Origin of the sequence: Paenibacillus sp. FSL E2-0151, from assembly GCF_037993015.1 — a bacterium.
GTDB classification, from domain to species: Bacteria; Bacillota; Bacilli; order Paenibacillales; family Paenibacillaceae; genus Paenibacillus; species Paenibacillus amylolyticus.
Genome location: NZ_CP150308.1, coordinates 4,954,755 through 5,070,097 on the forward strand (window position 1 = coordinate 4,954,755; position 115,343 = coordinate 5,070,097).

General features: G+C 45.9%; 90 protein-coding genes and 1 other annotated feature (2 of these 91 cut by a window edge). Of the genes, 23 read left to right on the forward strand and 67 right to left on the reverse strand.

Features of this window, described 5'->3' with window-relative positions; translation table 11 throughout:
- A protein-coding gene (locus tag MHI55_RS22295) for a stage II sporulation protein P (RefSeq protein ID WP_100527020.1) crosses the window boundary here: on the reverse strand, positions 1–549 show its start. The gene continues 747 nt to the left of window position 1, outside the view; the window shows 549 of its 1,296 coding nt (coding positions 1–549); the start codon lies at positions 547–549; its stop codon lies beyond the left edge, outside the window.
- Between the two features lie 146 nt (positions 550–695).
- Positions 696–1,697 (reverse strand): GPR endopeptidase, encoded by a 1,002-nt coding sequence (gene gpr / locus MHI55_RS22300; protein ID WP_036615103.1) that lies wholly within the window; start codon positions 1,695–1,697, stop codon positions 696–698.
- Positions 1,698–1,872: 175 nt separating this feature from the next.
- Between gpr and rpsT the strand changes: the two genes are divergently transcribed.
- Complete coding sequence (gene rpsT, locus MHI55_RS22305) at positions 1,873–2,145, forward strand: 30S ribosomal protein S20 (protein WP_024628504.1); 273 nt, start codon at positions 1,873–1,875, stop codon at positions 2,143–2,145.
- Positions 2,146–2,333: 188 nt separating this feature from the next.
- Here rpsT and holA read toward each other — a convergent pair whose 3' ends face one another.
- The 3 genes from holA to MHI55_RS22320 all read right to left on the reverse strand — a co-directional run bounded on the left by holA (position 2,334) and on the right by MHI55_RS22320 (position 5,435).
- Positions 2,334–3,350: a DNA polymerase III subunit delta gene (gene holA, locus MHI55_RS22310; RefSeq protein ID WP_036668560.1), complete on the reverse strand. Its 1,017-nt coding sequence runs from the start codon at positions 3,348–3,350 to the stop codon at positions 2,334–2,336.
- A gap of 256 nt (positions 3,351–3,606) precedes the next feature.
- Positions 3,607–4,890, reverse strand: a complete 1,284-nt coding sequence (locus MHI55_RS22315) for a zf-HC2 domain-containing protein (RefSeq protein ID WP_340386925.1) — start codon at positions 4,888–4,890, stop codon at positions 3,607–3,609.
- The gene (locus MHI55_RS22320) at positions 4,887–5,435 is read right to left on the reverse strand and encodes a sigma-70 family RNA polymerase sigma factor (RefSeq protein WP_017687205.1); all 549 of its coding nucleotides are present in this window, start codon (positions 5,433–5,435) and stop codon (positions 4,887–4,889) included. Before MHI55_RS22320 ends, MHI55_RS22315 begins: the two co-directional genes overlap by 4 nt.
- 351 nt (positions 5,436–5,786) lie before the next feature.
- Here MHI55_RS22320 and MHI55_RS22325 point away from each other — a divergent pair, with 351 nt between their 5' ends.
- Complete coding sequence (locus MHI55_RS22325) at positions 5,787–6,089, forward strand: hypothetical protein (protein ID WP_017687204.1); 303 nt, start codon at positions 5,787–5,789, stop codon at positions 6,087–6,089.
- Between the two features lie 136 nt (positions 6,090–6,225).
- On the opposite strand, the gene MHI55_RS22330 is transcribed toward MHI55_RS22325, so the two are convergent.
- The 6 genes from MHI55_RS22330 to MHI55_RS22355 form a co-directional block, all read right to left on the reverse strand.
- Complete coding sequence (locus tag MHI55_RS22330) at positions 6,226–8,244, reverse strand: copper amine oxidase N-terminal domain-containing protein (RefSeq protein WP_340386927.1); 2,019 nt, start codon at positions 8,242–8,244, stop codon at positions 6,226–6,228.
- A gap of 808 nt (positions 8,245–9,052) precedes the next feature.
- Positions 9,053–10,492, reverse strand: a complete 1,440-nt coding sequence (locus MHI55_RS22335; protein ID WP_340386929.1) for a polysaccharide deacetylase family protein — start codon at positions 10,490–10,492, stop codon at positions 9,053–9,055.
- A 766-nt stretch (positions 10,493–11,258) separates the two neighbouring features.
- Positions 11,259–12,035, reverse strand: a complete 777-nt coding sequence (locus MHI55_RS22340; RefSeq protein WP_076250670.1) for a DUF3298 and DUF4163 domain-containing protein — start codon at positions 12,033–12,035, stop codon at positions 11,259–11,261.
- Between the two features lie 246 nt (positions 12,036–12,281).
- Entirely contained in the window at positions 12,282–13,460 is a 1,179-nt protein-coding gene (locus MHI55_RS22345; protein WP_340386931.1) for an IS110 family transposase, read from the reverse strand.
- Positions 13,461–13,743: 283 nt separating this feature from the next.
- Positions 13,744–14,634, reverse strand: a complete 891-nt coding sequence (locus MHI55_RS22350; RefSeq protein WP_076254424.1) for a DUF3298 and DUF4163 domain-containing protein — start codon at positions 14,632–14,634, stop codon at positions 13,744–13,746.
- The gene (locus tag MHI55_RS22355) at positions 14,631–15,143 is read right to left on the reverse strand and encodes a sigma-70 family RNA polymerase sigma factor (RefSeq protein WP_036615117.1); all 513 of its coding nucleotides are present in this window, start codon (positions 15,141–15,143) and stop codon (positions 14,631–14,633) included. The genes MHI55_RS22350 and MHI55_RS22355 overlap by 4 nt, the downstream gene beginning before the upstream one ends.
- Positions 15,144–15,763: 620 nt before the next feature.
- On the opposite strand from MHI55_RS22355, the gene MHI55_RS22360 reads away from it, so the two are divergent.
- Complete coding sequence (locus MHI55_RS22360) at positions 15,764–16,216, forward strand: hypothetical protein (protein WP_076254422.1); 453 nt, start codon at positions 15,764–15,766, stop codon at positions 16,214–16,216.
- A 15-nt stretch (positions 16,217–16,231) separates the two neighbouring features.
- Here the strand turns inward: MHI55_RS22360 and MHI55_RS22365 are convergent, their stop codons facing one another.
- The 3 genes from MHI55_RS22365 to MHI55_RS22375 all read right to left on the reverse strand — a co-directional run bounded on the left by MHI55_RS22365 (position 16,232) and on the right by MHI55_RS22375 (position 20,395).
- Entirely contained in the window at positions 16,232–19,099 is a 2,868-nt protein-coding gene (locus tag MHI55_RS22365) for a ComEC/Rec2 family competence protein (protein ID WP_340386933.1), read from the reverse strand.
- 102 nt (positions 19,100–19,201) lie between these two features.
- Complete coding sequence (locus MHI55_RS22370) at positions 19,202–19,720, reverse strand: cytidine/deoxycytidylate deaminase family protein (protein WP_017687196.1); 519 nt, start codon at positions 19,718–19,720, stop codon at positions 19,202–19,204.
- A gap of 39 nt (positions 19,721–19,759) precedes the next feature.
- On the reverse strand, positions 19,760–20,395 hold the full coding sequence (locus MHI55_RS22375; protein WP_076254417.1) for a helix-hairpin-helix domain-containing protein: 636 nt from the start codon (positions 20,393–20,395) through the stop codon (positions 19,760–19,762).
- A 185-nt stretch (positions 20,396–20,580) separates the two neighbouring features.
- Between MHI55_RS22375 and comER the strand changes: the two genes are divergently transcribed.
- Positions 20,581–21,426 carry a late competence protein ComER gene (comER, locus tag MHI55_RS22380; protein ID WP_036668550.1) on the forward strand — a complete coding sequence of 282 codons (846 nt, stop codon included), beginning with the start codon at positions 20,581–20,583 and terminating at the stop codon, positions 21,424–21,426.
- Here comER and leuS read toward each other — a convergent pair.
- The 17 genes from leuS to spoVAC form a co-directional block, all read right to left on the reverse strand.
- Complete coding sequence (gene leuS, locus MHI55_RS22385; RefSeq protein WP_036615125.1) at positions 21,407–23,851, reverse strand: leucine--tRNA ligase; 2,445 nt, start codon at positions 23,849–23,851, stop codon at positions 21,407–21,409. The genes comER and leuS overlap by 20 nt on opposite strands.
- 78 nt (positions 23,852–23,929) lie before the next feature.
- Positions 23,930–24,199, reverse strand: a binding site (T-box leader).
- Between the two features lie 112 nt (positions 24,200–24,311).
- Positions 24,312–25,268: an aminoglycoside phosphotransferase family protein gene (locus MHI55_RS22390; protein ID WP_076254415.1), complete on the reverse strand. Its 957-nt coding sequence runs from the start codon at positions 25,266–25,268 to the stop codon at positions 24,312–24,314.
- Positions 25,269–25,490: 222 nt separating this feature from the next.
- On the reverse strand, positions 25,491–26,261 hold the full coding sequence (locus MHI55_RS22395) for a class I SAM-dependent methyltransferase (protein ID WP_076254435.1): 771 nt from the start codon (positions 26,259–26,261) through the stop codon (positions 25,491–25,493).
- A 129-nt stretch (positions 26,262–26,390) separates the two neighbouring features.
- Entirely contained in the window at positions 26,391–27,296 is a 906-nt protein-coding gene (locus tag MHI55_RS22400) for a S1-like domain-containing RNA-binding protein (RefSeq protein ID WP_036668546.1), read from the reverse strand.
- Positions 27,293–27,640, reverse strand: coding sequence for a ribosome silencing factor (gene rsfS, locus MHI55_RS22405; protein WP_036615136.1), 348 nt, complete (start codon positions 27,638–27,640; stop codon positions 27,293–27,295). Before rsfS ends, MHI55_RS22400 begins: the two co-directional genes overlap by 4 nt.
- A 17-nt stretch (positions 27,641–27,657) precedes the next feature.
- Complete coding sequence (gene yqeK, locus MHI55_RS22410) at positions 27,658–28,224, reverse strand: bis(5'-nucleosyl)-tetraphosphatase (symmetrical) YqeK (RefSeq protein WP_076254414.1); 567 nt, start codon at positions 28,222–28,224, stop codon at positions 27,658–27,660.
- Positions 28,208–28,798 carry a nicotinate-nucleotide adenylyltransferase gene (locus MHI55_RS22415; protein ID WP_076254412.1) on the reverse strand — a complete coding sequence of 197 codons (591 nt, stop codon included), beginning with the start codon at positions 28,796–28,798 and terminating at the stop codon, positions 28,208–28,210. The genes yqeK and MHI55_RS22415 overlap by 17 nt, the downstream gene beginning before the upstream one ends.
- A gap of 15 nt (positions 28,799–28,813) precedes the next feature.
- The gene (gene yhbY / locus MHI55_RS22420) at positions 28,814–29,107 is read right to left on the reverse strand and encodes a ribosome assembly RNA-binding protein YhbY (protein WP_017687186.1); all 294 of its coding nucleotides are present in this window, start codon (positions 29,105–29,107) and stop codon (positions 28,814–28,816) included.
- 269 nt (positions 29,108–29,376) lie between these two features.
- Positions 29,377–30,246, reverse strand: a complete 870-nt coding sequence (gene aroE, locus MHI55_RS22425; RefSeq protein ID WP_340386935.1) for a shikimate dehydrogenase — start codon at positions 30,244–30,246, stop codon at positions 29,377–29,379.
- Between the two features lie 42 nt (positions 30,247–30,288).
- Complete coding sequence (gene yqeH, locus MHI55_RS22430; protein ID WP_036615146.1) at positions 30,289–31,416, reverse strand: ribosome biogenesis GTPase YqeH; 1,128 nt, start codon at positions 31,414–31,416, stop codon at positions 30,289–30,291.
- Positions 31,413–31,940, reverse strand: a complete 528-nt coding sequence (locus tag MHI55_RS22435; protein ID WP_036668542.1) for a YqeG family HAD IIIA-type phosphatase — start codon at positions 31,938–31,940, stop codon at positions 31,413–31,415. The genes yqeH and MHI55_RS22435 overlap by 4 nt, the downstream gene beginning before the upstream one ends.
- 110 nt (positions 31,941–32,050) lie before the next feature.
- Entirely contained in the window at positions 32,051–34,264 is a 2,214-nt protein-coding gene (locus tag MHI55_RS22440; RefSeq protein WP_340028811.1) for a transglutaminase domain-containing protein, read from the reverse strand.
- Complete coding sequence (locus MHI55_RS22445) at positions 34,261–35,445, reverse strand: DUF58 domain-containing protein (RefSeq protein ID WP_340390627.1); 1,185 nt, start codon at positions 35,443–35,445, stop codon at positions 34,261–34,263. The genes MHI55_RS22440 and MHI55_RS22445 overlap by 4 nt, the downstream gene beginning before the upstream one ends.
- Before the next feature lie 66 nt (positions 35,446–35,511).
- Positions 35,512–36,468: a MoxR family ATPase gene (locus tag MHI55_RS22450; RefSeq protein WP_036615157.1), complete on the reverse strand. Its 957-nt coding sequence runs from the start codon at positions 36,466–36,468 to the stop codon at positions 35,512–35,514.
- A gap of 208 nt (positions 36,469–36,676) precedes the next feature.
- Positions 36,677–37,027, reverse strand: coding sequence for a stage V sporulation protein AE (spoVAE, locus tag MHI55_RS22455; protein WP_036615159.1), 351 nt, complete (start codon positions 37,025–37,027; stop codon positions 36,677–36,679).
- 5 nt (positions 37,028–37,032) lie between these two features.
- Positions 37,033–38,049, reverse strand: coding sequence for a stage V sporulation protein AD (gene spoVAD / locus MHI55_RS22460; protein WP_036615162.1), 1,017 nt, complete (start codon positions 38,047–38,049; stop codon positions 37,033–37,035).
- A complete protein-coding gene (spoVAC, locus tag MHI55_RS22465) occupies positions 38,046–38,498 on the reverse strand; it encodes a stage V sporulation protein AC (RefSeq protein WP_047844446.1) in 453 nt (150 codons plus the stop codon). Before spoVAC ends, spoVAD begins: the two co-directional genes overlap by 4 nt.
- A gap of 697 nt (positions 38,499–39,195) precedes the next feature.
- On the opposite strand from spoVAC, the gene MHI55_RS22470 reads away from it, so the two are divergent.
- A complete protein-coding gene (locus tag MHI55_RS22470; protein WP_100527006.1) occupies positions 39,196–40,269 on the forward strand; it encodes a M42 family metallopeptidase in 1,074 nt (357 codons plus the stop codon).
- Between the two features lie 159 nt (positions 40,270–40,428).
- Positions 40,429–40,749 carry a hypothetical protein gene (locus MHI55_RS22475; RefSeq protein ID WP_036615167.1) on the forward strand — a complete coding sequence of 107 codons (321 nt, stop codon included), beginning with the start codon at positions 40,429–40,431 and terminating at the stop codon, positions 40,747–40,749.
- A 231-nt stretch (positions 40,750–40,980) separates the two neighbouring features.
- Here MHI55_RS22475 and MHI55_RS22480 read toward each other — a convergent pair whose 3' ends face one another.
- Entirely contained in the window at positions 40,981–41,688 is a 708-nt protein-coding gene (locus MHI55_RS22480; protein ID WP_340386938.1) for a metal-dependent hydrolase, read from the reverse strand.
- Positions 41,689–41,963: 275 nt separating this feature from the next.
- Between MHI55_RS22480 and nirB the strand changes: the two genes are divergently transcribed.
- The 4 genes from nirB to MHI55_RS22500 all read left to right on the forward strand — a co-directional run bounded on the left by nirB (position 41,964) and on the right by MHI55_RS22500 (position 46,524).
- The gene (gene nirB, locus MHI55_RS22485) at positions 41,964–44,393 is read left to right on the forward strand and encodes a nitrite reductase large subunit NirB (protein WP_340386941.1); all 2,430 of its coding nucleotides are present in this window, start codon (positions 41,964–41,966) and stop codon (positions 44,391–44,393) included.
- A 57-nt stretch (positions 44,394–44,450) separates the two neighbouring features.
- Positions 44,451–44,777: a nitrite reductase small subunit NirD gene (gene nirD / locus MHI55_RS22490; protein WP_091028331.1), complete on the forward strand. Its 327-nt coding sequence runs from the start codon at positions 44,451–44,453 to the stop codon at positions 44,775–44,777.
- Positions 44,778–44,826: 49 nt separating this feature from the next.
- Positions 44,827–45,609, forward strand: a complete 783-nt coding sequence (locus tag MHI55_RS22495) for a formate/nitrite transporter family protein (RefSeq protein WP_340386942.1) — start codon at positions 44,827–44,829, stop codon at positions 45,607–45,609.
- 285 nt (positions 45,610–45,894) lie between these two features.
- The gene (locus MHI55_RS22500) at positions 45,895–46,524 is read left to right on the forward strand and encodes a YfbR-like 5'-deoxynucleotidase (protein WP_074095934.1); all 630 of its coding nucleotides are present in this window, start codon (positions 45,895–45,897) and stop codon (positions 46,522–46,524) included.
- On the opposite strand, the gene MHI55_RS22505 is transcribed toward MHI55_RS22500, so the two are convergent.
- Positions 46,525–47,334: a response regulator gene (locus MHI55_RS22505; protein ID WP_340386945.1), complete on the reverse strand. Its 810-nt coding sequence runs from the start codon at positions 47,332–47,334 to the stop codon at positions 46,525–46,527.
- Positions 47,335–47,338: 4 nt separating this feature from the next.
- On the reverse strand, positions 47,339–49,252 hold the full coding sequence (locus MHI55_RS22510; RefSeq protein ID WP_340386947.1) for a histidine kinase: 1,914 nt from the start codon (positions 49,250–49,252) through the stop codon (positions 47,339–47,341).
- Between the two features lie 141 nt (positions 49,253–49,393).
- On the opposite strand from MHI55_RS22510, the gene MHI55_RS22515 reads away from it, so the two are divergent.
- The 3 genes from MHI55_RS22515 to MHI55_RS22525 all read left to right on the forward strand — a co-directional run bounded on the left by MHI55_RS22515 (position 49,394) and on the right by MHI55_RS22525 (position 52,497).
- Positions 49,394–50,695, forward strand: a complete 1,302-nt coding sequence (locus MHI55_RS22515) for an ABC transporter substrate-binding protein (protein ID WP_340386950.1) — start codon at positions 49,394–49,396, stop codon at positions 50,693–50,695.
- Positions 50,696–50,798: 103 nt separating this feature from the next.
- Positions 50,799–51,671, forward strand: a complete 873-nt coding sequence (locus tag MHI55_RS22520; RefSeq protein WP_340386952.1) for a sugar ABC transporter permease — start codon at positions 50,799–50,801, stop codon at positions 51,669–51,671.
- Between the two features lies 1 nt (position 51,672).
- Positions 51,673–52,497, forward strand: coding sequence for a carbohydrate ABC transporter permease (locus tag MHI55_RS22525; protein WP_340386954.1), 825 nt, complete (start codon positions 51,673–51,675; stop codon positions 52,495–52,497).
- 161 nt (positions 52,498–52,658) lie between these two features.
- Here MHI55_RS22525 and MHI55_RS22530 read toward each other — a convergent pair whose 3' ends face one another.
- From MHI55_RS22530 to MHI55_RS22605, 16 genes are all read right to left on the reverse strand, one after another.
- The gene (locus tag MHI55_RS22530; RefSeq protein WP_036615192.1) at positions 52,659–53,987 is read right to left on the reverse strand and encodes an MFS transporter; all 1,329 of its coding nucleotides are present in this window, start codon (positions 53,985–53,987) and stop codon (positions 52,659–52,661) included.
- Between the two features lie 20 nt (positions 53,988–54,007).
- Positions 54,008–54,643: a TetR/AcrR family transcriptional regulator gene (locus tag MHI55_RS22535; RefSeq protein ID WP_036615194.1), complete on the reverse strand. Its 636-nt coding sequence runs from the start codon at positions 54,641–54,643 to the stop codon at positions 54,008–54,010.
- Between the two features lie 60 nt (positions 54,644–54,703).
- Positions 54,704–55,471, reverse strand: a complete 768-nt coding sequence (locus MHI55_RS22540) for an ABC transporter ATP-binding protein (protein WP_340386956.1) — start codon at positions 55,469–55,471, stop codon at positions 54,704–54,706.
- A gap of 12 nt (positions 55,472–55,483) precedes the next feature.
- Positions 55,484–57,817 carry an FtsX-like permease family protein gene (locus tag MHI55_RS22545; RefSeq protein WP_340386958.1) on the reverse strand — a complete coding sequence of 778 codons (2,334 nt, stop codon included), beginning with the start codon at positions 57,815–57,817 and terminating at the stop codon, positions 55,484–55,486.
- Between the two features lie 35 nt (positions 57,818–57,852).
- Complete coding sequence (locus tag MHI55_RS22550; RefSeq protein WP_047843826.1) at positions 57,853–58,593, reverse strand: alpha/beta fold hydrolase; 741 nt, start codon at positions 58,591–58,593, stop codon at positions 57,853–57,855.
- A 25-nt stretch (positions 58,594–58,618) separates the two neighbouring features.
- On the reverse strand, positions 58,619–59,503 hold the full coding sequence (locus MHI55_RS22555) for a hypothetical protein (protein ID WP_017687157.1): 885 nt from the start codon (positions 59,501–59,503) through the stop codon (positions 58,619–58,621).
- The gene (locus tag MHI55_RS22560; protein ID WP_017687156.1) at positions 59,500–59,763 is read right to left on the reverse strand and encodes an acyl carrier protein; all 264 of its coding nucleotides are present in this window, start codon (positions 59,761–59,763) and stop codon (positions 59,500–59,502) included. Before MHI55_RS22560 ends, MHI55_RS22555 begins: the two co-directional genes overlap by 4 nt.
- A gap of 15 nt (positions 59,764–59,778) precedes the next feature.
- Entirely contained in the window at positions 59,779–60,828 is a 1,050-nt protein-coding gene (locus MHI55_RS22565; RefSeq protein WP_100527632.1) for an HAD-IIIC family phosphatase, read from the reverse strand.
- A gap of 19 nt (positions 60,829–60,847) precedes the next feature.
- On the reverse strand, positions 60,848–61,699 hold the full coding sequence (locus MHI55_RS22570; protein ID WP_211080858.1) for a 3-hydroxyacyl-CoA dehydrogenase family protein: 852 nt from the start codon (positions 61,697–61,699) through the stop codon (positions 60,848–60,850).
- Positions 61,700–61,727: 28 nt separating this feature from the next.
- Positions 61,728–63,047 carry an aminotransferase class III-fold pyridoxal phosphate-dependent enzyme gene (locus MHI55_RS22575; protein WP_340386960.1) on the reverse strand — a complete coding sequence of 440 codons (1,320 nt, stop codon included), beginning with the start codon at positions 63,045–63,047 and terminating at the stop codon, positions 61,728–61,730.
- Complete coding sequence (locus MHI55_RS22580; RefSeq protein ID WP_340386962.1) at positions 63,044–64,024, reverse strand: ACP S-malonyltransferase; 981 nt, start codon at positions 64,022–64,024, stop codon at positions 63,044–63,046. Before MHI55_RS22580 ends, MHI55_RS22575 begins: the two co-directional genes overlap by 4 nt.
- A complete protein-coding gene (locus MHI55_RS22585) occupies positions 64,021–65,172 on the reverse strand; it encodes an acyl-CoA dehydrogenase family protein (protein WP_100526996.1) in 1,152 nt (383 codons plus the stop codon). Before MHI55_RS22585 ends, MHI55_RS22580 begins: the two co-directional genes overlap by 4 nt.
- Entirely contained in the window at positions 65,169–65,426 is a 258-nt protein-coding gene (locus MHI55_RS22590; protein WP_036668520.1) for an acyl carrier protein, read from the reverse strand. Before MHI55_RS22590 ends, MHI55_RS22585 begins: the two co-directional genes overlap by 4 nt.
- On the reverse strand, positions 65,423–69,622 hold the full coding sequence (locus tag MHI55_RS22595) for a beta-ketoacyl synthase N-terminal-like domain-containing protein (protein WP_340386965.1): 4,200 nt from the start codon (positions 69,620–69,622) through the stop codon (positions 65,423–65,425). Before MHI55_RS22595 ends, MHI55_RS22590 begins: the two co-directional genes overlap by 4 nt.
- The gene (locus tag MHI55_RS22600; RefSeq protein WP_340390628.1) at positions 69,612–86,390 is read right to left on the reverse strand and encodes an amino acid adenylation domain-containing protein; all 16,779 of its coding nucleotides are present in this window, start codon (positions 86,388–86,390) and stop codon (positions 69,612–69,614) included. Before MHI55_RS22600 ends, MHI55_RS22595 begins: the two co-directional genes overlap by 11 nt.
- A gap of 63 nt (positions 86,391–86,453) precedes the next feature.
- The gene (locus MHI55_RS22605; protein ID WP_026080959.1) at positions 86,454–86,930 is read right to left on the reverse strand and encodes a DUF6790 family protein; all 477 of its coding nucleotides are present in this window, start codon (positions 86,928–86,930) and stop codon (positions 86,454–86,456) included.
- A 423-nt stretch (positions 86,931–87,353) separates the two neighbouring features.
- Between MHI55_RS22605 and MHI55_RS22610 the strand changes: the two genes are divergently transcribed.
- Both MHI55_RS22610 and MHI55_RS22615 read left to right on the forward strand, forming a co-directional pair.
- Positions 87,354–87,779 carry an Rrf2 family transcriptional regulator gene (locus MHI55_RS22610; protein ID WP_047843833.1) on the forward strand — a complete coding sequence of 142 codons (426 nt, stop codon included), beginning with the start codon at positions 87,354–87,356 and terminating at the stop codon, positions 87,777–87,779.
- A 110-nt stretch (positions 87,780–87,889) separates the two neighbouring features.
- Positions 87,890–88,747 carry an SDR family oxidoreductase gene (locus MHI55_RS22615; RefSeq protein WP_340386967.1) on the forward strand — a complete coding sequence of 286 codons (858 nt, stop codon included), beginning with the start codon at positions 87,890–87,892 and terminating at the stop codon, positions 88,745–88,747.
- 171 nt (positions 88,748–88,918) lie between these two features.
- On the opposite strand, the gene MHI55_RS22620 is transcribed toward MHI55_RS22615, so the two are convergent.
- Both MHI55_RS22620 and imm48 read right to left on the reverse strand, forming a co-directional pair.
- Positions 88,919–89,476, reverse strand: a complete 558-nt coding sequence (locus MHI55_RS22620) for an RNA 2'-phosphotransferase (protein ID WP_340390629.1) — start codon at positions 89,474–89,476, stop codon at positions 88,919–88,921.
- 31 nt (positions 89,477–89,507) lie between these two features.
- On the reverse strand, positions 89,508–89,963 hold the full coding sequence (gene imm48, locus MHI55_RS22625) for an Imm48 family immunity protein (protein WP_340386969.1): 456 nt from the start codon (positions 89,961–89,963) through the stop codon (positions 89,508–89,510).
- Between the two features lie 393 nt (positions 89,964–90,356).
- On the opposite strand from imm48, the gene MHI55_RS22630 reads away from it, so the two are divergent.
- Positions 90,357–91,241 carry a stalk domain-containing protein gene (locus MHI55_RS22630; protein ID WP_315371287.1) on the forward strand — a complete coding sequence of 295 codons (885 nt, stop codon included), beginning with the start codon at positions 90,357–90,359 and terminating at the stop codon, positions 91,239–91,241.
- 257 nt (positions 91,242–91,498) lie between these two features.
- On the opposite strand, the gene MHI55_RS22635 is transcribed toward MHI55_RS22630, so the two are convergent.
- From MHI55_RS22635 to MHI55_RS22645, 3 genes are all read right to left on the reverse strand, one after another.
- Positions 91,499–92,488, reverse strand: coding sequence for a serine/threonine-protein kinase (locus tag MHI55_RS22635; RefSeq protein ID WP_340386971.1), 990 nt, complete (start codon positions 92,486–92,488; stop codon positions 91,499–91,501).
- Between the two features lie 299 nt (positions 92,489–92,787).
- Positions 92,788–93,657: an alpha/beta hydrolase gene (locus MHI55_RS22640; protein ID WP_340386973.1), complete on the reverse strand. Its 870-nt coding sequence runs from the start codon at positions 93,655–93,657 to the stop codon at positions 92,788–92,790.
- Between the two features lie 332 nt (positions 93,658–93,989).
- Positions 93,990–94,643: a ribonuclease H family protein gene (locus MHI55_RS22645; RefSeq protein WP_036615228.1), complete on the reverse strand. Its 654-nt coding sequence runs from the start codon at positions 94,641–94,643 to the stop codon at positions 93,990–93,992.
- Positions 94,644–94,797: 154 nt separating this feature from the next.
- On the opposite strand from MHI55_RS22645, the gene MHI55_RS22650 reads away from it, so the two are divergent.
- A complete protein-coding gene (locus MHI55_RS22650; protein WP_282320634.1) occupies positions 94,798–95,430 on the forward strand; it encodes a DUF421 domain-containing protein in 633 nt (210 codons plus the stop codon).
- Between the two features lie 144 nt (positions 95,431–95,574).
- On the opposite strand, the gene MHI55_RS22655 is transcribed toward MHI55_RS22650, so the two are convergent.
- Positions 95,575–96,342, reverse strand: a complete 768-nt coding sequence (locus MHI55_RS22655; protein ID WP_047843839.1) for an ABC transporter ATP-binding protein — start codon at positions 96,340–96,342, stop codon at positions 95,575–95,577.
- A 2-nt stretch (positions 96,343–96,344) separates the two neighbouring features.
- Positions 96,345–97,421, reverse strand: coding sequence for an iron ABC transporter permease (locus MHI55_RS22660; RefSeq protein ID WP_340390630.1), 1,077 nt, complete (start codon positions 97,419–97,421; stop codon positions 96,345–96,347).
- 166 nt (positions 97,422–97,587) lie between these two features.
- On the opposite strand from MHI55_RS22660, the gene MHI55_RS22665 reads away from it, so the two are divergent.
- Positions 97,588–98,655, forward strand: a complete 1,068-nt coding sequence (locus tag MHI55_RS22665) for an ABC transporter substrate-binding protein (RefSeq protein ID WP_340386975.1) — start codon at positions 97,588–97,590, stop codon at positions 98,653–98,655.
- 222 nt (positions 98,656–98,877) lie between these two features.
- Complete coding sequence (locus tag MHI55_RS22670; protein ID WP_340386977.1) at positions 98,878–100,077, forward strand: MFS transporter; 1,200 nt, start codon at positions 98,878–98,880, stop codon at positions 100,075–100,077.
- A gap of 103 nt (positions 100,078–100,180) precedes the next feature.
- Here the strand turns inward: MHI55_RS22670 and MHI55_RS22675 are convergent, their stop codons facing one another.
- On the reverse strand, positions 100,181–100,633 hold the full coding sequence (locus MHI55_RS22675) for an Lrp/AsnC family transcriptional regulator (protein WP_017687134.1): 453 nt from the start codon (positions 100,631–100,633) through the stop codon (positions 100,181–100,183).
- A gap of 170 nt (positions 100,634–100,803) precedes the next feature.
- Between MHI55_RS22675 and MHI55_RS22680 the strand changes: the two genes are divergently transcribed.
- Positions 100,804–101,988 (forward strand): serine hydrolase domain-containing protein, encoded by a 1,185-nt coding sequence (locus MHI55_RS22680; RefSeq protein WP_340386979.1) that lies wholly within the window; start codon positions 100,804–100,806, stop codon positions 101,986–101,988.
- A gap of 55 nt (positions 101,989–102,043) precedes the next feature.
- On the opposite strand, the gene MHI55_RS22685 is transcribed toward MHI55_RS22680, so the two are convergent.
- From MHI55_RS22685 to MHI55_RS22705, 5 genes are all read right to left on the reverse strand, one after another.
- On the reverse strand, positions 102,044–103,405 hold the full coding sequence (locus MHI55_RS22685) for an amino acid permease (RefSeq protein WP_340386982.1): 1,362 nt from the start codon (positions 103,403–103,405) through the stop codon (positions 102,044–102,046).
- A 2-nt stretch (positions 103,406–103,407) separates the two neighbouring features.
- The gene (locus tag MHI55_RS22690; protein WP_076318823.1) at positions 103,408–103,602 is read right to left on the reverse strand and encodes a hypothetical protein; all 195 of its coding nucleotides are present in this window, start codon (positions 103,600–103,602) and stop codon (positions 103,408–103,410) included.
- A gap of 670 nt (positions 103,603–104,272) precedes the next feature.
- Complete coding sequence (gene sigK, locus MHI55_RS22695; RefSeq protein WP_017687130.1) at positions 104,273–104,971, reverse strand: RNA polymerase sporulation sigma factor SigK; 699 nt, start codon at positions 104,969–104,971, stop codon at positions 104,273–104,275.
- A gap of 130 nt (positions 104,972–105,101) precedes the next feature.
- The gene (locus MHI55_RS22700) at positions 105,102–105,281 is read right to left on the reverse strand and encodes a hypothetical protein (protein ID WP_340386983.1); all 180 of its coding nucleotides are present in this window, start codon (positions 105,279–105,281) and stop codon (positions 105,102–105,104) included.
- Between the two features lie 219 nt (positions 105,282–105,500).
- Complete coding sequence (locus MHI55_RS22705; RefSeq protein WP_036615244.1) at positions 105,501–106,433, reverse strand: alpha/beta hydrolase-fold protein; 933 nt, start codon at positions 106,431–106,433, stop codon at positions 105,501–105,503.
- Between the two features lie 530 nt (positions 106,434–106,963).
- On the opposite strand from MHI55_RS22705, the gene MHI55_RS22710 reads away from it, so the two are divergent.
- Entirely contained in the window at positions 106,964–109,375 is a 2,412-nt protein-coding gene (locus tag MHI55_RS22710) for a hypothetical protein (protein ID WP_340386986.1), read from the forward strand.
- 66 nt (positions 109,376–109,441) lie between these two features.
- On the opposite strand, the gene MHI55_RS22715 is transcribed toward MHI55_RS22710, so the two are convergent.
- Entirely contained in the window at positions 109,442–110,689 is a 1,248-nt protein-coding gene (locus tag MHI55_RS22715; RefSeq protein ID WP_340386988.1) for an MFS transporter, read from the reverse strand.
- 26 nt (positions 110,690–110,715) lie between these two features.
- Positions 110,716–111,642: an ADP-ribosylglycohydrolase family protein gene (locus MHI55_RS22720; RefSeq protein ID WP_076254361.1), complete on the reverse strand. Its 927-nt coding sequence runs from the start codon at positions 111,640–111,642 to the stop codon at positions 110,716–110,718.
- 499 nt (positions 111,643–112,141) lie between these two features.
- Here MHI55_RS22720 and MHI55_RS22725 point away from each other — a divergent pair, with 499 nt between their 5' ends.
- Both MHI55_RS22725 and MHI55_RS22730 read left to right on the forward strand, forming a co-directional pair.
- A complete protein-coding gene (locus MHI55_RS22725; protein WP_036615249.1) occupies positions 112,142–112,810 on the forward strand; it encodes an HAD family hydrolase in 669 nt (222 codons plus the stop codon).
- A 47-nt stretch (positions 112,811–112,857) separates the two neighbouring features.
- Positions 112,858–114,030, forward strand: coding sequence for a mannitol-1-phosphate 5-dehydrogenase (locus MHI55_RS22730; RefSeq protein WP_340386990.1), 1,173 nt, complete (start codon positions 112,858–112,860; stop codon positions 114,028–114,030).
- 255 nt (positions 114,031–114,285) lie between these two features.
- Here the strand turns inward: MHI55_RS22730 and MHI55_RS22735 are convergent, their stop codons facing one another.
- Both MHI55_RS22735 and MHI55_RS22740 read right to left on the reverse strand, forming a co-directional pair.
- On the reverse strand, positions 114,286–115,176 hold the full coding sequence (locus MHI55_RS22735; RefSeq protein WP_340386993.1) for a hypothetical protein: 891 nt from the start codon (positions 115,174–115,176) through the stop codon (positions 114,286–114,288).
- A 142-nt stretch (positions 115,177–115,318) separates the two neighbouring features.
- A protein-coding gene (locus MHI55_RS22740) for a YkyA family protein (RefSeq protein WP_340386995.1) crosses the window boundary here: on the reverse strand, positions 115,319–115,343 show its 3' portion. 629 nt of this gene lie beyond the right edge of the window; only the last 25 of its 654 coding nucleotides appear in the window; the start codon falls outside the window, past its right edge — the gene reads right to left on this strand; the stop codon is at positions 115,319–115,321.

Consider the following 115,343-nt stretch of genomic DNA (forward strand, 5'->3'; position numbering starts at 1 on the left):
AGGCTCACTAGACTCAGGTGGATCCGTATTGTCCTGACCTGGTGGAACATGCAGCTCACTACCGGGTTTTCCTCCACCTGCGGAAGCCGTATCCGTAAGACCGGGACCGGGCTGATAATCTTCGGGAGCCTCGGCTTTTTCGTTACCAGATCCAGGGCGGAGCAGAACAGGTTGGTTGGAACCCATGCCCGGCATTTCTCTCGCAATCAGGCTCTTCGGATCTTGAGGATTTACATTCGTTAGTAATTGGAAAACAAATGAGGTGAGGTTTTCACCGGATATAGCAGAAGTCTGTTCCTTCTGGGTGAGATGGGGCATCTCCATACCGAGCATATCGACGAAAAAGCGGCTTGATACTGCACTCGCAAATCCTTTCATGGAAGAAACGGGTGAATTGTTCAAACGTTTCTCTGCCATTCCCCCGAGACCAAGTACGACAAAAAACAAAGCAGATATGATCATAAGCAACAACAACGTACGGCCCATGGCCAGCACGTGCAGACATCTTTTTTTCCACTTCCCAATATTCCAGGCCAATATCTTGTTCATTCTGCTGTCTCCTTCCCTGCTGGACAACTCTTATACTTCAACTCTATGAGCCCGCCCAAATTGATAGAACAGGAAAATGAAAGATTCCAAAAACAAAAAAAAGAAAGTCCGATAGATTCGGACCTTCTTCTCAGCAGTTTTAAGTTTTAATGTGTATAGGCGGCTACGTTATCCGGATTCACGGCATCATGGAGTGCGGCGTTAAGTCCTGTAGCGATAACATTGGCAATTCCCTCAATAAACTCATCGATTTCCTTTGGGGTAACAATGAGGTCATGACCTAGTGGCTCCAGTACCTCTTTCACTAGACTCAAGCGATCTTGCTCACCAATGTCGTCCAGCATACCCATGATCTGTTTGGTCTGATCCGTTTCCTGGCGGAAGTGTGAGCGCATCATCTCAATCACATTGTTCACAATGGTGGACGCATAACATACGGTTGGTACTCCGATGGCGATGCAAGGCACACCTAATATCTCACGGGTGAGGCCACGCCGTTTATTTCCGATACCTGAACCCGGGTGAATACCAATGTCCGCTACCTGAATCGTTGTATTTACACGTTCCAAGGAACGGGAGGCCAGCGCATCAATCGCTATAATGGCATCCGGCTTGGTCCGGTCTACAATCCCCTGTACGATGTCACTGGATTCAATGCCCGTTGTACCTAACACGCCGGGAGCAATCGCGCTGACTTCCCGATACCCTGGCGCAACCTGATCTGGCACCAATTCAAAATACTGACGCGTCACCATCAGATTTTCCACAACAAGTGGACCGAGTGAATCCGGGGTGACATTTAAGTTCCCCAAGCCAACAATCAAAACCTTGGATGTTTTGTTAATTCCGGCCTTAACCATAAAATCTTCCATTTCACGGGTGAACTCGGCAGCAACTCGCTCCTGTAACTCGGTATCACCATTCCGTAGAGAAGGTACTTCCAAGGTGACATAGTGGCCTTTTACCCGACCAATGGCCGTGGCTGCTTCTTCAGTCAGGACATCAATACGTGTAATCGTAATGCCCTCTTTTTTCTCCACATCTTCCTGTAGTCCGGGAATCGTCTGTTTCTGTCCACCTTGCGCCATTTCCTTGGAGTCGATCGCCAAATCGGTACGAACTGTATAGTTTTGCAAATCCAGTGTCATTCTGTCCCTGCCTCCCTTACCGCATTTGAGCATATTGTGTGGGAAAAAGGGTTTCTTTATACAGCATGTCGAACATCGTAGGAATATCTGTTGCATTTTACATGCTAGCGTGATAGAATATTTTAAGTTGTGAAACGTTTGTATTCATGCAAATGCCTTACAGGAGGTGAATGTAATGCCAAACATCAAATCCGCTGTTAAACGCGTAAAAACGAGCGACAAGCGCCGCGCACTCAACGCTTCTCAGAAGTCTGCACTCCGTACAGCTGTTAAAGCTGCTGATGCTGCTCTGGTAAGTAACGAAGTTGATACTGCAAAAGCTGCGATTCAAGCTGCTTCCAAAAAGCTGGACAAGGCTGTAACTAAAGGTCTGGTTCATAAAAATGCTGCAGCACGCAAAAAGTCTCGCTTGGCGAAAAAACTGAACGCTCTTTCCGCACAAGCGTAAGAAGCGTTACTTATACGATCCAATGGAAAAATCCTGAACAGCATAGGCTTTCAGGATTTTTTAGTATCTGATTCGATAAGTATAAGACAAAGATAAAGCGACCTTTATTCCGATGATTTAACGATCATGGAGCAAAGGTCGCTTTGTTTGTTTCTCACACTAGTAATCTATTACGTTTACTTGTCCATTCATGCACCAAGTCTCAATAAGAACAGCTCCAGACCAAGTACTTTATCCACCGCTCCTGTTTTCATCTGGTAATCCAGTTCGCTGAGGTGACTCAAAATCATTCTCAGACGTTCCGGCTGAAATTTCCGAGCTTGTTCACCCGCAATCTTAACAGCATACGGATGCAAACCAAGCTGACTGGCAATCTGCTGCTGGGAGTAACTTTGTTGCCCCAACTCTTTCACCTGGATCATGATCCGAAACTGGCGTGCGATTAAAGCCGCAATTTTAATCGGTTCTTCCCGCTGCTTCAGCAACTCATAGAAAAGAGCCAACGCTTTCTCCAGTCGCAAATTAGCAAGTTCCTCCACCAGTGAAAATACGTTCTGCTCTGTACTACGGGCAACCAGTGACTCGATATCAGCACGTTTGATTGTCCCCCCATTACCCGCAAACAAACATAACTTGTCTACTTCAGCTGACAGGGTCTGAAGACCTGTTCCTGCATAGCTGATCAACGTTTCCGCCGCTCCCGTCTCCAAGGAAACATCCCGCTGCTTCGCAAGTTTCACTATCCAATTCAATAACTCTTCTCCACTGAGTGGAGCAAAAGCAAGAACTACTGCCTGTTTCTTGACAGCTTTCACCAGTTTCTTACGCTCATCCAGCTTATCCCCTTGGGCCAGGAAAACAATCGTACTGTAATCTGCCGGATTTTCCATATATGTAAGCAGACGATCAACCTGATGTTCAATCTTGGATTCTTTACCTGCGGTGAACAGGCTCGCATCCCTTACAATAATTAATTTGCGTGGAACCAGAAAAGGTACAGTCTCTGCTTCTTCAATAACAACCTCCACAGCCGTTTCAGACAAATCATATGGAATAATCGCAAAATCACGATGTTCTTCTTCAATAACCTGTTCTTTTAACATATCCGTAAATTGCTGTATCTGGTACTTCTCCGTTCCGTACAGCACATAGATCGGTGCCGTTTCTCCATTACGTATTGCCTTTGTTGCACTTTTTACATCCATTCACGGCGCCTCCTTATCCCTCTTATCCTACCAGAAAAAGCGCAAGACAACAAAGGGACCTTACATCCAGTTGCGGATGAAGGTCCCCTGTCCTACATCTATATAAACGCAGTCACCAGCAGTTCTAGAAAAAGCCGGTGCGCGGTCATACGACGTCAGTTGTTTGAACTGAGATAGGACGTTTTGTTACTTCCACTATATGCTTGTCATACTGAAAATGTTCTTTCGTTTAGAGGAGCGCACTCCCCATTTTTAATTATTTCGCAGGAGCTCCACCTGAAACAACAGGTACATTAAACGAGTTCTTCGCCGTTGTTCCGTCCTTGTCCGTTTCGTAATTAAAAAGGGTACCATCCTTTGACCAACTCGCTGACTTCAGTGTCCCCTCTATGCTGCGTTGTTCAACCAAATTTAGAACATCCGGTTCGCTCACAGGTTTGGAGTATATGCTGATTTGATCACCAATAAGCATAACTACATAGGAACCGTCAGGTGACTTCCATTCTTTTGGTGCTGCTGTTGTAGTCATTCCCTGATCCGGTCCTGCTGCGAATCCTTTGTTCCCTCCAGAAGCGTCTGCACCTGCACTGGAATCAGGTACAGTGTTACCTTCACCCGGAACATCTTCAGTCATATTAGGTGTTGTATCCTGAGAAGTGAAGGATTGGGCATCTCCATTTTCTGTTTCTGTTACTCCATTCTCTTCCCCATCTGCAGAAGATTTAGGAGAATCTCCTGATTCCTGAATTCTCTGCTCGGAATCTTGGTTTTGAGCCGGATTCTTCTGATTATCGGTCGAAGGAGTTCTGGACGAATTATCCTGCGGTCCTTTATTCGGAGCAGGCGTTGATTCAGTAGCCGGTTGTTGAGGTGTCGGATCTGACTGAACTTCAGGCTCCTGTACCTCATCTCCACCGTTCTCTTCAGGCATTGTTTCTACGTCTTGGTTATCTGGTTTAGTTGGTGAATCATTCGATTGACCCACAAACACATCGTTGCTGCTTGGTTGGGACGAAGTGGCAGGATCATAATTTTCAATATTCTTGCTTAATGAATTCTCATCCAAATTGCCGCCCTCTTGAGAAGCTCCAGAGCTCATCAGCATGGAATCGGCATTCTCAATCTGTTCAGGCGGATTCCCCCAGATGGCGAATCCCAATATAACTGCCGCAGCCGCTGCACCCATGGACATACGTCCTGCCATCGAGTTAAGCCATTTTTGCTTCGTTTTCCGCTCACTTGAACGTTGTAAATTCTCAAATGTAGCGGGGACAGGATTCATTTCCTGTATGGTGCTACTTTGTTCCTTCCGCGCTTCGTCAATGGCATCAAGCTGTGGCATAATCGCATCAACCAGACTAAATTTCGGGCTTACTTGCGGCAATTCTTCCAGTTCTCTGGAAAGAGCTCTGAGTAAACTAAAATTCTCGGCGCACTCCGGACACTTTGCCACATGCTGTAGCATCTGCGCGGTTTCCGCCTCGCCCAGATCATGATCCAGATAGCGGTGCATCCATTCCACCACCTCTTCGCATTTCATCCTGTCACACCACCTTTCTGATATTCCTGTAGTAGATTCTGTAATTGCTGCCTGGCTCTAAATAAATAAGATTTCACCGTATTCAACGGAAGATCGAGACAATCCGCAATTTCATTGTAGGATAAGTCCTGCAAATATCTTAGAACAATAACGGTACGATGATGCTCGGGAAGCTTGTTGATCGCATCCTGAATGTCCTGGGCCACATATGTAGACATGACCTCGTACTCCACATCCTGATTATCCTGAAAAACCATGTCATGTTCGTCAATGGAGACAGACGGCTTGGTTCTTCTGAATTTATCAATACAGATGTTCGTGACGATGCGTTGTACCCATGTTTTGAATTGGGCCTTTTCTTCGTATGAATTGATTTTGGTGTAAATTCGGATCAACGCTTCCTGCGCAGCATCCAAAGCGTCCTGTTCATTATTTAGAATGTAATATGCGGTCCGATAGACATGTTGTTCAATCTCCCGCAATAGGGTAATTAGAGCGTCGCGATCGCCCGATTGAGCGGCTCTGATGAGTTCCGGCTCTACCACAAAGGATCCCCCTCTCCCTGCAACCTTACAGACGTGATCATCAATAAAATTGTTGCAAAGTTAAGTATTTTTTTAATTTGCCATAACAAAATAACGGCGTATGTATTAGGGCCGCTGAAATCTTCTCTTAGAATAACAGAAATTGCATAACGAGTCACCAAACGTATCCAAAAGGGATTCCATTACTTACACGACTCAATTCAAATGCAATGGCATACATTATAGATAAGCACTTTTTTGGTTCCTAAAATAAAAAAAGTCGAAATTTGTCCAAATTTAAGCTGATTTTAATGCAATTTTCATGAAAATAGTGTATTGTAAATTTACATTCATAAACACGAGGTGATGAGCATGCCAGCTCTTGCGAAAATTCAAGCTTTAAAAGAACAAATGCCCAAAGAATACCAAAGTATTTCCCACTTTGTTGAACATGCATTGGAGTCCATTGATACTCTGGTCGAGGAACATCGGAAGTACGTAGCTGCACAGGCATTATACGGCGATAAAATCGTTGGATCGGAAGAACGCTTGTACAGAGAAACCGTACTGGATGTCAGAGCACAGCTATTGATGACTCTTGAGAAAACGGTAGAAGATCTGTTGCACAAGGGCGACAAACACTGGAGCAAACACTTTAAGGATGGCGTAGAGTAGTTCTTATATTTCTTCTACATTTTGAAAAAATGGCCCGTTTTCCGATATTCTCCCTCCTGGGGTGTAACGGAAAGCGGGCTTTTTTTGTACTGTGCTGTAACTTGCAATCAATTGAAGTGATTAATTGGTATATTTATCAGTAAATCGCCATCAGTTTGCCATTGAGAAACCCTAAAGCTCTTATGCCTGCGGAGCTGGCATACACCCAAACCTCGATTTTGCCTTTTGAACTCGTTTCATACGTAATGCTCGATGGATCTCCCCAAGCAAGGCGCACCTGAGTTATGTTCATTCCTAAAGCTACTTCTCCAGCAATGATTTTATTCCAAGTGGACTTGGACCAATTGTATTTCTTATACGGATCAGAAGAGAAGAATTGGTTGGAATCCGCAAGCATCTCCGTCACACTGGAAGGTGCACCTCCTGCGTAGGCAGAAACGGTTTTTCCTTTTGCATTACGGAAGATAATAGAGTAACTTCGATCACCGTATTTAATCTTTTCAATTTTGATATCTGATATGGTCACTTTACTGAAACGTTGCCCTAAACTCGTATCACTGTTGATCCAGTAGGACTTGCCAATGAAGCGAGCAAGATTCCCCAACTCTTTTTTCTTGATCAGTGCAAGTGTATCCTTCGATTCCACCAGAATAGAAGAATTTCCAACCAGCACCTTGGCCTGCTTTAGCTCAGCATCCCATCGAACCTGAATACCCGCAGCCTGTCTTAACAATTCCGCAGGAAATACAGTTTGTCCTCCAATGATTTGTACTTTCCCTTTTAACTTCAGCTCTTTGTTGTTTAATCGCGCAACAGCACTCCCTTTTTGCAAAGTAATACTGTCAACTCCAAATTGAATTTCAAAAGATGAACCCTTCACATCAATTTTGGCTCCCAAAGTTTTGAACATCGACTGTACTGGCAAGTATACATTTCCATCCAACAATGTGGCGCCTGTTAACTTTTGCTGTGAATCAACGTTCAGTTGAAGACTTGAGGCAAAATCACCTATCTTCAAAGTCACTTTGGTTGTTCCTATGCCCGTAACCTTCAGTTTGCCTCCTGCCTGAATTTGTGCAACTCGGGGCTGCTCCACTATAATTTCTTCAGGCAATGGCGCACGCTTGTTTTTGAAACCATTACTATAATTCTCCTGAACAGCAAGCGTGATCGTATCCCCAATATTAGCTTCCTTGGAAGATGCCGTAAGTGTCACTTGATTTAACGCGGGAGCTGATAGAGGAGTTAACTTTCCATTATCATATGTAGCCCATGATCCATCTTGTAACTGTGCATATAGCTCATCCAGATTAGGCGCATACACCATCCGCGATACGTTACTTAAACCAGGCAGTTGCTCGCCCTTATATTTGGCAGTTCGATCGTAGCTCCAGACGCTTCCATCCTGTTTCACCGTGAGCAGCTTATGCGTACTCCCCCACCAAATCAAAGATTGCACATTATTCGCAACCGTGATGTAGTCATCCTCATACAGCATACTTACGATCACTACCGAGTCATCATTTTTCAGCACTGCTGCGTAAACACCATTCGTTGCAATTGCTTTACCATCAGGTACATTTCCAGCTTTACGTATTTTGTTGTATTTGTCATAATATATATCTCCTGATGAAGATAATGCGCTATAAGAAGAATCGCTTCCAAAACTATAAGAATCCGCATCGATAATCGATTCCAAAACCTTAGCCTGATCATCAAAATTATAAAGGTTTCCATCCTGAAGCTGAACCCATCCATGGCCATAAACTTTCACAACGCCATTGAATTGTTTCGTTACTGGTTTATGCGCATTGTCCTTATTCCACCGAATCACTTGGCCATCGGCAGTCCACCCATAGATGGAATGGTCTTCTGATTTTGAAATACCAATCAGTTTTCGATTTTGTGTCCATACTCCACTTGTGGCCCCTTTAGACCAAAGTGTACCATCGTCCAGCAAATAGTCATTTCGGTCAAGAACTGAAGTGATGGAATTACCCGATCCAGATGATGCAAAAGCGGAGGACTGTCCTACGATCAAACCGATAACTAAAAGTCCAATGCATAGGGCTATCGCTTTTCTAATCCATTTCACTCTAAACTTCTGAGTTGCATTTCTGTTCTTTTTACTTTGCGACATTTCTACAAGTTCCATTTTCTTGATCCCCTCATTATTATGTATAGTGCTACGATCCCTAAGTATCTCTATCCCTCCTCTAAGGTGGGCCTAACTATTATTCGGTAAAAACAACCATAATCCTGCAACAAAAATCACATAACATTAATCAAATCCGTAACTAAAAACATATTTTTACATATATACAACAAACCAAATACAAATGATTGCATTTAATAATCTAAAATAGAAACATATTATAAACGAAATAGGGCGTGCAACCGTAACAAAACTATAAATGGATATGCGGGAGATTAAATGAATCTAATAATATTTTTCAAATACTTCCTGGGATTCTTTCTACTCAGTAGTGTGTTATTCATTGCATTTAATATGATAATTTGGCATAAAAGTTGGGATCAAATTGATCATATACTAAACTTATTCAGCGCAACTATAATTAGCTTGATAGTTGGCATATCAAAGGCAAGAGAGTAACTGATTTTTAGTCAACTATCCTAAGTGATAGTCTAGATGTCCTTACACTTCATGAAGTATTACTTACTTCTAGTACGAAAAGTTGAAAAAAAGATGACTGCATAACTAAAATATTATAACGCTGGAACCATCTGTCGCTAGCGAGTGAAGCAGCTTATGGACAAAATGTTCGTTAGAAAAACTCTTACATCCGTATCTGAATATAAGAAACTATGGAGAAATCGGAACAGCAAGGAATTATTTCAAATCCAAATAAAGGTCGGTTTATATAGGATGTGCAAATCCATTCTTATAGAGAAGGTACAAACCTTAGAAAAACGAAGGTTTGTACCTCTTTTGTGTGATGAACTTATTGATTATAATAAGGGCCATTTCCTGTGGATTTATTCAAGGACAACAACTGAGACACCGTTACGAATTGGTAGCCTTGCTTTTTTAGTGATTTAAGCATGTGGGGCAGCGCATCAGCTGTAGAAGCGTGAATATCATGCATAAGTACAATCGAACCTGATCTGATGTTTTTAGCAACCTCTTTATTTACGGCTTGAGCGTTCCGGCTTTTCCAATCCAGCGAATCCACTGACCATAAAATAATGGGTGTTTTATGTTCTTTGGTGACTTTTTTGACTGATTCATTCATAGCACCATAAGGCGGACGGAATAGGGTTGGTTTTTCCCCAGTCGCATCTTTGATTCGGTGCGATGATTCTATGATTTGTTTGCGCACCTCACTCAGGCTCATATTCGCAAGATTCGGATGACTCTTGGAGTGATTGCCGATCTCGTGGCCGGCCTTAGCAACCTTTTTAGCCATATCAGGATAATACTCTACTTGTACGCCCAGCATGAAGAAAGTAGCCTTCGCGTTATACTCCTTCAAAGTCTTTAGAACTCTAGGTGTCACCTTTGGGTGAGGCCCATCATCAAAGGTAAGAGCAACATATTTCCCTTTAGGATCAAGCGGAGGCTGAGTTGGCCTCTTCCCTTTTGGTTCATCGTTATTTTCATAAGTAATATTCCATTTTTTAGTAAGGTCCTTCTTCAAGTAGGAATGCAAGGATTTCAGTGGAATGTTCACTTGGACCGTTCCGGCTGCACCTGCAGCGATCTCGTATTTATTAAAGTATAAAGTAAAGACTCCGTTACCTATGGACCATTTCCATCCAGATGGATTTTTTATAGATTTTTGAAGTTCTGCTTCGAATACATAAGAGTGAACGTTTTTCTGTTTCTTCAATTCCCCCTTCACGATGGACATAATATGGTTAACAGCTGCTTTGTCATAAGTCATGATATCAGATAAATTCAATATTTTATTTTCAGCTGTGTCGATATTAAAAGATTTTATTATCGATTGTCCATTAGCACCGCCTGTGGTGATTTGATAGGAAGTGAACACTAAACTATATAAATGGTCATTAATTTTATTCGTATCTACTGTAATATTCAATTCAGCACGATGATCGCCTTGAAGCGTTTTTGCACCGGTTTTAACCTGGGTTAAGAATTTCTTTTCCTGATCATTGACCCACGTCTGAATAGGAGTATTAATCTCCTTGCTGTTTGAGAGAACGTTGCTAATCGACAGTATATAATGCTTCGTATTCTTCGTCCTTGTTTCGATATTTAAGCCTGGGTATGCACTGGGCGACACTTCAACGTTCTCTGTAACGCTGTGGTTCCCAGCTAGAACATTTTGCACCATTAGATTGATTCCTAGAATCCCGCCAGCTAATACAATAAATCCAACCAGCCAAACGGGCCACCGTGTTTTCTTCCTTTTGTTCATTTCAAATCATCCTTATCTTTATTCTAGTCATAAAACTGCAAGTCATTGTCTATCATTTCTTCCGGCGATGGTGGCCCAAAACTATCGAAATACGATACCTGATGAAAAATCAACCATCAGTTATTCACATCAAACATCGATGACAGAAAGGCACCACTGAGTGCCTGCACTCTCGACAGATCGATAATGAGGAGCCACGCAAATCCCCCTAAGCCCATCATGCATTTTACTTTCGTCCTTATCTTTTTGATTTGTCGCTCATAGGCAGGACGCCGAGGTTGTGAAAAAAGTTTTCTCCAATTAATGTAATCAATGAAGAGAACAAAACAATTTCATGGAACTTCTGCCTTTAGAACTAAAAAAAGCATCCCGTAAGAAGAGAGTCTTCGAGATGCCACATTCAGAATAATCGTCATGTTTCCAGCATAAGACTTGAATTAATGTTGTACTTGTACATTTAGAATGTCGGACACAAATTGGATTGCACGTAAAACTGATTTTTATGAATCGAAGTGGCTGCGCCGAGCGCTTTGGGAGCCATTTTCGAGAAGAAGCAGGACTCCTCCTCGTAGGACGCGCTTGTCCACTGCTCATTTTATGCACTTTTGCAGACTTTGCGGCTGAACCTCACTACACTTCATATACAAGAGATTCTGTGCAATTTCGAGCAAAACGATCATCACGCCATAGGCTCCCTTAGTAAGCTGCCACCTTTTTCAGATCCAACTTTACTGCGACTTCTGGCTTCATATCATTCGGCTTTGCCTCAGAGGCTGGCATTCTTCAAATTGAAACGGAACTCCGGTGAACCCACATATCCCGGCGCGATACTGTATTTCGGGAAGACGATAACCAGTTCGCCTTTTTCAATATAAAACGACTGTTCCGTGAACGTCCCTTTGAATTCTTCCAGGAAGTATTGATCGGGATCCTTTCTCATTTGCGCAAGAATATCTGCATCAAGCTTTTCTTTGTAGTTAGAACCGAGGAGATCCTCCAGTGTCACGCGCTGAGCCGCATAGGCATTTTTCAAGTTGTAGGTATCGATCCGGGGCATGCTTGTTCCGCCCCTGTAACCTTCCGTGATTACTTCAAGCGAAACTACTCCTGCCGGGTTTCCAGTTCCGTCCGACTTTAGCTTATAGCTGACGTAAAATTCATAGGGGTGGAACTTCTGGTGATTTACTTTTGCCTTTTTGGCCGTTTTTGCGGCATCCTTCTCCCACTGAGCAAGATCCTTTTGCGCACGGGATAAAAGGATGCCATTCAGTTCATTCTGGTATCTGGTGTCCAGCATGCCGTCCAGCTGCGGTACCTTGATGTTCACAATAAGGTTCTTGCTTGTTGTGCTCAGTACCTTCTCCACGATTTTCACTCCTGTAGCCAAAGGGACGGTTGAATGTACCTTAGAGCTGACAGTTACGTTCGCTGAAACAGGTGCCGAGGCCAGCGCATTTGCAGATAAGCTCGCTGCGCCGACGCCGAGCATGGCTACACAGCCCATGGCCCCCATCTTCATGTATTTTATCGTTTTCTTTTTCATAGCTTTCATCCTCCATCTCTTTGTATGAGTGTCTAATCAAGCACACTCATTGGCTAGACGCATGAGATGGTACAGAAAGTTTTGGAAAATCAAAAACAGAACAATGTCTCTTCGACCAAAGTACTAACAAAAACCAGCTAATGTTTGTCAAGCATTTCTGGTTGGATGAGTTCTCTTTTCGTGGTATACTTTTTCCGACCAACACGAATAACCTCCACGGCTATGGAGGTTTTGGTTAAATATGGATTACACTTGGTAGGGCTGGCCCTTCTGCAAGATGGCGAAAATGTGATGTAACAGCTTGTTTGCGCAGGCGATCACAGCCACCTTGTAGGGCTTGCCCTCGTTTCTTTTTTTCTCGTAGTACGAACGGATTCTTGCATTCGCATTCTTTCGCATTCCACATTGCACCGCTAAATATAGCGAACGTCTAAGCCTTTTAGAGCCTCGTTTCGTAATTCGTGTACTTGTCGCTGTGAACTTTCCTGAACTGAAAATCCCTGGGTCAAGGCCCGCAAACGCTACAAGTTGCTTCGCATCACTAAACTGTTTCACATCACCTAGTTCAGCTACAATGGCTGCGGCCAGTTTCGTTCCAATTCCCGGGATACTTCTCACTAGTCCGACTTCAGGCAGATTTTCTGCGAGTTCCTCCATTTGTTTTTCGAGTTCCTCCAGTTGCCGAATCATCGTCAACAATAAAGAGACCATTCCGAGCAGTGCCTTGCTTTGAGCGGGGCTACGCCGAATTTCTCTCCATTCATCCAGTACTTCCTCCAGTTTTTTCGATTTTTCATTGGTCCATCGCTTGGAATGGGATCGTCCCGAATTACCCTGAATGACTTCATTCCAATTCGTCACACTTCCCTCCAAACAATGAGACAGCACCGTCAATGATGTTGTTGAAAACACATTGTAAAATATCTGCTCATACGCCGGAAAAACTTGCTCCAGCAAGGCTCTGCTGTTCAGCTTCGCCTGCACAAAGATTCCCGTGACAAACTCATGCTGCCGAGTCAAATGCTGTAGCTCTGTAAACGTCTCATCCCAATTTCGATGCGGCTTCACGTCGCCGCGATAGTACATCTCTGCCAGATGCCAAGCATCTGCAGCATCTGTTTTAACTTTGCGTAACTGCGTTCCCTTCGCTCGCTTGGATTGCAAGGGATTCACAATGTAGTAGGTGTAGCCACTCCGATTCAGACAGGACACCAAGGCACGATGGTAATGCCCAGTCGCCTCCAAAACAACCACTGGAGCAACACCCGTTTCGGCTTGAAGGGCCCCTAACATCTCCGTGAATTGTTCGAATCCACTCGCAACATGCTCAATGACGATAGCTTTACCAACGGGCTCATTTCGTTTTTGAAACGCCTGTATCACACTTGAACCTTTAGCGACATCTACACCAACAACAGGTTCCATGTCCTCACTCCTTATCTTTCGTTTCGCCGGTCCTTTCCACGATGGTTCCAAACCCATAGCTTCGCTTGTTATACGGGGTCAACTGCCCCTACCAGCCCAAACATGGTCTTTTGGAGGTCGTGGGAGAACTGTTTTTGTTACGAGGTCCTAGCCCCTAAAACCGCCACGTTCTCCCGGCTTCCCCCATCGTAAAACGACCACAAAAAAAGGCCAACCAGTAATTACTGGCTAACCTGATAATACGAAAAACCGGCGCGGGGTACCCCATCACCGGTCTCTTCCATTACTTAATGTATTTGTTATTAATCAGAACGTCTTTCAACACATCCGTGGGAATGACGAATTCCACAGAACCCATATAGCCTGGCGCAACGTCATATTCGTTGAAAGCAATCACCAGCTTGCCGTCGTTGTTGATATAGAAGCCTTGATCCTTCGCGATGCTCTGGAACTCACTGGTGATCGGCACGTCGGTAGCTCCCGGAGCCCAGTAAATCTTATTAGGGTCCGCTTTCATTTGCACCTGCATCTGCTCTTTAACGTTGTCGCTGATGAGCCGTACATAACGATCGTCCTTGAACAGCATCGGCAGAGTTATGAGGATTTGGTTTTTCTTATCGATCGTATCAAACTGAAGCTCCTCCGAGGATGAAGCAGCGGTCTTGACCACGTATCTTTGTATAGATAAAATCTCGTCGTTGTCCGTCTTTACTTCATATCCGACATCAAGTCCCAGATGGCCTCCGCCTTGCTTCTTCAATTCGCTGATTTCCGCCTGGAACTTTTCGTAAAGCGCTTTGTTCTCCTTCATATATTTCTCGTTCAACCCGCTTTGCAACTGCTCATTCTCCATATCGGTAATGGAAGGCACTTTGATAATCGCATTGTAATTAGACTCGTCAACCACGTATTCCTTGAACGTGAGCACTTGGATAACCCGGTCCACACCCGGTATGGATGACAATGCTTTCGCTACAGGAGGGCTCACATTGATCGCAACAAGGAACATGACCGCAGCCGCACTGGAAACAGCTAACCATCTGTAATTTGAGCCGCGGCCCCTCCTTCCCTCCTTAGAGAATTTATGAATCGATTGGTTTACAATGCTATCCAATTCATCTGGAATGGGTATTTCTTGATATTCTTTTCGCAGCTGTTCCATGTTATTGTTCATCTTACTCGATCTCCTTTGGTTGTTTCATCATTCATTTTGATTCGCAATAGCTGATGCGCCTGATACAGCCTTGTTTTAATCGTATTCACATTCTCATCCAGCACAGCCGCAACTTCTTCGATCTTCATGTCTTCAAAATATCTCAGTATAATGACGCTCTTGTATTTATCCGGCAAGGATTCGAGCATTCGCTTCAAATCAATGTCCGTATACGTATCTTCTTCCCCGGGGCTGTAGGTTTCGATCATTTCATGATCCATCGCCTGAACCTTTTTGTTACTGCGCAGAAAATCCAGGGCGGTATTCACCACAATCCGGTAAAACCAGCTTTTGACCGCATCTGGGTTCTTCAAAAGTTCGAGATGCGTCATCGCTTTGTATATGGAGTCTTGTACGATATCCAGGGCATCATCCTTATTTTTGACATAGCTATACGCAAGTCGGTATACGTTCTCTTTATGCTCGGTAATACAGTGTGTCAGAATTTTTTCAGTTTTCCTATTGAACATGGCCGATTATTCCTTTTCTATATAAATCTTTTGTCGTAACAAGAAGTAAGACGTATACGGGTTCCCAAAAAGTTTTGGCATCCAAAATTTTTTTCACTTCTGCAAATCGTTCAAGGCCCTCACAAGCAGCTCAGCGTAAACCTCGGTGCCTCTATTAAATGCACCTCGTCCTTTTAAAAATAATCTTCCCATCCTTCACTTACCGAATACCAGTCTACTACCGATGACCGAATTCATTTGAAACTTTCGAAGGTTTCTTTCCGAAAAAACAATGTATCACTCGGAACCGAAAGTTGTTTGGTAGTCTGTAGCGCTTTTGTCGTTGTAGGCTTTCTATAGTAACGATATTTCATATTTTTAATCCGTCTCCTTCTGATCTGTGCCGGTGGAACCACGCTCCCCTCCCTCATTTCCTACCCTGCCACTACCAAAAAATATGTCACCACCATGCAATTAAGAAAAAAGTCGTTTCGCAGCGAAACGACTTCTTTCTTTTATAGGTCAACTAAGTACTTTCTTTCTCTAATTCCCACTTTTCCTCAACCTCTGTATGTTAAAATATAGTAACGCCTTAGCCTATCTCTTATTGAATATAGTTATTTAGGGAGGTCAATATTTAAATGACAAACACCCATAGAATCAATAGGCCGCGCGGAAAAATAGTTGCAGCTGTATTAACTGCAGTTCTCATTTCACTTGCAATGGGGATATATCACTATGTCCCTATAGATGAAAGATTAGAGAATACTTACTATTATTCATTCGGGTATAAATTTGCGGTTGGATTATTGATTAATCTCGCTATTTTACTTTTCTTACTTACGCCACTTTCTATATTGGTGGATGGATTACTTTTATACAGAAAAAAAGATAATACGTATAAAAGATTGCTCGTTGCAATCGTTGCATATGGTCTATTAGGCTTCATAGGTGGGATCATCTACTCGATATTTACACGTAACTTCAGTACTTTTTCTGCTCAAACTATCCACATTGTTGTATGTTCTCTTGTCTTTTTAACCTTCCAGTTGGTATTAAATCGGAGTTTTCTTCACTCATCTTCATACCGATAAATAGATTGCCTGCCTTCACTCAACTCCAAACAACTTGTACCGGATATCAATCTTCCCATCTTTCACCCTCATCTGAACCTCTCCCATCTGATCTGTCCGATAAATATCTGACCCGGTAGCCTCCAGACGTTCCATCACTCCCGGATTGGGATGCCCATATGTATTGTTAACTCCTGCAGATATCACAGCTGTTTTGGCGTTCCAGTATTGGAGCCAGGCTTCGGTGGACGACGTTTTACTGCCATGATGAGCGACCTTTAGAACGTCAATGGAGACAGATGCTGAAGCATCATTTAAATTACCTTGCAACGGGCGTGTAAGTACCCTTTGTACAACTCCCTCTGTAACTCCAATATCTGCACCTTTCTGTTCAAACTGGGCAGCCAACGAGCCATCCTGAATCATATAGAGCAGGTCCTGCTCGGCCGCAGCATCCATATCTCCGGTGAACAACATGGAAGCCCCCGCCATTTCCAGCAAAAAGACAACGGAATCGTGATTCTGATGTTCAGACACTGGTAAATTGCCTGATCCATTTACATCCATATGTTCCAGATCCGGAGCTATAAAATGTAAAATTGTCTCCTTATCAACCTTATAGGACATGCCTTGCTGAATGGCGTACAGAGGAATTTTACGTTCCATGGCTGTGTCCAGTAATTTATCAAAGTTTTCTTTACCACTGGTTGTGCCATTAAACATGAAACGTTTAACCGGAATCTGTTCCAGCACAGCCTGTAGTCCTCCGGCATGATCCTGATCGGCATGCGTTACAATTACAGCGTCCAGTTGATGGATACCTCTCTTTTTCAATAGAGGAACAACCACCTTGGCTCCCACCTCATACGGATCACGCCTTGTTTTCCACGATTGTTCGGTGTTCCCAAAACTAACCGTTCCCCCGCCATCCACCAGAATATGTTTGCCTTCCGGGGTTGTAATCAATGTGCTGTCTCCCTGACCAATATCCAAAAACTGCACGATGCCAGCTCCAGCAGGCTTGGGAGTCTGATATGCCCACCATAATCCAGCAATAAAGCTGATTGCGAGCAGCCTGCACAACCATTGCTGAGCTTTACTCATTCGTTCATTTGAATAATAACCTGCGCCTCGTGTAGTAAATGCACTTGTATATTCCGGCCAGGCAATACTGGCTCCTAATGTCGTTAATGAAGTTTCTTTTCCATCTACATGGTTCTTACCTTGATCCTGTACCACGGTAGACATCGAAGAGCGAATGCCCATATTCGCCATTGAAACTGAAGGTTGCCCCCTCACAAGAGGAGCCGTCTCTTCCTCAACAAACGCTGTTTCTTGCTGTTCACCATTGCCACGATGCAACAGGTAGAGTAAGGCATACAACACAGCATAATATGCGGCAATCCATAACAAGGACGGTGTTGCCCAGATCAATACAAAACCTGGCAGGCTGTTCATCCACTCCACGCTTACAAAAGTCAGTTGATTCAGTTGCATCGCTATCCATGCGAGGGGTTTCGCCAAGAGAACCCATATGAATGACAATAACATGGCAACTGTCCCCAGAGGTAATACAATGGCGCTAATCAAAGAAACCAGCAGAAAGTTAGCTACAAATGAGAGTAGTGAGAACTGATTGAAATACAGAATGGTTACTGGGAACGAAATCAGCTGAGCGGTCACGGTAACGGATGCTGTTGCAGCCAGAGATTTCGGCCAGCTTCTGAACAACAGGTTAATCAATGGCATATAGATCATCAAACCTGCGGTCACAAGAAAGGATAACTGGAAACTCACGCTTAGCAAAAAGTACGGGTCCCACCACATCATCAGCAATGCTGCTGCACTAATCATCTGAAGGCCGTCTCTGGCGAGACCGCGACGTGCCATATACAACCCAATCATGGACATCATTCCTGCCCGAATCACTGAAGGTGAACCACCGGATAATAGTACGTAAGCTGGCACCAGAATCAGAACAATCGTGAGTGCCGTCTCTCTGGTAAGCCTTAGCCAAGATAGAATGAGAAGCAACGAAGCAACATATACAGCGACATGGGTTCCGGAGATTGCCAGGATATGCGTTAGACCGAGTTGTGAAAACTGACCATAGGTACCTGGATCGATATCAGTAGCCATCCCGATAATAAGACCCTTCATATATCCTGCATGAGGCTCTGGAAATAACTGCTCAACCGCCGAGCCCAACTTATGCCTAGTCCAATCCGTCCACCGTAGTACGTTATATTGTCCAAGTCCCTCAGGAGCAACTGCTTTTACCGAACTGGCTCCCTTCACTTTGAACAACCAGTGGATATGCAGGGTGCGCAAGTAACTGCGATAATCAAACCCGCCAAAGTTCCTGGCTTCACCAGGAAGGACAAAAGAACCATTAAGCGTAATCAAATTTCCCCTCTTCCAGCCCGCTGCTACCTGTTGTTCTTCTTCCTCCAACAGTCTGACTTGTACCATCAATTGTTCATCTATGTTGAATGCAGATGATGCTACAAGATCTGTATCTGCTGACGAATCCGATATTGGTAATATTGAAGACATCTGTATCTTAAAGTCAGCCCGATCTCCATCAATACGTACATCTGACACAATTTCACCCTGAATTTCAGCTGACCATCTGTCCAACTCATGAACAGCGATATGCATGGTCTCCGGCAGACTACTATGATTGCGTGCGTCATTCCACTCCCAATGTGCAGCGCCTCCAATAAAGGCAGCGAGTAAAAATAAAACAGACCATCCACGCACATCCATAAAACGAAGTAAAAGTGGTAAACATGCCAGAGCTCCAATTAACCCCCAGATTAACGCCCAGCCTGTTAACGCACATGCTATCCCGCTCCCGCACAACCAACAAATCGTAAAACTTAATAACGGTCTGCCTTTCATTTCTCCCCCTCCTTCATTTCACCCGTTGAACGCAGAAAAACCCCCGGAAAGCCAATTCAGGCTTGCCGGAGGTTCTCCCTCACATATTCGACCATATTCACATTAATTGCTCACAGTCATCATCGTTTCCCGCGGGGGCTGGTAATTCTCCAGCCTGCGGAACGTTATGCCCTTCTGTTCCATCATATTGGTAACCTTGCCGGTATCTTTAGGATAAGAACGATGAAACACGATTTCTGTAATCCCGCTATTCGCCAGCATATTGGCACATGTCCAGCAAGGTTCGTCGGTCACATACACGGACGAGCCTTCGCGGTCGATTCGATCTGTGAATAAAAGCAAATTTTGCTCCGCATGAATTGTGCGAATGCATCTTTGCTTTTTCACCATTTCTTCTTGCCCATCGGTCACGACCAACTCATACTCTTCCGATATCATGCAACCTGCTTCAGAACAATCCGGGACGCCGGTGGGTGCACCATTATAGGCTGTTCCCAGCAGTTTCTTTCCCTGAACAAGAACGGCGCCCACATGACGACGCGAACAGCGGGAACGGGTGGAAACCATATACGCGATGTCCATAAAATACGTATCCCAGTCCTTGCGTACCTCTGTACTCATGCTGCTTTCCTCCCGCTTAATACAATTTATATTTTAATTTTACCGGATCTGCACATACGGCGCCATCTTCTCCAGCATCTTCATCCCGATTCCTTTGACCTTTGTCAGATCACTGACTTTCGCAAAAGGACCATGTGCATTCCGATAGTCCACAATAGCTTGAGCCTTCTTCTCCCCAATTCCGGGAAGCTCGATAAGCTTGGAGACAGGAGCGGTATTCACATCAATCTTGCCATTGTCGCCAGATTCCTCACGAACTACAGGTGGATTACTGCTTGATGCCGTCTCCGAGGTAACCGAAAGATCAGAATTCGTACCCTGCGCAACTGGTTCAATCGAATTTGAGGTGTCCGGTGGATTATCATTCGTCTGACTTGTAGTTCGAACAGCTGTATCACCTTCAACCCTAACGCTCGCAAGCCCTTTAGACTCTTCTGCCTTTGTCTCATTCCCAGTCTGCATCCCACTTGCATCAGCTCCCGAAGATGCTCCTGTATTGCCCTGAACCGAAGTAGCCGACTGTACAACAGGGAGTTCCTGCTCTATCGTCGGCTTCTCGGTGCCGAGCTGCAAGGGTTCCCAGCCACTAGGTGGTTGTTCACTTTTGCCCGACCATAATATAAGTATACTTCCAACCACCGCAGCAGCAATGGTCATCCCTTTGTTCCATCTCATTCTTCCACACCTCTCCCTGAATTCAAAATCATTCATTTCGAACACGGGCGGTGCTTCCGAACCGTTGAACTTTCCTGATGAAACAAGTTGTGCATTTTTCATGTCATGTGAAACAGGTCCTCACGCATAGAATAGAGGGAATGAACTGCGCCAGTACCGTAAAGCATGAAAGGAGGCCTGAAACAATGAAGGTTGGATTTATCGGAACCGGCAGCATGGGCAGCCTGCTAATCTATGCCCTGATCCAATCGGGTGCACTTGAGCCCCGGCAGATCGCGGCCAGCAATCGAACCCCGTCCAAAGTACGTCAGTTATCCCTCCGTTACCCCGGTCTGCATGAATCCCAGAGCAATCGGGAAACGGTGATCCGAAGCAACATCATCTTCCTGTGCGTGAAGCCGCTTGAATTCAAACATGTTATTGACGACATCCTGCCTGTCGTGAATCCCAATCATATAATTGTCTCGATCACCAGTCCCGTGCAGCTGCGACATCTGGAATCTTCACTTCCTTGCAAAGTCTCCAAGGTAATTCCCAGCGTCACACACCAAGTCGGCAGTGGAGCATCCCTCTGCATACATGGCGAACGAATGACCAGTGAAGACCGCGCTGTGTTGGAAAGTCTGCTCAGTCATATAGGCAGGCCGTACCAAGTGGATGAAGCCTGTACACGAATCACATCCGACTTCTCCAGCTGCGGACCTGCATTCATATCGTTCTTTTTGGAACAGTGGATCGAAAGTGCAGTGAAGCTGACAGGCATCAAAAGGGCAGATGCCTGCGCTCTGGCTGGCGAAATGCTCCTGGGAACAGGCAAGCTGCTCACCGAAGGAGGATACACCCCGCAAGAGCTTCAGGCTCGTGTCGCTGTACCTGGCGGTATTACCGCTCAGGCACTCGCACTGCTGAAGGTTAGTCTTGACGGCGTTTTCGACAACCTGATCCACACGACACATGACAAATATGATGAAGATTTGTTAAAGCTGGATGAACTATTCCGAGCCGGTGAGATTAACCGGCAACAATATTAACGAGTTTGCCTGGAACGGCAATGACCTTGCGAATGGTCTTGCCTTCCAGCGCCTGCTTAACAGGTGCCAGCTCCATCGTAAAGTCCTGCATACCCTGTGCATCCAGATCCTTCGCGATCGTAGCACGAGTTACAATTTTACCATTTACCTGAACAACGATTTCTACTTCCGCATCCACTGTCATGGACTCATCATATTCAGGCCAAGCCACGTAAGAGATCCCACCTTCGTGACCCAAACGGCTCCACAGTTCCTCTGCCATATGCGGTGCCAGTGGTGACAACAGCTGCACAAATTTCTCCATCGCTTCACGAGGCAGTGTGTCCGCTTTGTATGCATCGTTGATGAAAATCATCAGCTGGCTGATGGATGTGTTGAAGCGCAGATGTTCCAGATCATCCGTAACCTTTTTGATCGTTTTGTGAGCAGTTCGTTTGAACTCATCCGTTCCACCGTCCACCGTAATCTTGTCATTGATGGCTCCTGTGTCTTCGTTAATGAAGAGACGCCATACACGTGACAGGAAGCGGTGCATGCCTTCAACCCCGTTTGCATTCCACGGTTTTGTCGCTTCCAATGGTCCCATGAACATCTCGTACAGACGCAATGTATCTGCACCGAATTCATTCACGATTTCATCCGGGTTAATGACATTACCACGAGATTTACTCATTTTCTCATTATTGGTACCCAGGATCATACCTTGGTTGACCAGTTTGTGGAAAGGCTCTTTGGTCTCCACAACACCCAGATCATACAGCACTTTGTGCCAGAAACGAGCGTACAGCAAGTGAAGTACGGCGTGCTCTGCTCCGCCAATGTACAGATCAACTGGCAGCCACTGCTGCTGTTTCTCCTTGGAGATCAGTTCCTTGTCATTGCGCGGATCGATAAAGCGCAGGTAATACCAGCAGCTACCCGCCCATTGTGGCATGGTATTGGTCTCGCGACGTGCCTTCATTCCCGTTTCCGGATCTACCGTATTCACCCACTCCGTAACATTCGCCAGTGGTGATTCTCCTGTACCCGAAGGTTTGATCTGGTCGATATCAGGCAGCAGCAGTGGAAGTTGATCCTCAGGTACTGTCTTCATCGTTCCGTCTTCCAGATGCAGAATCGGGATTGGCTCACCCCAGTAACGCTGACGGCTGAACAGCCAATCGCGCAGACGATAGGTCACTTTCCCTTGTCCTTTACCGTTCTCTTCCAACCAAGCAATCATCTTGGCAACCGCTTCTTCATTATTCAGTCCGTTCAAGAAATCGGAATTCACATGTGCGCCATCACCCGAATATGCCTCTTGTGTAACGTCTCCACCTTGAATAACCTCGATGATATCCAGACCGAACTGCTTCGCAAATTCCCAATCACGCGCATCATGACCCGGAACTGCCATAACCGCACCTGTGCCGTAACCTGCAAGAACGTAATCAGCAATCCAGATCGGCAGTTTTGCACCATTAACAGGGTTGATTGCATAAGCGCCAGTGAATACACCTGTTTTGTCTTTGGCCAAATCTGTACGTTCCAGATCACTCTTACGAGAAGCCTGCTCCTGATAAGCCTGAATAGCTTCACGTTGGTCATCGGTTGTAATTGCTTCTACCAACTCATGTTCCGGAGCCAGTACTGCAAAGCTCGCACCGAACAATGTGTCCGCACGGGTAGTGAACACCTTGATAACTTCCTCGCGACCCTCAATGGCAAATACAACTTCCGCCCCTGTCGATTTACCGATCCAGTTGCGCTGCATATCCTTGATGCTTTCAGACCAATCCAGCTCTTCCAGGTCTTCCAACAGACGCTCTGCATACTCGGTAATTCTCAGAACCCATTGACGCATCGGTTTGCGTACAACCGGATGTCCTCCGCGTTCACTCTTGCCATCAATAACCTCTTCATTAGCAAGTACCGTTCCAAGGGCTTCACACCAGTTAACTGCAACTTCATCTACATAAGCCAGACCTTTGTTGTACAGCTGAATAAAGATCCATTGCGTCCATTTATAGTATTCAGGGTCCGTTGTGCTGATCTCACGATCCCAGTCATAGGAGAAACCAAGCGATTTGATCTGGCGACGGAAATTGTCAATATTACGGAATGTAATATCTCGTGGATGTTCACCTGTATCCAGTGCATGCTGCTCAGCAGGCAGACCGAAAGCATCCCAACCCATTGGGTGCAATACGTTGTAACCGCGCATACGTTTGTAACGGGAAACGATATCCGTTGCCGTATATCCTTCCGGGTGACCTACGTGCAGACCTGAACCGGATGGATAAGGGAACATATCCAGTGCATAAAATTTCGGTTTAGCAGGGTCCTCACCCGTTTTAAACGTTTTATTTGCATCCCAATATTGCTGCCAACTTTTTTCCATGACTTGTGGCTGATAGCCGTGTTTCGGCTGGTTATTCTCACTCATCTATTGTTCCTCCTTCAGGTTATTCACTTTAGCTTTAATTGCAACAAAAAAACCTCAGCATCCCGTAGCGTTTGCAGCGCTAGGGACGAGAGGTTGAATTCCCGTGGTACCACCCTAGTTAGTGGACGAACGTGCTTCGTCATCCACTCCCTTTGGACCTGTAACGGCGGTTAACCGATGCGGATTTCCATTCCTGAACCCAAGCTTTATACAAGCAGGTTAAACAGAATGGTGTAATCACCGCATTTCTCCAAGGCGAGTTCGCAAATCACTGTCAACCGGCTTGCACCAACCGCCGGCTCTCTGTTATGTACAGGAATTACTACTGATCCTTATCATCGAAATATGTATACAATATCGGGACCATTATATAAAAAAGCAAGCCCAAAGTCAATATTACACGTTATAATGACCCTTTTAAGTCACACGGTTCGTACCGTTCAATAATACTCGTTGCTGTTCAGGATAACCGAAAACGCTCAATGCCTTCCTCCAGATTATGAATGGTCCAATTCACATGTTCCTGATTATCATATTGACGATAAGCGCACTCAATGCGCAGCACCAGATCAAAGTACAAGTCATAGAGACTTCTTCTTTTCAGCTCACTTTCAGTCGTAATCTCATGCCCATACCCTTTCACAAAACCGGGTGTATAGTTAAAATGACTGAAATAATGCTCCATCAGAGGATCTGCCCACAGTGAACGTTCAAAATCAATAATCGCTGTGATACGACCTTTGTCTACTAGAACATTGCCATCCCACAGATCCCAACTCACAAGAACAGGTTCTTTTACATCGTCCAGCACATCCGATTTCTCTTCAATCAAGCGTCTCAATTCAGGATAATCGATTGAAAATTTAATTCCGGCTTCTTCCCCGTCGGTAAGAATATCATCCATCAGATTCATAAATGCTTCTTTCCATGTGGAATATTGCTGTTTTTGCTCCGAGAAATATCCAAACTTCTCGCCTTTGATTTCATTAATTCGACGATTGTACCGACCGAGCTGGTGTTCAATGGCCTCCTGCTCTTCCGCAGAATATTGATCCTTGACCTGATTATAGGGTGTTCCAGACATGTACTCCATGATAAAATAACGCGCTGAAGCCATAGTTAACGAATCATCATAAGCCAGCACTTGGGGTACGGGAACATCCTGTAGCTCCGTGATGAGGCGTAGTGCCTCAATCTCAGCAATCATGAAATCCTGCTCACAGCGCATCAGATTTGTCGAAGCCGACGGTGCAATTTTGAGTACCACTCGCTGTGCGTCACTCAGTGTAATGAGATATGCATGATTGGCCCAGCCATCCACCATTTCCTTGTAGTCCTGTATACTTGCAGAGAAATGCTGCTCTATTATGGCATTCAACTGTTCTGACGTAAGTCTTGTTTTATATGTACTTTCCATTTCTACACCTCACATTGACATTTGATTTATTTCCTCAGAAAACGCTTTCTATCCGACTATTATCACCTTCTTTACTTTAACTGGCAATACTTTTTGTCACGTCGTTATGTCTTTTCTTGCATTCCTCTACCCTATTTAAGACTATTGCTATTCATTCTCCATAAAAAAATCAAACAAAAAACTGCCCTTATGCACCATAAGGACAGTTCTCATTATTCGCTCTTACTTCACAGCCACGTAGAACAAGCGCTGTGCGCTGTCTCCAGCTTCTTTCCATTCAAAATCCGCATATACCTTCACGTCTCTAAAACCTGCCTTGGACAACTCAAGCTTCATCCAGTCCGGGTTATATGCACGCTGGACATGAACTTCTTCAAACCGCTGATACATATCCTTGCTACCATCATCCACACGCGAAAAAATACTGAGATGATGTTCGATCTCACAGCGATCCTGATCCAGATCACATGTCCAAATATACGACACGGAGCGCTCATCCAGTACAAAAGGCTGCTCTTCATCATAACGAATAAGGGTATTGGGATGATGCACATCAAACAGGAACGTTCCATCAGGCTTCAGCATCTCGTATGTCCGCTGGAATGTTCGAACGACATCTTCTTGTTCAAGCAAATAATTGACGCAATCACAGAAAGATATCACCGAATCCACAGGTTCCGGAACTCGCCATTCCCGCATATCCTGCTGCACCCAACGGACACTGCCCTCACGATACAAGCGATGACCCTGAGGCGTAGCCTCCATCTTGCTGCGTGCAACCGACAGCATATCTGATGAGAGGTCAATGCCTGTAACTTCGAAACCGGAGTTCACGAGCGGGATCGTAATGGAGCCCGTTCCACAGCCAAGTTCAGCGACACTTTTGGGCATTCCATGCTTTTCCCATGCTGTTCTTGCAAACCTTATCCAGTCCGGATAAGGCATATCTTCCATTAATTCATCATACACATAGGCAAATTTCCGGTAAGACATGTCAGGCACCGCACTTTCAATTTCATTTTCCAATCCTGTTAACAAAAGAAAAAACAGGGGCATCCGGTGTTTACCCAGCCTATCCCTGCCTTATCCGAGTTCCATATTACAACTATTTAATCAGGAAGATTACTTGTTTTCACTTTGATCCGCAGGAGCAGATTCGGACAGATACGTCCAGCTTTCCTTTTGGACCACCAATCCGTCTTTCATCAATTTGCCCAAGGCACGCTTGAAGGCAGACTTACTGATGCCAAAGCGTTGCTTGATGATATCCGGCGGAGTTGCATCCGAGTATGGCATGCCACCCATAGGGCGTTCTTTCATAAAGGCGAGCAGCTTGTCTGCATCTTCGTTACGTCCAACTTGTTTGAGTTGAGTCATCGCCAGATTCACACGTCCGTCTTCACGTACCAGTGTCACCCGACATTTCACTTTTTCACCAAGACGCAGCATATGACTACGTTCGGATGAATGAATCATACCAATTGCGCCAAAGCCCAGTACACCGCCCTCTACAAGTACAAAAGTACCCATCTGCAGTGGCTTGTATACCGTCGCTTCAACCCACTCGTTTAACCATGAAGTTGGCGCATGGAAAGACAATGGTGAAAGCTCACGTTCCCCGGCCAATTTGGCACGCAGACGTCCCTGCTTGTCATGTTCCATGATTACAAAGACTTCATCCCCCACTTGAGGACGCAGTTCTTCCAGTTCAGGCAATTCACGAATAGGAAGCAGCAATTGCCGTCCAAGACCCATTTCCAAGAAACAGCCCAGTCGTGGGTGAACATCAGCCACAACCAGTCGTGCCATTTCGCCAAGCATGAGATAAGGCTTTTTCATCGTTACGGCCAGACGATCTTCTGTATCAAAGAATACAAATACCTCAAGCGTCTCACCAATTTTAATATCCCGTGTTAACTCGGTGTAGTGAAGCAGTACATCTTCCGATCCTGTCGTCAAAAAGAAGCCAAACGGAGACACTTCACGTGAAACCGGCAAAGAGACGACTGTTCCAGCAATCAAACTCATACAGTTTCCACCACTTTGGCATCAGACCATAGTCGTTCAATGTTGTAATATTCGCGCTCGTCACGGTGGAAGATATGAACAACAACATCGCCCATGTCCATCAATACCCAACGTGCGGAATCCATACCTTCGATACCTTTGATCGTCGCTCCGGCTGCATGAGCCTGTTTGCGAATTTCAGTGGCAATGGCTTGTACCTGTGTATCGGAATTCCCGTGACAAATAACAAAATAATCTGCCACCAGGGAAACATTAATCAGATCCAACGCTACAATGTTGGATGCCTTTTTGTCGTCAGCGGCAGCAACCGCCATATTCATAAGTTCTTTCGATGATACTGTCATGAACCAACCTCCATAATCTATAATTGTGCAATTAAGTCATTCCGCGACAGCATGGTCAAAGGATAAATGACACGTCGTTGCGAGATCAGCAAGCTGATCGTCGAATCGAATCCGGCAATTAAACCTTCCTCCAGACTACGTTCAGCCTGTTCGCGAATGTGATCCACTCCCGGGAAATCTCGTCCCGGTTCAATGTAATCGGCAAGACATACCACTTTGTCCAGCAAGCTCATGCCTACCCGACCCGAGGTATGCCACCGGATGGCATTAATAACTTCGGAATCTTCCACACCGTAATCACGCTTGGCTACAAAAGCACCGACTTCGGAATGCCAGAGTTGCTTGTCATGCTGCAGAAGTTCCTGGTTTAACCCGTTATCACGGATGACCGCTTCCATCTTCGCTACGGGCCAGTACTTCGCCACATCATGCAATATCGCTGCCAGATCTGCTTTCACAGGATCAGCACCGTATTTTTCAGCCAACATCACTGACGATTCCATTACACCCAGTGTATGCTTCCAGCGTTTTTCCGGCATTTGTCCGGATACGGCTTGAATCAGTTCATCACGGCTTAGTGCCATATAAACCGCTCCTTACAATGTATTGGTGCACTTCATCAGGAATCATGAAGCGTACCGAATGACCTTTGGCCAGACGTCTGCGTACGGCTGTCGATGAAATATCGACCAAGGGCATCTCGGCCAGCAGGACCCGATCCTGTAACTCGTCTGGTAAATCATCCAGATGTAACTGGAAGCCCGGCCGACCAACTCCGATAAAGGTTAAGCGTTCTGCAAGCTCTTCAATCTGCTCCCATTTGGGGAGATAGTTCACCATATCCGCCCCGATAATGAAATAAAATTCATGTTCAGGATGGCGACGCCACAGTTCCTTCATCGTATCGATGGTATAAGACACGCCGCCCAATTCCATCTCGATACCCAGCACCTCATATTGCTGCACACCATTCACAGCCGCTTCCGTCATATCGAGACGTTGCTGTCCCGAAGCTCCGGCTCCGCGTTTGTGAGGTGGAACATGGGAAGGCATGAACCAGATCTCATCCAGTGCATGTGAATCCCTTGCCGCTTCAGCTGCCAGGAGGTGTCCCATGTGGATCGGATCAAACGTACCACCCATGATGCCGATCTTCACCTGCGTCACGCTCCCTTATCTAGGTAGTTCGATTTGTTTGTTATCGCGAGATTCTTTGTACAGGATGATTGTGTTACCGATGAGTTGTACAAGCTCACTTCCCGTTTCACGGGCAACTTCTTCTGCCATCTCTTTTCTGTCCTCGTCATTGTTGTTCAACACTTGCACTTTCATCAATTCGCGCTTCTCAATCGCATCTTCGATGTGACGGAACAGGTGCTCGTTGGTTCCACCTTTACCAATCTGAAATACAGGGGTCAGGTGATGTGCCTGTGACCGCAAAAAGCGCTTTTGTTTACCGTTTAACATGAATACTCCATACTCCTTATGTTGAGCAGGCCCTGATCGACAGCGCAAAAACTGTCCGGACCTGACCATTCAATTATTATTTTTCAATGGTAAAAATGATCACTGAGTACACAAAGTAACTCCGATTGCAGTACCATCTTCCGATCGCTGTTATCCCCAGATTTTTCTGATCCCTTTTCACAAAGGGAAAATCCGGTGATAAATGCGACCACTTCGTTTCTTCAGATTGGTTCTGCACTCGTCGTCTGCATGTACTCTTAATATCATTTTCACACTTCAAAACTGTTTAGTACAGCACGTCTCATCGTTTCCACAGGAGCGGGAATGCCGAGCCAATGTTCAAAGGCCACTGCGCCCTGATATACAAACATACCCAGACCACCGTGCACCGTGCATCCTCGTATCCGCGATTCTCGAAGCAGACGGGTCTCCTGCGGATTGTAGATCAGATCACTCACCGCTGCGCCTTCACGGATCAGTGCAGGATCAACCGGTACGTCATCAACATGCGGGTGCATTCCGGCAGCCGTTGTGTTAATCACGATATCAGCCGTAGCCAGTACCGTTGTAGCGTCTTCCATGCCACTGCCCGAGATTTCTCCCAAGCCATGGCCTCGTAAATCCGAAGCAAGTGTAATAGCCCTGTCCGCTGTACGGTTCAGAATGTGGATCCGTTCAGGCTTCTCCAGTGCAAGTGCATATATGACACCTCTCGCTGCTCCACCTGCTCCCAGGACAGCGATACGTTTGCCCGCAAGCTCAGGCACAGCCTCTTCCTTCAACGATCGGACATAACCAATACCATCCGTATTGTACCCTGTCAGTGTTCCACCTTCATTAACGATGGTATTCACCGCACCAATCAGGCGAGCACTTTCATCGATCACATCCAGATACTGCATCACCTGCTCTTTGTGCGGGATGGTCACATTAACACCACGATAGCCCAGTGCCACAATTCCGCGAACGGCCGCTTCCAGTTGATCCGGATGAACATGCAGTGGCATATACATTCCATTCACTCCTGCAGCCTGCAGAGCCGCATTGTGCATTGCCGGAGACTTGGAGTGAGCAATAGGATCACCCATAACACCAAGCAACACGGGAAGTGAAGAGTTGAATTTGTTCTGCTCAGACATAGGTCCGCCTCCGATCCATCTGATGTACAGCTTCTGAGATTACTAGATCAAGGATGGGCGGATCTGTACACGAATGCCTTTTGGAGCATGAACAGCAACAAGCGCTCCAATATCGCCATTAACCTTAATCCAGCCCAGACCCGAGATGAATACATCCGATTGACTGCCGCGTTTGATGCGGAATTCATGTCTGGTCCATTCAGCCATCTCTGCTGCATCCTCACGGGTTGGCGGAGACAACAATTCTCCCAGATGGTCGCGGTACAGATCATCTGCACGCTCCAGCTTCGTCCGGTGAATATCAAGCGCAGTGCTGATAAAACAAGTGAACGACTGGCGATCACCTTCCACAAAGTCAAATCGAGCCATGCCGCCAAAGAACAGCGTCTGACCGGAATTCAACTGATACACAGCGGGTTTAAGCGGTTTTTCCGGCATGATGGCAGCGAGATCCTTACGTGAAACAATCTCGCTGAAACGCCATGGATAAACGATTCCGGGCGTATCAATGATATATTTTCCATCATCCAACGGAATGTTCACCATGTCCAGCGTTGTTCCCGGATAACGGGATGTGGTCAGTTCCTGCTCCAGATCGCTGTAATCACGGATCAGACGGTTAATCAGTGTGGATTTGCCCACATTGGTGCCGCCAACCACATATACGTCACGATCTTCGCGATAGGTTCCAACAAGCTCAAGCAGACGGTCGAAGCCCTGATTTTGCTTTGCACTGCACAAGACTACATCCACGGTACGCAAACCCTGTTCTTTGGCTTGCTTTTGTACCCAGTTGCGAATCTTGTTCCAGTTAGTTACTTTCGGAAGCAAGTCCGTTTTGTTCACAGCAAGCAATACCGGATTGTTGCCTACAAAACGTTGCAGACCGGAGATAATACTGCCATCAAAGTCAAACAAATCAACGATATGGATGACAAGTGCATCCTTATCCCCGATTTTGCTAAGCAGCGCCAGGAATTCGTCCTGATCCACCGTAACGGATGATGACTCATTGTAGTTTTTGATACGGAAACAGCGTTGGCATATAACCGGTTCACGATCCAATGCCTTCTCGGGGATAAACCCTGGTAATTCCGAATTTTCTGTTTGCAGATGCACGCCGCATCCGCTGCACCTTACGGCAAGGTTGCCGTTATGCGGTTCTGTCATTTCTTCTTTTCCTCCTCAAGCCATAAGCCTTTCTTGCGTAAACTCGTTAGAGCAATCCGTTCCACGCGTCGATTGAAGCGGGTCATAAAACCTTCGTCCCCAATGGAGATTGGCAGTACCAGAACGGTATATAACCCCATTCGGTTCCCTCCATAGACGTCCGTAAGCATCTGATCACCTACTACAATCGTTTTTTCAGGAGATAACTCCATCATTTTCATTGCTCTACGAAACGGTACATTCGATGGTTTGCGTGCACTATGCACAAACTGGATATCCAGCGGGGTCGCAAACAGGGATACACGATTCAAATTGTTATTGGACACAATCATCAGCTTGAAACCTGCCTCTTTCACACGTGCAAACCATTCAATCAGTTCGGGCGTAGCGTCAGGGGCTTTGGCTCCAACGAGTGTGTTATCCAGATCAGTTATAATTCCACGGTAGCCTTGAGCGTACAGCTCTTCCAGATTAATGTCAAAAACCGTGTCTACACGCAGCTTGGGCATTAACATTTTAAACAAAGAAGTCACCTCAGTTTCATACGACACACTATATCACAAATCCGTCTTTCCTGAAAATGCATACAGCGCCTGATGGCATAGGAAAAAAGGAAAAACGGGACGGGCAACAACTATGCCCGTTCCGCTTTCAGTTCCTTCCGCAGCTTCAAGGCGGTCTGATAGACGCCCTTCCAGTCGTCGGCAGTTACGGACGCCGGACTGTAACGAGTCTGTTCAAACTTCGTGAGAAGCTCATACAATGTTGCTTCTGCAGCAGGTTTTGCCTGGCTCCAGCGGGCTACCGATTCACGAAGTGTCTCGTCTCCGCTCCGGGTCAACCCTTTGCGTTTCACATACTGAATCCAACGCTCGGTCTCTGCCACTACCTTCTGTTCAGGGGTGAGCGGTCCACCTGTCCGTAGACGAAGCAGGAAGAATCGCATGGAGAAACGATTACGCCAGAACATATATGCTACCCACAATACAATAATGGCTCCTGCAGCCCAGATAACAAAAGTCGGGATGGCAGACGATGTCTGCTCAGGTGCAGGAGTCTGCTCTTCCTCTTGTACCGGCTCCTCTTCTGGCTCTTCTTCAGGCTCATCTACAGGTTGTACATCAGGCTGTTCCGTTAGCAGCGGCATATCAAAGCCCGGCGTTGCTTCAACAGGAATCCAGCCATACTCACCAAAATAAACCTCTGCCCAGGAGTGTGCATCTGCATTGGTAACGGTGTAGGTCGTCTCAATCTCCGCACCAGGTTGACGTGGGGCCTGCATGTCCGAATTCAGGGACAATTGTCCAGGCGCATAACCTTTAACCCACCTTGCAGGAATGCCCTCCGAGCGCGCCATCATCACCAGCGCAGTGGAGAAATAGTCACAGTAGCCTTCCATAATATCAAACAGGAAACCTTCCACAAAGTCGTTGCTTACTTTTCGAGATAAATCCGGATTGTTTGTGTATTCAAAATTAGTTTGTAAATAGTTTTGCAGTAATGCCACTTTTTCATACGGAGTATTCGCAGATGCCGTTATCTCGGCTGCCAGATTCGACACCCGGTCAGGGAAACGGGATGGTAACTGCAAGTACATATCATCTGCCGGATTACTGTTATACAGATCTTCAAATGACTTCGTACGGAGCTCATCTTCCACAATCACAGGGGCTTCCGATACGATAGTATACGTCTTGGGATACTGTGGTTGCTGACGGTCTGTCACCACATGCAGTTCAGCCTGTTCAGCATTCCACAACATCCGTTCCGTTCTGTCCTCACCATTAATGGAGCTCACTTCCGAGATCGAATAAGCACCAAAGAGAATCGGATAGACATTATCATTCAGCATCGTTACATTCTGAGTCACTTGTTTGGTATTCACATTACCGGATTCTTGGTTCTCCAGAGGCTGTCCGGCTTGAACATTCTCTGTCGTACCCCGTCCACGGTCATCCCAACCTGTGCCTGTATACTCTGCACGTGTCTCACCGCGCCAGTAACTACGCTCATTGGTCGTGACAGACATGACAGGGGTATAGTCGAAGTTGAATCCTCCACCAAGCTGATTGTCTTCCCTGCTGTATCCCGATTCGGTAGCCGCGGGAATATCAAGGTTTCCGTTACCAGCCTGACTTGTGGAAGTTCCGGTATAGTTACGCCACGCCGTATATGGGTCCGTCAAGGTGGGTGGAATCTCCGGCATATTAACGCTGGCTACAATAATCAAAGAAAAGATAATGGCAATATTGGCCAGGACTTTATAAGGATACCGGATGATTCGTTTCCAACCTTGTGGATATTGTAGCTGATAGTTACGGAAATGCTGACATACGAGCCATCCCATCCCCGCAAACATCACCCACGCGATTTCAATCCAGAGTGGAATCTGAGTGAAAGAATCGAGAATCCCCATCGAAATGATGTTGACACCCAAAAAAACAAGAATGCGACGTGTGGTGGTCACGAGTCGAAGCGCAGCTTCAAGCATCACCCATGCACACAGGGAGAACCAGATGTACGGCGTCATGTGTAATATGAATTGCTCCGCTCGGTCCGTTAAAGAGCCATAAGGGATGTATACCGTATAATCAATTAGCGTTTTATGCAAAATGTAACCAACAACGACCGCCTTGATGATCGCCCGATAGATCGTTTTGAAGGGCAGAATGACCTCCAGCACACTGACCGCTGCAAGTGTCCATAACACCAGAGAAGTTGTCTCCGTGTACCACGATTCCTGCGTAAATGAAATCCACTGCATTCCAATCAGGAAAATCCAGAGCAATGACGCTGCATGATACCAGGATCGTTTGCCTGTAACACTTTCATTTCCTTTTGTACTCATAAAGAACCTCCCCCCATCACCGTTGGAAGCTCCTGCAAGTGAGAAACAGTGAATGACCTCGTGCCTCTTCCACGCAACATGGCATTCCACTCGGCACTCCGGCGGGATTCACTGGTATCGATCAGAATATGACATGGCGTCATGCCCCGCGTATCGGCCCAGCGCAACAGTTCCATTATTTTTTCATCCTTCTGGGGAGAAATCACGACAAAGTAAGCTCCCTGAGGCAGTTGACGTGCAATTCTTTCCACGCCGGGCAACAGATGGGTATCCTGACCGTTATATTGAATATCCACCAGATGATGCATCATCTTCTGTCGTTCCATCAGACTTTCACTGGGGGCCATGAAGGATGTCTGGTCTGACAATGTCAACAACCCCATCCCCATTCGTTCCCTGACACCATACTCCAGCAGAGAGGCAGCCGTGGAAACGGCAATTTCAAATGCATCCCCATGTTCATAACTTGATGCCAGCGCATCCAAAACCAGAACGGTTTTGGGCACAGACTCATGTTCAAACTCCTTGGACTTCCAGTTCCCTGTCTTTGCCGTTGCATTCCAGTGAATGCGGGAAAGTCGATCTCCGTATACGTAGTCACGTACACCATTGATCTGAGTGGTCTCTCTCCGTGAGCGGGTTAACGCCGTCTGAGGACCGGATAACCGTGATTTGCGGTCGTAAAGCTGCCAATATGGAATAAATACCGTTCTTGGCAGTACGCGAAACTCACCTTTGGCCTTAAACTTTCCTCGATGTTCAATCAGTCCAAATATGTCCTCGCTGGCACATTCCGTTTCTGAAAAAACATACTTCCCCCGCTCAAGTGGTGGCGTCTGGAATGACAGCTCCCCATTACCTCGCATATTGGGAATCAAACTTTCCTTGAACGACCACGATTCTCCGTTATGCCGATGCAGCATTTCACGCACAACAACATAGGGAAGCGGGAGGAATCCCGGAATCGTCAGACTCAGCTGTACTTGAACCTGGTCACCCGCATGCAGCAATTCTTCGTGGTCTGGACCAGAAGATAACCTACGAACTCCTTGAGCACGTCTTACCCCGCTAAATCCAGCAATGGCAAGGTATACACCGAGCAGGGTCACCATCGACAGCAACATAAGGGATGTCTTCCCGCCCTGAAACAAAACATAAGCCAGACAGCACATCCACACCATTGCGATGCTCCATACGCGTGGGTGGCGTAACCCTCTATTCACTGTTCTCAAAAGCGGCTTCATGAACTATTGCCCCATGGAGACGGGCACGCGTACTTGCTGGAGTACGGCATTCAAAACGGCCTCGGAACTCATACTGTCCAGTCTCGATTCGGGACGAAGCACAATACGATGAGAGATCACATAAGGGGCCATCGTTTTCACATCATCCGGAAGCACATAATCACGTTCCTGCAAGAAAGCAAAGGCTTTTACGGCCATCATGAACGATATGGCTGCCCGTGGGCTGGCACCCAGCAATACAGATGGGTGGGAGCGGGTTTGACGAACAACATCCAGCAAATAGTCCATAACCGGATCACCGATAAAGACCTCTTTAATCTCCTGCTGAATTGCCGAGATCTGGTCCATATGAGTCACGGATTCAAGGCGATCTACAGGCTGACCGAGTTGATGCTGTTTCAATAGGATTTTCTCAATTTCCTTATCGGGATAACCTAGACTTATTTTCAACATAAACCGGTCGAGTTGTGCTTCCGGCAACGTATACGTACCTTCAAAATCAATCGGATTCTGAGTTGCACAGAGCATGAATGGATGTGGCAGATCATACGTATCGCCATCAACGGTTACGCTGCGCTCCTCCATCACTTCGAGCAGAGCCGATTGGGTTTTTGTTGTGGCCCGGTTAATCTCATCAGCTAGCAAAATGTTGGTCATCACAGGACCTGGCCGGAAATAAAAACGCTCATCCTTCGGATGGAACACAGATACGCCCGTAATATCACTAGGTAAAATATCAGGATTACATTGAATACGTCGGTACTCACCGCGCATGGATTTCGATAATGCCTTGATTAACTGCGTTTTGCCAGTTCCCGGTACGTCTTCAATCAGAACGTGCCCGCCTGCAAGCAAAGCTGTAAGTAAAAGTTGAATTTCAAAGGATTTCCCCATAATGCAGGATTCCAGATTAGAACGAACTGCGGATATGATTTGGATCGACTCTTTGCGCACAGGCATGTGGTCTAACCTCCTAAAAAAGCATACAGATTTCCTTTTATTGTACATGATCCAGAGTCACGAGTACACTCGAAGGAACTCACAATTTGTTTCCAGCCCGTCAGATTCACCGCAGTTCTCGCATGAATACGACAAAAAAGGCCCGGATAAAAGTTATCCGAAGCCTCTGTTGAATCGCAATATGTTCAAGGAGATTTCTTATTCTATGTTAGCCTTTTGGTCTAACCACCAATGCCGCGAGAAAAGAAAAGATGATCGCTGACGAAATCCCCGCCGCAGTCAGGTCAAAAATTCCTGTAATCACACCCAGCCATCCCTCTTTTTCCAACTCCGTCAATGCCCCGTGCACCAAGGAATTACCGAAACTTGTGATGGGGATGGTAGCACCCGCACCTGCAAATTTAACCAAGGGGTCATACACGCCAAATGCATCCGCAAGCGCACCTGTCACAACAAGTGTACTCATGGTATGAGCTGGGGTCAGTTTAACCCCATCCATTAGAAGCTGTCCGATAACACAGATTAAACCGCCAACAATAAATGCCCACAAGAACTGCATTACCTTTATCCCTCCTTTTCTATGGCTACGGCATGTGCAATACAAGGAATACTTTCACCCTGCTGGTACGAAATCGGAGATAACAGCGCCCCGGTAGCAACAACGAGCACCCGTTTAAGATCACCCTTCTGCATCCGGTTCAAAATATGACCATAGGTGACGGTGGCAGAACATCCGCAGCCACTTCCCCCGGCAACCACATAAGGCTGTTTCTCCCGATCATAGATCATCAGGCCGCAGTCATTAAAAACTGTCTGTTCCATGGGAATGCCTTCTTTTTGCAAAAGCTCTTTCGTAATTGGCAGACCGACGGAAGCCAGATCCCCGGTCACAATGAGATCATAATAGCCGGGTTCCAATCCCGTATCCCTGAAATGAGAGATTATAGTGTCGGCTGCTGCTGGCGCCATGGCTGAACCCATATTAAAGGGATCTTTGATACCCAAATCCATAATGCGTCCAATGGTGGCTTTGGTAACAACGGGACCATCACCCGTACGGGAGACCACACCACACCCTGCTCCTGTGACGGTATATTGCGCATAAGGCGGCTTTTGGGAGCCATACTCCGTCGGATACCGAAATTGTTTCTCCACCGTACAGTTGTGGCTCACCGTTCCTGCAAGAACATAATCGCCAGCTCCGGAGTCAACAATCATGGACGCTAACGCTAACGTTTCCATGGAAGTAGAACAGGCTCCAAAGACACCCAAGTAAGGCACACCCAGTTTTCGCGCTGAAAAGGAACTGCTGATAATCTGGTTCATCAGATCTCCACCCACAAAAAATTGAAGCTCTTCCTTGGTGATATTTGCATTTATCAAAGCCAGTTGGGAGGCCTGTTCGAGCAGTTTACGTTCTCCCTTTTCCCACGTTTTCTCGCCGATCTCGAGGTTGTCGTAGACATAATCGAAATCAGATGACAGTGGGCCCTCGCCTTCTTCTGGTCCTACAACTGCGGATTTACCGATGATCCGCGGACGATTTTCAAACTGCCATGTCTGGCGACCCAATCGTTTCACAGGTGCCCACCTCCAAATCCCAAAAAGGCATAAACGATCCCTACGACAAATGCTGCCACGACACCAAACACAATAACGGAACCAGCAAGTTTAAACATGTTGGCCCCTACACCGAGCACCAGTCCTTCAGCACGATGTTCCAGTGCAGCAGAACACATGGAATTGGCAAATCCGGTAACCGGTACAGCCGTTCCCGCTCCTGCCCATTGAGCCATTTTATCGTAAACGCCGAGACACGTTAGAATAACCGATATGAGAATCATGACCGCTACCGTAGGACTGGAAGCTTCCTTCGATGTCATGTCGAAACCGGCCATAAAAGCCTCTTGAATGGCCTGTCCAATCAAACAGACGGTACCCCCAACCAGAAATGCTTTGAGGCAATTTTTCAGGATTGGACGAGGCGGCTCATGTTTTTTTGCGACTTTTTTGTACTCCTTTTCATCCATGGACAGGGACGACGATTTTTTTTCGCTTCCGGATGCAGATTGAGCTGGCAAGATACGAGACCTCCTCTATGTGAAAATGGTTCAAAGCTACGGCTGAATGCCAATGTGTGTAATCCTATATTCATTGTTTGTTAATAATCGGAAGGTTATGTATCCGGCGACAGACAGCATATGTTTCCAACAAGATTATGTTGTGAAAGCAAGATGGGAATACGCCGGATCTGAGGACTTTTAGATAGTCTATAAATAAAGAAGAACAATCACGAGCAAGATAAAAAGAACGATAAACAGTACTTTTTCCGTGCCCTCTTCTGGAGGCTTCATTGGATATTTAGCTCCTTCCTGTAAACAGACAAACAAATATTGAAATAAAGAACTTCACAAAATGATGACATCTCCTCCATATATTCATATTCATTGAAGTGGCATCAGGACTGCGACTACAGCGGATAGAGTCATGAAACTTGGACACGATAAGCGCCCAAAATATGCCTTAAATACGTGACATAAACATGGACAATCACTTGCGCAAGGTTCATACTGTAATGTGACCAGTGGTTAAATAACAAGTCCTCAGCATAATAAAGTGCATGTTCAAAAAGATAAAAGACTTTTTGAACTACATCTTAAAGGACAACAGGCGGGTAGCCGTTCTACTGTGACCTGAAATACATACCAACAGAGGAGTTGTTGACACATGAATGAAAAAACGATGGATATGTTCCGTACGTTGACGGAATTTCCTTCCGCATCCGGTTTTGAACGTGAGCTTCGCGGCTGGATGAAAGATAAGCTTTCCGCTTATACCGATGAGTTCGTCCAGGATCGCCTGGGGAGTCTATTTGGTGTATTACGCGGGGAGGAATCCGGTCCCAAAGTTATGGTAGCCGGACACTTTGACGAAGTGGGTTTCATGACTACTGGCATTACCGAAACAGGTATGATCAAGTTCCGTCCACTGGGTGGATGGTGGAGTCAGGCTGTACTGTCTCAACGATTGGAAATCATCACACCTGATCGTCGGATTACCGGAGTTGTAGGTTCTACACCTGCACACTTGCTGGACGAGTCCCAGCGGAATAAACCTGTGGATCTGAATTCCATGTATCTCGATATTGGAGCAGACAACCGTGCGGAAGCAGAATCCTGGGGCATTCATCCAGGGATGCAGATCGTGCCGATCTGTGAATTTACGCCTATGGCGAACCCGAAAAAAATTATGGCCAAAGCGTGGGATAATCGTTACGGCGTAGGACTTGCACTTGAACTGGTTGAAGCGCTGCACAAGGAAAAACTGCCTAACACGCTTTATGCTGGTGCAACGGTTCAGGAAGAACTGGGGCTTCGCGGTGCACGTACGGCGGCCAATCTGATTCAGCCTGATATCTTCTTTGCACTGGACTGTAGCGCGGCAAATGATATGACAGGTGACAAACAGTCATTTGGACATATTGGAGAAGGCGCATTGCTTCGTATTTTTGACCCGGGTATGTTCACCCATCGCGGAATGGTGGAATATGTTCAAGATACGGCTTCATCCAATCAGGTTAAAATGCAGTATTTCATCTCACCAGGTGGTACAGATGCAGGTCAAGTTCACCTGAGTGGCATTGGTGTACCATCAATAGTTGTTGGTATCTGCGCACGTTATATCCATACCTCTTCTTCCATCATTCATACGGATGACTACGATGCGGCCAAAGAACTGATCGTGAAACTGGTTAAAGGTCTGGATCGGACAACGATGAATACCATAATTAATAACGCGTAATAGCTGACAAGAGACCTCCTAACCATCGGGAGGTCTCTTTTTTATATTCACAACGATATCAGTTAGACACGTAGATTAATAGGCCGAACATTATAGGGAATTACACATAAGATACAATAACGGAAGATGAATTAAACACCAAGCAGCGGGGGACCTGTTATGGCAGTGAGAAGGAATGGAAAATCGAATAAAGGTTCAAAAAAAACAAATGCCGCAAACACCCTTCTCAATGGCAACCTTAAAGGAAGAAATCTGGAACTTATCGTTGCGGCATTACTGGTAAGTGGGAAGTTAAGAGTGGATGCGGTCACGTTGTTTCGAGAAGCTACATTGGTCGTTGAACTGGTCGGGCAGTATAAATCGCTACAAAATATTACACCATCGAATCAAGACAAACTGGTGCAATTCCTCGATGAGATCGGTGGTGATATGACGTTGAATGACGTTATACGGGCTTTCCAACAGAGAATCAATTCCTAAACGCCAAGAAATGAGGTTGAAGTGATGTCTGACTTTGACGGAAATGGGTTCGCTGAACTACTGATCATTGTCATTCTTGTTGTTTTATTTGTATTTGGTTCTTCCGATATTGACGACCTGACTGATTCTCCTTCTCAATCCTAAATTGGCTAGGTTATTACGATTTATTCATTATGAAATGCATACCTGTAAACGCCAGCCCACAATATGCGGGCTGGCGTTTTTGGATGGCTATAGAAATAGCGGTGAGAATGCAATCCAGGCCAAAATAAGAGTAAGCACAATGCAGACATTCTCTACAACGGCCCCACGCTTGGTCCCTGTACTCATCAGATTCACCCGTATGCGCCACTTGAGCGGTGGTAACGGACGAATACCCCGATTGGTTAGTGAATCGGCCAATAGATGCATCGCATATGCCGTGCCTCCCGCTACCCAGATCTCCGGGCCCTGCTGCTGGGTCGTGCTGTACAACAAGCCCGCCCATATTGCGGTTCCGTACAGGGTATGTGTCAGCCCCCTATGAGTCAGTGTGGTGCAGAGCATTAACAAACTGCCTGCAATCAAGTTCCACGGTGCGAACGCGTGACCATAGAAAACCAGCCCAAGTCCAATCGCAAACATCAACACTTTGCGAAGCGAACGCGAAGGCAGGAATGACACGAGCACAATGAGGATCGCAAGCAACAGGTTCCATGGTTTGGCATGAACATAGAAGTACACAAATACAGCTGTGGGCAACAGAATCGTCTGTAACAACCTGATCAGACTGTTAGGCAAGGCTCTGGATACCAGCAGCGAATTTGGCTCATCAATGTCAGGCAATAACGAACCAATCAGAGCAACCGTAACTGCTGGCGCGGTCACTGGCATACCGGCCAACTGCAGAACAGAAAGCGACACGCCTGTCCCGATAATAAGGTGGGATCTTCCCATCATGATGCAAAAACGTCCTTTCGAAGAAATCGGGAACAATACGGCCCAGTTCCGATTTTACAACGAAAACAAAATAAGAACAATAGTTCGCATTTCTTATTTGTATGAAAATAAATATAACTTTCTGTGATGGGGCTCACATTAATATATTTATGACTCTTTTATCTTTATTAGTGAATTAAATCACATAAACTGTCGTCAACCACTTGTATAATTTCAAATATAAACCACTAAAATTTTGAGTAATGTACAGCGTCTATTCAAGGAGGCATACACACATGAACGGAAAAAAAGAGAACCTCATTATCATTGGTAACGGTATGGCAGGAATCAGTACCGTTGAGCAAATTTTAAAATTAACTACGCGATTTGATATTACCGTTTTTGGCACAGAGCCCTATCCTAACTACAACCGCATTATGTTGTCTTATGTACTGGAAGGAAGCAAAACACTGGACGATATCGTACTGAACGACCTTCACTGGTATGAAGATTACGGCATTACATTGCACACAGGCACAACGGTTACACGAATCGATGCCGAGACACACGAAGTTGTGACTGAAGATGGAACTCGCGTTCCTTATGACAAAATCATCATTGCGACTGGCTCCAACTCCTTCATTCTCCCTGTGCCAGGACATGACAAAGAGGGTGTTGTCGGTTTCCGTGATATCGCCGATTGTAATGTCATGCTGGAAGCTGCTAAGCAGTATAAACGAGCGGCCGTTATCGGGGGCGGACTGCTAGGCCTTGAAGCTGCCAAAGGATTGGTACAACTTGGCATGGAAGTTACTGTAGTGCATCTGATGGAAGATCTGATGGAGCGTCAGCTTGATCCACAAGCTTCAGCCATGTTGAAGGCAGAACTCGAACGTCAGGGTATCCGGTTCAAGATGGGTGCGCAGACTTCCGAACTACTGGGCGGCGAACGCGTTGAAGGGATACGTTTTGCAGATGATACGGTTCTGAATGTTGATTTTGTGGTCATGGCTGTAGGCATTAAACCCAATACGGCTGTAGCCCGCGAAAGCGGTATGGAAGTGAACCGGGGTATTGTCGTGAATGACTATATGCAGACTTCCCTTGAGAATGTGTATTCGGTTGGGGAATGTACAGAGCACCGCGGCGTATGTTACGGCCTCGTTGCCCCATTGTTCGAGCAAGGCATGATTCTCGCGAAACATATCTGCGGTGTGGAGACCGCTCCTTATGAAGGTTCAGTTGTATCCACGAAATTGAAAATTTCGGGTGTAGATGTCTTTTCAACTGGTGAATTCATCGACAGCCCAGAGCACACCGTTATTTCGCACAAAGATGACTGGAAACGGACTTACAAAAAAATTCTGCTTCGTGATAATAAAATGGTCGGCGCTGTTCTCTTCGGTGACATTACGGATTCTGCCGAATTGCAGAAACTGATTAAAAATCAAACCGAAATGACCGAGGAATTGTATGGTTCACTCATGGGTACAGGCTGCGGCGGTCATAAGAAAGCAACCTCTGTTGAAACGATGCCCGAGGACGAGATCGTCTGTGGATGTAACGGGGTAACCAAAGGAGCCATTGTTGATGTAATTACAAACCAGGGCCTTACCACTGTTGATGAAATCAAAGCCTGTACCGGTGCAACACGCTCTTGCGGTGGGTGTAAACCGGTTGTGGAACAGATTCTGCAATATGTACTTGGAGACAGTTTCAGTACTGGAGCCAAACAGGGCATCTGCGGATGTACTTCCATGGGTCGAGATGAAATCGTAGCCGAGATTCGTGAAAAAGGATTACAAACGACCAAAGAGGTCATGAATGTACTGGGTTGGAGTCAACCTGAAGGTTGTTCCAAATGTCGTCCGGCGATCAACTATTACCTTGGCATGATTGCACCAGACACACACGAAGATGAGAAAGAATCCCGTTTTGTTAACGAACGGATGAATGCGAATATTCAAAAAGATGGAACGTATACGGTTGTACCTCGGATGTATGGCGGGGTGACTACACCAGCGGACCTCAAACGTATCGCTGACGTTTCAGTCAAATATGATGTGAAAGCAGTCAAAGTGACTGGGGGTCAGCGTCTCGACTTGATTGGTGTTAAAAAAGAAGATCTGACCAAAGTCTGGGCAGAACTGGATATGCCTTCAGGTTATGCATACGCCAAATCGCTGCGTACAGTCAAAACATGTGTCGGCTCCCAATTCTGCCGATTCGGTACACAGGATTCCATGGCCATGGGCGCTCGCATTGAACGTAAATTCGAACGTCTGGATCTGCCAGCCAAGTTTAAATATGCTGTCAACGGTTGTCCGCGGAACTGTGCAGAGGCATGTACAAAAGATATTGGTATCGTAGGTAACGACGGCGGCTGGGAGATCTTTATCGGTGGTAACGGCGGTATTAAAGCAAGACTTGCTGATTCCCTGTGCAAAGTGAAAACGGATGAAGAGTTGATTGAACTGTGCGGAGCCATCATGCAATATTACCGCGAGACAGGTAACTATCTGGAACGGACTTCCGAGTGGGTGGAACGCATGGGTCTGGAGCATATTCGTTGGGTTGTTGTGGATAACCTGGAGGAACGTAAAGCGTTGATGCAGCGGATTGAATTTGCACTTGAGCATGTTGAAGAACCTTGGCAAAAAGCGATTCGCAATGAAGAAGGCCAAAGTAAAATGTTCCATGGAATTGAAGTATCGGCTCGCCCATAAGTAAGCTCGCAAGATAATACTGCCGGAATGTTAAATATAGATAAGGAGTGGTTTAAGATGACGACAAAACAATCAGGCACCTACTTCCCTGCCGGAGTAGTTGAAGAATTCCTGCCACGAATCGGAAGAGTAGTCGAGATTAAGGACCATCAGCTTGCTGTCTTTCGTGCATCGGATGGTACCATCTTCGCTGCGGATAATCACAACCCCCACCCTAAGGGTGGGCCGCTGGCTGAAGGGATCGTGTCCGGGCATTATCTGTACGATCCGCTGTATGATTGGAAAATCGACCTGACTACCGGTCTTGTGCAAGCACCGGACAACGGTCAAGTACAGATGTATCCGGTGAAGGTAGAGAACGGCCAGGTCTGGATTGAAATATAGCTCCATTGAAACGTTCAAAGATTGATGCAAAATAATGGGGGAAACCGTGATGTATACACCAAGTGTTGAGGGAATTATTGAAGCTGCGGTTAAAAAACGGGATCAAATGAACGCAAGCCTGTCACGATATATGGTTGCTGCCTTGATGGCTGGTGCCTATGTAGGGCTTGGCATCGTTTTGATCTTCAGTATTGGTGCTCCGCTCCTTGCGGCACAGTCACCACTGCAAACCATGTTGATGGGCATGTCCTTCGGACTCGCGCTCACGCTGGTTATCTTTGCCGGATCGGAACTGTTTACAGGTAACAATATGTTCTTTACCATGAGTACACTGGCAGGCCGAACCACAGTGAACGAAACGCTGAAGAACTGGGGGCTCGTCTTTGTTGGTAACCTGCTCGGCGCAATTCTATTAAGTCTACTTATAGTCGGTAGCGGTCTATTCAAAACGGCCACACCGGAACATCTGTTATTCGTTGTCTCTGCCAAAAAGATGGCGGCGCCCGTGTCTGAGTTGTTCTTCCGCGGCATTCTCTGTAACTGGCTCGTCTGTCTGGCGATCTGGATGGCTGCTCGCTCCAAAGAAGATATCGCCAAACTTGTTCTTATCTGGTGGTGTCTGTACGCATTTATCGCAAGTGGTTATGAGCACAGTGTTGCCAATATGACTTTGCTGTCTTTATCCTGGTTGCTGCCAAACCACCCGGGTACAATCACGATGGCAGGCTGGTTCCATAACATGATTCCGGTAACGCTTGGTAATATTATCGGCGGTGCCCTCTTTGTTGGAATGGCGTACTGGTATACTTCTCCGGTACGAAAAAAATCATAATTCTTGATTCAACTGCACTTATGTAGCCTAGAGCACAACATCTACACACACTGAAGCCACGATGGATGCCGAACTCACGTTCAGTCACACATCGTGGCTTTTTATTGTTTGTCGATAAGCTGCTACTCTCTCGTACGTTTCCCTTTCATCCTCTCGTCCTTCTATAGAGAATTAAAACTTCATTTTACCTTCGTCGCTATCCGCATTAATCCACAGTTGACATAATTGGCGTATAGTCGATGGATACTCACACTTATACTCAACCAGCAAAGGATGAACGCTTATATGGGAATTCACACATACTTCAGGTCACTGAATGATCTTGAACGTATTATTCGTACACCTGGCAAATTCAAATTCGAAGAACATAGCGTATCCGCTCATTCCTGGAAAGTGGTACAGTACGCCAAAACGCTCGCAGATATTGAGGAGCAACATGGAACTACAATAGATTGGAAGAAGTTATACGAAATTACGAGCAGTCATGATTATGGCGAAATCTTCATCGGTGATATTAAAACACCCGTCAAACATTATTCACTGGAACTGCGTTCGATGCTGCAAAAGGTGGAAGAAGGCATGGTTGAACATTTTATTAATGAAAATATTCCTGAAGAGTTCCAGCCTATTTTCCGCAGACAGCTGCGTGAGGGCAAAGACCAATCGGTTGAAGGACTGATTCTCGAAGTCGCAGACAAGATGGATCAAGTATATGAAGCCTTTGCTGAGCTCCAACGTGGCAATACGGAGAAGGAATTTATCGTTATGTACCGTTATGCCTTGGTCAAAATCAAAAATATCGACCTCCACTGTGTGCAGTATTTCCTGGAACAGATTCTCCCCGACATGATCGAAGAAGGTATCCGCTCCCCGTTTGATATTCGCAAAATAACCGAAGAAGCTCTGGCCCAGTAATCAGCTCAAGTCAACATGGTGCTCATCATCCATGGACAGGGCTTTTTTTCGTTCCTGCAATTGCAGTCGGTACTCGCTAGGGTACATGCCCGTTTTGTTTTTGAAGATCCGGCTGAAATAGTGGGAATCACTATACCCTACCGCTCCACCAATAGTCTTGATATCCATATTCTCGTGCGTGACGAGCATGCGTTTTGCTTCATTAATCCGCAGACCTGTCATATATTTTAGCGGAGTCTCACCCGTTACTTTCTTAAAACACTTCCCCAGATAGTCCACACTAAAATGCATCTGTCCCGCCATGTCCTGGAGTGTAATCTCATGCATGTAATTCTGCTTCAAATACAACTTAACGGCCTCTGCGATATCCTCCGGCTTCATCTGCTCATCCAGCACGGCACTGACATGCGCAAGCGAATCCCCAGCGCTCCCAAGCTTCAATTCCATCGCATCCAGCAGTGTCCGAAGCTGTTCTTCCGATAATGGTTTGAGCAGATAATCCTCCACCTTGTAACTGATCGCCTGCCGTGCATATTCGAATTCATGATAACCACTCAGAATGACAATTTTCACATGCGGATAGGCAAAGTACAGATGTTTGGCGAGTTCCAATCCATTCATTACCGGCATCTGTATATCAGTTACAACCAGATCAGGTACGGAATGTTCGATCAGCTGTAACGCTTCCTGACCGTTCCTCGCCTCACCGATCACCTCGAACCGGGTGCCCAGTTCCCTGAATTTGCGTGAGACATTCCGGCGAATCAGGGCTTCATCTTCCACAATAATCGTTCTATATTTGATTGTCATGGGTTCAGTCATGCTCCTTTCGAATGGAACCACCTATGGTAATCTGGACACCGCCGGAAGGCTTGTTCGTAATCTGCATGTGGGCTGCCGTGCCATACCATAATTTCAATCGGACCCATATATTTTTGAGTCCCATGCCGTTGATTTCGAGGTCAGGCATACGCTCCCACTCCTGTGACTGTTCGATGTAATGCATGATCTTGGCAAGTGCCTCGGGTTCCATGCCAGGTCCGTTGTCTTCCACGTGGATCTGCCAGGTCTGCTGTACCGCATCCATATCTCCAGTAATATTCAGTTTCCATGGAGGGGTATCACCCAGTCCATATTTCATGGCATTTTCGAGTAGTGGTTGTACCATCAGCATCGGAACCTGGATATACTTCATCTCTTCCGGAATATGAAACTCGTAGTGCAGATCATCCTCAAACCTAATCTTCATACACTCCAGATATCGCTCACAATAATCCAATTCTTGAGACAGGGGAACCCCGTTCTTACCCGGAGTAGAAATATAACGCAGCATAGACGCAATATTGGCGCAGAACGCGACAATCTGCTCATTCATGCCTTCTTCCGCCATGATGCTAATATTAGTGATGTTGTTATAGAGAAAATGCGGGTTCATCTGGGATTGCAGCGCCAGTAATCTCGCTTCTGTCTCCTGAGATTTCATCGCCAGCCTGTCCTGAAACGATTGCACAAGCTGTTGATTCAGCCGGATAAACGTATCATTTAGCTCATCCATCTCCCGAATAGAACCGGGATGCTCCAGCTTGAACAATTGACCGGAATCCTGACCCGATACCAGATCATTCTCACCCGTTTTGAGAATAATGCGCTGCAAACGATGCAGCGGCAAAGTAACCCGTTTGGAGATCAGATACGAGAGAATCAGAATCAGCATGAGAGTAGCTAACGTGGCACCGATAAACATCACAGCCATCCGGTTGAGACTCGCGAAAAGGGACTGTTTGGACTGCATGACAATAACGGTCCATCCCGTCTCCTGTGACGTCATGTACGTCATCATCTGTTTGGACTGACTCAAAGGATCGCTAATCTCCTGCATCGTATCAGGCGGAAATGAAAGATTTTGAATCAAGTCCACATCATCGAAATGGCCTGCTTGAGAAGCATCGGCATCCGAAGAAAGTGGATATAGCCGTGTATTTTGTTCATCCACTACATAGATCCGAAGATCGTCGTTATTTGTCTGCAAATCATTCAAATGCTGGAACAGGGTTCCGGCATCCTGCAAAATCTCAACGACACCCTGGCTGACATAGTTGCCATCTTTGTATACCCGGGTAAGGGAAATGTAAGGTTGATCTGATTTACCCTCGCCTGTTGGCATGGGCAAGGCTCCGCCCTCTAACAATTGGATCACTCGCCAGCCACTCCGCTTCCAGGTTTCCTTGTACCACGGTCGCTGAGTCAGGTCTACCGACAGTTGACCGTTGAATGCACCCGCTCCCAGCATCTTGCCGTTCACATCATAGATGTTGGCCTGCTTGGCTGTATTGGAGCTGCTGATGATCGCGAGAATGACGTCAATTAGTGTGGTTGTATCCTTATACAATGCTGGATCACTCGTCATTGTCTGCTCACTGTCTTCTGCTGGTGCCAAGTAGTGACTGAAGTGTTCTTTGACCAGATTGGAGTACACGATATTCATGGAGAAGTTGTTCATTTTCACCACTTCCTGATCCAGGTTACTGACAATTGATACCCCCAGTTGTCTCTGCTGTTCTTCACTTCGCTGACGAATGTCACTTGCGAGAAAAACATACAGAAGCCCCGCCACAATCAGCGAAAAGATAATAAATACCGCAGAGTAATAGGCAAACAGACTTTGCTGAAGCGTTCCAAATCGATATCGCAATCCCCACACACCTCGTCCTATGATGATATCTGTCACACCATTCGAAAATGTCCACCCAACAGAACGCTTTTGTCTATTGAGCACATCCCTTGTTCACAGTAAAGTTATCCACATAAGAATACGCTTACATTAAGCGTTTCGGCAAGTGACAATTTTCTTTATATTCCGGGAGGTTCAATGATGAGAAAACGATTTCTATTTTCACTTGCAAGTGTGCTCCTGCTCTCCACTCTGCTGCTTGCCGGGTGCAACTCAGGTAAAAGTACGGAAGGTTCGGGTAAGGTGACTCTCACGTTTGGAACAAGTCAATCCGGTATTCCGCGTACAGGCATCATGCAGACGATGGCCAAGGAATATGAGCAGGAGACGGGTGTCAAAATTGACTTCCAGGTCGTGCCTGACGCACAGTGGCGTGACCTGATCAAGGTGAAGCTCGCTTCTGGCGAAGCACCTGATATTTTCAATGTCGATGTGGACCCACTGAGCATGCCGGCTAACGTAAGACCGGAGGAGAATGCCATTGACCTGACCAATGAGGAATTCACAGGTCGGATGTCTGAAGAGATTTTGCCAACTGTCAGTCATAATGACAAGGTGTACGGGGTTTCTTTTGCACCAACGAAAATCTGGTATGTGTACTATAACAAACGTATCTTCCAAGAGCTCGGCATAGAGCCTCCTACATCCTATGCGGAATTCAAGGCCATCAGCCAGAAAATTAAGGATAAAGACATCATTCCGTTCTATCAAGCACCTGCCAGCGGCTGGTATCAGGTTCTGCCTTTGTTCGAAACGGGACCTAACTATGAGCAAACAACAGCGGGAACCTACGAGAAATTAAACAACAATGAGATGAAAGTCGCAGATATGACGCAACTCAAGACGGTCATTGAACAGTTGAAAGAATTTGCGGATCTCGGTTATTTCGGCAAAGACTTCTTGTCCAATACGGTAGAAGCGGGCATTGAAGCGTTTGGTCAGGAGAAAGCGGCCATGCTGCTACGGGTGCCAGGTACGGAAAAGGAAGTGTCCGAAGCGTATCCGGAAATGGAAGACAATATGGGATTCTTCGTCATGCCGTGGGGAGATAATCAGACGATTGGAGTGAATCCGGGCGGATCGGCTGCGATGTTTGGTAACAAAAACAGTAAACATCCCGAAGAAGTGCTGAAATTCTTCCGCTGGATTACCGAGCATGATCATCTGCAACGTGTGTTCGATGAAGGTGAAGGTAATCTGACGATCTGCTGGCCGGAAATTGAACCAAAGCTGACACAGGACTATATTGATTATGAGAAAAATCATGAAAAAGGTACGGTTATGCAGGCCGCTGTGAAATACATTGATCCACAATGGATGGATATTGGCAAGGACTTATCAGGTATGTTCGCCGGAGCCATGACACCGGATCAGATTTTGCAAAATATTGATAAACGTCGTGCTGAACAAGCCAAAGTGCTGAAAGATGAGAAGTGGTAGTAACAGCGCACATCTCAGATAAATATAAACGCTGAACAACGTTACATGCAGCGGGCGTTTGCCCGCTCATGTATTTTGGCAGGAAGGAAAGGTGTTACCGGTTATGAATGCAAAGAAAATCTATCCCTGGTATTTCTCATCTGGAGCGATTGTATTATATCTGCTGTTCATCGTTGCTCCCGCCCTGCTGGGCATCTATTACTCCTTCACCGACTGGAACAGTTATAGTTCGGAGAAGAACTTTATCGGTCTGGAGCATTTCCGTACCATTCTCGCGGGTGATCCGACCTATCTGCTTTTTATCAAAAACACAGTCTTGTTCACCCTCGTTACATCCATCGCCAAGACCGTTCTGGGCTTATTTCTCGCTCTACTCCTGGTCAGCGGTGTAAAAGCCGCGAATCTGCACCGAATGATCATCTTCTCTCCACAGGTGCTGTCGTTCCTGATTGTTGGGCTTGTGTTCAAAAGTCTGCTCGATCCCAACAACGGGTTCGTTAACGTGACCCTACGTTCCATGGGACTGGACGTTCTCGCCCAGAACTGGCTGGGCTCCCTGACCTGGGCCATGCCATCCATTATGGCAGTGGATACGTGGAAAGGCATGGGATACATCATGGTGCTGTTCATCGCCGGACTGCTCGCCATTCCCCGTGATTATTACGAAGCAGCATCCATTGATGGCGCTGGATTCGGGCAGAAGCTGTTCCGGATCACCATTCCGATGCTGATGCCTACCATTACCATCGCCACGGTACTTAATATTACATACGGGCTGAGAGTATTCGATGCCGTATACGTGTTAACCAATGGTGGCCCCGGTAACGCGACAGATGTCATTAACACGGCGGTCTATTCCTCTTTTGCCAAAGGATATTGGGGACTCGGAAGTGCACTATCCACCATCCTGTTTGTCATCATGGCAATCATCTCCTTTTTCATCATTCGTTTGATGAACCGAAAGGTGGAATACTGACATGCGATTGAGAAAAAGATTGGCTTCGATCGGGTTAAATGTACTCGCCTGGCTGCTTAGCCTGGTGGTCCTGATTCCTTTTGTCGTCATTGTACTGAATTCATTCAAGTCGGACGCCGAGGCCAAAGTGCTTAAACTGACGTTGCCCGAGAAGTTTATTTTCGAAAATTACAAAATTGTCTATGAACAGGGACATTTGGGCGGTTCTTTTTTCAACAGTCTGCTGCATTCTGGGGCTTCTTCTCTGCTACTGGTGTTTGTTGTGGCCTTCTCGGCCTTCACGTTATCCCGCAACCATTCGAAGCTCAGCAAGTTTCTGTACTTTTTCCTGATTCTTGGTATCACACTGCCGCTCAACTACATTCCGCTGATGGAAGTGATGAAGTCGATGGGTATGATCAATTCACATGTCGGCATGATTCTGCTCTACACCTCCATGGGGATTCCGATATCGCTGTTCATTACGTATGCGTTTGTGTCTAACATCCCGAAGGAGCTGGATGAAGCCGCGATCATGGACGGATGTAATGGGATCAAGCTGTTCCTGCGAATCATTGTACCTTTGTTAACCTCGGTGCTGGTAACGGTATTTGTTCTTAATTTCCTGAGTGTCTGGAATGAGTTTACTGCCCCACTCTATATGCTGAATACAGTGGAGATGTGGCCGATGACGCTGGCTGTATATAACTTCTTTGGACAATTCAGTGCCCAGTGGAATCTGGTCAGTGCCGATATCGTGCTCACGTCATTGCCTGTGTTGATTGTGTTCCTCATTGGGCAAAAGTATATTGTAGGAGGACTAACTTCAGGGGCGGTTAAAGGGTAATCTCCACCGACAATCCAAATACACAAACACTCTTGTCTAAGTACATCTTCTGACTCCTCAGCACAAAAAAGCCCTTGTCTGCTCATCGTGTGAATAACTTCTTCGTACAGAAGAAGTATCACACGCTGCTGCGGACAAGGGCTTACGCTGTTGGATTCGAATTAATCGTGCGCCAACCCGCCAACATCTGATGGAGCCGCTATATCTGGGCTCTGCTCCAGAGATTTGATCATTTTCAAACGGGATGTGATTATTGCGATCAGAATAACAAACAGACCCGCGATGATAAACAGAAACGCAATACCTCTGCCTGGCCCAGTTCCAATAATTTGACCAACAGACGAAGCCAGTGCTCCCCCCTCCATCAGTAACGGATTAAACACATGGTCGGCCAGAAAACCAGCCAAACTGTACGCGATAATGAACCCGAGTTGTGACAGAATACCAATGATTCCCCATACCCTGCCCTGCTTATCGTTGGCGATATTGTTTCGCACCAGTACATCTGCGCTCATATTGACAAACGGCAGTGATGACAGGAACAGAAAACCTGCGAAGATAATAAAATAAATGTTGGTGGATATGCCCAGAAGTGAAAAGGACAAACCGCACAAAATCAGACCCATCACAAGCACACTTGCGTATCTCTTTGTTATTGTAAATATGCCGATGCACAAGCTGCTAATCAGCATGCCGATGGCACTAACAGACTGAAACGTTCCAAGTGTCTTTGCATCCGTGAATGACAGAAGCATCGGACCAATGAGTGTCTCCAGGAATCCCAGATAAAAGGTGACAAGTGAAATAATCACCACCAGCAACAGTACTCCCTTGTTGGTTACAACTTCTCTCCAGCCCTCTTGAATATCGGTGATCCAGTTTTTTCCTTCTCGATCCTCTCGCTCCACCTTCATGCTCTTCCGAATAACCAGCACAGCCAGAATGGCAACCAGGAATGTCAGAATATTAATGACCAGAATGACTTCAATGGTTGTTATACTAAGCAGAATGCCCGCAATGATGGGTGAAAACAAAAACTTCGAGGATTCAGCCAGTTGTACAAGACCGCTGCCTTTTGAGAATTGATCCTTATCCAGCAGGTCCGTAGCAGAGGCCTTATATGCCGGGCTCTGCAACGCGGAAAACACGGAACTAAAGGCCACTCCCACATAGATATGCCATAATTGGATATCACCTGTGAGCATAATGGACAGAATGAAAATCAAACCGGCTGCCGAACCCAGGTCGCCGATAATCATCATCGTTCGACGGTCGAATCGGTCTGCCAGTACCCCTCCAATAGGTCGAAGCAGGATATTCGGCAGAAACGTGAATAAGGTAATCAATGCAACACTTGTTGCCGTATTCGTTTTTTCGAAGGCATACACCCCCAGGGAGAAGGCTGTAAGTCCAATCCCAATCATGGAGATGAGCTGACCGAACCATACGACCAGAAACTTTTTAAATGATTTTTGAACGGTATGTTCCATGGATAATACTCCTTTCTCGGCTAACCTTGATTCGGAAAATAAAGACGAGTGACGTAGGCGAAGCTTCCTTGTTCTGCTCCCAGCACACGTTCCATAATATGTGTGAATGCTTCAACCTTTTTTTGGAGTTCTTCCTCCTCCCATTGAAAGATGCCTCGATCCAGCAAAAATTGTGACGATACGAGCAGGAATTCGATGGATTCCTTTGGGTTAGGTGTATGAAATACCCCCTCCTGAATGCCCTGCTCTACCACCTCGGCCAAGATGGGACTTAATCGAATTACCGTCTCAACAAGACTCTTTTGGTGCATCTCCACATTATGAACACTGTGCAATTGCTCGATGAGATCATGTTTTCTGCCGTCAGGCTGATTCTGCGCCATCATGATGCGAAAAATTTTGTCATGGGCATTCAGTTTGGGATCGGACACCACGTGCCTGGCCGATGCCTCCCCGCTCAGAATAAAACGCATGACGATGGCGTTCATGACCTCTTCCTTGGACTGAAAATAATAATAAAATGTACCCTTGGCAATGTTGCACGCCTGAAGGATATCCATGACCGTAGCTTTGGTGTACCCCTTTGTTATGAACAGAATCTCGGCGGCATCCAAAATCTCGTTCCTGCGTTCTTCCGGGTTTTTTATCAGTCTCATATCCTGACCTCCGATACGTTCGACCGACTGTCGGTCTATTGTAGTCATGGAGTTCTTTTTTTAGAACCCCATTTCAGTCAACCATTGCGCCAAATGGCTTTCCCTTGTTTTCAGATCCTGACGCTCTCTTGCATATTTTCCAATATTTCTGTCTGCAACCAGCTTACCGTCTATCATAAACAGTACACGTTCCGATCTGGCAGCGACTTTCACATCATGGGTCACCAGCAGAATGGTTGTACCCGTTGCATTAATATCGCCCAGAATATCCATGATCTCATACGTTGATTTGGAATTCAGCGCCCCCGTTGGTTCATCGCCGAATAAAATATCTGGATTATTGATCAGCGCACGGCAGATGGCAATCCGTTGAAGCTGTCCGCCTGAGGCTTGGGTGATGTTATGCCCAGCAAGCTCATCAATCCCCATTTTTTTCATTAATGACATTGCCCGTGTATTAATCGTTTCTCTGCTGCTATTCTTGGCCAGATACGCGGAAAGTACGATATTGTCTAATAGATTCAGATTCTTGAGCAGATGAATATTTTGAAAGATGAATCCCATCTTGGTCAAACGTAGACTTGCCAGATCCCTCTCCTCAAATGCCGATATTTTTTTGCCATTAAAATAGACGCTTCCAGCACTAATCTGATCCATACCACTTATGTTGTACAGTAAGGTAGACTTGCCTGAGCCAGATGGCCCCATGATGGAAACAAATTCTCCCTTTTTTAATTGAAGGTTGATATCTTTTAAGATGTTATGTTCTTCATTCTCGCCGATCGCTACGGATTTATTCACGTCTTTAGCCTCAAGTATAGTTGTCATCGTTGATCCTCCCTATTCGACAATCATTTTGGATATGCTCGTTTCCTTGATCGATTGGATACTAATCCATGCTGTCAGTACAATCGTGCCTGCAAGTAACAATGGACACAAAATATATGCTTGTAACGGGTTAACAACAAAGACAATATTGGAAGCACCAAACGTCGACATAATGGCACTAACCAGCAACGGACCCAACGTATTGGACAATATCGTTCCAGTAACAACCCCTAAGATTAATATGACAAGTGACATCACGACATACTTGAACTTGATTTTAGACAAGGCAAACCCAAGGCTTCTTAGTACAGCAATGTCGTTGTTGTCCTTGGCTACTAACATCTGAAGGAACAGTGCTGTAATTAAAATAGATATGAAGACACCGATGACCAAGGCCAGCATCGTCACCATTTTCAATTGTTGGATGGTTCCGCCTAACGTCTGATCCAGATAACCTTGAAGATCGGTTACTTTGGCTGGCGAGAAAGCCGCCTCATATTCAGCAATTTTGGTAGCCATGTCCCCGCGATTATTCAGATCCAAACTGACCACGTACCACAACACACTATCCTTGTTGTAGGGCAATAAGGCCTTCGCCGTTTTCCCACCATTCGTAACGTCCTGGTATATTCCGCTGACCGTCATCATCTGGTCCTTGCCATTAACCAGCAAGGTAAGTTGCTCACCAGTCTTCAGGCGCAGCTCGCTACTGTTGGCATCAGATAACGCAATTTCATTCTCGGTTGTTGGCGCATTACCGCTAACATAAGACAATGGGAAAATACTGAAATCCCCAGTTTCTACACTCAGATTGTCGTAACTTCCTTCCGCATTTTTAATCTTGAACTGACTTGTTACCAATGGGGAATACGTTTTGATGTCTTTATCATTTTGGATCCGGGCAACCAGATTGTCATAACGCTGCTCCACATCGTCTGTGTGCCTCAAGTCAATGCGAATATCACTTTGTCCAACACCCATATAAGAGATAAAACTTGGCGCCTGCAAAGTGTTCAGGAAGTTGACCGGCACAATCATGATAAATGAACTGACTACAAAGACAAATAACAATAATCGGAACATCTTGATTCGCTGTATCACTTCCTTCAGACCAAGAAAGACAGGTACGGAAGACCAGCGATTGCGGGACAAACTAAGCCGGTTTCGAATGATCTGTGTATCTCCCAGGCTCCCGGTACGGAGAGCATCCACCGCGGAGATGGAACGAAAACGCCGCAGTACCGTTCGACAGAACAGAACAACCATGGCAAATATTATTCCAGCGGCTAATAACGGAATCGCGAAATGCAACAGGGTTGCAGGTGCTTTTCCCATATACAACATGATGTTGGAAACAAATAATCTGTTAACGCCAAGTGATGCAATGTAACCAAGCACGGATGCAAATCCCGCCATAAATACATACTTCATCAGATACAGTCTCTTAATATCCTTCTCTGCAATCCCTATCGCTTTCATGACACTAATCTCACGATAATCCTCTTCGATGGTCGCAAGCATCGTGAATCGGATGCAAAGCATTGCAATCAGAATCAGCACAAGACTGACCAAAATAATAACGGCTGCAATAACTCCGTCGGTCATGGCATTCAATACCTGGAACAGCCCATAGGTTACGACTGGACCCGCGTTGGGAAGTCCGGCATTTTGGTAAGCCTGGGTAAATTCACTTGTCAGTCCGGGATCCGTCAACCGGAATTCGATGAGATACTCCATCTCTCCGATGCTCTGCTTCAGTTCTTGCAAATTCCCTGCACTCACGATAAAACGTTTGGAGTGCACAACCGATGGATTCATCTGAGCATCACGGACAAAATCAACGATGGTGTAAGAACGCTCAAATTGACCATTATCGATCCGAACCTGGTCGCCCACGCTCAATTTTTTTTGCTGCATGTAATATACCGGAACCGCGATCTCGCCATCGTTCACCTGAATAATCTCACTGTCCAGATTCAACAAATAGTCGAAACCCTGATTCTGTGTAACAAAGTCAATGTCCATAACACTGTTCTTTTCGGACTCTGCTCCGAGAAACAGATTAGAGCCGTCAATGTTGACCATTTCCACAATCTGATGTTGCTGAACCATGGCATTTTCTTCAGCCCATGTGTTCACTTTGACCTGATCGAGTTCTCCAGCATGCATTTGCACAAAGTGTGGTGTTTTGGATTCAGAAAATAGATATTGGATGGAACTCGTCAGTTCCATAATCATTCGTGACCCCGAAGATACCAGCAAGGCGGCCAGCAGTACAAAAATAAATAACGCAGCCGTAATCCCTTTTTTTCTCGTTATATCGTTTCTCAGCATTCGTAGCAGCATATACGAACATGGCTCCTCTCATCTACAAGTTGTTCCTATTTATCTGGAGTCATAAAGCTTGTCAGACAATGCGCAACCGTTGAAGGTTGATGCATCATGAACATGTGAGCACCCTCTTTGATGGTTTGAAGCTTCATGGATGTGCCAAAATATCGGCCCCATCTCAACGCTGACTGAAGGGTAACGGTACGATCCCGTTCTCCCCACAGATACAATACCGGCAATGAGAGCGGCTCATACTCAAGCGTTGCTGCAGATTCCAGCATCCTGAAATCCGCCCGGATGACGGGTAGAAAATAATTCAACAATTCTTTTTCATGTATCAGTTCTTGCGGAAGAGCTTCATAGGAAAACAGATGATCAATCAGATTTTCGTCTGACATCTGATCATAATTCTGCATCCCGCATTCGTCAGGCGTGTTGCAGGCAGATAACACAAGCCGTAGCGTTTTAGCTACATCTGGACGTTCCTGACATAAGCGTTGCGCAACGAAGTAGGCTGTAATCCCTCCCAGACTATGTCCAAATAACAGACTGCCGGGCTGTATAACATCCAGCAGCTTGCTGGTATACAGTTCTACGAGTTGCTGCATATGCTCCAGGGGAGTTTCGGTGTTCAGACCATGACCCGGGGGCGTAAACGCCCAAATTTCCGTGTCAGGAAGGTACGGCACTAGGGGCTGAAAACTGTTGGAGTTGCCACCGAGATAAGGAAAACAGACCATTTGTCTGTTTCCCTCCCCCTTTTGTAGCTGCTCCAAATAGATCGGTTCCATCACTTATCCACCACCATAACCAGGCTTACTTTCTTTCCAGAACATATGCAGGGAATGTCTGAAGTGAAGTATCCACATTTTTACGCTTGAAGATGACATGTATGACAATAGCCGATATTGCAAAAAAGAAGAATTGCATAATTTGAACTTGCGGATTAAAGTAGTACAAATCAATTTGACTTCCTGTAGCTACAAGCCAGAATGCAAGCAGATAAAACAGAAGTGTACCTTTGGTTGCATTGAAGATATAACTTTGGAACACGATAAATGCCATAAGCTGAACAACATAGTATATGTAAGTGGTTGAGGTGCCAAAAGAGGAAATCAAGTATCCCGGAAGCACCCATAATCCGAACAACAGGCCGGTAATCAGACCACTTGTTATATTATTTTTTAACTTCCCTTGCAAGAATGGAAGCAAAAATCCGATCCAGCCAAACAGCCCACCAATCAGCCCCGTCTCCTTGATCAGATTCACAATTCCCAACCAGATCATTTCAGGTACACTATATGTCAGCTCAGGGACCGGTATGCCGAATAACAAGGAACCAAAGTGCATTGTTGATGCAAAGATGATGGAAATTCCAATAATGAGCGGTATCCAGAACAGGTCCTGTCTGCGCGGAACCAGCTTCATAAACATTCCTTTTAATGCTTCCTTTCCGCCCATCACATAACATGTAATTAATCCGGCAATGGAAGGTGAATACAGAGCAACGATCGCAAGTGGATGCATCAAGGTTAACTCACCTGTTATGGGTACAATAAAATCCGCAAAGAACATGAACAAACTTGCGATTCCATAACATGTGCCAAAGGAAATTCCCAAAAACAAATACATATATTTGTTGGACGGGCTGGTTGCCGGACTTGTGACTGGACGAATGGATGCCTGATTAGCTGTAATCATAGTGCCGCCTCCTTCTCAGTCAACTTTCTCTCAATAAGATCATGCAAACGGTTAATCGTGCAGAAATTAGCCAAATCCAGATCTTCATTTGCTATCTCAATCTGGAATCTACGCTCTACAAAGTCCACCAAACGCATCGCAAAGAGCGAATTGACGAACCGCTGCTCAAAATAATTGTCATTATCATTAATTTGAGTGTCCTCATGATCCATGGTGAGGTTGTTCCCGATAAACTCCCGAATTTCCTGACGATAATCCACTGCCCTTCCCCCTTGTTATTGATGTTGCCCCTCGGGCACTAAAACCTCAATGTAATCTGGAAACTCTACAGCCTGTTGCAAATCATGATAAAACAGTACTCTTCCTTCCTGATCTGCAGATTGCTGCTTGAAACCGGCAAAGCGGTAGCTGATATTCATCATCCGGTTCCTTCCGGTATCCCTGAAGTCCGCAAGCATCTGTTTGCCCTGCTTCTGAGCTTCACGCATGATATACGTTAGCAGTACACTCCCTGCTCCCCTGGACATCACTCTGCAAGACATCAGAAGCATGTTTAGCCGCCATACTTTCTGCTGCATGTGAATAAGTGCAAGCCCAATTTTGCCATACGTCCCGTATTTGTCTTCGAGTTCACACACCAATAACATATGGTCCTGCGAGGTCATCAGTTGATGCAGTTCCTCGTAACTGTAGGTAATTCCCGTTGCATTTAGCTGATTGGTACGGACAGTAAGTTCCTCTGCACGTTGAAGATCATCCTCAGTAGCCTCGTAGATGGAAAATTTCATGCCAAGCGTAGCCAGAAATTGTTCTGAAGGTCCTTCATACTGTTCCTCAGCCTGTTTACGGAGCGTATCCGCCTGATACATCTGCCTTCTGCACGCAGAGTCGGCTGTAATGAATCGGGGCATCAGCCTTGGGTCATCAAGCATGGTTTCATATTGATCCGCATGAAGTACCTGGATGTCGGCATGTACACTTTGCACTTCTTCCAGTTCAAAAGGTTGATCATCCACAAACAGAATGGCATCCATACCGATATTAATGTTCTGCTGAATCCGCTGAACAGAGACGGACTTCGCATCCCAATGGATCTCGGGATATAGAAAATATTCGGCGATGCCCAGTTCGTTAAGTTTCGCCCAAGCCAGCTCTGCATCATTTTTACTGGCAACAGAGTGCAAAATACCTCGCTGGTCCAGTTTTTCAATCACCTCCTTTAAGCCCGGCTTCAGTTGCACATCTGCAGATTCAAGCAAAACCCCATCCCATATGGTGTGGTCCAAATCCCAAACGATACACTTGATATCCTTGAGCTTTTCCATGGTCATGCCACCCTTCATCTTAGTAGGCGTAGAATCCTTGACCCGTCTTCCGCCCCCACTGTCCTGCATCAACCATTTTCTGCAACATCGGACAGCATCGGAATTTGGGGTCCTGATAGCTGTCGTACAATACTTTCAATGAATGCACGACCGTATCCAGACCAATTAGATCCGCCGTCTCCAGCGGCCCCATCTGATAATTGAAGCCCTTCTTCATAATGGCGTCCACCTGCTCGGGTGTAGCGATTCCATCCTGTACAATGTACGCCGCTTCATTCATTAACAAGTGCGAGAGGCGATTAGAGACAAACCCGGGAAGATCCTCTATGACAACTGGACTTTTATCAAGAGTTTCCAAAAACGCTACCATCTCATGTTCCGTACCCTGTGTTGTATGATGTCCTTTGATCACCTCCACCATGGATTTAACGGGAACCGGATTCATCAGATGCACCCCAATGACTCGACCTGGATCAGGCAAAAATGAAGCGAGCTTTGTCACGGAAATACAGCTTGTATTTAGCGCAAATAAAGCATCCGGACGAACCTTGTGGTATAGTCGTGCGTAAACTTCCTTTTTCAACTCCAGGTTTTCAGTTACATTTTCAATAATGATACTTGCCTCTTCCACACCTTCATCTTGTGTCTGGAACGAGATCCGTTCCATGATCTGATCCAGGGGCACCTGACCGTACCCTTGCTTCAGAAAGCAAGCTGAACGATATTCACGACGTATAACATCAGGGGCGTGTTCGATGACCGACGCCGAAATATCCTGCAAAATTACACGATAACCAGCCCTCGCGACATCCAGTGCTGTGGCGCATCCCATCACCCCTGCGCCAATGATTGCAATGAGTCGATTATGCATACCTAATCACCTCCTTATTGAGCTACCATCAGATCAGCTCGTCGTAGATCTCTTTCATTTCTGCAAGCGCTGCAGGGACACGCTCACCGAACCAGGCAACATCTTGCATATCAAGCAAGATATTCGGATACATCCGCGAGAGCGTAGATACCAGAATACCGTGCTCAGCAAGCTTGCTATTTAACAAAATATCAAAAGACATCAATTCAAACGTATAATCAGCCGTATCCGTAAGCAGCTCCGTGCAGCAGTGATAAGAAGCACAGCCAGACGGCCCTTGAACAATTAAAGGCAGACCTACCTTCACTGCTTCCTGGCAGAGTATGTCATGCATCATCTCAGCGTGGCGGTTCATGCTGTGCATCGCCTGTCCTCCATTGCGTCCCAACATTTCCAACGTAGCTTTTACAGCAGCTGTACCTAATGGATAGCCATTAAACGTACCCGCATGAATTACTTTTTTGTCTACAAGCAACTTCATGATATCCGCTCGGCCAACCAGGGCTGACACTGGAACTCCGCCACCCGCGATTGCCTTCCCAAGTGTAGTCAGATCAGGCGTTACACCGAATAACTGTTGGGCACCACCGAGACCCATACGGAATCCTGTTATAATTTCATCAAAAATGAGCACGACCTGGTACTGATCACATAACTGTCTGACTTTTTGCAGATAACCCGGAGCAGGCATGACTCCGCCTCCATTTACACAAACCGGCTCCATGATTACTGCTGCAATGTCGTCTCCATGCTGGCGAAATAGTTCCTCCAGACGGGGTGCGTCATTCCATGGCAGGAGGTAGGATTGAGATTCCATGGCATCCCTTGCCCTCCCCTTTGTTCCTTTCATGTCACCAGGATAGTCTGAAGGTACCGGCAAACCTGTACGTGCAGTCTTGCCACCCATAATATTGTCCGCATTGCCATGATAATGGCCTTCAAAACGTACAAAGCGATTTTTACCTGTCCACGCCCGGGCAAGACGAAGTGCATTCTGGACAATCTCCGTGCCTGATAACCCAAAACGAATCATCTCTGCTGAGGGTACATATTGATGGATCAGTTCCAGAGCCTCTGCATCCAGATCGCAATGACTTACGGAAAGAACACGGTCAATGGTATCCTTCAGACACTCGTTATACTCCTCGTTGCCGTGGCCAACAATGAGGGCACCAAAGCGGGCATATAGATCCAAATACTCGTTGCCGTTCATGTCCGTCACTCTGCTTCGGGAAGCATGCTTGAAATGGAGCGGTGTCTCTTCCCAAGGAAGGTGAAAATTATAGTGCACACCTCCAGGTAGCCATTGTTTCACCCGCTGATTGTACTGCATCATCTCCGTGATCATCCCTTATCTCCTCCCCCATTTGTCTGGTTTACTGCTTCATATCGCTCCAGTAACCTGGACCGATCTTGCGGATCATCCAGCGAATAGGCTGCAGGCAAGGTCTTATTCTCAGCCAGCATATTTCTTACGCTCTGGCCTGGACCGATATCGATCCATACCGTCGCTCCCAGATTTTGAACACGTGCCAATGCCTGATTCCAACGAATGGGTTGCAAAAGCTGGCTGCTCAGCAGCTTAGGAATGTTCTCGGCTCCGCGAATGAACTCACCATGTACTGTAGAGCAGATGGGAAACACTGGTGCAGAGAAGGAAATCCCTGCAAGCATCTCTTCAAGCTCAGGCTGAATGAACTGCATCAACTCGCTATGATAAGGTGCATCTGCCTTCATTGGCATCATGCGAAAAGGAATGAATTCCCCACCATAGCCATCCACCTGATCATCCAGCAGTTGAAGGCCCTTCGCAGTACCTGCGACGACAAACTGTCCCGGTGAATTATAACCGGAGATCGTCACATACTCGTTCTGACGAATATTCTCGACTAATTCTTCAAGCGCTTCTTGGGTTACATCAACGACAATACCCGCTCTTCCTTTTTGCTCCTGAATGGAGCGATGCATCAACGCACCACGCTGAGCTGTAAAACGGATCCCATCAGCAAATCGCAATGCTCCCGCCGCTACTAAAGCCGAAATCTCCCCCAAACTGTGACCTACTGCATAATCTGGAGTCATTCCAGTCCGGCGAACAAATGAGTCAAATAAAACGTAGCTTGCCGTCAGTACAGCAGGCTGAGCATATTCAGAGACCGTCAATTGATCCAGGGTCCCTTCCATAACCAGTGCCTTCAAATCAAATCCGATCACCTCGCTCGCTTCCGCAAAGATCTGATTCGCCTCCGGCTCACTGTCCAACAACTCGCTGCACATTCCGATATACTGGCTTCCCTGCCCGGGAAATAGCGCACAGAACGTCATACGCTACCGCCACGCTTGTAATAGGCTTTTAATCCGTAATGCGAGATCATCTCCTGCTGCATCTGAGAGGAACCTTCAATAATCTCCAGAATTTTGGCTTCCTTATACAGCCTGGCAACAGGATATTGGTTACTAATTCCGTTCGCACCATGAACCTGTAGCGCATCACTTGCAACTTCAACAGCAACTTTGGACGTAAAATATTTGGCAATCGTTGTCTCCATGGCGGCCTGCGGGTCCTTGGCTTCTCTCAGCTCGGCTGCACGTAAACATAATGCTCGTGCTGCATGGACTTTTGTCACCGCATCTCCAATCATGCCGCGAATCAGCTGAAAATGACTCAGCTTCTGATCAAATTGCTTCCGCTTCCTTGAGTAAGTCACCATGGCATCCAGCGCTTCCTGCGCAATCGCCAGCCCTGCCCAGGCAATGCTATATCTGCCCTGGTCCAGCGCCCCGGTTACGATGTACTCAAAACCTTCATTCAGACGTCCAATAATGTGATTCTTTGGTACACGCACCTCATGGAGATCAATCTCAGCTATACCTGTCTCTCCCGCAACCATGACACCTTCAATAGGTTGGGTCTGTACACCCTCAAACTGGCGTTCGACCCAAAAAGCAGTGCTTCGTCCCTGATTCGAGGCAATAATGATAAATACATCTGCCAGATGTCCAAACGTGATCCACTTCTTTTTTCCATTCAAAACATAACAGTCCGATTCTTCTCTCCACTCGGTCTTTACACTTTTGGCATCTGAACCAACTTCCGGTTCAGTCAGGCCAAAAGCAGCAATCCATTCTCCCTTCACCAACTTGGGCAGCCAGGACGATTTTTGCTCAGGCGTTCCGAAACGTACCAAAGTTTCACTTACAAGTGAAGTATGTACCGTTAACAAGCTGCGAACGGCTGGAAGAGCCTTGCCAAATACTTCAGTCAACAGCCCGTACGCCTTAGGGCCGAGACCCATGCCGCCATATTCAGCCGGGATCGAGGCAGCCAAGTAACCTTTTTCAGCCATGGCACGGATCAATGTTCTGGGAATGGCTTGCTGCTCTTGAATCTGTTGAGCATAAGGACGAATTTCACGGGCAGCAAACAATTCAGCTTCATGAATGATCTCTTGCTCTACATCCACTTCAATCATTCGGCAACCCCCTCTTGAAGAAGAGATTCATTGAGATAAGCGGCGAACTCGGCAATTGTTTTGTATTCAAACAACGCAACCGGACTGATGTCAACTTGAAGATGCTTACGTGCACGGTTAATGATCTTGAGCGCCTGCACAGATGAAACACCAATTTTCAAAAAATTCATCTCTTCATCGATGTCCTCTGGCTCCTGATTCAACGCTGCAGCAATCTCGCTTTTGAGAAAAAGCTCAATTTCTTCTTTTGTCATATCATGACCTCCGTTCCCTGATTCACATCTATCCAATGTACATACGGCTCGAATGGGTGTGCTGGCAGATGTACAATCTGGCCAGAGCCATTCGGATGTAACTGTTCCCAATCCAGCGCAGCACCACGTACATAAAGCTGTCCCAGCAATAAAGCAAGCTGATCCTCCATGGTAAGTGTCGGCTCGGCAGACAGGCGGATGAAGCTCTCCTTGCCACTGTATTCGAGCTGCTGCACTGTCTGATCTGCAGCAATTATAATTACAATGTCGGCGTTTGCCATCTTGCCAGGTGTGTCTTGCAGACTGTCTAACGTCACTCTGTTGTACACTGGAATGGATTGGCTTGCATGAGCGCTGTGATGTTCCTCGCCATCCAGATGTAAACTGGATACAAGTTCCTCTCCTGTAGCTATTCCTCGAATCTCTTGAATGGAAGGGACCAGACGTACAAGTGTCTCAAGCAAAGTCACCCAGTAGTTCAAGGTTGATACGGTATCTTCATTAGAATCGTCTGGCCTGATTACCTTACGAGCTTGAGCCTCATCTTCTCCGCGAATCTCATGCCCCCCAACCACAATATTGACACGAGCAGCTCGGTTTCTAGGCTTGAAGCCAAATTCCATCTCTTCGATGTTCCACTCTCCGGTTGAGCTGACAGCTACTGCTGCACGATACCGATAATGTTTTCTATATCTGTTCCGGGTAAAACAAAGATCCTCTAGTGCCAGGTCCGCATGTTTCTTCACATATTGCTCCGTGTTATCAATCAGCTTTTTTAAAGCCTGCTCTGATTTCGCAGAGAACGTTAACAATTGGCCGCGTGCCGAGGCAGCTACACGGACAGGGGCTTTCCATTCTTCCAGCACAATGTGGGCATTCGTACCTCCCAGGCCAAATGAACTGATGCCTGCCTTCCGTGTTTTTCCTTCAGGTACATCCCACGTTTTATGCTCGCTAACGATATGGAACGGCGATTGCTCCAGTCGGAGGGCCGGATTCGGATTATCCATATGCAGACTTGGTGCCAGTTCCCCATGTTGCATACTGAGAAGAACCTTGGCAAGACTGGCTCCACTGGAGGCTGCAAATAAATGACCAATATTGGTTTTGACTGAACCTAATCCAATCGAATTATCGCTTGTATATCCCTTTTCCCGGAACAGTCGGAGCAAGGCATTCACCTCAATTGGATCTCCAATCCTTGTCCCCGATCCATGTGCTTCAATATAAGAAATCTCGCTCGGGTTTAGGTTGGCGTCGCGATAAGCGGCACGGAGTACCTCATATTGCCCCTGAGGGTTGGGTGCCATAATGCCCAGGGAATATCCGTCGTTATTCACCGCTGTCCCGCGAATCACACCATAAACATGTTTATTGTTGCGAATTGCCTCTGTTAGCGGCTCCAGATATACAACAACAGCACCTTCTCCCAAGACTGAACCATCTGCTTCCCGGTCAAATACCTTCGTATGTTGAGTGGAAGAACAGATTCCAGCATTGCGTGATAGTTGATGAACATGCGGTGTAGCCAAAATGTTCGCTCCACCTACAACTGCCCCAGAGATACGCTTGTCCTGAATGGCCGCCACAGCTTGTGTCAGTGCTACCAGAAAAGAAGAACATGCTGTATCTATGGACAGTGCCGGGCCTGTAAAATTGTACATGTGTGAAATGGAGGCCGCTGCTATATTGGACATATTACCTACCATAGCGTGAGAATGAACAGCCTTTCCAAGACTCCGGTTCATATATTCAACAACCAGATCGAAGTATGTGCTGGGGTTAATCCCTACATACACACCCACATCACGCTTATCCTCATGATCCACGAGCATACCTGCATCCTCCAGCGCCTCATGAGCAACTTCCAGCAGCTTGCGATGTTGCGGATCCATAAATGCAGCTTGTTCAGACGGGATTTCAAAGAACTCATGATCAAACGTATCCGGTTGCTTCAGTTCCCCAATCCAGTCATCCCAACCGGGTTGCTTGGAACGTGTTGCACGCTCTAAACTAACCCGGTCAACACTATCTAACCCGTTAACCAGATTGCCCCAGAACTGCTCTTGGGTGTCGGCATCAGGCAGACGCAGAGACAGTCCGGTAATAGCAATAGCACGATGTACATTCAGGTGATTATCTGTGGTTTCAGCTTGTTCAAAGTCCTTCGTGTCTGCTGGAAGTTCCTGCAGATATTCCACCATCTCACGTACTGTACTGCAAAAAACAAGTAGTTCTTGTCCTAATTCACGTCCCATATGTGCAGACAGCTTGTCAAGTAATTGATAAGAGAGAATGGAATTGCCTCCAAGTGCAAGAAAAGAAGTATCCATCTCAATCTTTCCTGCGGGCAATTGAAGAATTTCGGCCCAGGCTTTACGTACGGTATATTCCAAAGACGATGTGGAAACCGTCTCGTGTCCTTGCTGTTGTGTGTTTTCGCGAATCAGCTCTTCAATGGCCTCGATGTCCTTGGTAAATACTCCACGCTCATATTCGTTTCTCAGCATGAAGCGCTGAACCTTGCCACTCGTCGTTTTGGGAATAACCTTGATTGGGAGAACATGGGTGATCTCAATACCCAATCCAGCCCTCATACGTTGGATCAGATCCTGTCGCACCTCCAGAAACTGTGGAGCGCCCGATTTGTATTTAACAAATACAAGCAGCTCCTCTACTTGTTTGAGGCTGTTAAAGTGCCCGACTACCGTCAGATTCCCTCTCGGAATGCTGCTATTCTGGTACAAAATTTCTTCAAGATCATGCGCATAATGGTTCTGTCCCCGAATAAACACAATGTCCTTGATTCGTCCGCTTACAACCAGGGAGCCGTCAGCCATATAACCCAAGTCTCCAGTGCGAAGCCACCCATCCATATACATTTCACGATTGATCTCCGGAAGACTGTAATATCCGGAGGTTACCGATTCCCCACGAATCTGGATTTCGCCAACAACCCGCTCATCCAGCACTTCACCCTGTTCATCCGCAATCCGGATTTGAATCCCTGTCATGGGATATCCTTCATGAACAAATTCGATCACATCCGAAGTATGGCTATCACTGCTAGGCAGCTGTACTGGCACAGCCAGTCCTTCCTGCACCAGCCGCGAACGCGAAATACGTTCAATTCGCGGCTCTTCCCCCAGTCTGGAGGTACATACACCTACTGTCGCTTCTGCCATGCCATACGCAGGAAACATCATATTGGAACGATAGCCACAAGAGCTGAATTTTTTGACAAATCGCTCGATAACAGACGTTGATATAGGCTCTGCACCATTCAAGGTCATACGCAGTGAAGACAGATCAAGCGTTGAGAGCTTGGAATCCGGGATCTTCTGAACCATCCATTCGAAACCGAAATTGGTACAGCAAAACCATTTTCCCTGATGCTCCGTAATCTTGCGCAAGAACAGATAAGGCGACCGTACGAAGGTATAAGGTGACATCACCATAATGTTGGCTCCACTCAGGACGGGTGTCAGATGCTGTCCAAATATCCCCATATCATGCGTATGCGGCAACCAGGTAAACACATTATCTCCTTCTTCAGCTCCAAGAAAAGTCTTGCATGCAATACTGTTGGCGATAATATTGTGATTTGTTAACTGCACACCTTTGGGAATTCCCGTGCTTCCTGATGAGAATTGCAGGAACACAATGTCATCAGGAGAGGTTGGGCATAGATCAGCCATCTGCTGGCCTGCTTGAAGCTGGTTCACGCTAATCAACATAAGACCTTTGAATACCGGACTTTCCGCAAGCTGTTTATACTTGGGCATGTAGGCTTCCTCGACGATAACGACTGGACGCCCGAGTACCTCCCACACTTTCGTGAATTTCTCCAAACCGGCTGAGCCTGGTTCCCAGGCAGCCGGAGGACTAACCGGGGCGACAATAATGCCCCCCAGCATACAAGCCCAAAAGGTACGGTAAAATTCCTGTGACTGGTCAATTTCCAAAATAACAACCTGTCCTTGTTGAATGTCTTGCTCCTGAAGAGACTGCAGGTACTTGCGCGCCTGCATCAGTAATTCAGGATATGATTCAAACTGTTCGTCACCTGAAGAGCTGATATAGGTCATTCCCTTTTCTGGATGAGTATCTGCAATGTAGATTAGCATCTCAGCCACTGTTGAATAATGTTCTGGCACAATCAGCTCGGGTCCTCGCTGTATGGATTTACTGGACATGTTGCACCTCCATTGCCTCATTGTGAACTACCACTCTCACATCGCTACCAAGCTTGTCATCAATCAGCTGTTTCATACGTTTGATGTCCAGACCAGCCTGACAGGCCAGATGTACGTACAGACACTCTTCGTCGTAGCGAATAACCCATTCGAATTGGGCGAGTCCCGAATTCGAATCTTGGTCATCCGACGACTGAGACGACATTGGGATCGCTTCGCTACTGGAGATGAAGCCTTGATAATTAAACAGAATCATCTGACGCGTCTCCTGTTCTGCTTGCCTGTAGGCAGTTCCCAATTGTTCCTGTATGCCATCATATTGTGCCGAGAGGGAAGAATCATGTGTAAGTGCCATAAAGTTAATGCTGTGTTGCTTCGTAAATTCCAGACGTTCCAACAGATCTTCCTGTGTGAATTCACTGTCTACCAGCACTGGAATCAGATCTAGGAATTCTCCCACATAATCATAGTAGGATTCTTCGCCATACTCCCTTCCGTAATGCACCAGGGCTATTGGCAATTGGCTTATGTTCAGATAAGCCGCAATGATGTTGGAAAAAGTTTTAAAGCATGTCCACCAAACATCTGCAGGCTCCTTCCCTGCAAGGGACAACTCGACAGTCATCGCTGAAGGCGACAATGTTTCTGTTTCCTTCAACTTGTTCATGACGATGGCGTTACATCTATTCCATGCCTGAAGCGAAAATTGTTTCTCCATTTCATCTTCTGATACCCCTATGGGGCCTTGAGACAGAAAATTTACATAATCCTCATAATTTCGTACTTGGTACAGAAGATCACTCTCGATCTCTATACCTTGCGGTCTATATAATGCCTTCGACTCAAGTTGCTGCTTGATGATCTGGGCACTCATACCATCAAACGCAAGGTGATCAAAACTCCAAATCAGCTTATGCTCTGTTGCTCCTGTACGCAAAATACACAGACGCCAAGGTAGTTCCTTCAACGTATACGTTTTGTGTAACAGAGACTGAACCAGTTTGTACTCCAACTGCTCAATCGTAGCCGAAGCATAATGACGAATATCAAGATATGGGATAAGCTGTTGCAGCATGTCCGCCGCTAACGATATATCACATGGATGCCAATACAATTGTTCTTCCTCATATATCATGCTGTGCAGCAACTGATGCCGGGATATAACCCCAAGAATCAGGTGTTTTACATCTTGTTCATTCAATTCGCCTTCCAGCGTTGTTGTAAATCCGCTTGCTCGTGAAGTCGTAGAAGCATGTGCTTGTTGAATTGGAGATAGTGGGAATTGACCCATAGGGGTCATGCCCGCCATAAAAGATGAAACCTGATTGCAGCTGTTTAAGACATGCAGGACCAGGCTGTCCAGTTGTTTCTCATGAAGTGTTATGTCCTGTGGTATGACTATCGGGGACTGAATATGCAGGCTATCTTCGGACCAAACTGACGCCGGAGGATTAATATCTACCAATTTGGCAAGTCCTCTAACTGTCGGATATTGGAATAATTCGTTCACATTGATGGCAATTCCTTCTTTTGCCAAAATTTGAGTGAATGCAATCGCTTTGAGCGAATGCCCCCCATTTTGAAAGAAGTGATCTTCCACACCAATGCCTGGATTACCCAGGATCTGTCGCATGGCGGCAAGAATGACACGCTCTGTTTTTGCCCGAGGTGAACTCACCTCCAGAGACCTTTGCTGCTCTTCAACCAAATGCTCGGACAATGCCCTTCGGTCCACTTTGCCATTGGCATTAATCGGAAGATGATCCATTCGATTAATGCGTGCAGGCACCATGTACTCTGGCAACTGCTGGTGAAGTTCTCTTCGAATATACTCAGCATCTGCTCCAGTATCGGTTGTATAAAAAGCGGCAATGTATAGACTTCCTGATGGTTCTGTAACTGTCATGACAAAGGCATCACGAACTCCCGAAAGACGCTCCATGCAATTGCCTATCTCCGATAACTCAATGCGGAAACCTCTGATTTTGACCTGGAAATCCGAACGTTCAATAAAAATCAGACTGCCATCAGCCAGACGTTTAACGATGTCACCTGTCCGATACATTCGTTCTCCCGTGCGGAAGGGATCATCAAGAAAGTGTTTTCGGGTAAGATCCTCACGGTTAAGATATCCAATACCTACCGCATCCCCACTGATATACAGTTCACCTGGAACGTTGGGTGGTACAGGCTTCAGCTTATCATCCAGAACATACAAGGCTGTGTTAGACAGGGGATACCCTATAGGCAGTGAGCCAGTATAAGGCTCTGTTTGCTGTAATAAGTGGTAGGAGGCAAAAAAGGTTGCTTCCGTTGGCCCATATCCATTTAACAGCTTGCCCGGCCCCACACATGCAAGCGCTTTGTTGGCATGACTCACCGATGCAGCTTCACCACCAAACATCACTCTACGCACATTCTTCAAGCATTCAGCATCCCAATCCACCAGCATATTAAACAAGGATGTCGGAATATAAAATACTGAAATCCGTTGCTGTCGGATGACATCCGCCAAACGAGCCATATCCAAAATGGTCTCTTTCGAGATTAATACAAGAGTAGCGCCATTTATTAATGAAGCAAAAATATCGAAAATGGAACCGTCAAACGCATAGTTAGAAATTTGCAGGATACGATCTTCTGGCACGACGGTGACAAAATTGCTATTTTTCATAACTTTGGTCACATTGCGATGACTCATCACAGTCCCTTTTGGGGTTCCTGTTGACCCTGATGTATAAATGATATAAGCCGGGTCAAGAGCAGTCTTGTTCATATGTTCAACGGGCTCCTGCATGTCTCCTGAATCAAATGCTGCCAGTTCATCTGCCGGCACGATACAAGGAACTACAGATTGCCATGTGGAGGCATACGCCGATTCAGTCAATAACACAGCCGCATCGCAATCTTGCAAAATAAATTCAATTCTCGATGGCGGCGAAGCCGGGTCGATCGGGACATAACTGCAACCCACTTGGAGTGTAGCAAGAATACTGATCATCTGGATCGGTCCGCGGTCCAGAATAAGAGCAATACTGGAGCCTGATTTTACCCCTTGTCCAAGCAACCTGAACGCCAGCCACTGAACACGTTCATACAGATCCGCATAGCTCCATTCACCGTCTTCCCAGACCAATGCTGTCTTCTGTGCATGCACATGAACTTGTTCCTCGAATAATTGGGAAATGGTCGCATCTCGCGGATACTGAGCGGCATTATCGTTGACTCCGTACAGCAGCCATTCCTCTTCCTCCGGTGTAGTGAGCTTAATCTGAGCAATTCGTTCAGTATGCCCTGTTGTGATCTGAGACAGGATATACCGGAATTTATCCAGCATCAGTTCCATGGACTCCGCTTTAAACAAATCTGAGCGATAGTCAAGTTCAACCGTGTAACATTGTTTATGCTCGACCAGTGTCCAAGTCAGATCAAATTTGGCATCCACCTTACCTTCGACCCATGGTTCAAGTATCAGTTCCCCGGCTTCAGGATCATCGGTTCCCATGTTAATGTAATTTAACACCACATCAAATAGGGGGTTGCGGCTTAAATCACCGAATAGACCAAGTTGTTCCACCAGTGCTTCATAAGGATAATGCTGATGTTCATAACAGGATAACAGCTTGCCACGCATCTCATTCAAATACGTCTCTGTGGACCATTCTCTGTCCATGCTGGTGCAAATGGCAAGCATGTTCACGAACATCCCCATAACGTTATTGAGTTCTGGCTTCTCACGCCCCGCAACCGCTGTACCTACGACCAAATCGTCTTGACCCGTATACTTCCAGATTAATAGATTCAAAGTTGCCATAAACAACATATAGGGTGTAAGCCCTTGTTGAGTACAGAAATCATTGACCTGTGTGCTTAACGACTCACCAAGTTCAATGGAAAGTCTGTCTCCGCTGTAGGATGACGCGCCATGTCTTGGGAAGTCTGTAAGCAATTCAACCGGTTCAGGCTTGTCCTTGAATTCCTGTATCCAAAACTTGGCGTCTTCAACAGATTGTGCATGTGACGCAGCTTCATCACGCCATTCCGCATAATCCTTATACTGAATGTCAAGAGATTGCAATGTTTCTCCTCTGTACATGCGAGCAAAATCCTGCATCAGGATCGCAATGGAACTCTGATCCGAAATGATATGATGCATGTCGATGAATAAGATGTGTTCCTCTTGAGAAAGGTGAATGAGCTTAACACGAACCAATGGTGCGCTGGTCAGATCAAAAGGCTTGATCCATTCCATGACCTGCTCTAACCCTGCTGTTTCTAATTCCAGCAACTCCACCACGCTTGGAACCTGATCCTCCACAATTTGGAAAAGCTCACCGTCAATCATTTCAAATCTGGTACGGAATGCTTCATGTCTCTCTACCAGTGCATCCATTATTACTCTGAATTGCGTAGGGTCAAGTTTTCCCCTTACCCTATAGGAACTGGCGAGATTGTACGCCGTACTCTCACCTTTCATCCACTCATGCACCACATACATTCTTCGCTGTGCAGAAGTGGTCTTGTATTTCTCTTTCTTAGTTACAGGTAAGATTGGGTTCACTGAATCAGAGTCACTTGTAACCTGATGTTCAGCAATCCATTGAACCATGTGTTCAAACACAGAATGATCAAAAACCTCTTCCAGCCCCAAATTTAATCCAAACATTTCTTTAATCCTCGACGCCAAGGAAATCGCTTTTAAAGAATGACCTCCAAGCTCAAAGAAATCATCTTCAAGGCCGACTTCTCCATTACCAAGCAACTCCTGCCACAATTGCGATAATACATGCCTTATCTCATCATCAGTCCGTTGAACCCTGACTTTCCCAGATGGAGATTGGTCTAATGCTGCGATAGAACCCGCTGCAACCTGCGACATACCTGCAAGCTGATACAACGCAACATCATGTTGATGAACAATGGGGTCAAAGGAATACGTCGGCAGGGAGATTTTTTCCCTAGGCCCCGTTCCGTTTAACTGTTCCCAATCCAATTCCATGCCAGAGCACCAGCAAAAAGCAAGTACTTTCATTAAATACACGTCTGCCTCAAGCAGGCTCTGACGATCTCCAGTAAGAGCAATGATGTTTGGCTCTGAAAATGAATCCGGAGCTATTGGTTCTGTATCCTGCTGCTGATTCGAAACGATCCACAGCGTATGCCCAGCAGATTCAGAAAGCGTCTTGCGATTTAGCAGCGTAAACAGGAAATTTGGAGATAACAGTGGTGCAATACTCGACGCATGGTCTGTTACAGTTGCATCTGTCATCCTTCCTGTCAAAGCATCTGACAATGCTCCTTCTTCTAGTGACCAATGCTCCAGATTGTATAAAAGCCCCACGGCATGTACTGGATCAAGTGCATCACTAATAACCAACCCCACCAGTTCGCCAACGCCTTGTCCACAGACAGCATCCGGCTTGATACCAAGCTGCATCACGGTTTTATAAAGAGCATATTGCACAACAAAGCACTGCATGCGCTCAAGCCTTGAATCGATTAACGATCGCCCTATGCCTTGGCGGATGGCATACTGTTCCTTGGACTCAAAGAGGTTCAGTATCTCTTCAAAGTGCTGTTTGAATATCTCTGAGACCTGGCTGCGATACACAGAAGCATATAGTTCCCGAATCTTGCGCGCTTCCCAACTTGCATTTCCGCTGAGATAAAACATGACCTTAGGCTTCCCATTCATCACACTTGCCTGTGTCTCAAACTCTACAGACTGCTCGCTTGGCGGAATATAACCGTCTACAACGATTAGCGCTTTACGATGAACGAATCTGCTTCTTCCCTTCTGTAGCGTCCACGCAGCATTGGGCAACTGCTCCGGCAATGCATGGATTGCCTGTAGAACCGAATCATACGTGCGTTCCAGCGCAGATTCACTTTTGGCCGAGAAGGGCAGCAGAAGCAATGATTCATAATTGGCTTGGCTCTCTTGGACGGGCGGCTGCTCCAGAATGACGTGAGCATTGGTCCCCCCGATCCCAAACGAACTGACACCTGCTCGCAGGATACGCTTCGCGTCTTCTAATGGCTGTGGCTCCTTGTTTATATAGAAGGGACTATGCTCCAGCTCCAACATCGGATTCGTCCGATTCATGTGAATCTGTGGCGGCACCACCCGGTGATAAAGCGTCAGTACGGTTTTAATAAAACCGGCGACACCTGCTGCCGCATCAAGATGCCCAATATTGGCTTTCACAGAACCTAGAGCACAATAATTTCTACGATCTGTTCCCCATGACTGCCTGAGCGCTTCAATTTCAATCGGGTCCCCCAGTTTGGTTCCTGTTCCATGCGCCTCCAGATAGGAGATCTCTTTTGGAGACACTCCCGAACGATGCAGGGCTGATTGAATAACCTTGACCTGCCCGGCCACACTCGGTGCCGTATATCCAATTTTGTCCATGCCATCATTATTAATCGCTGAACCTTTAATGACTGCATAGATATGATCTCCATCTCTCTGCGCGTCGCGGAGTGACTTGAGCACAACCATTCCGCATCCATTACCAGACACAGTACCAGATGCCTGCTCATCAAACGGTCTGCAATGACCATCCTTTGAATAAATCATGCCTTCATGCCAGTGATAACCTTCTTTGAGCGGATAGGAGATAGAGACACCTCCCGCAAGTGCCACATCACACTCTCCCCGAATCAATGATTCAGCAGCTTGGTGGATAGCGACCAAAGAAGTTGAACATGCGGTCTGTACGGCCATACTCGGCCCTCTCAGATTTAATTTGTGAGATACTCGGGTTGTAATATAGTCCTTTTCATTTAAAGTCATGGCTTCAAAAGCCTGTAACAAATTACCGGAACGACCCAGAAATTGCACCATCCATGGTAAGCTCAGTCCACTTCCGGCAAACAATCCTATAGATCCCTCATAACTGTAAGGATCACACCCGGCATGCTCAAGCGCCTCCCATGAGCACTGATGCAGCAGCCGGATTTGCGGATCCATCATGTTGGATTCCTGATGCGGATATTCGAAAAATCCGGAGTCAAAATACTCAGTGTCTTGCAGTACACCTTTGGCCCGTACATAATCGGGATGTTTGAAGTCTTCCGGTCGTACACCCGAAGCGGTTAGATCCTCCTCATTCAGACGGGTAATACCGTCCTTACCTGCCATTAGGTTATCCCAGAACTCCTCAATATTTCTTGAGCCGGGAAAATGCCCTGCCATGCCAATAACTGCGATATCCGACGAAGAAGAAATTCTGCTACTGTGTTCTGAAGCAGACGGGATACTCTGTTCCGGTCTGCTCTGCTCCACTTTGCTGTGTTCAACTGTGCTCCTCACATACTCTTTTGGAGCTGTTGTCGGGTCCGGGTTCGTAACAGGATATCCAGCCGAAGTGATATGCCCACTCTCCTCTTGCACCTGTTGTGTAACTGTCGGCAGCATCTGCTCAGCCACCAGATGATTAACCAGTGATGCAATGGAGGAATGCTCAAACAATTGCACCAGCGGAACGCTTTTATCCAGATAGGCATTCAGCCGATTATTGATCAGAATAAGCCCCAGCGAGTTGCCTCCGATGTCAAAAAAGTGATCATGGATATTAACCGTATCCAGATTCAATATTTCCTTCCACGTTGCAATGAGCATCTGCTCCAGGTCAACTTTTGCCCGCTCCATTCCTTGAATCGATGAGCCATAAACCAGAGCCGGGTTATCCCTCTCTCCCGTTTCAAAATCAGCCAGACGAAGAGCATTGCGATTCAGTTTGCCATTAGGCAGCACAGGCAGATTTTCCAGACGAATCAAGCGAGAAGGCATCATGTACTGTGGAAGCCGCTGCTTTAACCAGGTCCGAAGCTGTACGTCTTCATCCCCCATAACGGAAGGCCCAATCCCAGGCTTCAGACTGTAGAAAAGGATTAATTGCAATGAATGTGACTCGGCCCCTTCTACCTTAACGACAGCTTCTCTTACACGTTCATAATTCATCGCTGCCTGCTCAATCTCATTCAGTTCAATCCGGTAGCCACGAATCTTCACCTGCTGATCTAACCGTCCCATTAACTCAACATCTCCATCCGGCAGTATACGGGCCAGATCGCCAGTTCGGTACAAACGGCCTCCCAAAACATTGGAGTTTGCAATGAATCGGGCATCGGTCTCAGCTGCATTGTGCAGATAACCGCGGGATAATCCTTTTCCTGCAATGCACAGCTCTCCATAACTTCCAGGTGGCAGTATTTCACCTTCATCATTCAGAATATAAATCTCTGTATTGGTAATGGGCTTGCCAATGGTAATCGCGGCTGTGTCATTCAATTCTTTGGTCGTTGACCAGATCGTAGTTTCCGTTGGTCCATACATGTTAAAGACTCGAGCGGGCGTAAGCCGCTTCAGATCGGTGAGGAGTCCCACAGGGACGTTTTCCCCTCCAGTAAGAACACACCGCAGATTGCCCAGCGCCTGAGCGAATTCCGGATTTTCGACAAATGCCTTAATGCGTGAGACCGTGCTAAGAATGTGTGTAATACCATGTTCACGTATTCGACGTGAAGCAAGAGCCGGGTCAAGCTGCTCCTGCTCATTGGCCAGATACAGCGAATATCCGGTGCATAATGGTGTCCACACTTCAAATCCGAAAATATCAAAAGATATGGTCGTTACACTGATGATGCGATCTGTCTCATGTGCAAAAATATGTCGGTGCCTGATGTCCTCAACAAAATTGACCATCGCCTCATGAGTAATCATGACCCCTTTGGGACGACCGGTCGATCCTGAGGTAAAAATCACACAGGACAGATCCGAAGACAGGAGGCTTACGTCCGGGTTAACGGATGAGCGCACATCCTGGGCAGTTGGATCATACACAAATCGCTCTCCGCTAAAAGTCACTGTGCCTTCTTCATCAGGCGTACACAGCAATACGTTCATTCGGCTGTCTTCGATCATATTCACGATGCGCTGCGGCGGAAAAGCAGGGTCCAGAGGCACATAAGCCGCCCCAGCTTTCAGCACCGCCAATAGCATAATGATCAACGATTCATCTCGTCTGGATAATATGCCTACAGGTTCATCCGGGCGCACACCTTGATCAATCAGCTTCCAAGCCAGCGTATTAGCTTTTTCATTAAGCTCCCTGTAGGTAAAAGAGGCTCCGGATGATACAAGGAGAGCTTTCTTGTCTGGTGTGTGTTCTGCCTGCTGCTCGAACAGCCGATGCAGACCCACCGCAGGATTGTAATCCAGACGTGGGCCAGCAAGACGATGGACTGGGTGCTCATGAGAACGTTCGTTTCTCTCAAACAGTTCGTTCAGAGACAGATTAGGCTGTTGTACAACCTCTTGGCAGAGTCCGATAAACTCCTGCATCATACCTTCAATTGTGTCCCGGCGGAACAGATCCAGCGAGTATTCGATATATCCTTCAATCACCTGCTTCTCCCTGTTTTCTTGACAGGTCATTAACAGATCATAAGTAGACGTACCCGTCTCCACCGGAAAAGAACTGAATTGCAAACCATGAAGTTCAAGTCCATGCAAGTCCATGTTCTGATAATCAAAACAAACATCAAATACCGGATTTCGGTTCAACTCACGTGTCACGCCCAGTTGTGCCACAAGCTCATTAAACGGATACTCCTGATACGCAAAAGCATCCAGTGTATGTTGTTTAAGTTCGCGTAAAAAATCAGTGTACGTACGATCAAACGTTGGAAAATTCCGCATCGCAATCATATTGACAAACATGCCTACTGTCTCTTTCCACTCCTCTTGCATCCTTCCTGCAACAGGCGTTCCTACCACAATGTCCTGCTGATCTGAGCGGTGTGCAAGAAGAAGATTCCACACACTTAGCATTACCATATACATGGATGCTTCCGATGAGGAAGCCAGCTCATGCAAGTGTTGTGTCAACGAACGATTCAACGTGAAATGAAGACGTCCCCCTTGCATGGATCGCTGTGATGGACGCTCATGGTCAAGTGGAAGCTCCAGCACAGGTAAAGAAGGGCCAAGATGGTCCAGCCAGTACGTTTGATGTGAAATGTATTCCTGTGAAGCGAGACGTTGCTGCTGCCATACCGCGTAATCTTTGTACTGCAATCGGACTGCATGCTCTTTGCCAAAATATAAATCATTGAAGTCACGAGTGATGATTTCGACAGATGTACCATCCGCGATAATATGGTGAATATCAAAGAATAACAGATGCTTGCGCTCGCCTATCTTAATCAGTTCAACCCGCATAAGCGGAGCACTCCCCAGATCAAAAGGACGAATCAATGTCTCGATCATCGCAGGCAACTCTTGATCATCTGCCACATGCTGCTCTGCGTAGCCCATACTTAAGCGAACTGAAGGTTGGATGATCTGAACGATCTGACCACCCTGTATCTCAAACGATGTTCTGAGCGCCTCATGATGCTGCATCAACTTCTGCAAAGCAACCTCAACTCTTATACGGTCCAATTCACCTTCAATAATGGTTGCAGACGGTAGGTTGTATGCCGTATTGCCTGGATCAAGCATCGCTTGTGTGAACATACGCATCTGTGCAGAAGAGATTGGATAAGCATCCATAGTGGGTGCAGATTGAATTATCTGTTGGTCCACTTTTGGTTTCGCCATGACATAGAGATGCTCCGCCAGTTGAATAGGCGTTGAATGATTGAAAACATCAGCTACCTCAGGCTGAATTCCTAAATGAGACCGGATCCATGCAGACAAGCTGACTGCTTTGAGAGAATCTCCTCCAACCGCAAAGAAATTAACCTCTTCATCTAGATCATCGATGCCAAAAATCGTTCGATATGCGTCCAGGACAATCTGTTTCAGTTGGTCTGAACCACCAGTATAAACGGTCCCTTTTACTAGAGTAGGGCCACTTCCCTTACCCTGCTCTGCATGCTGCCTATCATCCCCGGTACCCATTCCTTGCACTGCTGATGAGCCAGAAAGAGAAACACTGACAGGATAGGATTGTTTGTTGAAAACATAAGTAGGCAGAGAGCATTTTCGTCGTACCGTCTGCCCTTTGAGCACCTTCCAGTCCGGTTCAATGCCTTCGCACCATAACTCCGCAAGTCTGCGGTTCACATAGATACTGTCCTGCTCCGTCTCCCTTACGTGACGTAGCATATTCAGTACCGTCTGGGAATCTCTTGATAGACTGTGCTGTCTGGCAAAGGAGCTTAGTGTTCGTCCTGCACCTACTTCAATTAATACAGCCCGCTCATCCTTCAACACTTCAGCCAGGTTTGATTCAAACAACACCGGCTGTAAAATATGACGGGACCAATAGTCAGGTTGTGTGATTTCATCGCCAAGCGCCCATGTTCCACTGGTATTGGACAGTAATGGGATCTGTGGCGTATGAAGTGAATGCTCTGCTAGATAACGTCTAAATTCCTCGGCGGCCTGATTCATCATTGGAGTATGGAATGCATGGGAAGTCTTCACACGAATGCACTTCCAGCCCAGTCCTTCAGCCTTGGCTTCCATCCGTGAAATGGCTTCAGCTGTCCCACCAATCACACTGGAACCTGTAGTATTCACCAGGGCAAGCCACATGTCTTCCTCCAGTTGTGACTTCACCTGCTGCGCATCCGCCATAACGGCAAGCATGACCCCGGGTTGTTGTTGCTGCATCAGACGTCCGCGAAGTCGAACTAACTTGACAGCATCTCCGAGTTCGAACACACCCGCTACCGTTGCGGCAGCCAGTTCACCAATGCTGTGCCCGATCATGCCATCTGGCTTGATGCCCAGATCCAGTAGAGACTTGGCGAGCGCATAACTTGTCATGAACAGTGCGAATTGGCTGTACTCTGTCTGGTTTATTCGCTCAGGTTGCTGATCTCCGTATACAACGGACAGCATATCTTCTCGTTCTTCCGTAGGCAGAAGGTCCAATATTTCCTGAATATAACTTCTGAAGATTGGAGCTAGGCCTGCTTGCTCTGTAGATCTGTATAGTTCTGCACCCATTCCCTGATACTGACTGCCCTGTCCGGGGAACATAAAGTATACGGGACGAGTGCCTTGAGCCGAATGGTATACCCGTGCTTTCCCCAGCTGCTGTATCAGCTTGTCCGGATTATCCTTCCATGTCTTATCCAGAATGAGTGCCTTACGATACGCAAAAACAGATCTACCTGATTGCAAGGTCCACGCTGCGTTCGATACAGATTGATCCGGCTGCTGAGTCAGATGTTCCATAATCCGTTCAGCGGTGCGGTTCAGCGAGTACTCCGTTTTGGCGGAAAAAAGCAATATATTTACGTCATCATCCGGACTGCACTTCTCCATCTCGGGAGCCTCCTCCAATACCATGTGAGCATTCGTGCCCCCCACACCAAATGAATTGATTCCTGCGCGCATGACTCCAACATTGCCCTGTTTCCAGTCCACCCCTTGTGCATTAACTTTAAAAGGCGTATTCAAAAAATCAATTTTAGGATTAGGCTGCTCATAATTCGCTGTTCCAGGGATATAACCTTGTCCAAGACTGAGCGCTACCTTGATTAAACCAACCACACCTGCGGCTGTATCCATATGTCCCACATTGCCTTTGACAGAACCCAGATAGCAAAATTGCTTTTGGTCGGAAGCAAAGGCCCGAGTTAACGAGTTTACTTCAATTGGATCACCAAGCAACGTTCCCGTACCATGTGCTTCGATATAACTCACCGTTTCCGGGTCTACTCCGGCTACCTTATAAGCATCCTGAATGACTTCAGCCTGTCCGCTTACGCTTGGAGCAAGAAAACTGAGTTTCTCTTGTCCGTCATTGTTAATTGCTGAGCCTTTGATGACCCCGTAGATATGATCTCCATCCCGCAGAGCATCGGTTACCCGCTTCAGCACCACAATTCCCATACCATTGGAGAAGACGGTTCCACTGGCTGCCGCATCAAATGGACGACAGTGTCCATCTGTGGAGAACATCATGCCATCCTCAAATATGTAACCCCCTTCATTGGGCAACTCCACGGTAATTCCACCAGCCACGGCCACATCACATTCTCCAACGATCAAAGATTGACATGCCAGATGAGGTGTAACCAATGAAGTAGAACATCCCGTCAGAGCGGTATAGGCTGGCCCTTTTAAGTTCAGCTTATAAGCCATTCGGGTAGCGAGAAAATGATTGGTGCTGAGGGTAAATGCTTCGTATTTACTGCTATAGTTAGCATCGTTAAAAAGCACTTGACGGTACCATTCGAAGTCATCGGACCCGCCAAGGAACACACCCACCTTACCCGCTTCATCCGGTCTGCAGCCTGCATCCTCCAGCGCTTCCCATATTCCCTGATACAAAAGTCTGAATTGGGGAGACATCATTTTGGCTTCACCGGGAGTATAGTCAAAGAACCCTGCGTCAAACTCATCAATGCCGTTGGCACGTCCTTTTGCCTTGACATAACGAGGTGAACGCAGCATCGCTTCTTCCACACCAAGCTCCCTCAATTCATCATCACTATAAAAGTGAATGCTTTCCCGCCGTTCAACAAGGTTACTCCAGAACTCCCTTATATCCTCAGCACCCGGCACATTCACCGCCATGCCCACAATTGCAATGTCCTCACGCATAATGCCGTCTTTTCGTTGAAACAATTGTTCCCTTTCAGTCGGTATCCGAACTCCCTCATCTTTCGGTCCCAGCGCTGCAAATTGACGCAATGTCGGGCATTCGAAAAAACGAGGCACAGGGAACTCCACATCGGTATAATGTTTTAGTTTATTGTGAGCCTGAATGACAGAAAATGAATTTCCGCCCAATTCAAAGAAATGGTCATCGCGCCCTACTCTCTCAACACCGAGCACTTCGGCCCACACTTCGGCTATAATCCTCTCAAGCTCAGAAGACGGAGCGGTATAGAACGTACTGGAAGCGTGAGCATGCGTGATATCTGCCATGAGTGCCTTCCGGTCAATCTTCCCACTGCTATTCAATGGAAATTCGGATTTATGTACAAAAACGGATGGTATCATATATGCCGGTAACAAACGAGACAGATGCTCTCTCAATTCGACAGAAGGCAGCTCCTGCTCTGACAGATAGTAGGCATACAGCAAGCCGGACCTACCTTCAAATGATTTCATGACTACCACGGTCTGGATGACACCCGGATAGGATGACAGGGTATTCTCAATTTCGCCTGTCTCCAGTCTGGCACCCTGAATTTTAACCTGAAAATCAATGCGTCCCAGATATTCGATCGTACCGCTTGGGAGTGAACGTACCAGATCCCCTGTGCGGTACATGTACCTGAAATGCTCTGCGTCCTGTCCTTCTTGAAAGAAAGGATTAGGGACAAACTTCTCTCGGGTCATCTGTTCCAGATTCAGATATCCACGTGCAAGCCCAACACCACTAAGACAAAGCTCCCCTGGAATACCTAACGGCTGAAGCTCATCATGATTTCCGACGACATACCATCTGGACTCATTGAGCGGGTAGCCAATCGGTACATTGCCCAAGCCTTCGTAATGGCTTAACGGATAATGAGAAACCCATATGGTGCATTCGGTTGGACCATAAACATTTTCAAGACTTGCTCTAATGCCTAACCTGTTAAATTTCTCAATGATATCTGGCGTGACTGCCTCTCCGCCAACAAACATCCATTTCAGCGTTTCCAATGCTGACAGATCGGAGCGAAGCTCCATCGTTTCCAGAAAAAGACGGAATAACGTTGGAACAAAGTTGATGTGCGTAACCTTATGTGATGCCACCGTTGACACAATACGAGCAGGGTCTTTTTCTGCTCCAGGCTCAAGAATGCTTAGTGCGCCTTCACCCATGAACCAGCCGAAAAGTTCCGTGGCAGACACATCAAAGGTATATGCTGTTTTCAGCAAGTAAACATCCTGCGCCTGCATCGGAAAACGACGCTCCAGATCAAGCAGTGTATTGACTACGCTATGATTTTCAACCATGACTCCTTTTGGCTTGCCTGTTGATCCGGACGTGTACATGATATAGGCAAGGCTATGCGGATTCAGCGCCTCTTCGAGATTTGAGACATCCCCCGTATAGGCCTGATCTCCCTCAACGTAGATGTACTGGACATCCAGAGTCTCGTCATCTTTTTCGGGCTGCATAGCCAGCACTATGGATATGTCTGCATCCGATAAAATATAGGCCTTTCTGGACAAAGGATAGGAAGGGTCTACAGGCACAAAAGCACATCCGGCTTTTAATACAGCCAATAGGGCAATGACCATATCCGAGGAACGTGGCATCTGCACGCCAACTGCCGCGTTATCACTTTTTTTAATCGCAACGATCTGCCTAGCCAATTGATTCGCTTTTGCGTTGACCTGCGCATAGGTCTGATGCTGCTTGCCTTCCATTAGAGCTACCCGCTCCGGGAAACGTGCTACTTTATCGTGAAATATATCCATAATATGTTGTGGAGTGTAGGGAAAATAAGAAGTTTGATTGAATCGGTACAGTAAGTTTTCTTTCTCATCTTGTATCAGGAGGCTGAACTCCCTGATTTTTTGCTCAGAATTGGTTACTAGTTGATTCAGCAAATATAGAAATCGTTGGCCCATTCGCTCCATTGAATCTTCACGGAACAAGCTCGGTTTATATTGCAGCTTCAACTGCGCACCTTGCGGTAAACGACTCAACACCACCATTAGATCTCCTGGGAACGTAACCTTATCCTGATCCAGAATACGAGTTCCGAGCATATCTTCCTCATAGGAATCATAAACAAAGGAGATATCAAACAACGATGGTGATCCGGGTTGAGCCTGTAACATACTGTCTCTGACAATGAGGTTATTGGGATATCCGATGTTCCTGTACGTATCCATCCAGGTTGTGGCTACTTGTTGCAACAGAGGTTTTAGAGTTGATTCGAGGTCAATATGGAATCGCATAGGCAACATATGGACAAAACATCCAATCGTTTCTTCCAAGTCCATACCGGGACGATGAGAATATGGGGAGGCAAAGGTGATATCGTCTGTACCGACATATTTACTCATAAGAATGCCAAAGGCACCCATAAAGAACATAAAAACGGTTACTTCATTATCTTTGGACATCTGTGTAATATCAGCCATTAACGATTCCGAAATATCAAATCGCAGTTCATGACCAATCCCTTCTTGTACAGAACCTGCTGGAAAGTCGTGCTTTAGAGAAAGAGGTTCCACTCCCTTCATTTTGTTCAACCAGTATTCCCGCTCTTTGGAGTACTTGTTTTCGTGCAGTTTCTTGTTCTCTGCCTCAACATAAGAGATGAATCCTTCATCCAGCTTGACATCCACAGGCTGATCTTCAAGAAGACACGTATATGACTGGATAAGTTTGTTTTTCATCAGTTCAAGCGACAAGCCATCACATATTAAATGATGAATACATAAGGTCAGAATATATCGGCTTTTATCCATCTGAACAATCATTATACGGAACAGAGGACCTTTCTCCAGCTCAAAAGGTGTCCCGATGCATTCATCCACCAGTGCTTCTAACTGTTGTTCCTTTGGATTCTCCTGATTCTCGCTACTTAGGTCCCACAAGGCAAGTGAATAATCCATATCTTCATGAACGGATAACACAGGTACATCATTTTGAATCTCAATCCGAGTACGCAGCACCACTTGCTCATACATAAGCAATTCGATGGATTGGCGAAATATCTCCATTTGAAGATGATCAAATTGCATTGAAGCTGAGATGTTATACGAAGTGGGATCATTCACCTGACAATCAAAATAGATTCCCTTTTGTGTTTCGGAAAGTTCAACGGTTTTTTGTACCATCACGACCACACCTCATCGTTTAATTGAGATTCAAGCTGTGTAAGGCAAAAAATCAGTTACAGCTTAGTGCATTACCCAGATTCCACCAGCCAATACGGAGAGAACCGTGATAAACGTTTGATACACCACATCCATAATGAGATTCCCGATACTGTCTCCATCTGCCTTGCGATTTTTAATCATGACATAAGTATGTGACCAAAGACCACTTAATCCGTATATGTACATCGTTACCAATACACCAACCCAAAAGTTCCCTTGGAACCAGATGGCCATAATCCCCATAACTCCAAGCCCTACCTGGGAAAAACCGTATTTAACCTGAAATGGTCCACCAGGCCATCCTAACATTTTGGCTGTCTGATCCGCTCTGGCAATGTTGACAACATAACCAATCACTCCAACCAATCCAAACGTAACCACAAACTGATGAAGCAGCAACACCCTGCTAATCTCGCTCATTTCCCCGGGAAAACCTAACACATATAGGTGTACTCCCCCTGAAATTAGACCTAACAACCATAGAACCAAAAACCACATGCCTGTCCCACTCCCGCCGTTTGTTATTTGGAATCATTTGTAACTAAATGTACAATCTTGTAGTTAAACACATTATATAATCGCTTTTACATTTGTCAATTCATACATAATTTTCTATTTTGTCGAAGCTTTTGTCATTTTTCTTCTTCTGTACGCAAACAAGAAAACCATATAGTTCCATTTAACTTGAAAATAATAGGAATTTAGCCCTATTATTACATTAAAAGGTTTGAAACCTACTTCTTTTTTAACGCTTCAAAAGAACCACAACTCATTTATTTGACATAGGTGATAGTTCAATTATCATCTGTTTGATCATCTACGATTCCAGAACAACAGCAACTATCCATTAAAATATAATATAAAGGAATTGACATCCGATCTATTTGTAACTATTATAGTTACAACGGTGGTGATTATCCCATGAGACAAATCAGCAGTCGCTTTTCCATTGCGGTTCATACCCTGTCCCTGATCGCTGTTATGCCCAATGAATGCACCGGGGATGTGATCGCGCAGAGTGTGAATACAAATCCCGTGATTATTCGGCGGATTATGTCCAAGTTGAAACAGGCTGGTCTAATTGACGTCAGACCCGGTGTAGGCGGTGCTTCCTTGTTGAAAGATCCAGCCAACATTACCCTTCTTGATGTATATCGAGCGCTTGAGGTCGTGGAGGATGGGGAATTGTTTAACTTTCACAAACATCCGAATCCGAAATGTCCGGTCGGCAACATGATTGAACACACCTTGCGTGCCGAACTCATTGAGGCTCAGACAGCCATGGAACAGCGCTTGAATCGTGTAACCATACAGCAGATGATGGATCAGATTCATGTCTCTGAATAACAAAGCTCATTATGAGCTTTTTTTAACCCTTTCGTTGTAATCACACCTGTTATAACATTTTTGATTACATCCATATGCAAACAAAACACATATCCTAGGAGGAAAAGAAAATGAAAATTTTGGTTACTGGCGCCACAGGTCATTTGGGTTCACTGGTTGTAGAGGCATTGTTGAAAAACAATTCTGCCAAGGATGTGGCAGTAAGTGTACGTAATCCAGAGAAAGCGGAAGCACTCCGCACTCAAGGGGTTGACGTGCGTCATGGTGATTTCGATCAACCGGAGACGTTAGAGAAAGCTTTTGCCGGTGTAGACCGTCTGTTGCTCATCTCGACTGATGGTGACAATGAAACGCGTATTCGCCAACATCAGGCTGCCATTGACGCTGCCAAGAACGCAGGCGTGGGTTTCATCGCTTATACAAGCGTTGTGAATGCAGAGAAAAATACCCTTTCCCTGGCGGAAGTTCACCGCGCTACAGAAAAAGCTATTCGTGAATCCGGCATTCCGTATTCCTTCCTGCGCAACAACTGGTACCTGGAAAATGAAGCAGGCAGTGTGCAAGCATCTACCCAAGGTGCACCTTGGGTTCATGCCACCAACAACAGCCAAGTAGGCTGGGCTACCCGCAGTGACTATGCCCATGCAGCAGCAGCTGTTCTCGCAGGAGAAGGACATGAGAATACCGTATATGAATTGTCCGGCAAACTACGCACGCAAGCTGAACTGGCTGCCATTGTTGGTGAAGTGCTTGGGCAGGAAATCAACGTGCAAAACGTGGACGATGCCGCTTACGCTGACATCATGAAAGGTGCAGGTCTACCGGACTTTGTCGTATCGATGCTTGTTGATATGCAAAGTGCCATCCGTGAAGGCGCATTGGCTGTAGAGAGTGATACTTTAGAGAAATTGCTTGGCCGTCCGGCTCAGCCACTTAGCGAAGGTATTAAAGCAATTGTAGGCAAGTAAGTTTTGGATATGAGAAAGGGACACACCAACAAGTGTTGGATGCGTCCCTTTTTTTGTGTAGCTAACGATCAATACAACGGTATACAACTTGAACGGAAGACTACACATTCAATCCATTCATTGCGACTGTTGCAATTCGAGATAGGTATTTATGCTTTCCACAACAGTTCATCACTCATTGCTCACCAGTAACTGCTCAAGAATATAACGTGCAGGAATGTGATCGACCAGCCAGATATTTTCGTTTCCATGATAAAAGAGGATTCCGTCTGTGGAAGCTTGAGCAGCATTGATTCTCAAAATGACAGGCTGATCATCCCGTCTTCGTCCCACCTGATTGGCTGTATCGATGTCTGCGGACAGATGTACATATTGCCTTTGCCGCGGCTGTAAGCCATGTTCCATAATAGAATGCACTGCGCGTGCCGGGGTCCCATGGTACAGGGTTTCCGGTGGCTCAGCAGATATCTTTGATATCTTATGGGGTGTCGAATGTCCATACAATGCCCGGATGCGGCCTGAACGGATTTCATGTCTCTTTTTCTCCGAGGCTTGAATCATCTGCTCCAAATCGGCTTGCGTGACTTCCTTCCACTGCGGACTTTCATGTAAAGCCACCAGCAATTGCGAGATTTCCACCCAACCCTCTTCGTCCAGTTCCAGTTCATACTCCCATGGTGCATGTCGCAGAGCGTATGAGAGTTCCTTGCTTAATTTCATCAGATCCAATGCAATCATCTCCCACATCTATTAAAACCGTCTATTTTTGCGATTGAACCGCTGTTAAAATCTCCTGAATGTTACGTTCCAATCCTTCATCGTTTTCCTGGTTGAATTGGCGGTGTCCATCAATCCCACGTTGGATAATCGTATTCATCACCGGATGAACCTCACGATCAGAAGCCACCCGAATCAGATCATCGGCAAAATCAACCGCCTGCTGTTCACTGTAATTAAACGGTTTAATGAGCATCCGAATGCTCAAGGCATGGGCCTGCGGCTCCGCTAGCTGATCCCGATGAGTGATGCCATACACCGCGCCAAAACCAAAAGCAGCCATGACCTGACGCTCCAGTTCTGTTGTCTGTTCCAAAGGCGTGCCAATCAGCTCACACATTTTGTCCACCATCTGCTCCAGCTCGTTTGCTGCCGCAGCCAGAATTACGTCATTAATATCGTCAGCGTTGATAAATTCAGTCATATTGGTTTTCTCCATTTCTGCACCGTATTTGATCCATTCTCTCAGACTCTATGAGAACATTGTATCGGAGTTGGGGTGTTCGTTTCAAATTACTCTGCGGATAAAAAGCAATGATTCGGATGTCTACCTTGTATGAATTGGACGTAAATTGGCCAATCTCTCCGTCCTAGTGGACCTATATAACCAACAGCTCTTACCTGATTAAAGCATCTTGATAATAAGCATTACTTCCCATGTCAAGTTCCTAGAAGAGAAGTTAACTTCAAAAATTCAATTTTATGTTAAAATGCCAATGCACACCTGTAAAAGAGTATCAGATTCTAGCTATATTTATTAGTAATATTTAACTATTCTAACTTTATTAAAGGTGTTACTATTATCCTATAAAAAATACTAGGAGTGATTTTTATGAAAAAAAAAGCTATATCTTTTTTTGTAATTATTTCGTTACTAATTTTATCAACCGTGAGCCAAGTAGGTGCTGCCCCCCTTACTTACTCTGTCTTTTTTAATCAGGTTAAGCTTGATGTCATCCCTATTAACTACAAAGGGAAACTCTATTTTGATGCGAAACAGGTCTTTCAGTCTGCCCAATATAAGTATTATTTTGATACTAAAGAAAAAACATATATTATAGATAAAGCTTACAGTACAGGACAAAAAACAATTCGTTTCAAAACTGGAGAAAAAAAATATACTTTAAACTCTGAAAAACATACAACAACTGAACCTCCTATTTACATTAATAATAAGACACTAATTACTCCTCTTTTCTTTTCTGAAGTTACAGAAGAAAAACTTTCAATTACGGAATCTAAAAAAATTATTAATTTCGGGAATTATGATATGGCCAGCGTTGGGAATATAAAAGGTGTTCTTACTTGGCAGTACAATAAATACATAGGAACTAAGCCCGATGTAAATGCTAAAATTGTTCTAATTCCAAGAGACATACCAAAATACTCTAGAATTCATGATACAATTTTCGGAATTACGTTCTCTTCAAAAGGTACTAATGGAATTTACACCTCTAAGGCTGACGGTTATGGTTCTTATAACATTGACAATGTTCCTACTGGAAGGTATTTTTTATTGTTTTCATCTAAGAACACCAACAGTGATATGACAATTGGAGAGTATGATCAAAAAAGACTTGAGCCATTATTTGGAATTCCAACATGGGAAAATATAATCTTAAATCTGAAATTGAACAAATATGAACTCAGAGAGATTGAAATTTCAAAAGATCACACCCTAACGGAAAGTCACGATTTTGGATACACCTATTTTTAACTGGCTCACTTTCTGAAAACATAACTGCATTTATACAAATTCAGGAAATATGCAAGACTTTGTCCTCTTTCTTGAAGACCTACAAAATAAACTAAAAGGAAAAATCACCTACAGGAAGCTATCTCTGAAAATATAAAAGAAACAAGCCAGTTCGCCCCATATGTACGGGTAAGAACTGGCTTGTTTCTATTTACACCTATTTAACGGTTATGCTTGCATTTAAGCCTATCTACTTTAGTAACATAGGTCATGACTGCTTACGCCGTCTCATGTTGCTTTTTCGGCTCCACTTCATAGACCTGCGTATGTTGATTCTCGGCTAAAGACCATTCCACTGTACCTGGCTTGCGCACTTTCCATACCCAGGCTTGAACTCGCAGCGAGCTTCTGACCCAAGCTAAGGAAGCACAGCGTTTCTCAGAACGAACCGTCAACCCCCAATGAATAACACGAGCGAGCCAAGGATTCACATACTCATTATGTGAGCGAACAGATGGCAATTCATCCTGGAACAACCGCTGTTTCACGTCCATAGGGGGTTGCCCACATGTCCAATAATGGAGCAGAGCTGCCAAACTATAGATGTCCGACATCGGTCCTTGACTAGATTTCTCCGAATAAAACTCCAGCGGAGAATAACCTGCCGATGTAAATATCACCTGTTTCTCTCCGGATTGCATAGGCCAACGGGTAGCTGAGCCAAAGTCCAGAAGTTTGGGTGTACCATCCTCCATAACCATAATGTTGGAAGGTTTCACATCCCGGTGAAGAATGCCTTGCTTATGTATGTAATCCAATGTATCCACCAGTGGAAGCAGCGTCTCCGTTATGAAAGCAGCATCAAGAGCATGATTATGTTCAATCAAATACTCGGTCAATGTGATTCCCGTGCAGTATTCCATAACCAGATACCCCGTACCATTCGCTTCAAAATGATCCATATACGATACAATATGGGGATGATCTAGTTTCGATAATAGTTCACCTTCGAGCAGAAATGCAGCCAGTAACTCCTGATATTGCCCACCGTATCCTCGTGAAGAGCAGAACACCCCTCGCTTGTCTGCCTGCCGTTCAGCCATTCTCTGTGGGAAAAATTCCTTAATGGCTATTTTGGCACCTGTGTTACGATCTCGCCCTGCATATACAATAGCCAACTCACTGCTGGCCAATACCTGTCTTACCTGATATGTATCATTTATAATCACATTGCGCTGCAATGTCATTTTACAATTGTCTTTTCTCATAACAGACCTCTTTTCAACCTTGTCGATCGGAAGACTTTCCGCGTAAATGCATCACTTGGTTTAACCAGTCAGCAATTCATCGCCAACTATACATATAAACCAAATGATGCAATTTGAAACACCTTCACGCGAAATATTTAAATATTAATGATATCAAGCCTTCTTCGTTCTACTGCTAATCCCTATCCACACTATTCTATAGAAGAAAAGCATTCTCTTATATAGAGTATCGACAGATGGATGTAATTACTTTATTAAACTGGAGAAAAACATTTCTCATCCTTCATTAACAGCTTTTATTAATAATTATTCTGTAAAAAACGCCCGATTTCCTCGTTCATCTGAACCAATACGTCCTGTGAAGGGAAATGTCCTGTATCATACTTGATGGTTTTTACATTCGTAATAATCTTTTGAGCTCGCTCAATACACTTATCAGCTGGGAAAAAGACATCCTTCTCCCCTACCAATAACAAGGTTGGTGACGTATAATTCACCAGTTCTTCCCGCTCCGTAAGCTTGGGCAGATCCTGATCTATACTGACGTATTTAAAAAGTTTACCAATAATGTTTTTATCCATTTCTTTCATGCAGTTGCACGACATGTTGTCCGTAATTTTTTGCAAAGAAGATGGTGAAGACGTCATACGATACTTGACGAGTGGCAGCGTGATATCCTGAGCTGTTTTAATTTTGGAATTGACCGCAAGACCCGCAGGAGCAACCAATACGGCACACGAGATGCGTTCCGGAATATAGGTAGCCAGTCTGAGGATAATGCCTCCTCCAAACGATGGACCGATAAATGCACTCTTTTCAATATCATAGTGATCTAACAGATCCGATACCCATAATGCCAAGCTATCAAACCGTGTGGAGATACTCGCTTCCTCGCTATAACCAGGATGACCAATCGTATCAGGAGCAATAATCCGGTATTCTTTAAATAAAGAAGAGAACCATGACAACGTCATCGGATTCACACAATTACCGCCTTGGAGAATAAATAACGGCTTGCCATCTAGAGGACCCGTCAGTAAAACATGTGTCTTTCCAAAACGCGTCTCTACATACTCCCGAGTAAATTTCTCACCCAACTCGTTCAAATAAATCTCATACTCTTCAAGGATGCTGCTCTTGCCTTCTTCACTTCTATAAATGGAACTCATGTCTGCCTCCTGCAATATATACTCAAATACCCCATTCTATTGAATGGACTTGCTAATCAATGGACCAAAAAGATAAAGAGGGCCTGCAGATGACAGGCTCCTCCATATGTTTAACTAATCATATTCAGATGATTATAGAGCGGAAACTGGAAATTGTAAATAACGATTCTAATAGACCAGAAATTAAGGAGGCATCCTTTGGAAAAATCAATTTCATAACTCACTAAAAATGGATTTTTGTAACTAGATATAGACAAATCAAACCGCTTTGATCTATATCTAGCCTTGATTGAAGCAGCGAAAGGTATTATGAAATTGATACGGATAAATACCTACTTCCGGCCGTAATCTGCCTTGATTTCGCCCCACTGTTTGGTCTGCCATTTTAGCACTTTATTGCTGTACGTATTCGTCTGGAGCCACTGCTCGGCACGATCAATCATCAACCAGATCTCTTCCGTGGAGTTGTCTCTTGGCAACGTTGTGGCTACTTTTTTCTGCTTTAGCCATTTCATGGCATTGACCGAGTCGGTATACACCGTTTTGGTACTGCCTTCTTTTTTCAGATGTGCAAGGGCATGTACAATGGCCAAAAATTCGCCCAGATTGTTCGTGCCTTTGGAGATCGGTCCGACGGAGAAAATAACCTCACCGGTGCGGGTGTCTACCCCTTTGTATTCTACAGGTCCGGGGTTACCACGTGTGCCCACATCAACAGAGACGCTGTCGTAATCCACTTCCTCTGACGTTTCCATGCCAGCACTTCTTCCGCTACCAGCCGACTTTGTCTTCGACGCTCCGCCTGCACTTGAACCCCAGTTCCCTTTCCATCCAGCACGATACGCTTCTTCTGCGGCTGTTTTGGACTCATAGGATTTATATTTTGCTCCAGTATAATGATCCGTCTGCGCTTTGCAATCTGCCCATGTGTTATACACACCCGGCTTCTTGCCTTCCCAGACAACATAGTATTTCTGTTTTGCCACTGTAACCCGCTCCTTTGTTCACTTCATCAATACCCTATTGTAAACGATCCGGTGGGCGGAATGAAAGCTATGGATTTAGCCATCTGCATAATTTCTCCAACTCCAGAACAGTCTAAGAAGCAAAACGCATACTGGAATAGAAAGGAATATACGTATGGACTGGATATGGAAATCTGTTTTACTTGTACTTATCGGCATGATTCTGCTGCGAATTGCAGGACGTAAATCGATCTCACAGATGAGTGTCGCCACAACGGTCATCATGATCTCCATCGGAACAACGATTGTACAGCCCATCGCAAATCATGAGCTTGGCAAAGCGATTGGATCAGCATCAGTCTTCATTTTGACATTGCTTGTAGTGGAACAACTGCAATTGAAATTTAATATTTTTGAACGGTTAATGAGTGGCAGTTCCAAAATCGTGGTAGAGGACGGAAAGGTCATTATCCCGAATCTGAAACGCATGCGTTATACGATGGATCAGCTTGAGATGCATATGCGACAGCACGGAATTACAAGTGTAGACGATCTGGAGACGGCGACGGTAGAACCCAATGGTCAACTCGGTTATGTCCTGAAACGACATGCTCGTCCCGTGACGATTGGAGATCTGGAAGAGATCCTACGAAGTTATGCAATTACAGGTAGTAGTCCAGCAACGGGAGAACACCCCCAACAAGACAACAGCAGCAAGTCTTCAACGCATAGCGATAACTCCTCAGATATTTTTCAAGAAGTTAGCAAAGGTGCTCATGCTCATCCCGTTGATCCTAAGCTTCAATAGTTGATCCCTACCCCCACCTAAAAAACAAAAGACCGGCCCTGTGAGCACTCAACAACATCGCTCCAACAGGCACGGTCTATGTTCATTTCAATTGATTATTTCGAAAGATTGCTCCGGGTCATCCAAACGAAGATATAGTCCCAATCAACGTGTACTCAGGTAAGCAATGCCCAGGCCACCTGTAACCGGATTTGTATAGATTTCACAATCCACATCGAATACCTCACCAATCATCTCGCGAGTCAGAATATCAGCCGGTTTGCCATGGACCACAATCTGGCCCTTTTTCACCACATAGAGATAATCGCAATATTCTGCGGCGAGTTCGAGATCATGCAGCGCTGCCAATATGCCAATGCCTAGTCCACGGACAATATTTAGAATTTGAAGCTGGTATTTGATGTCCAAATGGTTCGTCGGCTCGTCCAGAATCAGGAATTGGGGTTGCTGTGCCAAGACACGTGCCAAGACGACACGCTGTTTTTCCCCACCAGACAAAGACACGTAATTGCGGTCTGCATGTCCAGTCAGATGTACTTTTTCCAAAGCCTGCTCTACGATTTCATGATCCCGTTCATTATCCGTCTCCAGCATTTTTTTGTGTGGGGTACGGCCCATCATGACCATCTCGCGTACTGTAAAATCAAAACTCAATTCATTAAACTGGCCAACAACGCCCATGTGTCTGGAAACAAGCTTTGGACTGGATTTGAGAATATCGGTATTGTCCAGAAAAACCTTACCTTGCTGCGGTTTGATCACTTTATAAATGCTCTTGAGCAGTGTTGACTTGCCACAACCATTGGGTCCGATCAGTCCAACGAACTGTTTACCGTTCACCTGTAATGAAATATCCTTGATGATGTCCGTGTTCAGCACAGAGATGGATACATTTTCTACGTTCAGCTTCATCTTTAATTTCCTCCAAAACCGTAGCCTTTTTTGACCAGCATATACATAAACATTGGTGCACCAATCATGGCTGTAATAATCCCGATTGGCAACTCCACGCTGGATATGAGGGATCGTGCAATAACATCCGTCCAGATAAGGAAAATGGCTCCAAACAGCACAGATACAGGCATCACCTTACGATGGTCGGAACCCACGAGACCTCTGACGATATGCGGAATAATGAGGCCGACAAAACCAATCATGCCACAGCTCGCCACCATAACGCCTGTCACCAAAGCGGTTAACAGCATGTACACCCTGCGGTACACACTCAGATTAATGCCCAATGTAACGGCTGCTTCATCCCCCAATAACATCGTATTAAGAACTCTGGACTGTAAAAGGAAAAATAGAATCGCCACCAGCACGACGATACCCACGAGTGGAAGCTTGTTCCATCCGGAAGCCGCCAGGCTGCCCATGGTCCAGAACGTCACCGTTTTGATGCCTTCAGCATTGTTGGCAAAATAAATAATAAAGTTCGAAAAAGCGCTGCATAACGCGTTAATCACCATTCCCGCAAGCACCAGCTTGACCGACGTCATTTTCCCCCGAATCCCTGCCAAAGTCAGAACCAGTAAGGACGCACCCATCGCACCGGCAAAGGCCCAGAAAGCCACCCCCGTCTGACCTAGCCACCCAATCGCACCGAATCCAATAAGAATTGCAAAGGTTGCTCCAAGTGAAGCACCTGAGGATATACCTAGTATGTAAGGATCAGCGAGCGGATTCTGCACAGCAGCCTGCATAACAGCACCGCACAAGGCCAAGCCTGCACCGATAAACATCGCCATCAGCACACGCGGGAAACGAATCTGCCAGATAATATCGGTAAAGGAACCTGCCTCAATGGGTGTTGTCCCCCACTGAAATCCCGTTAATTTGTATAAAAGAATACGATACGACTCCGCCAGTGGAATTTGTACCTGTCCAATGGAAACTGCAATACCTACGGATATAAGCGTAATCATGATTAAAGCTGCAATCAGTAAAGTAAACCCGGATTTACTATGAATCAGAGACTCTCTTTTCCCCATACGCTGTGTCTGAACCTGAACCGTCTGTGCCATCTCTTCCCCCATCAATTCGCGTAAAATGTAGAACAAATTAAATTTAGCTATTTACAATGTGTTTTCTCGGATTATAATTGAGAATGATTATCTTTGTCAATTTAAAACACATAGAAAAGGGGTTCGTCATTTAATGAAATTCACATCCAGAACCATTGGCATCGTCGCTGCTCTAAGTCTCCTGTTACTGCTACTTGCAGCCTGTTCGAACGCATCAACTTCTTCCCCTGCCGAAGAAACAACTTCAACAACTAACACGACAGAAACTTCAGCTTCTGCTGAGAATACAAATAAAACGACGTACCCGCTCACCATTGAGAATTTCACGATCTCGGGTGAGGGTGGCGAGTGGAAACCCAAAGTGCAGGTATTCGATAAAGCACCTGAACGTGTTGTTGCGAACACCCAGTCTGCGGCTGAGATGCTCATCAAATTAGGTCTGACCGATAAAATGGTCGGTGTTGCTGCTCTTTATGGTTCCGTTACACCGGATGTGGCTGATGATTTCGCCCAAATTCCGGTATTGTCCAAGGATTATGTCGGTAAAGAGCTGGTTGTAGGTGCAAGCCCAGATCTGGTACTCGGACGGGGCGACCTGTTCGCTGATGCAGACTGGGGCGTGGGTACCGTCGATGGATTGAATGACATGAATATCCGCACGTTCCTGCAAACAACCAACCACAAAGGTTCACTCGATAGCCTGTATAGTGATATTGCACAACTTGGGCAGATCTTCGATGTTCAAGAAAATGCCACAACATTCACGGAAAATCTGAAGACTCGTGTTGCAGCCATTAAGGCAAGTGTAGCCGATCAGCCTGAGCAACGTTTTGCTTATATCGTACCCGCTACAGAAGACACCATTACGGTAAGCAGCATGCAGAACGATACGTATCAGCTTGATGCACTTAGCCTGTTGAAGCTGAAAAATACGTTTGATGGTGTGCAAGGTGAAGTTAGTGTAGAGCAACTGATCACAGCGAACCCGGACTACCTGCTCTTGTCCGCGTATGCCGGTTCACCGGATATCGACAAGCTGATTCAGAATCTGTATGCCAACCCTGCCCTGCAAAGTATGAACGCAATCAAGAACAAACAGATCTATGTCACAGATTTCAGCCAGTTCTGGGGTTATGGATATCAAATTCTGGATGGCATTGAGAAAATGGGACAGGAAATGAAAGCTAATCCAATTAAGTAATGACTTGAGCCAATGAGCAGGAGAAGACATTCTCCCTGCTCATTTTTTCAGTCCACTTTAGAACATACTAAATTAACGGATAAACTCACAAATTAAATTAAAAATCATGTTAAAACCTCCTTCTTACCTTTAATCCTGTATGCAAAAGTTTGATTTTTTCAGATAAGCTTATATGCATAGTTCTGGATAAGATTAAACGATAAGAAAAGAGGTTTTTTATTCATGGCCATTAACACACCCCTCCCAAAACAAAGGGAGCTGCCTTCCATATCTTCAGAACGCCTTCCGTGGGCTGGGCTTCTTGCATTAGCCATGGCGGGATTTATTTGCATCCTCACTGAAAGCCTGCCTGCGGGACTGCTGCCGCAAATTGCAAAAGACTTGGGGATCACAGAGGCCCTCACAGGACAGTTGGTGACTCTTTATGCCATTAGATCACTTGTTGCTGCCATTCCCTTGACTACTGCTACACGCGGATGGAGACGCCGACCTCTACTGTTAGTATGCATTAGTGGTTTTCTTGTCTTTAACACCGTTACCGCCTTATCTTCGGATTATATCCTGACACTTGCTGCTCGTTTCATGGCGGGAGTCTCTGCGGGTGTGTTATGGGGAATGACAGCAGGTTATGCTCGTCGGATGGTCCCGGATTCGCTAAAAGGTAAAGCCATGGCTGTGGCTATGGTCGGCACACCGTTAGCATTAGCCCTGGGTGTTCCAATCGGTAGTTTTCTCAGTTCTTATGTCGGCTGGCGCCTCATCTTCGGGATGGTATCTCTTCTAACCGTGGCTTTAATCGTATGGGTTCTCTGGAGAATGCCGGATTTTGCCGGAGAGCCAGCTGGTGAACGTCTTCCGCTGCATAAGGTGTTTTTAATTCCGGGAGTTAGGCCTATTCTGTTTGTTGTTCTGGCCTGGATGCTTGCCCATAACATTCTATATACCTATATTTCTCCCTACCTTGCCCAGACCGTATTTGCTAACAGAGTCGACTTGATTTTGCTCATTTTCGGTTTTACTTCCATTGTTGGAATTTGGTTAACCGGCATGCTCATTGACCGATTTTTGAGGAGATTGGTTATCATTAGCTTGGCATCATTCGCTCTGGCCTCTGTCGCGATGGGAATCGCTACTCATCAACCTGTGATTATTATCCTTGGCGTCATGATCTGGGGACTTACGTTTGGCGGGGCCGCGACACTGTTACAGACTGCCATCGCTCAAGCCGGAGGCAAAAGCACAGATGTCGCCCAATCGATGCTGGTTACAGCATGGAATCTGGCAATTGGTGGAGGAGGCATCATCGGGGCCATTCTTCTTGAAGTATTTGGAGCAGGATACCTTTCTGGGGCACTGTTTATCTTGCTCATTCCTGCGTTGCTTGTAGCTATGCGTGCTTATAAATATGGATTTCCTAAGTAAGTAAAATAACAGGAAGGCATTTTGCATGAGTTACACGCAGGAGGAAAGAGGAGTTCACTTGATGTGGACTCCTCTTCTGTTTTTCATTTTAAAGACCAGAATCTTATTCTGCCTGTGCCAACAGATTTGGTCCTTCCACAAGGTTTTTATGTGCAATCGGAGAAGACATCGTAATCAAGGTCATGTAAGTACCGTACGGATCACACTTGTTCTGAAACTCCTCGAGTCCCTGAATGGTATCTGTGAGGATTTTCAGCAAGTAATTGTACTCTCCGCTTATCCGATAACATTCCACAACTTCAGGTGACGCACGACAGAAATCCAGGAAAGGATAACAATCCCGCGTACGAAAAAGAACATAGGCTGTGCTCTGCTTGCCCAATTTGGATGGGGAGATTACGGTTCGATACTCCTCGATGATTCCCTTTTCTTCCATTCGTTTGACTCGTTCAGTAACGGCGGGCTGAGATAACCCCACCAGTTTGCCGAGTTCGGTCATGGATAATCTCGCCTGATTCTCCAAGTGATACAGAATATGCTGATCTATTTCGTCCATGTGATCCACTCCTTTAAATACATAAGATATATTCAGAAATTACCTTAAGTATATTCGCTAATTCGTTATAATGCCTTTAACAAACCATGTAATACAAGATCAATCATTTATATAATAAACACAGTTATCACGAGAAATCAAATACATCAGTTGGTGAGAGGAAGATAAGCATGAGAAAAGAAGACATGACGGCATTGCATAATTATGTGGATGAAGCCATTGACCGCGCTCTAAGCGAAAAAAGAATCGTAGGAACAGTTGTACAGGTTGCATTAGGAGGGGAACTGGTATATAGCCGGGCTGCTGGTTTCGCAGACAGGGAGCAAAAGCGTACCATGTCGGAAAACGCTCTGTTTCGACTTGCTTCCGTAACCAAACCTATTGTCTCGACAGCAGCTCTGGCATTAATCTCACAAGGAAAGCTGAGTCTGCATGATCCGGTGACACGCTGGCTTCCTGCATTCCGGCCCAAACTTGCCAATGGTCAGGACGCTTTAATATCAGTACATCAGTTGATGACACACACCGCAGGCTTGACATACCGTTTCTTCCAAGAAGATCAGGGAACCTATGAGCTTGCAGGGGTATCGGACGGAATGGATTGGTCTGAAATGAGTCTGGAGGAGAATCTGCAAAGGCTGGCTTCTGCTCCGCTTCTGTATGAGCCAGGCAACATGTGGAGATATTCCATTGCGACAGATGTACTTGGTGCCGTTATCGAAAAGGTAACTGGGATGTCACTACGAGAAGCTGTTCAAACGCTGGTTACTCATCCACTCCACATGACCGACACTGACTTTGTTGCGGTGGATTCGGAACGATTGACAACCGCATATGCTAATGGTTCTGAAGAACCACGTCTCCTTCATAAGGAGTTGGAGCTGATTCCTTTTATTGAGGGTACTGCTGGCTTCCGACTGTCACCCAATCGTGCGAATCATACTTCTGCTTACTTATCAGGCGGAGCGGGTATGGTTGGAAGTACCGGAGATTTTCTTACTTTACTTGAAGCATTGCGACAAGGAGGACAGCCTCTCCTTACAGAAGCCGTTGCGACTGAGATGTCCACCAATCAAATCGGGGATCTCGTGATGCCATACTGGCCAGGCAGAGGGTTTGGCCTTGGTTTTACCGTACTTAAAGATCCTGTCACAGCTGGTACACCGGAATCCCCGGGTACGTGGCGAATGGGTGGAACTTACGGCCATTCCTGGTTTGTTGATCCAAAAGAAGAACTTAGTGTTGCAGCATTCACCAACACGGCACTTGAAGGGATGTCGGGCCAGTATACAACCGATATCTGTGATGCCGTCTACGCGAGCATTCGTGAAGGCAAAGAGGCTGCACGAATATAAATACGAATAACCGCCCAATATCATTGGGCGGCTTTATTTTGCAACGAGGGTAAGACTACTGTCTGTTATTACTCAAATTTTTCTTTTTGAGAAGGTAGATCCCCGCAACAAGGATAAACCACACCGGCGTGACAAACAGTGCCACTCGCGTATCCTCAGCCAACGCCAAGACCACCAACACAAAAACCAAAAACGCCAGAATGAAGTAGTTGGAAAACGGATATAGTGGCAGCTTGAAGCGACTGCGACTCGCCAGTTCCGGCTGGGTACGGCGGTATTTCAGGTGACAGATTACCATGATGCCCCAGACGAAGATGAAGCACACAGTCGACACACTCGTGATCAGCGTAAATACACCCTCTGGCATGATATAGTTCAGCACAATCGCGATCAGAATAACGATCGTGGAGAAAAACAGCGCATTGGAAGGGACTTTCCTCTTGTTCAGTCTTGCAAATGATTCAGGTGCGTTGTGATCCTTTGCCATGGAGAACACCATACGGCTTGTACTGAAAATGGCACTGTTACACGCTGACGCTGCGGAAGTCAGTACCACGAAATTCACAATGCCGGCGGCAGCTGCAATACCCACAGCGGCAAACACTTGTACAAACGGACTTTCAGTAGGCACAATGGCGTTCCACGGGTAGATGCTCATAATAATCAGCAGTGCGCCAACATAGAAGAGCATTACCCGGATCGGAATCTGGTTAATCGCTCTAGGAATAACCTTCTCCGGATTCTCCGTTTCCCCCGCTGTGAGTCCCACCAGTTCCATGCCTACAAAGGCGAATACCACCATCTGGAACGATATGATGAACCCATGCAGTCCATTCGGAAACCATCCCCCATGACTCCACAGATTGGTGAAGCTCGCTGGACCCTGATCCGTTGTAAAACCTTTGAAAATCATATATAAACCAACAACAATGAGTGCCAGAATAGCCACGACTTTAATCAGGGCAAACCAGAATTCCATCTCACCAAACAACTTGACCGTTGCCAAGTTCATAATTAGCAAAATGACCAGCGCAATTAACCCTGGCATCCACTGAGGTACATTCGGAAACCAAAACTGCGTATATAAACCAACGGCCGTAATATCAGCCATGGCAATGGAGATCCAGCAGAACCAATAGGTCCAGCCTGTAATAAATGCCGCCATATTTCCCAGGTAATCACGCACAAAATCGACAAAGGAATGATACTGCAAGTTGCTTAACAGCAGCTCCCCCAATGCACGCATGATCAGGAACAACACAACACCCGTAATAATGTAGGCCAGCAAGATGGATGGCCCTGTTAGCTGGATCGTTTTGCCTGCTCCAAGAAACAGACCTGTACCGATCGCACCTCCAATCGCCATCAACTGCACATGCCGGTTCTTTAATCCCCTTGTTAACGTTTCTTGCTGCATGATCAACCACCACTCTCTTTCTGTACATGCTCTCTACGATGCAAAATATTATTACTCATCATATAATAATCTGCCCAGAATACATATCCCTCTTTTATATATTTTTTTGCAAAAGCAAAGAGGCCACCTTTGTAAAAGGTGACCACTTCATATGCTCCTATTTCATGCCCTTGGCTTTTATTAATCTTAAGTTGCATCCGATCTATACTATCATCAGCCTATGTACATTCCTTTGTTGTTATTCTCATGCCATGTCATGCTGATTATACATATCTATAGAAGTATATTAAAATATAAGCCAAGCATAGAGCGGCAACAACTAAAAAGGTAATTGCTAATGAACGTTCGTTTTTCCAAATTCGAATAGCATTAGCAACATTAATTATGAATAATGCAAGCAAGTTAATGGTACCCGAGTTTGATTGAAACGAGTTGAACACGATCATCATAAATCCTACAATCCAGATTAACAAAAACCACAGTGGAGTTTTCTGAAAAAGCTGCTTCATTATGATGTACTCCTTATATATTAAATTGGTCTGTGTACAAGATATTCTTCAACGGGAATGGAAATTCCTTTATTTAGGTCATAATCCCAAATAATTAATACTATTTAGATCCAGTTTTAAGTATCTTCACAGTAAAAAGGGCTCCCGATAAAGGCGCCCTCTGGTCTGTTAATCTATTCCTTTTTCTTTTCCAATCTGTTTTGAGGATATCAATTAGTGTAATTTCATTGCCCTCTTTGTCCGTGCCATTTTCAGAGAGCGCAGTGTATCAAATTTTCGATCTTAATGCATCTCCCTACAAATGCGGAAGGTTCAGAAAGCACCATCTTTTTAACGAAAAGCGCTATCTATCCAACAACTACTTTTGCTTATAAAACTCGTGGTACAGCTTCATTAACGCTCGCTTCTCAATCCGTGATACATAAGAACGTGAGATGCCCAGTTCCTTCGCAATTTCGCGTTGAGTTCGTTCCTCCCCGCCTGCTTCCAGGCCAAATCGACCGATTACAACTTCCTTCTCCCGGTCATCCAGGATATCTAGATTGCGATAAATTTTGCTTTTTTCAATCTTGAGCTGTACCCGATCTACAACATCATCAGCTTCTGTGCCAAGGATGTCGATTAATGTAATTTCATTGCCTTCTTTGTCCGTACCGATAGGGTCGTGCAGGGATACGTCTTTGCGTGTTTTCTTCAGGGAACGCAGATGCATCAAAATTTCGTTTTCAATACACCTCGCCGCAAATGTGGCAAGCTTCGTACCTTTGCCTTGTTGAAAACTTTCGATGGCTTTGATCAAACCAATGGTTCCGATGGAAATCAGGTCTTCCTGATCTTCACCCGTATTATCGAACTTCTTGACGATATGCGCGACGAGGCGCAGATTGTGTTCAATGAGCAGATTGCGAGAGTGAGCATTACCTTCAGCCATAAGGCGCAAATGTTTGGCTTCATCACCCTCAGCCAGTGGCTGGGGGAACGCATTATTTTTGACATACGAGACGAGTAACGTTAACTCTTTAATGAATAGAGCAATTGCGGTAAACAATCCGGGCACAGATGACACCTCCTGCAGTTTTACAACGATCTGGCCTGAGCACATGTGGGAACAGGGTCGATCTATTGTATGTAGGCAGTGGCCCAGAAGTGCACGTACACTTGAAAAAGGTGAAGCTTCTGTAGTTATTTCACACGCTAACAGAGACAATAGAGCCTACCCGCTGAAGCAGAAGAAATTCTTTCTCCACACTTTGGATAAAATATGTTTTCTCCCCAAATATAACGACATCGTTCTCCATTAAGGGGACCTCGCTTTTGAAATAAATCACATTGTCCGTTTCCCGGAATGCACCTTTGTAATAGAACATCCTATTTCTCTCCTTCATGTATCTACCTATGTAATTAACTACCCGCTCCATGTGGATCTGCTTCCTTCATGCTAACATATTCGCTCTCATTCATCATGTCATATTCGCACACTAACCAACATAAAGCCCCAGCCCTGTGCAGAACAGAACTGAGGCTACATATCGATATGAATTCCTGTTTCTCCTGTCGATTGCTTCAAGAAGCTAATTCAAATTAAATTATTTGAAGATTCTTTGTGAGAACTGATACAGGCCGCTGTTCCAGACAGATGGTTCGTGTCCACCTACATCCAGATAAAAGGTATGCGGAATATTCATGCTGCTCAAGCCGTTTTTGAAGTTCTGGCTGACCCATAACAGACCGTCACTTGATCCACAGGAGATCCACAACAATTTGAGTTGGCTGGCTACTTGTCCCGGGTTGGAAACCAGCTGTGATACAGATTGCGTATTCGGTGCAGCCGAGAAGGCCCCTACCCAAGCGAAGGTATTCAGATTTTTCAATCCGAAGTTAAGCGATTGCCCACCACCCATGGACAGACCGGCCAACGCACGGCTATTCTTGTCTTTGTATACCGGATAATTGGCCTCGATATGAGGAATCAGATCCTTGAGCAGGTCTTGCTCAAACCGTTCAAACGCAGCCACTTTGTCCGGAGCAAAAATGTCACCGACTGGACGGTCGTCCTTCATGGCACGGCCATTCGGCATGACAACGATCATCTGGGACAGCTTGCCTTCCGAATACAGGTTGTCCAAAATGTTCTTGGGTTTCATTGCATTGACCCACTCATGCTCATCCCCGCCGATGCCGTGCAGGAGATACAAGACGTTATACTTTTTATTCGGAGAATATCCTGGCGGTGTATACACGGTCGCTTTCCGTGTATTGCCCACCGTTGTGGAGTAATAGGATATCAGATTGGTATTTCCGTGCGGAATATTGTTTCGATAGCCATCAAAACCCGGTGGTGCCGGCACCACCGGAGTATTAGCAAGCGCATTGTTTGCGTCATTGCCGGATACATTCATAGATTCATACGCTGTGTTCTGAGCACCAACCTCGCTGGAATCCGTAGCAAAAGCCATTGTTGGGGCAATCATGGCAACGATCATCGAAAGACTTAAAAGGATTGTAATACGTTTTTTCATCTCAATTTCTCCTCTCAATTTTGTCAAACTTAAGTATGCGTTTCTCGAAGTTTCACTGGATTACGCTTGATGCTGAAGTTCAACTTTTTCTAACGCGGTGAAGTAAGCTTCCTCTCAACCCAAAATTGAAAGCCCTTACAATAAACAGGTTAGATCACCTCCCTTCCCTTCAGAAAACACTGAAACATGTAGATTTCACTCTGTTTTCCCGACATAGAATTACTTATATAGTATATTTAAACTTATTTATCCATTTTTTGCAACAATATTTTCATTTCTAGCGATTCAATTCAATGGTCTTAGAGCATCAGAGTTTTTCTTCTTTCTTCTTTATTTTCGAATCATAATTTAAAATTGTAAAATACTGTTGTTAAATTGAATATTTTACCTTATTATAGCTTCCATAGGGGGGTGTCTATGAACAATTTCAATAGATTCATAATATTTTTCTTCTGAGATATGCTTACGCAAAAGTTTCAACGTTTCGGCTACCAATATCTTTTGCAACTACTTTATTTTCTGGGAGGAAAATGATGATGTTCAATGTACGCTTTTCGATCAAAAAAGCATGGGCTTCATTCCTGGTTATTACATTATTGCTGCCTTTACTTGTGGGGTTATGGCCATCCAATGTCTATGCTGCATCTAACAATGAAGGAAAAATATCCATAACCGCAGATGATGAGTTCACACTTTTTATAAACGGCAGACAGACGGGAAAAGGCACCGACTGGGCCAAAGCCTATACGTTCCCTGTGCCGATTCAATCTGGCATCAATGTGATTGCAGTTCAAGCGAAGGATATAGGCCTCTATGCGGGACTGCTGGCAGACCTTAGCTACGGAGATGAGAATCTGGTTACGGATTTCAACTGGAAAGTATCTGAACGATATATCGAAGGTTGGGAGCAACCCAAATTCGATGATTCGTCATGGTCACGTGCTACTGACTTCGGACGGTATGGCAGTGATCCTTGGAAACAGATTAGTGGCATGCCTGAGGAGACCAGTGCACGCTGGATCTGGGCAGGCAAGACCAATGTGAATGCTCCAGTTTCAGAAGCATATTTTCGAATCTCATTTAACGTCTCCGAAGATGGACTGGCTATTAGCAACCCCATTTCTTCTTCAGGTCAATTCGAGCAAGTCGATTATCAGTTAAAACCAACCCAACCCATGCCTGCTTCCATGGTGAAGAGACTTCCCGTGGTAAATGCCGTCTTTGAAACGGTGGAAGAGAAAGGTTCTATAGAACTTAGCACCCAAGAGGCTGCCCAGATCGGTAATAACCTAGCTCCTGGTCAGATCTTTCTCGATCAGTCCTCTGCCCGGGCTATCAAAGTTACAAGCGTCAATAGAAGCTCTGGTGGTATGCGGGTAGATTACACCACTCCGGGTGTGGAGGAATTGTTCGATTACTATGATATTCCCGAGCAGGAGGTCTCGTTCGAAGAGCGCAATATCGTCATGCCCGATCCTGAGATGGTATTGGATAGCAAGGAATGGCTTGTTCAGGAAACCCCTTCCTTGTTAGAGACCGATATAACTGACGATGCTGAAATGCGACAGTTCAACATCGACAACACGATTCAAAATGATTTAGATGCAAATACGGACATGGTTGCGGATGCAGAAACAATGGATATCGCTTCCACGGATATCGCACCCATGGATCTGAATGATGTGAGTTCCATGGACATGAATGATACAAATGATATGGATCTGAATGAAATAAACTCCACGGAATTAACTGATATTAATTCAACGGATCTGAATGATGTGATTCGTGCTGCTGGAGCAGGTGATTTTGCCAATTGCAAAAAATCCGGCAATGAGTTTGTCTGTGATTTCAAGAAGGTACTTGTAAATCAACAAAATGCAAACGGTAACAAAGTGTTCGTTGAAGCAGGTGGCAAGCTCACCTTGATTGCACCCAAAGTTACGGGGAAATACGGATTTTGGGGAAAATATGATCTGAAATTTACTGCTGGTGAGAAAGCCAACATCTATATTAAAGGTGATGCCAAGTTCAAAAAAGAAGTCAAAGTTCCAATCATGGGCTTCAACATTGGTGCTGGCAATCTCGGAGCCGTATCTGTCGGCGTTTTTCTGGTCATTGGTATTGACGGCAACGTCACCTTTGAATTTCAGGTCGATCAGGGATACACGGTTACCGCGGGAGTCAAAGGGAAAACACGTGTCTTTATTCCCGTGAAGATCCAGCCTTACAGCAGTGTGAACAGATATCTTACGGTAACCCATAAAATTGAAGGACAGATCACTGCTTGGGCAGGAGCCAAAGCGGAAGTCGGTCTGAAAATTGCCGGCAAAAAAATACTTGAGGTAAGTGTTTTTGCCGGCATTGAAGGCACAGGGAAATGGACAAGCAGCAATAATGTGCCCAGTACCATGTCTCTAAAGATTGATGCTCTCGTCAAAGGAGAAGGAGCTGTATTTAATAAGTCCTTCAAACTCTTCGAGTTGCGCTGGAATTTGGTGAATCTGGTGAAAACCCCTACCAATCCGGGAACCGGACAGAACCTGGCACGAAATGCTGCCATAACGGTAACTTCCACCTATCCCGGGTATTCAGCAGCCCGAATCAATGACGGGGATCGTAACACGGCCTTGGGGGAAAGTTATAGCTGGGCCAATAACCGTAATTCCTCACTTCCCCAATATGTCGTCATTGATTTGCCGGCATCGAGTTCAATCCAGCGAATTGATCTGTATACCACACAGGGATACCCGCTTGCCAATTATGATCTGCAATACTGGAATGGCTCAAATTGGGTGAATCTTGTACAGATTACAGGCAATCAAGAGTTAACGCGTTCACACACATTTTCAGCAGTCAGTACCTCCAAGATCCGTGTCGTAGCGAGTAAAGGTCCTTCGCATCAGCCAACCTATGTGCGAATCAATGAGCTTGAAATCTATTAAAACAACATGCCCAAAAAGCCTCAGCCCCTGGTTACACAGGATGGCTGAGGCTTTCTTGACATCTGTTTAGTGTACGGATACTGGATTAACTACCTCTGCACCCTCGGGTGAAGTCTGTCTGTCTTTCATCAACAGACTGATGAACAAACCCAGCAAACCCAGTGCAGCAATTACTGCGGCATACAAAGGCACTGAGATAAGTCCCGTATGCGTAATTGCATACCCACCCATATAGGCACCAGCGGCATTTCCCAGGTTAAATGCCGAATGACTTGAGGTTGTCGCCAGCAGCGGTGCTTCACGAGTCATATTCATGATTCGAATCTGCAATCCTGGCATAATACCAAAAGCGGCAACCCCCCAGAAAAATATGGTGATTACCGCGAGATAAGGATTCTCTAGTGTAATCGTAAGTGCAGCTAACAGAAAAGCTAAGATCCCAAAGTTGACGATTAACGAAGGCATCAGCTTCCAGTCTGCCAGACGGCCGCCAACCAAATTGCCCAAGGTTACACCGAAGCCAAACAACACCAGAATCCAGGTCACACTTTGCTCCGCAAAGCCGCTAATATCCACAAGCATCGGCGTAATATAGGTGAAGACTGTAAACAAACTTCCGCACCCCAACGCCCCAATAAGCAGAACCAGCAACACTTGTGGACGAACCAGATTCCGAAATTGCTGTCCGAGGTTCGCTGGTGCTCCTGGCGGGAGGACGGGAATGAAACGAATGATACCAATCAACGAAATGATGCCCAAGATCGTAATCGCCCCGAAAGATGACCGCCATCCGAGCTGTTGCCCGATAAACGTACCAAACGGAACGCCAATAATGTTGGCAATCGTTAGCCCCGCGAGAACAACCGATACCGCTCCTGCCCTTCTCTCGGGCGCAACAAGCCGCGTCGCCATGATTGAACCTACACCAAGGAACGTACCATGAGCAAATGCCGTTAAGATCCGTGCTGAGATTAACAACCCATAGGTGGGAGCAATGACAGACAATGCGTTTCCGATAATGAAAATGCACATCAGCAGTACCAGCAATTTTTTCTGTGGAATCTTGTGTGTAAATACGGTCAAAATCGGCGCACCTACCGCTACACCAAGCGCATATCCCGTAATGAGTTGTCCTGCCTGCGGAATACTTACATTCAGGTCTGTTGCCACATTGGGCAGCAGGCCCATAATAATAAATTCAGTCATACCAATCGCAAAAGCCCCTATCGTCAGACATAACAGGGATAATGGAAACGCCCCTCGTTTACCTGACGGTGAAACCTGTGGTTGTACTGTGTGTCCAGTCGTGCTCATAGATGTTCTCTTCTCCTGTCTCTTAATCAACGATTTTCTGTCGCCTTCAACCACAAGGCATCGGTTAGTTGTTCGAACGCTCCACGCATAGCCAGCTTGTCCCGCCAGTGTGCCGGAATACCACTCAATCCATAATAAGCACCTGCGATCTGCCCATACACCGCACCTGTAGTGTCCGCATCATCACCCAGATTAACAGCTAACAACGCGCCTTCTTCAAAGCTTGATGACTTATGAAACGCCCATAGTGCTGCTTCAAGTGAACGAACCACATAGCCGCTGCCCTTAATTTCCGGCGGTTCTTTGCTCTGATAGGAACCCATAACAACCTCTTCAATAGCAGGCGAAAAAGTAGGTTCTTCCCTCCACTGTCTGCATGTCTCCGGCATCAGCATGACGCTCTTGTCCGCTCCGCGCAGACCGGCAACAATTATGGCGGCCAGCACTTCACATGCTTCCACGCTTTCCGTTGCAGCATGTGTTGTCCGGGAGCTCAGCCCAGCATAGTGGACCGCCTCGTTTGGTTGATTAGCGTAAGCCATCACGACAGGTGCAAGCCTCATGATAGAGCCATTGCCCGCCGTCATCGGGTCGGTTGATCCGCTGTAAGCTTCTCCAGTTATCTCAAACCTCTCCAAGGCACTTCGCGTGGCCCCGCCGATATCAAAGCAATCGCCTGTGCTGCTCATATACCCGACCTTGTACCAATTGGTGTATCTGCGCATCTGATCCGCAGGATCAAAGTCTGCCTTACGTACCAGACTTTCTGCCAGACACAGAGCCATGGATGTATCATCTGTCCACTGCCCTGCCTCCAGCCCGAATACGCCGCCACCCACGATATCCGTTACGGGTTCAAATGCGCCCGGGCTACTGAATTCCACGGTAGTTCCCAACGCATCACCCGCTGCAAGCCCGATGAAGCAGCCATTGAAACGGTCCTTTTGCAGCATGTTTGTCTTCCTCCCTTACTCCATATACTTTTACAATCTTTCTTCCATTCTCCCACAGGGCCTGATCTGGCGTAAAGCTAATAAAATCCAATAAATTAAGCTCCATTTCTTCTATTATAAAAGTGTCGAAAGCTGTAGAACGGCCAGAATAGCAAATTTTCATAAAAAAAGTTTTATTTTTTTGAGCTGTAAAAACAGTTTATTCAGTACACCGCTTACATGCAAAAGGGTTAACGGTTTGCAACGTTCATCATTTTCTGAAAACAAATCATACATGTGAAAATTTTCAATGTAAACAATCATGACGCGCTTGACCCTTCGGTTTGTCCTATGTTACGGTTTTATTAGCTTCAAACGCATATTTTTTCCCAAATTAATATTCGTTTTCGGTGTATTGCGTCAACTAATATCCCGCAGGTTAATGAATACAGGGAATGAATTTGCAGAAAATTTTCACTTTTTATCCCCAAACTAATTCTGAAACAGGAGGAACAAATTTATGATTAAGGCACTGGTGTTTGATTTCGACGGAACGATTATTGATACAGAGACAGCATGGTATATTGCTTTTCGTGATGCTTACAAGGAACACGGCGTAGATTTAACCCTGGAGATGTATTCACAATGCATCGGTACCAGTCTGAAAACATTTAATCCATATGAGTACCTCATCACAGATTTGAATCTTCCGATCGATCGGGAAGAGTTCAGGGAATCCGTTCAGTTGCAGCACGCTGCATTGATGAACAAAGAAAAGGTGCGTCCTGGTATTCAGGAATATCTTGAACAAGCACGTGAAGCCGGACTGAAACTCGCTGTAGCATCCAGCTCCAAACGGGAGTGGGTTGAACAACATCTGGAACAACTGAAACTGAAAGATTATTTTGAAGTCATTCGTACGGCAGATGATGTTGCAAATGTGAAGCCTGACCCGGAACTCTATACTCAAGCACTTGAAGCCCTTGGAGTAACTGCAGACGAAGCCGTAGCGATTGAGGATTCACCTAACGGCGCGCGTGCAGCTGCTGCGGCTGGTATGCACTGCGTAGTCATATCGAATACCATCACAGGAACACTGGAATTCGATATGCCTCACCAACGGCTGTCTTGCTTGACTGACCTTACATTTAACGATTTGATTTCGAAGCCACTCGTCACTACCGTCTAAGGTCTGCACGAATTTCGCGATTTAATCCTTAAAGGGGGAGTTCACACATGAAAGCTGTACATTTTGGTGCGGGCAATATAGGCCGCGGTTTTATCGGTCATATGTTGTCCGCTTCCGACTACGAAGTCTGCTTTGTCGCACGTAACCCGAAGAAAATCTCCATGCTTCAAGAGAGACAGGAATATCCGATTACACTTGCCAATAGAGATCAGGACACTACGATTGTCAACAACGTGACGGCTATCAATGTGAATGAGCAGAATCTGGTTGCTGAAGAGATCGCTTCAGCCGATGTGATCACAACCGCGGTGGGTGTATCTGCACTCGGAGATATCGCCGAACCGATCGCCAAAGGTATTCAACTTCGCATGAAAAACAATAATCAGGCTCCACTGCATATTATCGCTTGCGAAAATGCCATCGGTGGTAGTACCAGGCTGAAGAAACGCATCTATCCGTTTCTGGATGAACAAACTCGCAAAAAAGCCGAACGTTATGTTTCTTTCCCCAATGCAGCTGTGGACCGGATTGTTCCGGCTCAAAACCACAAAGACCCGCTGCAGGTCACTGTTGAACCTTTTTACGAATGGGTCGTTCATCGTCCAGCACTTCTGGATGGATTTAAGAAAATAGATGGCGTCCACTATGTGGATTCGCTTGAACCTTATATCGAGCGTAAAATGTTTACGGTCAATACAGGCCATTGTGTCGCCGCATACTTCGGCTATCTCGAAGGATTCAAGACGATCCGACAGGTGATGAGTAATTCCACCCTGCGGGCCAAAGTGCGCCATGTTATGGAAGAGACCGGTCAGATGCTTATCCAGAAGCACGAATTCAACGCTCAGAAGCATAACAAATATATCGATACCATACTGGAACGCTTCGCCAATCCCAACCTGACGGATCAGGTCACCCGGGTCGGACGTTCCCCCCTTCGCAAGCTTTCGCCTCATGATCGGCTTGTTCGCCCAGCGATGCAGGCCAGTGAATTCGGAATTCAAATTCCTCATTTAACTTCTGCTATGGCGGCCGCAATGCTGTTTAATGACAAACGCGACGAGGAAGCCATGAAGCTACAACACATGATTCGCGAAGATGGCGTCTCCGCCTTCATCCGTGAACGCATGGGAATTCCCGACGAACATCCCGTTCATCAGAATGTAATCGCCCGTTATCAAGAACTCAGAGGGCGCAAGGAATCGACTATACTAACCTGAGTAACGGATCAGGGCATGGGTTCGATCCTGCAAACTGAATAGAAGCACGGCCAAGAAGCCGGGAGGAACCTATGCAGCAGCATCGCTCCTTCCGGCTATTTGTCTATGCACGGCGTGGCACGGCACGGTACATCTATCTATATTGTAGTAACGTTAATAAAACAGCGTATCTCCTCTCTCAAGGAAACACGCTGTTTGGGGAATCTTTTTAATTTTAATACATCGTTTGGCTCAGCCTTGTAGCTCATCCCTTTTCTACTCATTCATAATGGAATTGAGGGATGCATATGCCATGGGCAGGAAACCTTCCGAAGGTTCACCAATAGGTGCTTGGATGTGGAAAATGAAACCATTGCCGTCCAGTTCTTTGACAATAAAGTACTCTGTTTTCTTATCATTCTGGGACATCATGTATAATCTTGTATCCTTCATCGGGCCGTTGCTGAGTTGTTCAGCCGTTAACTGCTTCACTTCTCCGGTCTCGGACAACTCTTCCTTGGCATCCATCTTCAGCGTATCCAGATTGTAATTCGCCGGCAGCTTCTCAATCTCTACCTCATAATCCGGATCAATCTTCATTGTTAATTCATGGTCTTCGGCGTCAAAAGCCATCGGTTCAAACACATAAAGTGAATAACCTTTCGCTTGCGCCAGTGTGACTGGGCGTTTCTCGGTCATTCCTTCTACCGTCACTTCTAGCTCTGATGTCTTCGGACGATCGGACGTTACCGTACCGCCTGCATTGGAACCGTTATTGTCATCACTCGATTCAATCTTTGCAATCTCTGTAAGTACCAACTGTTTCGTTGTTGCATTAATCGTTTTCTCTACATATTTGAAACGAACGGAATCTTCGTCATCGATATCATCCAGAGACTTCTGCAGATCTTCGCTCACTTGGAATGACATCGGCTTCTCATTCACTCGAATCTCAACGGTATGCGGATCAGCCCATCCAGTCAGAATACCTTCTGTTTCTATTGCAGCACTTTCATTTGGTTGTTGCTCCGGTGCTGGTGACTGTTCTTCCGTATTATTCACTGTTGGCTGTGCAGCAGGATTACTGTTCCCACATGCCACAAGCGAGAATCCCATAATTAAAACCAGGAGTGATGCACTGACTTTCATTGTATTTCCTTTTCGCATATGAACACCTCCGTTAGCTTATACGCAATGATGCTTGTCCATGTTGCTTCTCATCCATTGGCTTGGCTGTATACTAGTACTTACACGGGAGACAGGCAGCTCAATCATGCAAAATATCTGAATCGTTGCTCAGATCCTCTGCTCAGCTGGCCTGATCCATCTGTACC

What these genes read in the sequence shown, in the direction of transcription:
- MHI55_RS22605 (WP_026080959.1), bottom strand. Translation starts at nt 86,930, where the DNA reads ATGTGGTTTTTGGTTCTATGGTTGTTAGGTCTAATTTCAGGGGGAGTA.
- MHI55_RS22445 (WP_340390627.1), bottom strand. Translation starts at nt 35,445, where the DNA reads ATGGTGTGGATGTGCTGTCTGGCTTATGTTTTGTTTCAGGGCGGGAAG.
- MHI55_RS22610 (WP_047843833.1), top strand. Translation starts at nt 87,354, where the DNA reads ATGAGACAAATCAGCAGTCGCTTTTCCATTGCGGTTCATACCCTGTCC.
- MHI55_RS22335 (WP_340386929.1), bottom strand. Translation starts at nt 10,492, where the DNA reads ATGAACAAAAGGAAGAAAACACGGTGGCCCGTTTGGCTGGTTGGATTT.
- MHI55_RS22520 (WP_340386952.1), top strand. Translation starts at nt 50,799, where the DNA reads ATGAATGCAAAGAAAATCTATCCCTGGTATTTCTCATCTGGAGCGATT.
- MHI55_RS22705 (WP_036615244.1), bottom strand. Translation starts at nt 106,433, where the DNA reads ATGAAAAAACGTATTACAATCCTTTTAAGTCTTTCGATGATCGTTGCC.
- MHI55_RS22600 (WP_340390628.1), bottom strand. Translation starts at nt 86,390, where the DNA reads ATGGTACAAAAAACCGTTGAACTTTCCGAAACACAAAAGGGAATCTAT.
- MHI55_RS22735 (WP_340386993.1), bottom strand. Translation starts at nt 115,176, where the DNA reads ATGCGAAAAGGAAATACAATGAAAGTCAGTGCATCACTCCTGGTTTTA.
- MHI55_RS22375 (WP_076254417.1), bottom strand. Translation starts at nt 20,395, where the DNA reads ATGAGATGGAACAAAGGGATGACCATTGCTGCTGCGGTGGTTGGAAGT.
- MHI55_RS22370 (WP_017687196.1), bottom strand. Translation starts at nt 19,720, where the DNA reads ATGAGTACAGAGGTACGCAAGGACTGGGATACGTATTTTATGGACATC.
- MHI55_RS22665 (WP_340386975.1), top strand. Translation starts at nt 97,588, where the DNA reads ATGAAATTCACATCCAGAACCATTGGCATCGTCGCTGCTCTAAGTCTC.
- MHI55_RS22390 (WP_076254415.1), bottom strand. Translation starts at nt 25,268, where the DNA reads ATGGAAAGTACATATAAAACAAGACTTACGTCAGAACAGTTGAATGCC.
- MHI55_RS22535 (WP_036615194.1), bottom strand. Translation starts at nt 54,643, where the DNA reads ATGAGACTGATAAAAAACCCGGAAGAACGCAGGAACGAGATTTTGGAT.
- nirB (WP_340386941.1), top strand. Translation starts at nt 41,964, where the DNA reads ATGAACGGAAAAAAAGAGAACCTCATTATCATTGGTAACGGTATGGCA.
- rpsT (WP_024628504.1), top strand. Translation starts at nt 1,873, where the DNA reads ATGCCAAACATCAAATCCGCTGTTAAACGCGTAAAAACGAGCGACAAG.
- MHI55_RS22565 (WP_100527632.1), bottom strand. Translation starts at nt 60,828, where the DNA reads ATGGAAAAGCTCAAGGATATCAAGTGTATCGTTTGGGATTTGGACCAC.
- yhbY (WP_017687186.1), bottom strand. Translation starts at nt 29,107, where the DNA reads ATGTTAAACGGTAAACAAAAGCGCTTTTTGCGGTCACAGGCACATCAC.
- spoVAE (WP_036615159.1), bottom strand. Translation starts at nt 37,027, where the DNA reads ATGCAGTTCTTGTGGGCATTTATTGTTGGCGGTTTAATCTGTGTTATC.
- MHI55_RS22595 (WP_340386965.1), bottom strand. Translation starts at nt 69,622, where the DNA reads ATGTCCAGTAAATCCATACAGCGAGGACCCGAGCTGATTGTGCCAGAA.
- MHI55_RS22440 (WP_340028811.1), bottom strand. Translation starts at nt 34,264, where the DNA reads ATGAGTACAAAAGGAAATGAAAGTGTTACAGGCAAACGATCCTGGTAT.
- MHI55_RS22710 (WP_340386986.1), top strand. Translation starts at nt 106,964, where the DNA reads ATGATGATGTTCAATGTACGCTTTTCGATCAAAAAAGCATGGGCTTCA.
- MHI55_RS22615 (WP_340386967.1), top strand. Translation starts at nt 87,890, where the DNA reads ATGAAAATTTTGGTTACTGGCGCCACAGGTCATTTGGGTTCACTGGTT.
- MHI55_RS22480 (WP_340386938.1), bottom strand. Translation starts at nt 41,688, where the DNA reads ATGATGGGAAGATCCCACCTTATTATCGGGACAGGCGTGTCGCTTTCT.
- MHI55_RS22660 (WP_340390630.1), bottom strand. Translation starts at nt 97,421, where the DNA reads ATGGGGAAAAGAGAGTCTCTGATTCATAGTAAATCCGGGTTTACTTTA.
- MHI55_RS22360 (WP_076254422.1), top strand. Translation starts at nt 15,764, where the DNA reads ATGACAAACACCCATAGAATCAATAGGCCGCGCGGAAAAATAGTTGCA.
- MHI55_RS22550 (WP_047843826.1), bottom strand. Translation starts at nt 58,593, where the DNA reads ATGGAACCGATCTATTTGGAGCAGCTACAAAAGGGGGAGGGAAACAGA.
- nirD (WP_091028331.1), top strand. Translation starts at nt 44,451, where the DNA reads ATGACGACAAAACAATCAGGCACCTACTTCCCTGCCGGAGTAGTTGAA.
- MHI55_RS22530 (WP_036615192.1), bottom strand. Translation starts at nt 53,987, where the DNA reads ATGGAACATACCGTTCAAAAATCATTTAAAAAGTTTCTGGTCGTATGG.
- MHI55_RS22365 (WP_340386933.1), bottom strand. Translation starts at nt 19,099, where the DNA reads ATGAAAGGCAGACCGTTATTAAGTTTTACGATTTGTTGGTTGTGCGGG.
- MHI55_RS22515 (WP_340386950.1), top strand. Translation starts at nt 49,394, where the DNA reads ATGATGAGAAAACGATTTCTATTTTCACTTGCAAGTGTGCTCCTGCTC.
- MHI55_RS22670 (WP_340386977.1), top strand. Translation starts at nt 98,878, where the DNA reads ATGGCCATTAACACACCCCTCCCAAAACAAAGGGAGCTGCCTTCCATA.
- MHI55_RS22350 (WP_076254424.1), bottom strand. Translation starts at nt 14,634, where the DNA reads ATGAACAATAACATGGAACAGCTGCGAAAAGAATATCAAGAAATACCC.
- MHI55_RS22650 (WP_282320634.1), top strand. Translation starts at nt 94,798, where the DNA reads ATGGACTGGATATGGAAATCTGTTTTACTTGTACTTATCGGCATGATT.
- MHI55_RS22500 (WP_074095934.1), top strand. Translation starts at nt 45,895, where the DNA reads ATGGGAATTCACACATACTTCAGGTCACTGAATGATCTTGAACGTATT.
- MHI55_RS22315 (WP_340386925.1), bottom strand. Translation starts at nt 4,890, where the DNA reads ATGAAATGCGAAGAGGTGGTGGAATGGATGCACCGCTATCTGGATCAT.
- MHI55_RS22540 (WP_340386956.1), bottom strand. Translation starts at nt 55,471, where the DNA reads ATGACAACTATACTTGAGGCTAAAGACGTGAATAAATCCGTAGCGATC.
- yqeK (WP_076254414.1), bottom strand. Translation starts at nt 28,224, where the DNA reads ATGGCACTAAGCCGTGATGAACTGATTCAAGCCGTATCCGGACAAATG.
- MHI55_RS22525 (WP_340386954.1), top strand. Translation starts at nt 51,673, where the DNA reads ATGCGATTGAGAAAAAGATTGGCTTCGATCGGGTTAAATGTACTCGCC.
- MHI55_RS22495 (WP_340386942.1), top strand. Translation starts at nt 44,827, where the DNA reads ATGTATACACCAAGTGTTGAGGGAATTATTGAAGCTGCGGTTAAAAAA.
- MHI55_RS22725 (WP_036615249.1), top strand. Translation starts at nt 112,142, where the DNA reads ATGATTAAGGCACTGGTGTTTGATTTCGACGGAACGATTATTGATACA.
- MHI55_RS22730 (WP_340386990.1), top strand. Translation starts at nt 112,858, where the DNA reads ATGAAAGCTGTACATTTTGGTGCGGGCAATATAGGCCGCGGTTTTATC.
- MHI55_RS22330 (WP_340386927.1), bottom strand. Translation starts at nt 8,244, where the DNA reads ATGGAACTTGTAGAAATGTCGCAAAGTAAAAAGAACAGAAATGCAACT.
- MHI55_RS22545 (WP_340386958.1), bottom strand. Translation starts at nt 57,817, where the DNA reads ATGCTGCTACGAATGCTGAGAAACGATATAACGAGAAAAAAAGGGATT.
- MHI55_RS22590 (WP_036668520.1), bottom strand. Translation starts at nt 65,426, where the DNA reads ATGACAAAAGAAGAAATTGAGCTTTTTCTCAAAAGCGAGATTGCTGCA.
- MHI55_RS22400 (WP_036668546.1), bottom strand. Translation starts at nt 27,296, where the DNA reads ATGAGTTTGATTGCTGGAACAGTCGTCTCTTTGCCGGTTTCACGTGAA.
- MHI55_RS22690 (WP_076318823.1), bottom strand. Translation starts at nt 103,602, where the DNA reads ATGCAACTTAAGATTAATAAAAGCCAAGGGCATGAAATAGGAGCATAT.
- holA (WP_036668560.1), bottom strand. Translation starts at nt 3,350, where the DNA reads ATGGATGTAAAAAGTGCAACAAAGGCAATACGTAATGGAGAAACGGCA.
- MHI55_RS22345 (WP_340386931.1), bottom strand. Translation starts at nt 13,460, where the DNA reads ATGGAACCTGTTGTTGGTGTAGATGTCGCTAAAGGTTCAAGTGTGATA.
- MHI55_RS22680 (WP_340386979.1), top strand. Translation starts at nt 100,804, where the DNA reads ATGAGAAAAGAAGACATGACGGCATTGCATAATTATGTGGATGAAGCC.
- MHI55_RS22585 (WP_100526996.1), bottom strand. Translation starts at nt 65,172, where the DNA reads ATGATTGAAGTGGATGTAGAGCAAGAGATCATTCATGAAGCTGAATTG.
- yqeH (WP_036615146.1), bottom strand. Translation starts at nt 31,416, where the DNA reads ATGACAGAACCGCATAACGGCAACCTTGCCGTAAGGTGCAGCGGATGC.
- aroE (WP_340386935.1), bottom strand. Translation starts at nt 30,246, where the DNA reads ATGTCTGAGCAGAACAAATTCAACTCTTCACTTCCCGTGTTGCTTGGT.
- MHI55_RS22630 (WP_315371287.1), top strand. Translation starts at nt 90,357, where the DNA reads ATGAAAAAAAAAGCTATATCTTTTTTTGTAATTATTTCGTTACTAATT.
- MHI55_RS22655 (WP_047843839.1), bottom strand. Translation starts at nt 96,342, where the DNA reads ATGAAGCTGAACGTAGAAAATGTATCCATCTCTGTGCTGAACACGGAC.
- MHI55_RS22640 (WP_340386973.1), bottom strand. Translation starts at nt 93,657, where the DNA reads ATGAGTTCCATTTATAGAAGTGAAGAAGGCAAGAGCAGCATCCTTGAA.
- MHI55_RS22570 (WP_211080858.1), bottom strand. Translation starts at nt 61,699, where the DNA reads ATGCATAATCGACTCATTGCAATCATTGGCGCAGGGGTGATGGGATGC.
- MHI55_RS22700 (WP_340386983.1), bottom strand. Translation starts at nt 105,281, where the DNA reads ATGTTCTATTACAAAGGTGCATTCCGGGAAACGGACAATGTGATTTAT.
- MHI55_RS22395 (WP_076254435.1), bottom strand. Translation starts at nt 26,261, where the DNA reads ATGTCTTACCGGAAATTTGCCTATGTGTATGATGAATTAATGGAAGAT.
- MHI55_RS22555 (WP_017687157.1), bottom strand. Translation starts at nt 59,503, where the DNA reads ATGATTACAGCTAATCAGGCATCCATTCGTCCAGTCACAAGTCCGGCA.
- MHI55_RS22325 (WP_017687204.1), top strand. Translation starts at nt 5,787, where the DNA reads ATGCCAGCTCTTGCGAAAATTCAAGCTTTAAAAGAACAAATGCCCAAA.
- MHI55_RS22715 (WP_340386988.1), bottom strand. Translation starts at nt 110,689, where the DNA reads ATGAGCACGACTGGACACACAGTACAACCACAGGTTTCACCGTCAGGT.
- MHI55_RS22355 (WP_036615117.1), bottom strand. Translation starts at nt 15,143, where the DNA reads ATGTTCAATAGGAAAACTGAAAAAATTCTGACACACTGTATTACCGAG.
- comER (WP_036668550.1), top strand. Translation starts at nt 20,581, where the DNA reads ATGAAGGTTGGATTTATCGGAACCGGCAGCATGGGCAGCCTGCTAATC.
- imm48 (WP_340386969.1), bottom strand. Translation starts at nt 89,963, where the DNA reads ATGGAGAAAACCAATATGACTGAATTTATCAACGCTGACGATATTAAT.
- MHI55_RS22505 (WP_340386945.1), bottom strand. Translation starts at nt 47,334, where the DNA reads ATGACAATCAAATATAGAACGATTATTGTGGAAGATGAAGCCCTGATT.
- MHI55_RS22475 (WP_036615167.1), top strand. Translation starts at nt 40,429, where the DNA reads ATGGCAGTGAGAAGGAATGGAAAATCGAATAAAGGTTCAAAAAAAACA.
- MHI55_RS22720 (WP_076254361.1), bottom strand. Translation starts at nt 111,642, where the DNA reads ATGCTGCAAAAGGACCGTTTCAATGGCTGCTTCATCGGGCTTGCAGCG.
- MHI55_RS22470 (WP_100527006.1), top strand. Translation starts at nt 39,196, where the DNA reads ATGAATGAAAAAACGATGGATATGTTCCGTACGTTGACGGAATTTCCT.
- MHI55_RS22675 (WP_017687134.1), bottom strand. Translation starts at nt 100,633, where the DNA reads ATGGACGAAATAGATCAGCATATTCTGTATCACTTGGAGAATCAGGCG.
- MHI55_RS22450 (WP_036615157.1), bottom strand. Translation starts at nt 36,468, where the DNA reads ATGCCTGTGCGCAAAGAGTCGATCCAAATCATATCCGCAGTTCGTTCT.
- spoVAC (WP_047844446.1), bottom strand. Translation starts at nt 38,498, where the DNA reads ATGGATGAAAAGGAGTACAAAAAAGTCGCAAAAAAACATGAGCCGCCT.
- MHI55_RS22580 (WP_340386962.1), bottom strand. Translation starts at nt 64,024, where the DNA reads ATGACGTTCTGTGCGCTATTTCCCGGGCAGGGAAGCCAGTATATCGGA.
- MHI55_RS22340 (WP_076250670.1), bottom strand. Translation starts at nt 12,035, where the DNA reads ATGAAAAAGAAAACGATAAAATACATGAAGATGGGGGCCATGGGCTGT.
- leuS (WP_036615125.1), bottom strand. Translation starts at nt 23,851, where the DNA reads ATGAGTGAGAATAACCAGCCGAAACACGGCTATCAGCCACAAGTCATG.
- MHI55_RS22685 (WP_340386982.1), bottom strand. Translation starts at nt 103,405, where the DNA reads ATGCAGCAAGAAACGTTAACAAGGGGATTAAAGAACCGGCATGTGCAG.
- rsfS (WP_036615136.1), bottom strand. Translation starts at nt 27,640, where the DNA reads ATGACAGTATCATCGAAAGAACTTATGAATATGGCGGTTGCTGCCGCT.
- MHI55_RS22575 (WP_340386960.1), bottom strand. Translation starts at nt 63,047, where the DNA reads ATGATCACGGAGATGATGCAGTACAATCAGCGGGTGAAACAATGGCTA.
- MHI55_RS22635 (WP_340386971.1), bottom strand. Translation starts at nt 92,488, where the DNA reads ATGAGAAAAGACAATTGTAAAATGACATTGCAGCGCAATGTGATTATA.
- gpr (WP_036615103.1), bottom strand. Translation starts at nt 1,697, where the DNA reads ATGACACTGGATTTGCAAAACTATACAGTTCGTACCGATTTGGCGATC.